The sequence below is a fragment of the Cryomorpha ignava genome, from assembly GCF_010686655.1.
Lineage (GTDB): Bacteria > Bacteroidota > Bacteroidia > Flavobacteriales_D > Cryomorphaceae > Cryomorpha > Cryomorpha ignava.
This window is the reverse complement of record NZ_JAAGVY010000005.1, coordinates 55,001-158,302: the sequence shown is the minus strand read 5'-3', so window position 1 is coordinate 158,302 and position 103,302 is coordinate 55,001. Positions and strand designations below refer to the sequence as shown.

Here is a 103,302-nt window from a genome sequence, read left to right as displayed (position 1 = left end):
TCCTTACCTTCTTTAATGATGGTGATCTTTTCCTGTGTGCTTTTTCGTTTTTTGTTTTTCATTGGTTCTAAATTAAAGTTTTTTTCAAACTTTAATCTGTGTCCAATCATTTAAGGGGCTGGAGAGAGGTCTTTTATAAATACGAAATGGATTTACTTTCAAAAGTAGTCCGTATTAATAAACTAACTGGTGATACTTTGAGTTATGTCGATTTCAGTTACGAAAATGGTAAGATTCAAAAGAAAGTAGGTAAAGTCTTGTCGAATAGTGAAATAACAGTATTTGATTATAATGAATTGGGAAAATTAGTAAGCTCCGAAAGTATAATGACTTCAATTAGTTCATTGGATACTATGCAAATAGAGTTTAAAGAATATGATGACAAAGAAAGATTGATTTATTTAAGAAGAAATGTTAGAGGGAAAGAAGATATTTATAGTTGGGATTACCAAAAAGATTTTATTCTATTAAAAAAGGAATTTGAAATCTTTGAAAAGGAGAATTTTGAACAAATAATTGAGTTTGATGACAAACTGCAAATAACTAAGATTATTAAAAAACTAAGTTTGCCAGATGGTGAAGAAGTAGAAACCATCACAAGATTGCAGTATAATGAAAATGACTTGTTTTCAGGAATGACAATTGACAATAAACAAATAATTGCGGTAAAGTATATAAAATATTAATACTGATGAGAACAAAATATTTATTGTCATTTTAGCTATCGCTTGGTTTATTATACATTGATGCATTGTGATACTTAAAAGAAAATTAAAAATGTCAGAAGAAATGAAACCTTGCCCAAAATGTAAATCACCCTACGGATATTCGTTAGGGAGTGAATTGTATGCCTGTCCGGAATGTGGCAATGAATGGAATCCCGATGAAAAAATGGAAGACGACAGCTTAAAGGTTCTTGATTCAAACGGAAATGAACTAAATGATGGAGACTCGGTAATTATTATAAAAACATTGCCGGTGAAAGGAGCTCCAAAACCGATTAGAGCAGGAACCAAGGTGAAAAATATTCGTTTGACAGACGGTGACCACAATATTGATTGCAAAATTGAAGGATTTGGTTCTATGGCATTAAAATCTGAATTTGTTAAGAAAGCATAGTTGGGGTTGAACGTTCGACAAGATAAAATCGGGTAGAGGAAGTTTATATGACTTAGGAGATTATTCAGTATTTAACTATTGATTTAAGTATTTTTGATTTATGGAATTACAGAGTACCAACAATCCTGAATATATAAGCTGGATTAAAGAGTTAAAGTCAAAAATTCAGTCATCTCAATTAAAAGCTGCAGTTTCTGTAAATAGAGAACTTTTGTCACTTTATTGGGATTTAGGAAAATCTATATCATCAAAAATTCTTAAATCAAATTGGGGTTCATCAGTTGTTGAACAATTATCGAAAGACTTAAAAAAAGAATTTCCAAATCAAAAAGGTTTTTCAAGGTCAAATCTATTTTCAATGAAGCAATGGTTTGAGTTTTATTCTGCTTCAAATAGTGAGATTACAAAAATCCAACAGCTTGTTGGACAAATTCCATGGGGCCATAATTTAGCGATTATCACCAAATCAAACACTGTAGAAGAAGCTTTATTCTACTGCAATAAAACGATTGAAAATAACTGGTCACGTGCTATGTTAATGAACCAAATTTCATCTGACTTTTACCATCGTCAGGGCAAAGCTATTACCAACTTCAATAATACATTACCCGAACATCACTCTGGACTCGCTACAGAAACGCTCAAAGACCCATATAAACTCGACTTTCTTGATTTACAAGAAAAAATCCTTGAGAAAGACATAGAAGGACAACTTGTAAAACATATTACTTCTTTTTTACTCGAACTTGGAGCCGGGTTTTCATTCGTTGGACAGCAAGTTCCTGTTAAAATTGATAAACAAGATTTTTATATTGATTTACTTTTTTACCATATCAAACTCAAATGCCACGTCGTAATAGAACTTAAGGCAATAGAGTTCAAAGCGGAATTTGCAGGGAAAATGAATCTTTATTTATCTGCTGTTGATGATACCTTGAAAAACGAATCAGATAACCCAACTATCGGCCTTTTATTATGTCAGTCAAAATCTGAAATAATTGCTGAATATGCTTTAAGAGGAATGACTCAACCAATTGGAATTGCCGAATATGAATTGAGTAAAGCAATCCCAAAGGATTTAAAATCTAATTTACCAACAATAGAATCGATAGAAAAAGAACTTGCCTCTAAATTTTAAAAAGAACCCATAGACAAGCGGTAAGTTGAAAACGATTTATGAATAATTTTGGCAAACACAGCACATGGCAATCCATCTTAAAATAGTAACAGACTTGAGGGTTAAAGAATTGCTTCCTTATTTATTTATTGGAAGTTGAAAAGATTGAATTTATAAAGGAGATTGATAGCGACAATTATGTAGAAGGATTTGATTTAAAGTACCAAGACTTGAGCCTGCGCCTCTATGATGACGAAAGAAGTGAAGAAGTATTGGCTGATATTGACTTCAGAAATGGGAAACTTACTGGGATCAAACCTTTGAAAAAGTAGTTGCTAAAAATGAAGGGTATGGGGCGCTTATGATTGAATTTGACATGTACAACAGTTGTTCAAAGGAATTGCAAAATGGGGCCATAGAAACGATTACACAAAAATTAAAAGAAAAGAATATCGTTTGCCACATTACTTGATGAATTATTCAAATGACACTACAGAGGCAGTTTCAAGATCAAAAATGGAATCACTCATAGTAATCCCGGCCATCTTCACCATTATTTCCAAAAATCCGCTTTTTTTATTTCTCGATTTCCTACATTTGGCTAAAAGCCAATAAACATGGATCAAAAACTGAAGGCGCACTTTACCGAAGCGCAGGAAGTACTTAACAATTTCATTAGCAACGATCAAAATCTCGATAGCGTGGAAGCCGCTGCACAACTTATGGTTACGGCCATCAAAAACGGTGGGAAAATCATTTCTTGCGGAAACGGCGGTAGCATGTGCGATGCCATGCATTTTGCCGAAGAGCTAACTGGAAGATACCGAAACGACCGTCCGTCTATGCCGGCAATTTCAATTTCTGACCCTTCGCATATCTCATGTGTGGGCAATGACTACGGCTACGAATATATCTTTTCGCGATTTGTTGAAGGTATGGGCAATAAAGGCGATGTTCTTTTGGGAATCAGCACCAGCGGAAATTCGAAAAATGTCATTCGCGCGGTTGAGACTGCTCTGGCAAAAGGAATGAAGGTGGTTTGCCTTACCGGAAAAGATGGAGGGAAGCTTGCTGGAATGGCTACCGCAGAAGTTCGTGTGGCACATGATGGATATGCAGATCGCATTCAGGAAATACACATTAAGGTAATTCACAGCTTTATTGATTACATTGAACGGCATATTTAATACATCATGCTAGTAAAAACTTATGGAAGCGCTGTTTACGGAGTCGATGCTATTACCATTACGGTAGAAGTTAACATCGATACGGGAGTCAATTTTTTATTGGTTGGACTGCCTGATAGTGCCGTAAAGGAAAGCCAGCAACGTATTGAGGCCGCTCTGAGTAACAATGGCTATCGCATTCCCGGAAAGAAGATTACAATTAACATGGCTCCAGCCGATATTCGAAAGGAAGGATCGGCGTATGATCTCCCACTTGCCTTGGGTATTTTATCTGCCAGCAATCAAATTGATGCCAAAGACATTGAGAAATACCTCATTATGGGTGAGCTTTCGCTCGATGGTGGTGTGCAGCCTATAAAAGGGGTTTTGCCCATGGCTATTCAGGCGCGCGATGAAGGTTTTACCGGATTTATTCTGCCAGAGGCAAATTCAAAAGAAGCCGCCATAGTAGAAGGATTGAATGTATACGGTGTCAACAATATTAATGAAGCCATAACAGTACTCACAAATCCCGAGTCTGTCGCTCCAAAAGTGGTTGATTTAGCCGAAGCATTTGAAACGAAAGCTGATCAGTATCTATTCGATTTTTCGGACGTAAAAGGGCAGGAGAATGTGAAGCGGGCTCTTGAAATTGCTGCTGCCGGCGGACATAATATTATTCTTATCGGCCCACCCGGAGTAGGAAAAACTATGCTTGCCAAGCGCATTCCAACAATTTTGCCACCGCTTACGCTGGAAGAAGCACTCGAAACAACAAAAATTCACTCCGTAAGTGGTCTGCTGCCTACCAATGTTTCGCTGGTTACCCAAAGACCTTTTCGCAATCCCCACCACACTGTTTCTGATGTTGCTTTAGTCGGTGGCGGCAGCAACCCCAAGCCGGGCGAGATATCGCTTGCGCATAATGGGATTCTTTTTCTGGATGAACTTCCGGAGTTTAAGCGCTCTGTTTTGGAAGTGCTTCGCCAGCCATTAGAAGACAGGGTTGTAACGATTTCAAGAGCTAAAATGTCGGTTGATTACCCTTCGTCGTTTATGCTCATCGCATCTATGAACCCTTCACCCAGCGGCGATTTTTTCAAACCGGGTGAGTCTGCCGACAGCGAATTTGCTGTAAAGCGCTATCTCGCTAAAATCTCCGGGCCGCTTATGGATAGGATTGATTTACACATAGAAGTAAATCCTGTTCCATTTGAAGAATTACGGAACCGTGAAAATGGTGAAAGCTCTGCACCTATCCGAGCAAGGGTAATTGCATCACGCGATATACAAACCGAGCGTTATAAAGGGATAGAAGGAGTGCATTGCAACGCCATGCTTACACCAAAACTCATGAAAAAACACTGTGAGATTGATACCGCCGGCGAAGCTTTGCTCAAGAACGCAGTTGACAGATTGGGCTTTTCTGCCCGTTCTTACGCCCGAATCTTAAAAGTAGCTCGCACAATAGCCGATCTGGAAGGTGTTGAAAATATTGCCACAGCCCATTTGGCGGAAGCCATACAATACCGCTCGCTTGACAGAGAAGGTTGGCTTACTTAAATAAAATTCTTGAAACTCTTAGGTTCCATTTCCGTATTTATCTCTGATTGGAGTTTTTAGAAACAATTCGAAAATCCGAAAATTTAGAACGATCCCCCTTACGGTCTCAAATTACGGAAAGCTGTTCAGGCTTGCTCCATCAGTAGCGCAGGGCTTTGTGTGACTATGATAAAGCCCGCGGATTATTAAAAAGTGAAACGGTTTGGAAGAGGCCGAAAGTGATGTGAAACAGATAAAAGGGAGAAATCATGCGAATATTTAAGAAAATTACGATAGGAATGTTACTTCTGGGTACCTTTTCGGCAACTGCCGGAAATTATGCAGAAGCCAACGAAACAGATGGCAATGAAATATATCTGGATGCCTATTTGAGGGTAACTAAGAAAAAGAGTCTGGCCTCGTACTACTGCACGGTCGACGAAAAGTCGAGCGAAGGATTTCATGTCAAAGCCTACTTTCTTTCGGGAGAACTAAAAATGGATGGATGGTACGCCGATGAAGACATGCAGGTTGAGCAGGGATTGTTCACTTATTTCTATCAATCCGGTCAAATAGAATCTGTTGGCGAATACAAGGAAGGTGTTAAAGTTGGTGTTTGGAAACGCTTCGATAGCTACGGAACAGAAAAACCTGAAAAGGTATATCAATCGCTGGAAGTGATGAAGGCTATTGAGGAAGCAAAGAAGCTTGAAGAAAAGAAATAGAAAAACTATTGAGTGAGAGAAAAAAAGTCCCGGCAAATATTTGTCGGGACTTTTTTATATGCATATTTCGTTGAGTCTCTTTAACCGCTCCATACGGTCTCCCTCTGGTCAAAAAGTCGCTAAGACTGATGGAAACTAAACTCTCCAATTACTAATTTGAGTTAAGCCGACTGGTTCACAGCTTTACCGTGACATTGCTTATATTTCTTGCCACTACCGCATGGACACGCATCGTTACGTCCTATTTTTTTCTCAACTCTAACCGGCTCAACTTTTTGTGGAGCAGGTCTCTGGGCGCCACCACCACCACGTGAAATTTGTTCGGGTTCAGAGCCGGGTCTGCTTGTTTGTAAATTGCTGGAATCATCATTTCCAATGGAAGTACGAGATGTGGTTTGCACCTGATCTGTTCTTCCCGGAAGGGCAGCTTTAGCTAAAAATGAAACAACTTCAAAGCTCACGCGATCCATCATTTTTTTGAAAAGCTCAAACGACTCAAATTTGTAAATCAAAAGCGGATCTTTCTGCTCAAAGCGTGCGTTCTGAACAGACTGTCGCAAATCGTCCATTTCACGTAAGTGCTCTTTCCACTCATTGTCAATAATGGCAAGAGTTACGCTCTTTTCTAAACCACGAGCGAGCTCAACACCTTCAGATGCCAAACACTTTTCGATGTTTACAACTACCTGCATTGCTTTTTTACCATCAGAAAATGGAACGGCAATATTCTCAAACTGGGTTTGCGTTTCGTGTACATTTTTAATAATCGGAACTGCCGTTTCGGCAATAGACTCTACCCGGTCATCAAATCGCTTTCGGGCGGCACGATATACAATTTGTTTTATTTCAACGGGTTTCTTATTCTCAAAATCTTCCGCCGAGATTGGTGAACTAATACCAAGATATTGGATAATTTCAAGCTTAAAGTTGTCGAAATCACGCGATGCGTGATTTGCTGCAACAATATTCTCGGCTACATCGCGAAACATATTCTCAATATCGAGCTGCAACCTGTCGCCGTAAAGTGCGTGTTTTCTACGTTTGTAAATTACCTCACGCTGCGAGTTCATTACATCATCGTATTCTAATAGTCGCTTACGAATACCAAAGTTGTTTTCTTCAACCTTACGCTGTGCGCGCTCAATAGACTTGGTAATCATGGAGTGCTGAATTACTTCACCTTCTTTAAGTCCCAGCCTGTCCATCATTTTCGAAATTCGGTCTGAACCGAAAATACGCATCAAATTATCTTCAAGCGAAATGTAAAATTGCGAAGAACCCGGGTCTCCCTGTCGTCCTGCACGTCCACGAAGCTGTCTGTCAACACGCCGTGAATCGTGTTTCTCTGTACCTACAATGGCTAAACCACCCGCTGCTTTCACACCTTCGCCCAGCTTAATGTCAGTACCACGACCGGCCATGTTGGTGGCTATGGTTACCGCGCCAGATTTCCCGGCTTGCGCAACTACATCGGCCTCTCTGGCGTGAAGTTTCGCGTTAAGTACGTTGTGCTTAATGTGACGCAAATCGAGCATGCGGCTTAGCAATTCAGAGACTTCTACCGAAGTGGTACCCACGAGTACCGGTCTGCCGGCATTCGAAAGTTCTACAATCTCGTCTATTGAAGCATTGTACTTTTCTCGCTTCGTTTTATAAACTTTGTCTTCACGATCGTCGCGAACAATAGGTTTATTGGTGGGAATCATCATTACTTCCAACTCGTAGATGTCCCAAAGTTCAGATGCTTCAGTTTCTGCAGTACCGGTCATACCCGCCAGTTTGTGGTACATTCTAAAGTAGTTCTGAAGGGTAACAGTAGCATACGTTTGCGTAGCAGCTTCAACTTTTACACTCTCTTTACTTTCAATAGCCTGGTGCAATCCATCGCTGTATCGACGACCTTCCATAATACGGCCGGTCTGCTCATCAACGATTTTTACTTTATTGTCAATCACTACGTAATCAATATCTTTTTCGAAAAGACAATACGCTTTAAGTAATTGGTTTATAGTGTGAATGCGCTCTGCTTTAACGCTGTAGTTGCGCAATAGCTCATCTTTTTGTTTTGTTTTTTCGTCTTCGCCTAAGCTGCTTTTATCAATATCGTCAATCTCAAGCGACATATCTGGAAGCACAAAAAAATCAGTGTCTTCCACGTTTTGAGACATAAGCTCAATACCCTTTTCGGTAAGCTCAATAGAATTATTTTTCTCGTCGATTGTAAAGTAAAGCACGTCATCTGCCTTGTGCATCTGCTTTTCCTGATCTTGCAGGTAAAAAGCTTCCGTTTTAAGCATTTGCTGTTTTATACCAGACTCGCTTTGAAATTTGATGAGTGCTTTGTTTTTCGGCAATCCGCGGAAAGCGCGAAACAATGCGAGGCTACCATCGTTCAAGTCGTCTTTTGATGGCTTTTCTTCTTCAAAATTTCCAAGTTTTTTCTTTGCCTCGGTAATCAATTGCGTAACGAGTTGGCGCTGTGCTGAATAAAGTTTGGCTACCTGACCTTTTAAGTCGTCAAACAGCTGCTGATCTCCGCGTGGCGTTGGTCCCGAAATAATTAAAGGTGTTCGGGCATCATCAATCAATACCGAGTCAACCTCATCGACAATGGCGTAATGGTGCTTGCGCTGAACGAGCCTCTCTGGAGTCGTGGCCATATTATCGCGGAGGTAATCAAAACCAAATTCGTTGTTGGTACCAAAAGTAATGTCGCTTTTATATGCTTTTCTGCGTTCGTCGCTATTTGGCTGGTGCTTATCAATACAGTCAACAGAAAGTCCGTGAAATTCGTACAGCGGACCCATCCATTCAGAGTCACGACGTGCGAGGTAATCATTCACCGTTACCAGGTGAACTCCTTTTCCTGCGATAGCATTAAGATACACGGGTAGTGTTGCCACAAGAGTTTTACCCTCACCCGTTTGCATCTCGGCCACTTTTCCTTCGTGCAAGGCAATACCACCAATGAGCTGTACATCGTAGTGCACCATATCCCAAGTAATTTCGGTTCCGGCTGCAAGCCATTTATTATGCCATATGGCTTTATCGCCTTCTATCTCAATGCTGCTGCGTGTGGCTGCAAGATCGCGGTCAAAGTCAGATGCTGTAACCGTGAGGGTTTCGTTGTTCTTAAAGCGACTCGCGGTTTCTTTTACAACGGCAAATGCTTCGGGAAGTATCTCTAAAAGTACCGATTCTATTGTCTCATCAATTTTCTTAGTAAGGTCATCGACTTGCTTAAAAATGGCTTCCTTATCGGGGATTTCCATCTGCGGATTGTCTGCTACCTGCTTGTTTAGCGCATCAATCTCTTCTTCGCCCGCCTTGGTAGCTTCTTTTATTTTTGCTTTAAGAGATGTCGTTCTGGCGCGTAACTCATCGTTGCTTATGTCTTTGAGCGTGGCGAAAATCTCATTCGATTTATTCACCAGCGGCATACTTACTTTTATGTCTTTATCTGACTTGTCGCCAAATATTTTCTTTAATGTATTGGTAATTGAACCCAGCATATAACAGTGTTTTCTTGCTTCGATTTAAAGAGGATAAAGGTATTTATTTCAGATCGAAAAGCACATTAATATTTCACAATACCTTTCAGAAATGATACCATAAGATAGAATCATGACATATTGGCGCGAAATAAGCATTAGAACGCAAATTACTTAAGGTTGAAATCGTATTTAAATCAGATGAAGCTAGTTAAGCAGAGGATAATTAAATCACCTCGGCAACTACAAATACGCTTCCTCCTACAAATATTAAATCGTTCATTAAGGCCTTCTTTTTGGCTTCAGCCAATGCGGCTTGCACCGATGGATATTCCTTGCCCTCAAGCGAAAACTTCAAAGCCTCCTGGCTTAGTTCGCGTAAATCTTTTCCGCGAGGCACATCTGGTTTGCACCAATAATAAGTCGCGCTGGTGGGTAATAGAGCGAGTATCGTTTTTGCATCTTTGTCGCCAACCATTCCCCAGACTATGTGAAGACGTACAAAGCTTTGTTTGCTCAACATCTCAACAACCATTCGCACTCCGCCTTCATTGTGACCAACGTCAGTAATAATTCGGGGGTTCTCGCCAATAGTTTCCCATCTTCCGCGTAAGCTGGTGTTTTTCTTTACGTTTAGGGCACCCTTTTCAACACAATCCTGCGTAATGTTATGTCCCAGCTTTTTTGCGACATCAATTACACGCGAGACGGTACGCATATTTTCGAGTTGGTAAGAGCCTTGAAGGTCAGTAGCAAATTCTGCCGAAGAAGAACGCGAAAAATAGATTGGAGCTTTTCGCAGATTGGCGATTTTACCAAACACTTCCTGAACACTCAAGATATTATGACCGATCACTACAGGAACTTCCGGCTTAATTATCCCACCTTTTTCTGCGGCAATAGCTTCAAGGGTTTCACCCAAAAATTGCTGATGGTCGTAACCAATAGAGGTTATTACAGCAATATCTGGTGTTACTACATTAGTTGAGTCGAGTCTTCCGCCCATACCCACTTCGAGTATAGCCATGTCTATTAGCTCTTCTGCAAACCAGGCAAAAGCCATGGCACAGGTGAATTCAAAAAAAGATGGTTTTAGTTCCGCGGCAGCGTGGCGGTATTTTTCAACAAAGTCTACCACAAATTTTTCTGGAATCATTTCGCCGTTTATCCGCATTCGCTCGCGGTAATCTTTGAGATGAGGCGAAGTAAAAAGTCCGGTTTTATAGCCACAGGTCGCATAAATAGATGCGAGAGTAGAGCTTACAGATCCTTTACCATTTGTGCCGGCGATATGTATAGACCGAAATTCGTTTTGCGGATTGCCCATCAATTCACAAAGGGCGATGGTATTGCTTAAATCGGCTTTATAGGCGGCTGCACCAACACGTTGAAACATGGGAAGCTGGCTAAAGAGGTAGTCAACCGTTTCCTGATAATTCATTATTTCAGTCGGAAATCGTAACGTACTTTTCCGCGTTGCTCAATGGAAGCTTTTGGGTCTCCGTTATATTTAAAATTATTGAGCACATCGTTGGTTGCCAGATTAATGAGGTATTGGGATGTCGTATTCGATTCACGCAAATTGGGTTGTACTTTTGTAACCTTTCCATTTCTGTCAACCCAAATATTGAGAACCACAATTCCCTCTTCTGTAGTTGTTTTTATTTTGGTTCCATAGCCTGGCAACATACTTCGGCCATCCAGCTGCCAGCTGCCACTACCCCCACCAAGTGCGCCGCTACCTGTAGTTCCTTTAGGATCGCCCTGATCGCCTTCTCCTGTTTTGTCGCCCTGGCTTCCGCCGCCGCCCGATGGGTTTTTAAGCGATTCAAGTGCGCCTTTCAACTTATCATCTATTGTAGGCTTAGGTTCTTCCACTGGTTTTGGTGTGGGTTTCGGATCCTTTGGTTTGGGTTTAGGCTTTGGTTTTTCTTCTACTTTTGGTACAGCAATTTCGCTGGATTCGTCAGTTACAACTTCATCTACTGGAGTTTCTTCAACAGATTCGGGCTCCGGGGTTTGTTGCTGATCCTCTTGTGGAGCCGGGTCTGGCGTTTGAACATCGGCAACGAAATTGCCACTGGCAGATTCATCCCACCCAAATTCTATTGAGGCTCCCTGTTCTTCAGGAAGGGGGTTGGGCTGCGTGAGTCCAAAAAATAAAAACAGCAAAATGGCTATCGCGTGAAATACTACCGTAACAATTATCGCTTTGCGCTTTCTGTTTTTTTCGGTTTGATCTACCATTTTTAAATTAGATTAAATTCGTGAAATCCCGCGTGTGCACATTTCCTCAAAAGGAAAACCACGTATTCAAATATACTTATTTCGGCTTAGTAGCCAATACAATCTTCCATTTGTGCCGTTTTGCAATGTCAAGCACTTTCACAGTTTCTCCGGTGGGCACTGCCTGATCTACGTGAAATACAATGCTTGGATCGGTTACGGAGCTCAAACTATTTTCGAGTTCGGTTTCCAGTATCGATGGATTGATAATTTTATTATTGACCGAGAAAACAAGGTCCTTATCAATACGCAAGGCTACGTTTTGTTTTTCTTTTGTTTGATTGTCGCTCACAGGCAAATCTACCGGAAGGGCATAAGGGCTAACAAGTGTAGAAACAATAATGAAGAATATTAAAAGCAAAAACACCAGATCGGTCATAGACGACATGGAGAAACTTGGGTCAACCTTATTTCGTGATCTTAAGTTCATTATTTAGTAGCTTTTAGTTGTGTTATTTTTCTCGTGAACTTATTTTCCCGGCTCTTCGAGCAGGTCAATAAATTCTATAGAACGAGATTCTAAAGTATTCACCACTTTATCTACACGAACCACAAGTGTGTTGTATGCTATGTAAGCAATAATACCAATTATCAAACCGGCTACAGTGGTAACCATAGCTTGCATAATACCGCCCGAAAGCGCTGAAATTTCAACACCGGCACCTGATATTTTCATGGCATGGAAAGTAGAAATCATACCAATAACGGTTCCTAAAAATCCAATCATTGGTGCTGCCCCGGCAACAGTGGCAAGCATAGGGAGCCCTTTTTCGAGTTTATAAACCTCAAGTTTTCCCACATTTTCTATAGATGCACTTACATCTGCCATCGGTTTTCCGATACGGGTGATACCCTTATCGATCATCCGCGAAATGGGAGTAGATGAAGTATGGCAAAGGCTTCGTGCAGCATCGAGTTTTCCGTCGCTTACGTAGTCTTTTATACGGTTCATAAAGTCTTTATCTTCTTTGGCAGCTTTGGCAATTGCCATCCATCTCTCGGCAAAAATGTATATGGCGAGTATGGAAAGAATTCCCAATGGAATCATAATATACCAACCACCTTCAACAATTAGGTTCCAGATAGAAATGGTTTCTTCGGTAGGTGCGCCGGTTCCCAATGTATCGGCTACAGCCGCACCGGGATTTATTTGCATAAACAAGGGTATTTTCATATCACAATGATAAAGCAGGTTTTTTAATAAAACGAAGGAGTGGCAAAGAAATTATACATGGATGAGTATGAATAAAGCTGCACCGGCGCCATAGCCTATCAAAGCCAGCAACGACATCTTTTTCAAATACCATATAAAATCGATGCGCTCCAGACCCATAGCCGCTACTCCGGCGGCAGATCCAATAATCAAAACACTTCCACCGGTACCGGCACAATAGGCCAAAAATAGCCAGAATATTCCATCTGCAGCAAATGGCCCGGTGGCAGCAATTTCGTACATACCCTGGGCGGCAGCTACCAGCGGAACGTTATCTACAATAGCTGAAAGAAGGCCTATTGCAATATTTATAACGTATATATTTCCGATGGACTCATCGAGGAAAGCAGCCAAATTGCGGAGCGTACCTACTTCTTGCAGCGCTGCTACCCCCAGCAGAATACCGAGAAAGAAAAGCACCGAAGGCATATCAATACGACGCAGGGTTGAGAGAATAGAAAGGTGTCTTTTTTGAGTCAAAAGTTTTCGGCCATGCAATATTTCGGTGGCAACCCACAGCACACCAAGGCTAAACATCATTCCCATAAATGGGGGTAGGTGAGTCACAGTTTTAAAAACAGGAACAAACAATAATCCGGCGATTCCCATAAAGAAAACTACGTTCCGATCCTTCTTTGAGATCGATATATCTCCATTGCCCTTTTCTCTCGCTTCAGGTCTAACAAGGTTGCCTTTCATTTTATAGCTCAGGTACGCAAGCGGAACGACAATTGTAGCAACACTTGGCAAAAATACGTGCTGAACAATACTGGGTACATCGGGTATTTGCTTTTTAATCCAAAGCATGGTTGTAGTTACATCACCAATTGGCGACCAGGCTCCTCCGGCATTAGCCGCAATGATTACAAACCCCACGTAAAACCACCGTGTTTCCTTATCGGAAATTAATTTTCGCAGCAGCGAAACCATAACGATTGTTGTGGTAAGGTTATCTAATACAGCACTTAAAAAGAAAGTAAGAATACTCACTATCCACAGCAGCTTTACCTTATTGGTCGTTCTGATTTTTTCGGTAATTATGCGGAAACCTTCGTGTGCATCAATGGTTTCTACAATTGTCATAGCCCCCATAAGGAAAAAGAGAATGCTCGCAATTTCGCTTAAGTGATGCAGCAGGCGCGACTCCAGAAACATGGGCATTATTTCGCTTTCGGCAAGATGAGCATTTTGATCTAAGAAAAACGAAAGCTCATGCTGGAGAAATTCCGGAATAACATCTATTCCAAGAACAAATATCGTCCAACACAATACTCCGAGTATTAGTGCCGATGCTGCTTTATCAATACGTAGGGGGTGCTCCAGGGCTATAGCAAGATAGCCTAGAACAAAAACAATAATTATTGCTGCTTCCATGTTTTAGATGAGTTGCTCGAGGGCGATTTCAAATCCGGTCTCTGCAAGGTTAATATTGGTCTTATTGCGTTTATAAATCTCTTCAAGAGCGCGCTTAATCGTATTAGAGGTATCCGCAAAAATTGCTTCATCGCTTAATTCTACGTTTTTTTCCATGCAGTAGGCAAATACGCGGGCCATACCACAGTTAGAAACAAAATCAGGAATTATGCTTATTTTTTTGTCAGCATCGGCCATAATTGGTCCAAAGAAAATTTCAGCATCGGCAAACGGTACGTTCGCTCCACAAGCTATTACTTCAAGACCGGCTTTAACCATTCTATCTACCTGATTTTGGGTTACCAGTCGGGATGCTGCACAGGGCAGAAAAATTTCTGCTGGTGTATCCCAGACTTTATTATTTACCTCGTCAAAGCTCATAAGGTTACCAGCACTTAGCTTATTTCCGACTTTCTCAATGAATAACTGTGTTACTTCTTTGGCTGTAAGGCCTTCTGTATTGATTATTCCGCCGGCTGTATCTACAATTCCTACAACTTTTACTCCTGCCTGCGCTAAATAATAAGCCGCCGCTGCTCCTACATTTCCCCAGCCTTGTATAATAGCTCTTTTGCCGCGGTAAGAATCTCCACGAAGGTCGTAATAATGCATTACGCTCATGGCCACTCCGTAACCGGTAATCATATCGGCAATAACGTATTTTTTTGCTGGGTCTGGAGTGAATTTAGGGTCTTCAACTACTTTAGAAACACCCATTCTCAATTGGCCAATCTGCTGAATTTTTTCGTTTTCACGGGCGTGGAAATGACCTGTTACAACACCTTCTTGCGGGTGCCATACGCCGTAATCTTCAGTAATTGGAATTACCTCGTGTATTTCGTCAATATTTAAATCGCCTCCGGTTCCGTAATAATTTTTAAGCAGTGGAGTTACGACTTTAAACCAGCGCTCAAGAACTCCTCGCTTTCGCGGATCTTGAGGATCGAAATCTATTCCACTTTTAGCACCACCGATTGGAGGTCCCGAAACGGAAAATTTAACTTCCATAGTCTTGGCGAGCGATTCCACTTCGCGCTTGTCAAGTCCCGGTCGCATTCTTGTTCCGCCACCGGCGGCTCCGCCTCTCAAAGAATTGATTACTACCCAACCACGGGCTTCTGTTTCGGCATCATTCCATTCAAAGACGATCTCGGGTTTCTTGTTTTCAAACTTCTGTAAAAGCTCGCGCATATTTAAAAAATGGTTTCAAAATTTTGCAAATATATCAAAAGAGAAATGGTTGGGGTAATTTTAGTTGATATCTTAGTTTGTTCGTTAACAAAATTAGCATCAATGGTGCACCGCCCCTCCGCAACTGTCGTGGCTTGCTCCCGTAACTGACGACAAGATGTTTGTTTTGTTTTCTAAGCGCAATTTTCCTAAAAGGGCAAACACAATGGCTTCTTTAGCATCAATAATCTTAGCGGATGGAATTTCTATTTTCAGATTTGATTTTTGAGAAATGCATTCCATTAAATAGGTGTTGTGCGCGCCTCCACCCGTTACGAGTACTTTTCCGCTTGCAGCAGATTGGTTTAAAGAATGGGAAATTTGATCAGAAATATGAGCCACAGCTGTAGCGAGTAAATCACGGGTGGTGCCCATTTTTATGAATGGTAATATTTTTTCTTCAAGCCATTCGCGGCCAAGCGATTTGGGAGGTTGCGCTCCATAAAATTCTAAGGAGTTGAGTTTTTCCAGTAGCGGCATAATAATCTTTCCCGAACGAGCCAAGTCCCCATTCTTATCATAATCTAAACCTTCGCGACTTGCCAGCTCGTTGAGCAATAAATTGGCTGGCGAAATATCATAAGCAATTCTTTTTCCTGCTTCTTCGTAACTCATATTTGCAAAACCACCTAAATTTAAGCAGGCTTCATATTCTCCAAACAATAATGCGTCGCCGATTGGTACGAGTGGCGCTCCCTGCCCGCCGAGAGCCACATCGCCAGATCGAAAGTCACAAACGGTCGTTATTCCCGAAAGGGCAGCCAAAATACTCCCATCTATCATTTGGTAAGTAAGATTGTTTTCGGGCTGATGAAATATTGTGTGCCCATGACAAGCTATAAAATCGACGTTTTGACCTGTCTCTTTCAATAGTTCTAAAACGAAAGAAGCCGTATATCTCGAATACTCTATTTCTAACAATCGCAATTCTATTCCACTTAAGTGATGAGCAGATTCCAATTTCTTTTTCCACTTGTGCGAGTATGAAACAGTCTTAAAATTCAAGAGATCAAAGGTATAACTATTTGAAAATTTGCATAAAGCTAAATCTATCCCATCTAAAGAAGTACCGGACATAATGCCAATGCCGGTGGAATAATTCCTTATTTTACTCTTTGGTGGTTCTGTCATGATTATATGAATTGAAAACTATAAATTTGCGCCATCTGAAAACAAACCACAAGAATATGAATTTCGAACTAACGGAAGAACAAAAAGCGGTAAGAGATGCGGCGAGAGATTTTGCACAAAATGTGTTAAAACCGGGCGTAATTGAAAGGGATACAGAACAAAGGTTTCCAAAAGATGAAGTAAAGCAACTTGGAGAGCTTGGATTTATGGGAATGATGGTTGATCCCAAATACGGTGGAAGCGGTATGGACACAGTATCATACGTTCTTGCCATGGAAGAGCTTTCTAAAATTGATGCTTCTACTTCGGTTTGTGTTTCAGTTAACAATAGCCTCGTATGTTGGGGTATTGAAAAATACGGTACAGAAGAACAAAAACAAAAATACTTAAAACCACTCGCTTCCGGCGAGAAAATAGGTGCTTTTTGCCTAAGCGAACCCGAAGCAGGATCTGATGCTACTTCGCAGAGAACATCTGCTATCGATAAAGGTGACCACTATTTGGTAAATGGTACAAAAAACTGGATTACAAACGGTAGAACTGCCTCCATTTATTTGGTTATTGCTCAAACTCATGCCGAAAAAGGGCACAAAGGAATTAACTGTCTTATACTGGAGCGCGGAATGGAAGGGTTTGTTGTGGGTGCCAAAGAAGATAAGCTGGGAATTCGTGGAAGCGACACCCACACACTGATGTTTCAGGATGTAAAAGTTCCAAAGGAAAACAGAATAGGCGAAGATGGATTTGGATTTAAATTTGCCATGAAAACACTTAGTGGCGGGCGGATTGGTATTGCGGCGCAGGCATTGGGTATCGCCAGCGGAGCTTACGAATTGGCTTTGGCTTACAGCAAGGAGCGTAAGGCTTTTGGAAAACCAATACACCAGCACCAGGCAATCGCTTTTAAACTTGCCGATATGGCTACCAATATTGAAGCGGCTCGATTGCTTTGTCTTAAAGCAGCGCAGCAAAAAGACAACAATGAGAATTTTGATCTCGCTTCGTCAAAAGCTAAGCTGTTTGCATCTAAAGTGGCCATGGATACTACAATAGAGGCTGTTCAGGTACACGGAGGATATGGTTTTGTGAAAGAATACCACGTAGAGCGAATGATGCGCGACGCTAAGATTACTCAGATTTATGAAGGTACGAGCGAAGTGCAGAAAATTGTTATTTCTAGAGCTATTTTGGGTGAGTAATTTTAATTGTAAGCCTCAAGCTTCTTGCTTTAAGTCACTAGTGCTACAATAATCGATTTTCACCTTTAAAAGAATTTTTTTCTCACTTGGATATTTGAAAATGAGAAATAGTTTAATAGGATTCTCTTTTTTGCATAATGGCGTAGGTTAGATGATTAAAAGTTAGTTTTGGTTTCGGGAAATGCGCAGCAGTACGTTTCTTCACGCCAATCATTTAGTTCAGGCATTGAAGAAAAGATTCTGCCTATGGTCTTGCAGCTAGAAGCTTACTGCTTAAAGCTAAAGAAAATCTACCACCTTTTCCATAGCTACTGCCCGGCTACCTTTAAGCAGGATAAGGCTGTTTTTAATGGAATTGTCTTTAAGATAATCAATCAGATCAATGGAATTTTCGAACCAGCGAAAATCTTTTTTGTCGCATAGTTTATAACCATTTCCCACCAAAATGGCATTTATTCCAAGCCTATGGAGTTTGTCGATTAAAATTTGATGCTCCTCAGTGGTTGTAACACCCAGCTCGCGCATTTCTCCTAGGAGCGCGTATTTTGAAGTCGATTTTTGATCATTCAGACTATCAACGGCGGCTTCCATACTACTCGGATTGGCATTGTAGGAATCTAGAATTACTTCGTTGGTTTCGGTTTTGAGTAATTGCGACCTGTTATTTGTCGGAATGTATTTTTTGAGAGCCTGCTCAATTTTGGGCATGTCAACATCAAAATATGTTCCTATGCATGATGCGGCAAGAAGGTTGTAAAAATTATACGCGCCTACAAGACTGGTTTTTATCTCTTTACTCGCTTCACCTTGGTGAGAAAACCTGAAAGAAAGAAACGGGGATGACTCAATAATAGAGCCTTCAACAAAATATTCTGCACCATCTTTACCAAAAACAACACGATTTAGATTTGCTGAAAGACCTGAAAGCAATTTATCATCTCCGTTTACAAAAACTTTTCCTCCATTCTGCTCTAAGTAGTCAAAAAGTTCTTTTTTGCCTTTTATCACACCCTCTACTCCACCAAATCCTTCGAGGTGCGCCTTTCCGATATTGGTAATCATTCCGAAATCGGGCTGGCATATCGCACTCAAATCTCGAATTTCGCCCTGATGATTAGCACCCATTTCTATGACTGCCATTTCGGCATCTAGCGGAATGCGTAGCAAAGTGAGCGGTACTCCAATATGATTGTTGAGATTACCTTCGGTAAAATACGTTTTGAAACGCTCACTTAAAACGGCAGAAATCAATTCCTTATTGGTTGTTTTTCCATTGCTTCCCGTCAATCCTATAACTGGGAAAGTAAACATATTGCGGTGATGTTTAGCGAGCTCCTGTAGTGTCTCCAATACGTTTGGCACCACAGTGATTTTCGCTTTTCCCGCATTTACGCTGCTGTCGCTCACCACATGAGCAGCTCCTTTCTTAAGGGCTTCGTCCGCAAAAGTGTTCGCATCAAAATTGGGCCCCTTTAAGCAAAAAAAGATGGAATCTTTAAGATCTGTTCGGGTATCGGTGTTTACCCGTGGATGACTCTGATAAATAGTATAAAGTTCCTGAGTTTTGGTCATAGAGCGATATAGATTAACGGTGAAAAAGAGTGGAGTGCACTTTTGATTTTTGTGTGATTTAAATTTCAGTCTTAGAAAGTCTTAAATTTAATCAAAATTAAAAAGCCGACGCTTAACTTGCATCGGCTTTTTAAAATGTTTTAAACGAGTGGTTGGTTATTTTCCCTGATTAAGCCCTTTCGGACTTCCCACACGATCCATTGCACATCTGAATCCAATTGTAGCAGTGGCTTTGCGCTCATCCATAAAGCGACGTGTACCCGGGCTCAAATAGTAGGCGCGATCTCTCCAACTTCCACCTTTATACACACGAGATCTATTGCTAATAAGTGTAGAAGAACCGTAATCGTACATGCTATTGTCGTTAACTGCGGGGCTCAAATAATCTTTTGTAGATTGTGCATCACCGTCGCGGTAATTAATGTTATCGGCTAGTCTATAGTTGTCACGATCTATATTTTCTTCAGGTCTCACTTTTCTCATGCGCAGATCTCCGGGAGTATCTTCTACAAATTGACCCATACCGCTGATTAGCTCTGGAGCGATTCGCACATTGCTAGATCTTATTTGCTGTATTCCGTCGCGCACTAAAGTATAAGCCTCATCTGCCTTACCGTCATTAAATCTTTCTGAAGCCTGATCTGATGCAGCCATCAGGTTTTCCATCAATTGCGCTTCTTCCGCATTTAATTTTCCTTCCGTTAGCTTGCTAAAGTCTTTCAAGTATTTGTTTACACCTGCCACATCATAGGTTACGATGGTAAGCTTGTCGTCAATATTCCCTTCGCTGTTTAGCACTTTGGTTTCATACACGTTTCCACGAAATGGTCTGAACTCATCCACATCTTCATGGCTAAGCGGACGATAAACGTCCATGACCCATTCGCTTACATTGCCTGCCATGTTATAAAGGCCATAATCATTTGGCTCGTAGCTAAATACAGGTGCAGTTACATCAGCATTATCATTTAGCGAACCTGCAACACCCATGTAATCACCGCGGCCGCGCACAAAATTGGCTACAAACTCGCCGTAATAGCGGCTATTGTTATTGCCTTCACGTACGTAGTGTCCATTCCATGGATATACTTTTCTTTCTGTAATAAGTTCCTGATATGAGTTTCCAATCAGACCGTAAGCTGCATATTCCCATTCTGCTTCTGTTGGTAGTCGGTAGCGTGGTAGAAGAATACCATCTTCCATGCGGACATTTCTAAACTCTTTATCTGGATCAAGATCAGGCAATCCATCTACACGCTTGCCACTTTCATATTGACCGGAATAATATGCGTCTGTACTAAAATGATCTTCATTAATTTGTTGCGGAAAATGTTCAAACAACCCTTCACGAATAAGAATAGCCTCGTTTACACGATCGCTTCTCCATGCGCAAAAGTCATTGGCTTGTAACCAGTTAACCCCAACTACCGGGTAGTTGTTATAAGAGGGGTGGCGCAGATAATAATCTACATAAGGTTCATTATACGCTAGCTTTGAACGCCATACAAGCGTGTCTGGTAGAGCTTTGTCATAAATTTCGGGATAGTCGGCACTATAAACGCGTTGTAACCAGTACAGATATTCGCGCCAGTATATATTTGTTACCTCAGTTTCATCCATATAAAAAGATGATACAGTCGCCCTTCTGGGAATATTGCTCCACTTATCTGTGAGCATTTCTTCTGTGGCACCCATTGTAAATGAACCACCTTCAATAAGAACCAAACCAGGGCCGGTTTCCTGGCCATAGTCAGGAGCTTTTTCGAAGCCACCATTTTTTGAATCATTGTAATTCCACCCGGTGGCGTTGCTACTTTCATAATTGCACGAACTTAAAGTAAGCGCAGCGAAGGCAAGAGCCAGGGAACTGATTAATGTGCTTGTGTTGGTTTTCATGCTTATTATATCTAATGCAGGTTTCTTCAGACTAAAACTAAAACTGTGGGCAATTTATTGCCCTAAACTTTTTCTTTTGTGGTCGGCAATTGAAATTTAATGCAAATGAAATTTCATGCGACCCGGCCGTCTTGGTGCTCAGGGGGCTTGTAGTAAGGTCATAGCTATAGCCTACCTTAAATCTGTCTGTCTCAACACCCATAAGTGCAATAATTGAATCTTCAAAGCGATACCACACACCACCAATAAGAGGTCCGCGCTTCACATAAACTCCAATGTTGTACTGTACAAAGTCAAATTGACGCTGGTACAGAAAGTTTGGAGAAATGGTTGTTTCCGTTTCTCCGCGCACATCTTTATTTACAGGAATGGTAGCTCCTGCGTGGAATGTGTATTTTCTTTCTAATGGAGATTCTGCCACAATTAACGACTCATTTGGTTCAAATAAGTGGTGTACGGCAATACCCGCATAAAAGTTTTCACTAAATACAACTGCCCCTGTAGAAAAGTCAACATTATCTACTGTTCCTCCTCGGGGAGTGTCTTGGGTTTCGTAAATAAAACCACGTCGCGGATCAATCTGATCACCAAAGGTTAGTTTACTCCAGTCTAATGACCTTTGGAAATAGGTGCCTTGGAAGCCCACAACCATCGAAAAAGATTTGGATAATGTAAGTTGATAGGAATAGATTCCATTAATATTAAACGAATTTAAAGTGCCTCTTCCGGCATTGTCATTCATCACATAAAAGCCCAAACCGCCGTTAATTGCGTCAACATATTGATCATATGACGCCGCAGTGGTCACAAAATTTCCGTCAAGGGCAGGCCATTGATTTCTAAAATTTAACACCATACGCGGACACTTATTTGTACCCGCAAGAGCAGGGTTCAAATAGAGCGGATTAGCGTAGTATTGCGTAAATGAAGGATCTTGGGCAGATACGTTTTGCACGAAGCTAAAACAACATATCGTACTAAGTATAATTGTTAATACAATGGTTTTCCTCAACATATAGTTTGGTAAAAATGCAGTTTTTTTGAAGCACCAATTATACGAAATTTTTTAAACTCTAACCCCGAGCATTAATTCTAAGCGTACAATATAATTTTGCTTCACTCGTTTTTGCATTGTTTGAGGTTAAAAATACTTATTTATAAAGGATGTTTCAACATTCTTTGGGAGAAATCTTTTAGAAGATTGTATTTATGGCTCTACCAAGTTAATCATTATTAAGATGCGAATATCAACCATAGTGCTGTTATATACGTTGTTACCCGCTGTAATGCAGGCTCAGCAACGCGAAAACACAACCATAAAATGGAGTGAAGAATTTTCTTCCTATACATTAAACGGAAGTGAAATAACGGTTCCTGAATGCACTATTTGTGAGCAAATAGAAGAAAATGCCTATGCACCTTACTACCTTGGCAAGTTCGAGCTTGGCAAGGGAATGGTGGCTACTGATGTCTCTATTACACCTATAGACTTTATTGAAAAAGCGGCGCGGGGTAAAGTATTGTCGCCTGGTATTCCGAGCTCTGTAAATGAGGGGTTTGAGTGGAGTGTGAAAGAAGAAAGAGGGATTAATTATTTGCTGTATAAATTCCCTGCAGCTCTTAAATTCGGGTCTAATTCGGTAAAGCTTATTTCTAGCTTTAAATTAAATATGAAGCAAAATAGGATTTCTACCAGAGCAAAATCGGCAAGTTTTGTAAATAATAGTGTTCTCGCTCAAGGCGAATGGTACAAAATAGGAGTTGCTGAAGATGGGATGTATAAAATCACCAAATCTGATCTGCAAACCTTGGGAATAGATGTGGACGTTTTAAATCCGCAATCGCTCAATATTTATGGAAATGGCTACGGCCAGTTGCCTTTTGAAAATAGTGTGGATAGACCAGATGACTTAGTGCTTAACAAAATTGTGGTAGAAGGAGAAGGCGATGAATCATTTGACGATACGGATTATATTCTTTTTTATGCCAAGGGGCCGGATAAATGGACTTATAATAATGCTACCGAGCTTTTTGATCATCATAAACACAACTATGTTGATACGTCTTATTATTTTATTGGTATAAATACAGGCGATATGCCGGCAAGAGTCACAAGTCTGGCATCTTCAGGAAATCCGCCTAATTATGAATCCATCACTTTTAATGATTACACCTTTCATGAGGTAGATCGTGAGAACATGCTGAGAAGTGGCCGAGATTGGTATGGTGAGAAATTTGACGTTCAGACTACATATAATTATAGTGGTGAGATATATACTTTTCCAAATCTTGATCCTACAGCAGAAACTGTAGTTCGAGCCAGTGTGCTTTCGCGCACTACTGTACCTGGAACCTGTATTTTTACGCTGGGAGTGAATGGTGTTGAAAATGTGGTGACGGCCAGTGCGGTGTCGGGATCGGGCACGAGTAATTTTGGAGTAGTCAGAAATCTGGAAGTACGACTTACTAATGCCAGTCCGGCTTTAAATATTAATATCAATTATCAAAAAAATGCGCCATCTGCTACCGGCTGGCTTGACTGGCTTAACATTAATACGCGCAGAAAACTTCGAATGACCGGAAATCAAATGGCTTTTCGTGATGCAAAATCTGTAGGAGTGGGCACTACCTCCCGTTTTACTGTCGCTAATGTATCTCTACAAACTCAGATATGGGACGTTACCGACCCAACGAATGCACGCAGCGTGAGTTTTAACAGAATCGGCGATCAGGCGGTGTTTACTTTATCTACTGAAATTCTAAGAGAATTTATAGGATTTAATTCAGGCTTTAAGACTCCTACACTTTTTGGATCTGTTCAAAATCAAAATCTTCATGCGCTTGGTGGTAGCGAGCGAATAGATATGATTATTGTGGCTCCTTCGCTGCTTATGGATAATGCCGAAGATTTGGCAGATTTGCACCGTAATTATGAGCTCGATCCGCTGAATGTTCAGGTGGTGAGGTTGGAAGAGATTTACAATGAATTTTCATCCGGCATGCGCGATGTAACTGCAATAAAGTGGTTTATGAAAATGTTATACGACCGCGCTAATGGCAATGAAGCTCTAATGACACGGTACTTACTCCTTTTTGGCGATGGCTCTTACGACAACAAAAATTTTACACCCGGTAATACCAACCTGATACCTACATTTCAATCGGCAAATTCACTTTCGCCAACTAATTCTTATGTAAGCGACGATTATTTTACACTGCTCTCTGACGATGACGGCGAAGATTCACGAGATCTGATGGATATGGCCGTGGGTAGAATTGTGGCGAAAAATAAGCAGGAAGCGAATTCTGTTGTAAACAAAATCAGAAAGTATGTGGAAATAAAGCCTCAAACTTTTTATGACGATTGCACCGTATGTGGCGACAATACTACCAATTTTGGCGCGTGGCGTAATTCTATTGTGTTGGTAGCCGATGATGAAGACAACAATACACACATGAGTGGCGCAATGAGCTACTCTAATATTATTGAAAGTTACTCGCGCGACTACAATATTGAACGCATTTTTATAGATGCTTTTCCCGAGGTGGCTACTCCTGGTGGTGCGCGGTATCCCGCTGCAAATAAAGCAATTGAGAGAACTGTGGAAAATGGAGCATTTATAATGAATTATGTAGGACACGGGGGCGAGCTCGGTTTGGCAGCCGAAAGAATTCTCGATATTCCTATGATACTCAATTGGGGAAATGGTGCTAAACTCCCTGTTTTTATTACAGCTACTTGCGAGTTTACGCGTTACGACGACCCTCTATTTACCTCGGCTGGTGAGCTTGCCCTTCTGAATGGGAATGGTGGAGCGATAACGCTTTTAACTACCACCAGGCTCGTATATTCAGGCCCAAACAAAGTTTTAAACGATGCGTTTTACGAGGCGTTCTTTAATCGACCCGAAGGTGAAGTTGTAATCAGGGTAGGAGATCCGTGCCGCGAAGCTAAAAATGCCACTTCGCTGAGTTCTGGTTCGTCAAATCTGCGCAACTTTAGCCTTATTGGAGACCCGGCAATTCCTATGGCTGTGCCTAGATATATTGCGTCAGTCTTGTCTATTACCGACACTCTTGGAAATGCTGTTGATACATTAAAAGCTTTAGGTGTTGTGCGCGTAAATGGACACGTTACTACTGAAAACGGATCAACGCTCGGTAATTTTAATGGTAGGTTGAATGCTACCGTTTTTGACCGTGTTGAAATAAAAGAAACGCTTGCAAATAAATCCGGCAGTGTCCCGTTTACGTATCCTTCACAAGAAAATGTGGTTTATAAAGGAAACGCTGAAGTGAAAAATGGACTCTTTACATTTGATTTTGTTATTCCAAAAGATATTTCTTTTGCGATAGACAGTACCGCGCGCATTAGCCTTTACGCAATGAGCGATGTAAACGATGCTACTGGTTATGAGGACAGCCTGAAAATAGGAAGCAGAGACCCCAATGCTGTAAATGATGGTACGGGGCCCGAATTGAATGTATATCTGAATGACGAGAATTTTGTGTTCGGAGGTTATACCAACGATACACCTATCCTGGTTGCCACCATATTTGATGAAAATGGAATTAATACGGTAGGTAGCGGAATAGGCCATGATATTACAGCAGTAATAGATGGCGATGAAAGCAATGCTATGGTGCTGAATGATTATTACGAATCTGATCTCAACACCTTCAAAAGTGGAAAAGTGCAGTACCAGTTTGATAAACTTGAGCCGGGTAAGCACAATATTAAATTGAAAGTTTGGGATGTGCACAACAATTCAAACGAGACTGAAATTGAATTTGTGGTGTCAGATAATGAAGATTTTTCTATTACCAGAGTGCTAAATTATCCCAATCCTTTTACAACCCATACCGAATTTTATTTTGAACATAACCAAAGCTGTGAGTTCTTGAACGTTCTTGTTCAGATATACACCATCAGCGGAAAACTTGTTAAATCTATAAATACTGTATCTAATACAGATGGGTTTCGTAATGAACCTATTGCTTGGGATGGGCGCGACGATTACGGCGACCGGTTGGCTACCGGAGTATATGTTTATAAATTAGCCGTTAGAAATCCTTCAGGCGAACAGGTTGAAAAATTTGAGAAGTTGGTTGTATTAAACTAAGCGCATGAACAAAGATCATTTACTTATATTTGTACCTCGCAAGAAAAATTGCATGAAAAAGATATTTTTAATTTTAACTGCCGCATTTGGACTTCAAATGATGGCAACTGCTCAAAGCGTTAGCGGACGCAATGATGAAGATGAACTAAATGCTATTACAACGGCAGTTCCGTTTTTGTTGATTAGTCCTGATTCCCGCTCGGGAGCTATGGGCGACGCAGGCGTAGCCGTGTCTTCAGATGCCAACGCACAGCACTGGAACCCATCAAAACTGGCGTTTTCAGACGATCAGATGCAGATTTCACTTTCTTACAGCCCATGGCTGCGAAAGCTGGTTGATGATATGAATTTGGCCTATTTATCGTGGTTTATGAAATTGAATAAAACCTCAGCTGTCGGCGCGAGTCTTAGATATTTTACGCTGGGCGATATTACTTTCACAGATAATAACGGCCAGGTAATACGTCCATTCCGGCCGGCAGAGTTTGCTCTTGATGTGAGCTATTCTCTCCAACTATCGAATAGATTCTCTGGTGGCATCACTGCCCGATGGATTAATTCTAATCTTACTGGTGGAGTAGGTGTGAGCGGTGCAGATTCAAAAGCTGCTAATGCATTTGCTGTAGATATTGCCGGATATTATAAGAATGACGATATTTCATTTGGCGATAAAGATGGAGAGCTGGCTTTTGGAATGGTGATTTCGAATATTGGTAATAAGATTTCTTATACGAATACCTCGCAGCGCGATTTCCTTCCGGCTAATCTTCGCCTGGGTACAGCGCTTACTATCGATTTGGATCAATACAACAGCATTTCTTTTGTATATGACGCAAATAAACTATTAGTGCCAACACCGCCCATCTACGATCAAACAAATCCGACGCAAATCATTGCAGGTCGCGATCCCGATGTCGGTGTTGCAGCAGGTATGTTCGGGTCGTTTAATGATGCTCCCGGTACTCCAGTATATGATGAACAGGGAAATTCTGAAGTAATAGATGGCCAACTTACAGTGAAAAAGGGGAGTGTACTTAGAGAAGAACTACGCGAAATAAACCATTCTGTTGGTATGGAATATTGGTATGCCGATCAATTTGCGGTGCGTGGTGGATACTTTTACGAACACCCTACGAAAGGAAATCGACAATATTTTACCATTGGTGCCGGTTTCCGGTACAATGTATTTGGCCTTGATTTATCTTATTTGATTGCTACACGTCAGCAAAATCCTTTGGCTAATACGTTGCGCTTTACACTGAGCATGCGTTTCGATAAAGGAAATTCTAAAGTGCAAGCTGCTAATTAATTTACATGAAAATAAGAGTTGGCTTTGGGTTTGATGTACATCAGCTCAGAGATAATCATCCTTTTGTCTTGGGTGGGCTAACCCTCCCGCACACAAAAGGTGCTTTTGGACATTCAGATGCCGATGTATTGCTTCATGTTATTTGCGATGCCTTGCTTGGTGCGGCAAATCTCCGCGATATTGGTTTTCAATTTCCCGATACAGATTCGGCTTTAAAAGGCGTTGATAGCAAGCTATTGTTAAAGAAAACGATAGAACTCGTTTCTGAAAAAGGGTACTCGGTTTCGAATATCGATTGCACAATTTGCTTGCAAAAACCAAAAGTTAATCCTTTTATTCCCGAAATGAAGGCCATTATAGCCGGTATTCTGGAAACGGACATTGATGCCATTTCTATTAAAGCCACTACAACCGAAGAATTGGGTTATGTAGGTCGTGAAGAAGGAGTGAGTGCATATTGTGTATGCCTTATTAGTGGGTAATCTCCATCGTTTTATTACATTGGTCGTCAGATTTGGAAAAGAAAGAAGTTAAAATAGCATATCATCAGGCTCAATCGGTCGATGAACTCGCAAAGGAAGAGAAGCAATTGTTTCATCTTGCTATTGAAGCAATGGGCAATGCATATGCGCCTTACAGCCAGTTTAAAGTCGGTTGTGCGCTGCTTTTGGCTAATGGAGAAATTGTAAAAGGCAACAATCAGGAAAATATGGCTTATCCCAGCGGACTTTGTGCCGAGCGGGTAGCTCTTTTTTCTGCTTCCGCAAATTATCCGGGGGTGCCTGTGAAGATATTGGCTGTTGTAGCAAAACCGATATCAGCTGATGAAGATATGACTATTTCACCTTGCGGTGGATGTCGGCAGGTAATGGTTGAATACGAGCGCATTCAAAACGAACCGATAAAGATTATTACCGGCTCACCATCTGGCTCTATTTTTATTACAGATAATGCACACGCCTTGCTTCCACTGGCTTTTTATGATGCCGGATTATCAAAGAAATAGGGTTTGAGATACGACGCTTTTACATTTTGTGATTTAACCGGAAATCAGACGCAATCACTCTTTTATTGACAAATATTCTATTATCTAACTGAAAGATCAATCTACCTAATGTTGAGATTGTGAACTCCCCATTCAACATATTTCTGAAACATTCTCGGCTAAACTCGTCGAACTCACATGAAGTATTAATTTTGCCTATTGCCTATTGCCTATTGCCTATTGCCTATTGCCTATTGCTTCTTGTCAATTGCCCATTGAAGAATCATCCATAAATCAAAACGCTCATCTTTTCGCTATCAAGTATTTCATTAGCTACTTCTAAGATGTCCTTTGTACTTACTGCGTCTAGTTTTTGCATAAGGTCTACTGTCGAAATTACTTCATCGCGAGAGATAATGCTTTTGCCTAGAGCGAGCATCATATTCACTCCTCCTTCCTGTGCCAATGCAAACTGACCTTTGAACTGTAATTTTGTACGGTGTAAGGCTGTAGAGGTGAGCGCAGTATTTCTAAGATTTTTTAATTCTTTGAGAACCAGTTTTTCACTTTTCTCAATCAGTTTCTTGTCGGTGCCGAGGTAAATAGAAAAAATTCCGGAATCGGTATAGGGTTGATATCCAGATTCAATATTGTAAGCTATACCATGGCGTTCGCGAATATTCATATTAAGGCGCGAATTCATTGCGGGACCACCCAGATAGTTGTTCATTAATACAGTAGCCGTGCGCATTTTGTGGTCATTCGCATAAGCTTCGCCCCCCATTATGAGATGCGCTTGAAAGGTGTCCATTTCTACCAGCTTTCTTTCTGTTTGAATCTCTGTCACTGGTTTTCGCGGCAGAGCGGCGCTCGACTCGGGTATTTCTCCAAAATATTTTTCTGCAAGGCGAATAAACTTCTTGAAATCGATATTTCCCACGGCGCTCAAAACCATTTCAGATGTTTTGTAGCGGCGACTTAAAAAATCCAGGATATTTTCTTTGGAGAGCGCTTTTACACTTTCTTCGGTACCTAGAATATTACGACCTATGGGATGGTTCTTAAAAACGAGTTCTTCAAAATCGTCAAAAATCAATTCAGACGGGCTGTCCTGATAGCTCAAAATTTCGTCGAGAATTACATCTTTTTCTTTTGCAATTTCCTTTTCAGGAAATATAGAATTGAGCGCAATATCAGCTATAGCTTCCACTGCGCGCTCAAAATGCGTTTTTAGGAAGGATGCGTAAATCACTGTTTCTTCTTTAGTTGTATATGCATTGAGCTCGGCGCCAACGCTATCCATGCGGTTAAGAATGTGAAAAGCTTTGCGCCGTTTTGTGCCTTTAAAAAGGCAGTGCTCAATAAAGTGAGCCAGCCCTTGTTCATTGTCAAGCTCATCCCTCGACCCTGCATTTACTGTTAGTCCAAAATGAGCGGTCTGACTATTTGATGTTGGCTTGAGTACGAGTCGTATTCCGTTTGAGAGCGTATGTTGCAAAAATTCCATAGAAGAGGCAAAGATACAGAGTTGAAAAGGGGAAAGCCACGATTAGAGGATTAATTATTTCCCCTATTTGAATTCCTAAATTTTTATAGCAGTCTCAATCGTAAATAAGCTTTTTAACCGTTGTAATTTGGTCAATTTGAAGTGTAGCAAAGTAAATTCCCTTATCAAAGTCAATTCCGTTAAGTAGAACTTTATATTGGCCTATAATTCGTTGATTGCTAATTAATGTCTCAATAATTTTACCGTTGATGTCAACAAGATTTAAAGTCACATCAGATGACTTTTCACAGTTGAAAGACAAATAAGATTGCTCAGTTACAGGGTTTCCAAAAATCTGAAAGTTGAACAGTGAAGAATTTACTTTTTCAATGCCTACTGCTGTGTCGAACCCAATAAATGTCACCGTGTTGTTTCCACTGTTGGGAATGGCTAGTGTATCAATTTGCTTGGCATAGCAAATATCTGCCGGATTAGAGATGCCTGGAGCAATAATCGTTTCAGGTGTGCCTGAAAATGTTGAGTTGAACTTGCTGATGCGCAACGGCGACCAGGAACTAACGTAGAAGTTATTTTCAGAGTCATTGTCAATCCCGTCACAGTTGCCCAGATTTGTATCTGTAAGAGTAGAGACGGAGTAATCGGCTAAATCAACAGCTTTTACAGGCGCATTATTTCCCCAGTTTACAAATACCAATCTATTGTTTTGGTCGTCATAAACTATTCCATTTGGCGTCGAATTGGTATTGCTTACTACTATTTCCCAAGTGGGATTTTGCAAATCAGAAACGTCAATTTCGTAAATGCGGTCGTTGCTAAAATCGGTAACCCATATGGTTGATTCTCCATTAGAAGCCATTCCATTTAAGAATCCTGAACCAGGAATTGACAGGCTCATTGATTCACCACCACTTGCCAGATCAAAGCCCTGAATAAGTCCATCGCTGATGGCAAAAAGATTACCGTTCATAATTTCCATACCATATGATGCCGTGGCATTTCCAAAATAGGAGAGTTCCCCAGTAGATTGATCGATAGCAATAATAGAATTTCCATTAGAAACTAGAAACCGCTGATTTTCATGATCATATTCTACACTTTCAACAGTTTGAAGCGATTGACCAAAACTTAAAAGAACAGTGAGCGAGAGTAGAGAAGTTAGAATGTATTTCATAATCAGAGAAAAGGAAAGAAAATTTTGCTCAAGATAGGTTGAATTTTTAAATTGATTTTAGGGTATAGAAAAACCCACTCCTTAAGTCAAAGAGCGGGTTTTAAAATACATTTTACAAATGTAGAAGATCTTATTACTGCCCCAATAAATTCATCAATTCATCCAGTTTTGGAGAAAGGATAATTTCAGTACGTCGGTTTTGAGCACGACCATCTTGGGTATCGTTTGTGGCGCGTGGCTGAAACTCGCCGCGTCCAGCTGCAGTAAGGCGTTTCTCATCTAGGTCGTGCTTGTCTGCTAACAAGCGAACAATAGACGTGGCGCGGGCAACGCTCAAATCCCAATTGTCTTTGTATGAAGCTGTTTTAATTGGCACGTTATCGGTATGCCCTTCAATCAATACATCAATATCTGGATTTTTGGCCAATACATTTCCAAGTGCTTCAATCGCTTCTTTACCTTTTTCTTCTACTGCTGCACTTCCCGATTTGAAAAGCAATTTATCTGTCATTGACACATATACTTTCCCGTTTTTCACTTCTAGCGTAAGCTCGTCGTCTTTAAAGCCAAGCAAAGCATCACGAAGAATGTTGTTTAGCCTGGCGGTGATGGAATCGCGGCGTGCAATTTCTGACTGCATTTCATTGATGCGTGCTTCACGTTCTGACAGCATTCGTGCTCTGTTAACCAATTCGGCACTTAACTCTTCAGCTGTTTGCGAACTTTTAGCTTTCAAATTATTGTATTCCGATTCAAGCGCTGCCAAAGATTCCTTTTTCTCTGCCAAATTGGTTTCCAGCGCAGAATTTTCATTCTTTACCTCTTCGAGCGTCGTGCAAAGCGAGTCGCGTTCATCTACCAAAGCGGTTACTTTTTTATTGGCACTGAATTTTTCAGGACGTGGTTCGCCACATTTATATACGGTAGCGCAGGAGCTTAATAGCAATACGCCCAGCGCAGAAGCAAGCATTTGAAATTTCATAGTTTGTTGATTTTTGATGGTTTAAATTATATAACCTTTAAAGTTACGTAATTGTTTCTGCTGAAGAATAGGTATTTCAAGGTTTGATACTATCATTATATTAGGTCACATCTAGCGGTCGCAACGCATCTCGATACAACCTGCAAACCAAGGACTTGTATCCTTCGGTACCGCTCAGGAACCAAAGCTTCGCGACAACAATTCCTAAGCTTTTTGGCCACTATCATTGATGTAACTTTATGAAAGGAACCAAAAAGCGTATTCCATAATCCATTTCAGGGGCTAAATCATATTGCCGAACCCCAAAACCTAGCCACGGATATTTTTTGAGAGAATCAAAAAGGTTAATTCAAAACGGCAACTACAGCAGAAAAAGTGATAGATTAATAAAAAAAGGTTAGATTTATTTCTGTTTTGAACAGATTTGCAAATTCACGCAATTGGAAGAATAGACTATAGATATGAATATAATTACCTGGAACGTAAATGGCATAAGGGCCATTGCTAAAAAGGACTTTTTTGAGGATATCAATAAAATGAACCCGGATATTATCTGTCTTCAAGAAACGAAAGCCCAGGACGCTGAGGTTGAAAAAACGTTGTCAGAAATGAGCGATTACCACCGGTATTATAATTCAGCGGTGAAAAAGGGATACTCCGGCACCGCTATTTTGACCAAGATTAAGCCCATTTCGATTGTAAATGACATGGGAATAGCAGAGCACGATAACGAGGGAAGAGTGCAATGTGCAGAATTTTCGGATTTCTATTTGGTGAACCTGTATGTTCCAAATTCCGGTCAAAAACTGGATAGGCTTGATTACAGAAAAATATGGGATGCAGATTTTCTCAAATATTTAAAACATTTGGAGAAAACGAAGCCTGTTATTGTCTGTGGCGACTTTAATGTGGCTCATCAACCCATTGACATTAAAAACGATAAAGCGAATTACAATAAAACGGCAGGCTACACACAAGTTGAAATTGATGGAATGGATAACTTCCTAAATACCGGATTTGTAGATTCCTTCAGGCATTACCATCCCGATGTGGTGGCTTATTCTTATTGGGGATATCGGTTTAACGCGAGAGAAAGGAATGTGGGTTGGAGATTAGATTACTTTTTAGTGAGTAATTCGTTGGTAGATAAAATTAAGTCTGTTGAGATATTATCAGAATTTTATGGGTCTGATCATTGTCCGGTTCGGATAGAAATTGGATTTTGATTAGTCTCATTTCAAAATGATCTCTATCCGTACCTGAATTCTCAATTACTTGCTGCGCTGCATTTCGACCGCGCTCAATAACCACGTGAGACCGCTGCGCTAAGTTAGTTATTCAAGTTGCAAAAGTATCGCACGGCTGAACTCAAAACTGCAATTGTGAGACTGTAGCCATGGTTTTCTTCAAACCTAATGTCTTGTGTGCTCTTAAGTGTCAGTCGATCTGCAGCTATAGCTTTTAATCGGGGACGAACTGGACGATATCTCTCCATTTGCGCGAATACCTGCTATAAATTCAATTTTAATGGACAGTAAAAAAGGTTAATCCTTTGATTACATGACATAAGTCATATATTGTCTCATCAAAGATGCATAAGTTTACATATTGAAATATGTGGATTTTAGATATTAAAAGGCCATCAAAAAAGATGATAAGGCTGTGACTTCACAAATTTTTAAGCTTTTAAATTTAATTGTCCAATCAATTTACAACCAATAATGGAAAACGAGATATCTTCTAAAAGTACAGGGGTGGTTGTCGCTACACGTGGCAGCGTGGTTGATGTCAGGTTTGAAGAAAATCTACCTTCCATCAATTCGGTTGTGAAAACGGGAAAGAAACTGGAAATTATTCTCGTTTAATAAATCATTAATTGAATTACAAGACCCTGTAGGGAATTAGCGTGTACTTAAGCCCTTTTATGAATGGTTAATTGTAAATTATCAATTATCAATTAGGAATTGTGAATTAGGAATGATCAATTAGGAATTCGTAATTCAAAACTCGTAATTCGTAATTCAAACCTCGTAATTCACAAATCTAAAATATGCGTTTAGATCCGAAAGACAAATTATTTGGTCAACCTATTCTTGAAGTCAGGGCGGTGGTAAAAGCTGCCATGAAGCGTCTTTTGTGGGGCGATACCAAGTCAGAACTAGAAATGAAGATTGCAAAACGATTGAAAAAATCCCGGGCAATAGCTTGTAAAGTGATGGAGGGCTTGATCGATGAGAATTACCTGATTCTGGAAAAGAAAACCGATGATAACGAAATCTATTACAATTTAGCTGAGACGGAGAAAGGGTTTGGATTTGGTATGGCTTCGGCCAATCCGCCGATAAGTCGCCAAAAGGCGGATTTATTGCTCGCCGAAATAATTGAAAAGGCAAAACGGGTTAATGGCTCTAAGGAATACTTGTATCGGGTAGAAACCCTAAAAGTTTTTGGTAGTTACCTGACAGATAAAGAAATTTTGGGCGATCTGGATGTGGCAGTGAAAGTTTCGCCGAAATTAGAAGGAGAAGCTTTTGTAGAGGCAAATTTCAAACATGTTGCGGCTGCTAAAAAGAATGGTAGAGCGTTTCAAAGTTTTTTTCAAGAAATAGAGTGGCCTTATAAAGAGGTAATACAAATGCTTAAAACAAGAAAGAAGGGATTGAGCTTACATGATGAAGATTCGGATGAGGTGGTACGTTTAACAGAAACAAGAACGGTTTATACGTTCAAGCCTTCTTAATTGTCGTTCCAGTTTTGGGTCATCTTGTAACTTACATTGTTCCCCACAAAAAGCCCCCAAAATACCAAGCACATCCTCTCCATATTTTTCCACTTTTCGGTTGCCGAAGCCTCAAATTAGATTAGATCTTCCGGCGATTGGGGCTTGGCATTTGCTACTTCATAAATATCCTGATTTGAGAGAATCGTATAGGCCGGAAGAGTCTTCTTTGGAACGGTAAATTCGCCAGTATTTTAGATTGGTCATGATATGAACTTCGGTTCTAACAGTGCCACTAATTTCGCTGTCCGTTGTGCCATAAATGTTGGGTTGATTGTATTGACTATGAAAATAATTTCGAAAGTTATTGTGCCACTTATCCCGGTTCAAACCATGCCAGTCGTATTGTACGTCATTCAATCGAAAAAGGGAGATAAAGGGGTCGCCTCATAATTACTTTGCAAAAGCCGCCATGTGTATGAGGTAAAGCTCAACCGCCAGCCACTCAAACTATCTTAATTCGGGTTGTTTTAATTCAGAAATTAATCCCATGCAGGTCACTCGATGCTTTACAACGTCAAAGGGCAAGGGTAAAGAGCCAAGAACTAAAAGTCAACGCCAGGTATACTTAAAACCGAATCCCATACTTCTCCTTCTATTCAGTAAATCCTTCCACTACGAGGAGTTGCTGCAGTGTGGTGTCTTTTTGGTTTGGTCGATATTCATCAAGTACTTATCTAATAGTTTGTTACGATTGGCTCATCTTAAGTAGATTTTACCGTTCCTGATTCATCTCTATCCCCTCCATTGTAAGCAGTGTGGCTGTCCAGACAAATACACACGAAAGGAATATCCCGATTGCATTGGCCCAGAAAGCGCGTTTCGATTCAATGCCGAATAAATAAGCAGCAATAGACCCTGCATAAACGCCTGTGCCGGGGATGGGCAGCATTACAAAGATCAGCAAGCCCCAAAAACCGTATTTCTTAACACCTTTTGCGGCTCCGGTTTTTGCTCTTCGCGCTACAAAGATTGCCGATTTTTTATAGAACCGCCACTTTAGGAAATGTCGGTTTACAAAGGCCAAGAAAAATTTCATGATGGGGAAAACCAGCAAGTTGGCACCGAAACAAGCAATAAACGCTATAAATATATTGACATCGTGAACTAAGGCGTAGGGAATTCCAACTTTTGCCTCACCTAAGGGAGATACACTCCACGCCATAGCTATTAATAAATCCCACATTAAAATTTTAATTTGGCGGCAAAATTAACTGGTTTTTGAAATAAAGGTGCATGAATTATTTTCTGTAAGACAACTATTAACTTTTGATAAGGCTCAAGGCCTTAATTTTTGCTTTCGCGGATAGCTTACTTATCGGTGATTCCTATTTCTCTAAATTACCCACCGAATAGTTGTAAGTGCTCTTTCATCAATAATGTTTAGCTGAGTTTTACTGGTGATTTTCTCTCTAGTGTTTTTAATAACAGGGAGATACCAAGAAATCCTAACGTAAAATTTGTAGATCGGGAATAGGAAGATGCAAACTGGAATTTTGAAAAACCGGTCAATTATTTTGGCGGCAGAGCATCTGTCCTGCTCTCTTCTACTAGCCTTACAAAATTCATGAAGTGTAAAGAGAATGAAACTGTTTGGCTTATTCAAGATCAAACGGCAAGTTTATTTGGGAAAGCTAAGTCAACTATCAACGAGCATATTCAAAATATTTACCGTGAAGGAGCACTCGATAAAAAGCTCCAAATTTCTACAGCTTAGATGTCATTATCTCTATAGGCTACAGAGTAAAATTACTCCAAGATACTCAATTCCGTATTTGGGCAAGCATCCTATATTTGACTAAAAGATATAGGTTGATCAATTACAAGGGTGTTGTATCAGGCTGTCATTTTTCCAATAAACTGCTCATGAAGGTGTTAAAAAGTTTACGATATTTGAGCAAAACGACAGATTTGGCTTCAGTAGACAATATTAGGAATGGTCTGATTAATAAGATTTTATCTTTTCAGAATAAGGAATTTTTGATGGCACTTGATCAGTTAATAGCATCAAGTTCTGAAGAAAGTGTAGTGTATGAATTGACCGAAGAGCAAGAACTAATGATTCAAATGAGCATGGATGATATTAGCAATGGTAATTTCATAGACCAAGATCAATTGAAATCTAAAACGGAGAAGTGGCTAGATCAGAAAAAGATTTAGCGATTATCTGGTCACCAATTGCTGAGCGTCTTTTATTTGATGTTTTAGATTACTGGATCGCCAAAAATAAATCTGATGTTTATGCACAAAAGCTACTAAAGGCGATTTGGAATCAAACTCAATTCTTGGCTAAAAACCCAAGTGATTCCAAAAAATTTACAAAGTACATTCCTTATTGGGCATGATCTTATTAAACCCAGAAAAAGTAATTTTGATAAAGATGAGTGAATTTACGTGTTTCTTATTTGACTGAGATTCGGAAAAGGTGATAAAGAGTATTTAAGATTCATTTGACTATGATTTTAAGTTATTTTGCAAAACTATGATTATGAGGATGTTGTTATTTGACTTAAATCCGGAAAATACAAACCCATAAATCAACAACCCCAATGGACACCAGCGACCTATCTCAGGAAACACACCTGGCAATTATGAGCGAAGCCGATCGCTTCAATCACGATTTAACAATCCAGTTTGGCGTACTTTCCGGCGATTGTAAAGATGAAGATGATTTTATTAAACAATCTGAAGAACTGGTCAATAAGATGCTGAAATACAATTTTCATCAAATGGAGTGGATATTTTTTGGCAATCCACCTAATAAGAAAGACTTCCAAAAAGGTTTAATTTGTATTTTTGAAAACATTCAGAAGCTAAAAGAAATACCTCTTAAAGACCGAACCTATGACCAAAATTGAGATAAAGAAAAGAGAGACAGAACTCATTGAAATGACCGGAACATTTTGTTCTGAAAAACTCAATGCCAATTATGCCCAACTAAGCGTAAAACTCATTAAAAAGATGGGTAGAAAACACGATGTTCCGTTTAAACGCGGTAAATTGGAAATCTGGGCAGCGGCTGTGGTATATACCATTGGATCAATAAACTTTTTATTCGACAAATCATTTGAGCCGTTTATTTTGGCAACGGACATTAGCGATTATTTTGACACCAAGAATACAAGCGTATCTCAAAAAGCAGCAAGCATTAAGAAAATGTTTAATCTGACCATTTATGACGATGAGTTTGCCACGGATCAGATGGAAGCGAATGATCCGTTTAAAGATATGGTAATGGTAGATGGCTTTATTATGAAATTGTCAAAGATGCCGGCAGAGATACAAGAACAAGTAAAGAAAGAAAGGGCAGCCGGAAGAGAAGTTCAATTCTTTACGGCAGATGAAGACGAAGATTAAAAATAGGTTGAAACTCTTTTTAATTAATGTATAGCGAAGATTAGAAAAGTGCACTTTTAAAAATGTTCGTAGTTGAAAATATGAGTACAGAATTAACACCATCTAATAATTTTCTGCTTTACACCACTCAAAAGGGTGATGTGAAAGTTGATGTGCTATTAAAAGATGAAACCATTTGGCTGACCATCAATCAAATGGCAGATCTTTTTGGTATTGACAAGAGTGGAATTTCGCGGCATATCAAGAATGTTTTTGAAACGCAGGAATTACAAGAAAATGCAACTGTTGCAAAAATTGCAACAGTTCAAAATGAAGGGGGAAGAAACGTAACCAGAAAGCTGGAGTTTTTCAATCTTGATATGATAATTTCAGTGGGATATCGAGTAAACACACTAAGAGGTACACATTTTAGAATCTGGGCTGCAAAACAAATCAAGGAGCTGATTAGTGTCTGTCCATAATGTCCGCTTTCTGCGTTGCACTTGTTCTAAAAACAGTCATTGACAAGTGTCAACTCCTTGATTTTTAGAACTGCGTGCGCCTTGCTATCGAACATTCTGATCCAGCCACTTGAGTGTATTGACAGACTCTAATTAGTGTCTGTCCATACAGTCCACTATCTACGTTGCACTTGTCTTGAAAACAGTCATTGACAAATGTCAACTCCTTGATTTTCAATCCTACGTGCGCCTTGCTATTGAACTTTATGATCCAGCCACCTGACTCTATTGACAGACTCTAATTACAAAAGGATTTGTTTTAGATAATCAAAAACTCAAGAATCCGGACAATCCGTTTGGTAAAGATTATTTTGATGAATTGCTTGAGCAAATTCGTGATATTCGCTCAAGCGAAAAGCGTTTTTATCGCAAAATTACCGACATCTATGCGCTTGCTATAGATTATTCGCCAAAAGCAGAAGAGACCAGATTGTTTTTTAAAATTGTACAAAACAAACTTATTTTTGCAGCTTCGGGAAGCACTGCCGCAGAAATCATTGCCAACCGCAGCAATGAAAAGAAAAACAATATAGGTCTTACCAATTGGAAAGGCGATATTGTTCGTAAACAAGATGTTATCATCTCTAAAAACTACTTGAATAAAGAAGAGTTGAAAGCTAATGCTTATTAAACCTATGGACACCAACGACCTCTCCGAGCAAACATACCGTGCAATTTTAATCGAAGCCGAAAGCTTCAACCACGATCTAACCACGCACTTTGGTTATCTTTCCTATGAATGCGAAAATGAAGATGATTACATCGTGAAAGCAGAAGAGATGGTTCACGAATTTCTGGGTTATGATGAAGCTGAAATAGATGATCTTTTTTTTGGCGACCCGCCAGAAAAGGAGGGTTTTCATAAAGCACTACATGCTATTCTTGAAAATATTCAAGAGGTTAAGAAAATAGCTCCTGAAGATCGGGAGTTTGATTAGAGGTGTTTTCTTGCTTTGTGGAATTTTTAGCTCACTTTTTCCTGTTGTTTACTTCCATTTTCTTCTGTTGGCAATTAAATCACTCCCATTAAACTCTTCTTATTTCCGGTTGTTGTAAATAAATCTGGGTCAGGCTTATTGAGTTGTGTAAAAATAACACTAACTTGTTCCGGCTAATTTGATTTTTAACCATGAAGATGTTGCTTCGGAAAGTTTTTTTGTTGGGGGTTGTCGTACTCCTTAATTCCGTTTTGGTCTATGGTCAACAAGACGTATTTAGCAGAGATGCTGCAGCAAATGGAAATTGGGGGGATATTGCTCCTTGGTTTTACTCTGGGATTGGCGATATGGGAGATCCAGATAATAATAATACCATATCCAACTTTGTCAAGATAGGTCACAACAACAACCTAGCTATGACATTGAACGGTCGTAATTATCGAGTTCGCGAACTAACTTTTGAGGCTGCGGCCTCTTTAGCAAGAACCTTTGGCGGTAATACTTTGGAGCTACGCACTAATACAGGGAATTGCAAAATAGAAAATTACAGTACGGCAAATCATACCTTCGGTAATGAAATAGAGTTATTTGCTGGAAGCGAAATCAATCCCGTCAGTGGTAATCTAACCTTCAATGGAAATATTCTCGCAAATGGGAATTTTATTGATGTGTACGGAAATAATGGAAATAGCTTATTTATTAATGGGGTGATTTCTGGTACAAACGGGTTTGCTGTGCAGGGAAGTTCAATTGTTGTTCTCAACGCGGATAACACTTATACCGGCGGTACATTTATTAATTTCGGAAGAATTAGACTGATTCATCCTAATGGACTCGGTGATATAACCAATGGAACGACAGTAGCCGACGGAGCAGTGCTAGAGCTTGCCTCTGGAAACAATTATCCTGCAGAAGACTTAATTCTTAACGGAGTGGGCGTTTCTGATGGCGCTTTAATAAAATCAAATATAGGTACACAAGTTTACAATGGTGATATTTCGCTCGGCTCCGATGCAAGAATCAATGTACTGGGGGGTACACTAAGTTTAAATGGTGCTTTTGATTTTGCGGGAAATACCGCCTATTTTGGAGGAAATGCAAATTTTGAATTTGGTACGGCTAGCTCTGTGCTGAATTCAAGTAAAATAACTGGCAACGGCGCAATATACAAGGATGGATCGGGAGCCCTTAAACTTCGTCCCGATGAGGAAATAACTGGCAATATTCTCCTGGTCCAGGGAGAAATTCAGCAACTGCTCACGAATGGTTACCCAAGTTCAGGAGTAATTAGAATGTCGGATGGTACCACCTATCGATCGGATGGTGGTGCAGGTCGGAATATCGCCAAAGAGCTCTTTATTGAAGGCGATATTACATTTGGATATTCTGGTAGTGGGGGCGATCTTGATTTTCAGAATACAATCAATCTCAATGGTGCAGACCGAACTATAGAATGTTTGGATAATGTTGATTTTACGGGAGAATTAACCAATGGGGGATTAAGGAAAAGTGGTACAGATATGTTGAGCCTCTTTGCGGATAACTCATTTACAGGAAATACCCGCATTCTAGCTGGTATCCTCAGTTTACATCATCAAAATGCTTTAAAGAACAGTACGCTCAATATGATGGGTGGTGATGCCGGAAGTTTGGTTTTTGGAACACCTACTGGATTTCTGATTGGTGGTTTAATTGGAAGCCGCAATATTGATATGGCAGGTAAGACTCTGGAAATTGGTAATAATGGAAATAACACAACATACTCCGGTGCTCTGTCGAATGGTGCATTAACCAAAATCGGTTCTGGAAGTCTTACACTTTCAGGAGTAAGCACATATACAGGGAATACTAGATTACAATCGGGGATATTAGCTATATCTGCAGCAAATAGAATAGATGATGGTTCTAAATTTGTTTTTGATGGTGGGACTTTTAGCACGGGTGGTTTCAATGAAAGTATTGGAACGGCAGTCATAAATATAGGTTCAAGTATTCAGTTGGGCTTGGGTTCGCATGAACTGCATTTTCAGGCAAGCGATTTAGAGGTATGGGCTACAGGTTCAATACTGACAGTTTTTGGATGGACTGGCGATGCTGGAAGCTCAGGTACCTCTGGCCAAATCTTCTTTGGTTCCGATAATACCGCACTTACTCCTACCCAATTGAGTCAAATTCGATTTAACGGATATACTTTAGGTGCGGAGATTTTGAGCACAGGAGAGGTTGTTCCGAGGCTTTTTACATTAACAGTGTTCGACGATTTTAATCGTGATAATTCCGACAATGTTGGTCAGCCTTCAGATGGTGGGCCGCTAATTTGGAATGAAATGGAAAATGGCGATTCAGGCGCACGTATTAATGGGTCAGCTATGTGGCTTCAATCGAGTGCATCAAATGCGAGGGAAGCTATTTCTTATGATATGTCAGATTACTATCCGGTGGCTTTCGATGCGAGTACCGAAGACATGATATGGGCATGGAATATGCAGAGCAGCAGGAATGATCCGTCTGGTTTCACTTCCAATGATTATGGTTCAGCTTTTATTTTAGGATGTAATAAATCCGCTTTTGACGACAGTCAGGCCTCTGGTTATGCGGTAATCCTTGGACAAACAGGAGCAGACTATTTGCGTCTGGTACGTTTTGAAGGAGGATTGAATAGCGCTACGGAGATCTACACTATTGCTTCCGTGGCACTAAGTCAAGATGACATCCATTTCAGTGTAAATGTTACGTATACGTCTTGCACGAATACTTGGAATATGATTGTGCGTGAAGAAGCTGTTCTTGGTTTCACGAATCCGTCTATAGGTTCATTTACTTTGTCTGACTCTGGAATCGATGGGGTGCTTACCGCATCTGAGCTGCCTTATTTAGGTGCTTTTTGGAAACACCATACGACTGGTGCGGAATATATGAAGATTGACAATATTTACATTCCCAAACCCGATATCGCTACCGAAAATGAATACGCTTGGGATGTAGGTACTGGTGTTTTTAATGTGCCTTCTAATTGGACACCTTCACGCGACTGCGCTCGGGCGCGCGACGTTCTGATTTTCGATGGGGGGATTTCGGAAGTGCAAGAAGTGCCAGACCAAACCATCGGTCAAATCCTGGTAATCAATAATGCAACTGTATCGTTAAAAGATATCAATAGTGGTAATGCGCCATCGGTTCTGAATTTAACGGGCGGTTTAGGAGTTGATTTTTTTGTTGAAGCAGGTTCAGTTTTAAATTTTGATGTGCTGAATACGGTGGGTACAAGCAATGGAATTGAGGTTTCACTTTTGACTCAGGTAACTGGTGAAATTGAAGGAGATGTTGATTTCACGAATACAGCCGTAACCCCTACAGGGAGAAAGCACCGTATTCTTGCAGCCGACGCTAGTTCTGTACATTTTAAAAATGGTTCTATTCTTAGAGCACGTTGGTTATTTGGAGGATATAATCCATTTGGAAATAGCGGCATTGAAAATACGGTTATCTTCGAGTCCGGTTCCACCTATCGCTCTGAATCAGGAGGAAACCCGTTTGGTCTTAGCCAACCAGAGTCAAAGGTAATTTTCGAAGAGGGGAGTGTTTATCAACATGTAGGAAACCATGATTTCAGTTATGCTGGTAGAAATTATGCCGATTTTGAATTTATATCTGGGATCAAGAATTTGACACTTGGTACGACTTCAACGTGGAAGGTTGATAATTTTAGGGTTTATAGTGGATCTCTTACCATTACCGCAAATATAAATCCCTTGAATATTGAAGTGAAAAAGGATTTTGATATCGTCGGAGGGAATTTTAATTATTCACCAGCTACAACTCCTTCTACTATAAGTTTTTCTGGAAATGTTACACAGAATCTGTCTGGTGCTGGTAATCTAACTTTTGGAGAAAAAGCCATTTTAGAATTTGATAATTCAACTCTGAGTTCTTCTTTGATTCTTCAGCGCGATATTGATATTCGAAATAGACTGAATATTTTAGATGGTGAAGTCAGAAGTCAGGGGGAACACACAATCTCTATGATTGGTGAGAATGGAATTATTGAACTATCAACTTTCGGTTCTATTTTAGGAACTGACGTTGGTGTTGGAAACGACTTAACTCTTCTGGCCACAGGTGATAAAACCACAATTCAAGGGAACGGCTCAATGTGTAAATTTTTCAATGTTACGCTGGATGCCAATGATACCCTTGTTTTATCTCGTCAGGTAGAAGTGCAATACGGAACTTTTAATGCAGCTAATAATTCAAAGCTTATTCTAAATGTTGAAAATGCAATTCTGACCACGAGTCCATTGTATTCTCCAACATCTCAACTTATATATAATGTTGGTTCCGCCATATCCCGAAATTTGGAATGGACAGGAAATACCGGCAATGGTTATCCGGGCAATGTTATTATCCAAAATGGAACAGTTTTATTTATAAATAACACGTCATCTGAACTGGGCATCCAAAACGATTTAATTATTGGTCGAACGATTGGAGGAACTGGCACTCTGGATATGTTTTCGGACACACAACCTATTCAAGTCGGTCGTCATTTATTTCTTGCAGAAGGCACAACTATTTCTCGCCTTACTCTATCTGATCAAATTGGCGGAGACATAAAAATTAAGGGTGATTTTGTGAAAGTAGATAATGATGCAATTGGAATATTTGAGCAAGAAACCCGTGAGGTTGTAATGAATGGAAGTTCCGTTCAAAATATTTACGGCGTCAATAATTTCGATTATCTCGCTATAGAAAACACATCAGGTGGTGCATTCATAAATAACGATGTTTTAATCAATAACCGGCTTCGTTTAGGGAATGGAATTTTTAATTTGAACGGATTCATCTTGACGATGGAGAATGAAAGTGAAATTATGCGCGAGGCATCTTCAGCAACCATATCTGCTGCACCTGTTCTAGCTATTGACGAAAGTTATGATTTACGTTATACTGGCGTTCTCACTACGGGATTAGAATGGTCGAGTGCGAATGATGCTATTCGCGATGTTAGGGTTGAGGCAGATATCATTTTACAACATGATCGCACTTATAATCGCGATTTGTATCTTGATGGTGCAGACTTGAATCTCAACGGAAATATACTTACCGCTCGTGGTATTGGTATAGATCCTAATTTTTCGGGTACGATTGACATTGCCCAATCTGGAAACCGAAATATAAATGGAGGTAGCGGAAGTCGTTTTGATATTATTGGTTTAGGGGGATCCGACCCGACTCCTTATACCAAGCAAGTAGTTAATTCAGGAGCCGATTCTTTGGTATTTGGATCCGATGTGGAGGTTCGAATAGGAAATGGAGGAGTAGATTTTGGTCTCGGAAATCCCACATTGATTAAAGGGGTTTTAGCAGTTCAGCAAGGTGGGTATGCTATCAATAATGCAGTAAATTATGCACCAGCATCTGTCTTGCGTTTTGCGAGTTCATTTGATTATCAGGTTGATCTTTCTGATTTGACTTGGGCCACAGGTGATATCGCTTCCGGTGATCCGGGAATCCCGTACAATGTTGAGGTTTTGCAAAATGGAACCGACCTTAAGCTGAATTCTCCCAGAGCGTTACGCAATGACCTGACAATTATTGACGGAGGTTTTACTTTAACTGCATCCTCTGGTACTTTCGATATTGGTGGTAGCTGGATACGAACGGGTACTTCAAGCACCTTCGTGCATAGTAATCAAGAAGTGATTTTTAACGGAATTGTACCCCAAACTATATCGACAGATAACGGAGAAACGTTCTACCGATTGTCATTTGATAATACTGGCGTAAAATCGCTTAATGAGGAAGTTACCGTTCTCGAGAATCTTAATATTCGCGGATTAGGCGCCCTGAATGGAAATAGTGAAACGATTGCGCTTCATGGAGATTGGAATAATGATGTTGGTTCAGCTTCATTTACTGAGGCGAATAGTAATGTCATATTTGCAGGTAGTGCCATTCAGACGATGAACAGCCCGGGTGGAGAGGCTTTTTATAATGTTGAAATGAATAATTCAGATTCCGGATTGGTGATGAACAATGCCTTAAATATTTCAGGTGATCTTAGCTTCACAGATGGGATTATTCACACAGCTGCCAATGATTTAATTTTTGAGAATGGTTCAACTACGGATGGTGGTAGTATTGATGGATACGTGAATGGGAAAGCAACACAGGTTGGAACCGATGGATCCGAGTTTAAATTTCCGGTTGGTTATTACCGCAACTTTGGTGATTCTGTTGTAGATATTTACCAACCAGCTGCATTAATCCAGTCTGAGTCAAGTCCTACTTCTCAATTTTCTGTTGAATATTTCAATGAGAATTACGTTCCGGGTACTACAAATCCCAATAATCCACCACCAACAGATCCAAGTGTTGAATCGGCATCCACATGTAATTATTGGATGATAAATCGAGAAGTTGGCTCTTCTGGATCATTCGTTAAATTGTATTATAATGAGCAGAGTTGTATCACTGTCGAGGAGGCTTCAACACTTACTGTAGTTAGATGGACTGGTACAAATCCTACAGTTGGCGCTTGGGATAATCAGGGTCAAACTGGATATAGTCCAACGTTAGAACCTTATACTTCAGGCTATGTCTTATCGGGAACAGTATCAAATTTTAGTCCGTTCACCATTGGCAGTTCATCTAGTGAGTTAAACGTCCTCCCAATCCAGCTCCTCTCCTTCACCGCTTCCGCAAAAAACCAAATAGTAGAAACCAATTGGATAACCTCAACAGAAATCAACAACGACTTTTTTACGGTAGAGCGATCGGCTGATGCGCGCGAGTTTGAAGAAGTGGGCAGGGTAGAAGGTGCCGGAAATTCAACCACACAACTCTCGTACAGCTTCACCGATGATGCGCCTTTTGCAGGTGTTTCGTACTACCGCTTAAAGCAAACAGATTTTGATGGAAAGTCGACCTTCAGCGAAATTCGCGCGGTAAAAATAGATAGCGACAACCGGTTTGAACTGGTAAAAGTTTACCGCTCTGATGATGGCGTAAATCTGGTTTACCGTTCGGAAGTTGAATTGCTTAAAGTTGAGGTTTTTGACCTTCTCGGAAAGCGACTTTTTGTGGATGAGATTCAAAATGAAGCGGGTCGCAATACGATTAGACCTTATCTTGCTCGGGGTGCATATTTGTTGCGGTTGAGTAATGGGGTTGAGGTTGTTAGTGGGAAATTCTTTTATTAGTGGTTAGTTCTTAGTGTTTGGTTTTTGGTGTTTGGACGGCGTCGCACACGCTCGGTTTACCACGCTTTTTTGCGTGGCGTCTCGCTTAGCCCGTAAATAGCGATGCTGGGGGCGAGGGTGGCAACTGCGGCTAAATTGGCCACAAGCTTTAAGCTGCAAGTCCTTAGACCAAGCCAAAGGCATGGCCGCAAGAGTCAAAGTGCAGGTAAATTCTTTTCGAGAAGGCTAACCTGCCTTAGGGAACATTAAATCGTGCGGTGGACGCTCCCCATTTAGGGGCCTAATCTCTATACGCATCGTACTCGAAAATTGTCTTTTGGTGTTCAGACCTTATAAATCGCTGTGCATCAATGCCTTTCCGAACCCGTGCACTCCTCTCGGCAAAAAGCCTCGTCGGATGCAGGAAGGGCACCACCGCACACCTCTTATAAGGGATTAATTGTATTCATGAAAATACCACCTCACCACGACCTGAAGGTTATCTGAAATGATGCTTCTCATGAAACAGTAAGGTGTGCGTTGGAAGCTCCCCTTTAGGGGCTGGGGGTGCGCGAAGCATTGATATACAGTGATTTGAATTGTTGTAGGAATGATTTTATTGAGATATGGATTCTAACGATAACATATTTCTTCACTCCTACATTATACCAAGCAAATGAGATGTCAAAAGATGTGTATAGAGATTAGTTCCTGCATCCGACGAGGCTTTTCGCAGAGAGGAATGCATAGGGTGTGCGGAAGGATTTTTTAGTGCCGACTTGCAGGAATATAAAGCAAATTTTTCTCTAGTAACCCGGCGGGACGCCGGACAAATAGTTCTCAAGCTAAAAGCTTGGCGACTGCGTGCCAGCAACTGCAGCCAAGAACAACAAGATGCCAGCAACGGAGAAATAACCCGGCAAATTCCCAAATCTGAAATCTGAAATCAACATTCTGAAATCCAAAGAATCATCAATCTGAAATCAAAAAACAGCCATCAACCGCCGATTGCATATCAAGGGTAGTATCTTGATTCTTTGATTTGATACTTCCTATCCGATAGTCGCAATCGTAATCGGCCTTCCATTTCGGAAAATATTCGGCGAGCTCTTTTATGGCGCTGCAGATGTAAAAAATCTCTTCGTTGGTGTGGGTAGGGTGAATGGACAATCTTATCCAGCCGGGTTTTGAAGAGCAGTCGCCGCTGGAGATCATGGTGGTGATTTCATTTGAATATTCTTCGGTGACGTTTAGCAAAAAGTGTCCGTAGCTTCCGGCGCATGAGCAGCCGCCACGGGTTTGGATTCCGTAGCGGTCGTTGAGCATTTTTACGCCGAGGTTGTAATGGAGGTCGTCAATGTAAAAGGAGATAATGCCTAGTCGGTCGCGGTGGTTGTCGGCGAGGACGTGTAGGTTTGGAATAACATCGAGGGTATGCCAGATTATCTGGAGGATTTCGGCTTCGCGGGCTTCCATTTTATCGACACCCATTGCAGTTTTGAGATTGCAGCACATGGCGATGCGGATGGTTTGTAGAAAGGCGGGAGTGCCACCATCTTCGCGAGCTTCAATATCGTCCACAAATTTGTGTCCGCCCCATGGGTTTGTCCAGTCAACGGTGCCACCACCGGGATTGTCGGGAACAGCGTTTTTATAGAGTTTTTTATTGAAGATTAAAACGCCTGCCGTACCGGGGCCGCCCAGGAATTTATGGGGTGAGAAGTAAATCGCATCGAGGTAGGCACCTGCTTCGTCGTCTTCGTGCATATTGATATCGATGTAGGGAGCAGAACAGGCAAAATCGGCAAAGCATAGACCACCGGCGCGGTGCATTATTTTGGCGATTTTCATAAAGGGCGTTACGATGCCGGTTACATTTGAGCAGGAGGTAATGGCGGCAATCTTTGTTTTTCGGGTGGTGTATGTTTTGAGGAGTTTCTCAAACTTTTCGGGGCAAACGAGCCCGCGTTCGTCGGGTGCCACGACCACCACATCGCCAATGGTTTCCAGCCAACTGGTTTGGTTGGAGTGGTGCTCCATGTGGGTAACGAATATCACGGGTGTATCGGCTTCTGACAGCGTGATTTTATCTTTAAAAGATTCGTGAAGCCGTAGGCCGAGGATGCGCTGAAACTTGTTTACTGCACCGGTCATTCCCGATCCGCAGCAAATGATGACGTCATTCGCGGAAGCGCCCACATGTGCCTTAATAATTTTTTGTGCTTTGTGGTAGGCGTAAGTCATCGTCATACCGGTATGGTTGGTATCCGTATGGGTATTCGCTACAAGGGGGTAGAGTTCAGATTTTAGCTTGTCTTCAATTTTGCTGTAAAGCCTGCCACTTGCTGTCCAGTCGGCATATACGAGTTTTTGAGATTTATGAAAAGGGGTTTCAATGCAGTGGTTTATTCCGATTATATTTTCCCGGAAGGGCGCAAAATAGGCTTCTAGGTCATTGTTCCAACGGGCGTATCTATCAAGTATAAGCGTGCCGTGATGACTGGATTTATTGGTTAATTTCTCAAAACACGCTTTTCTGTATTCCAGGATACTGGTGTAAGTAACGGCACTCTTCATGTTGGCACTGTGGTTAATGTGTAAGCATTTCTTCTTTGTTTGAGGTCTGGTTAATCTATCGCGCGACGGGTTAAATCACAGGACGCCATAAACGTAAGTATTTTTAAGGATAATTGCAATTTACAAAATGATATTCATTCATTTTGGTACTCTGATGTTACGATCTGATAAGCTAACATAAAGAGAAACTTGTATGGTAACTCCTTTCCAGGAAGTTGGTATTGAGTAGTTGGTATTGAGTATTTGGTATTGAGTAGTTAGTATTGAGTAGTTGGTATTGAGTAGTTGGTATTGAGTAGTTAGTATTGAGTAGTTAGTATTGAGTAGTTGGTATTGAGTAATTAGTTTTCAGTAGATAATCATTCGGGGTCGCTAGGTCTATCGAGATTTAAAGAGACCCTCTTGTGGGTGGTTGTTAAGTAACATAATAAGTGGTGTTGAATTGAATTATAATGCAATTGGACTTTTGCGCAATGGAGATTTTTCAGCGAAAGCGAAACAGTAAGATTGTTCTTCAATAAAAAAATGCATATTTGGTTCACCTTTTTGCATTCGCTCGATAGCTATTCAAACCACTTAATTTTAATGTTATGAAGAATTTTGCTCTAATGTCTATCGTGCTGATCGCAATATCTGTTGGTTGCGAAACTGCTCCCGCGCAAAACAACGGGTACGGAAACCACCAGGTATCCCAAGCGGTTCTTTCAGAGAGTGGAGGTACTTCCGGAAGTAATAATCAAGGAATACAAACTCAAATCGCGGGTAATGAAAACATTGTAATGCATCCGGTAGTCAGCGCGAAAACCAACTCAGTTTCTATGCTAATCCCGCTTCCCGAAAGTTGGAAATTGGATAATAAACCCGCTGAAGGTAAGCCCGCTGTAACCGGCCCGAATGGATTGGCTATTTATGCTTATCCTGCCCAATCTTACACTTACACCACGATTCCTGAAATGTACAGCGCTTATCAGTCGAGCGGTGCGGCCATGGCGCCTCCGGCCGGAATAGACAACGTAATTTCGCAACAGCTTATTCCGTATGGACAGGAAAACGGGCTGCAATTAATTAAGCATTATCCGCTGCCTCAGGTGGCTGCCAGCGACGCAGCATATGTAAGTGCGATTTCCGGAAATAATAGCGGCCCTAACGTAAACCGCGCTGCTGGAACCGATTGGACAGATCAAAAAGGAAATAAGGTTTTAATTGTATTGCATTATAATGAAATGGGAAGCCCCAATTTTGTAACCTGGGGCTATTACATTCAGATTTTAAAAGTATCGGCGGCAAGTTTTGATCAGGCCAAAAACTACTATATCAACGGTTTGGCAAATATACAGTACAATCAAAATGAAATCAATGCCTATAAAAGTCAATTGGCTGGTCAGATACAAGAGAGTGAGAATCATGCTGCAGCAATGCGAAATATAAATTCGAAGGGAGCACAAGAGCGTATGGCAAATACGGCAGCTACTACCGAATATATTCGCGAAAGCAATGCAGCTACACGCGATAGCAGGTGGAACGATCAAGATGCTGTACAGGAACGAACCGGTGATTATTTTTCAGATCAATATCGTGTAGTGAGTCCATTTGATGGCAAGGAATATACAGTAGAATCAGGTTCGCAGACTTACTGGATAAACGACAGAGGAGAGTATATACAATCTGATGATGTGAATTATGATCCCAATAAATATGAAACCCATCCGGGAGTTTGGAAAAAGGCTCCAAGGAAGGAGAATTGAGGAAGGGTGTTGAGATTGGAGAGGGAATATTTACTGGAAGTAAGGATTTCCGAATTAGTTTCAATCCTTGTTCTTACTGGATTTGGTCTCTGAGTGGTTAGTTTTTAGTGATTGGTGATTGGAAGGCGTCTTTTCAATCCTTGTTCTTACTGGATTTGGTCTCTGAGTGGTTAGTTTTTAGTGATTGGTGATTGGAAGGCGTCGTTTCAATCCTTGTTCTTACTGGATTTGGTCTTTAAGCGTATTGCAAACCTCCGGCAGTAAGTGCTCTTGTTTGTTTCAATCCTTGTTCTTACTGGATTTGGTCTTTGAGAGCAAGCCGACGACCTTACCCGCCAATTCTTTCAGCGTTTCAATCCTTGTTCTTACTGGATTTGGTCTTTGAGGCAAACAATGCCTTCATAGCAGATCAGGAAGGATTTAGTTTCAATCCTTGTTCTTACTGGATTTGGTCTTTGAGTGGTAATTGCTTTCTTTACCGTGTTTGAAAATTCAGGTTTCAATCCTTGTTCTTACTGGATTTGGTCTTTGAGTGAAGCTTCTGCAGGCACGTGTATCACTCTGTTTTTGTTTCAATCCTTGTTCTTACTGGATTTGGTCTTTGAGTTTTCGGGCATTTGGGGCTATGTTGTTTCCGAGTAGTTTCAATCCTTGTTCTTACTGGATTTGGTCTTTGAGCACTGTTGCACTTGCTTTTGCGTCGAGCGTATATTTGTTTCAATCCTTGTTCTTACTGGATTTGGTCTTTGAGTCTTTTCATGTCAAAAACTCACTATTCATTCAGGCTGTTTCAATCCTTGTTCTTACTGGATTTGGTCTTTGAGCGTTTTTTCATATCCATCAATTCCGCGTTTTTCGCATTGTTTCAATCCTTGTTCTTACTGGATTTGGTCTTTGAGCAAACCGTTTCTTTGAACAGTCAAATGCCGGATGAGTTTCAATCCTTGTTCTTACTGGATTTGGTCTTTGAGATTCATATGCTGACTGGATAAACTTTAAGGCGGAATGTTTCAATCCTTGTTCTTACTGGATTTGGTCTTTGAGGCCCTTTATTTCCGTGCTTACAACTGTGTTGTTTTGTTTCAATCCTTGTTCTTACTGGATTTGGTCTTTGAGGCAACACGTTACCTACAAGTGCTTAATTCTGTTCATGTTTCAATCCTTGTTCTTACTGGATTTGGTCTTTGAGAAACTCTCATATTTAAAACGCTACAACTTCCTGTGTGTTTCAATCCTTGTTCTTACTGGATTTGGTCTTTGAGCTTCTACTTTGTAGGCTTCTAAGGTGAGTCTTATTTGTTTCAATCCTTGTTCTTACTGGATTTGGTCTTTGAGACTCGATGGTTTTATCAGCCTGATGCAGCTCGTCTAGTTTCAATCCTTGTTCTTACTGGATTTGGTCTTTGAGTACACCGGTAGGAAAACTGCCCAGCGGGTATTCAAGTTTCAATCCTTGTTCTTACTGGATTTGGTCTTTGAGGCAAAATTATTTGTTGGGCAGATAGTTGATTTCATGTTTCAATCCTTGTTCTTACTGGATTTGGTCTTTGAGAAGAAAATCCCTGACAAGGACTTCCACCTATCAAGTTTCAATCCTTGTTCTTACTGGATTTGGTCTTTGAGGCATGCGCGACAATCAAATACCTGAAAAATAATGGCGTTTCAATCCTTGTTCTTACTGGATTTGGTCTTTGAGAGAGCCAGTATGTGCTCCCTTTGCTGCCAACTGGTTGTTTCAATCCTTGTTCTTACTGGATTTGGTCTTTGAGCATGCCCGAACTATCCGCAGCAGATCGCCGAATAAGTTTCAATCCTTGTTCTTACTGGATTTGGTCTTTGAGTACAAAACTACAACTTACGCAAGGATGTGCAGGCTTGTTTCAATCCTTGTTCTTACTGGATTTGGTCTTTGAGCCAAAAAGCGGAAATCAAAATAGGATCTTCGCTGACGTTTCAATCCTTGTTCTTACTGGATTTGGTCTTTGAGGGCTACAGCCAAATCTTTAGCAGTAGTAGTAGCGTTGTTTCAATCCTTGTTCTTACTGGATTTGGTCTTTGAGCATTGAACTTGCTTATACTGAAACTTTTTATGGACAGTTTCAATCCTTGTTCTTACTGGATTTGGTCTTTGAGTACAAAACTACAACTTACGCAAGGATGTGCAGGCTTGTTTCAATCCTTGTTCTTACTGGATTTGGTCTTTGAGGGTGTTTTGTTCTATAATAGCCACGAATTTATTACGTTTCAATCCTTGTTCTTACTGGATTTGGTCTTTGAGAAGTACATCAACGGTCCAGGCAATGAACTATATGAGTTTCAATCCTTGTTCTTACTGGATTTGGTCTTTGAGAAGATCGTTGCCCCATCCGTTGTAATCCGATAGCAGAGTTTCAATCCTTGTTCTTACTGGATTTGGTCTTTGAGCGGGCGATATTCTTTGAAGTATGCGCGTAATAGCTCGTTTCAATCCTTGTTCTTACTGGATTTGGTCTTTGAGAGAAGTGTACCTGGTAGAAGGCTACTTTGATGTGAGTTTCAATCCTTGTTCTTACTGGATTTGGTCTTTGAGTTCTACTTTGTAGGCTTCTAAGGTGAGTCTTATTTGTTTCAATCCTTGTTCTTACTGGATTTGGTCTTTGAGTTCTGTTTGTGCAACCAGAACGAATGTCTTCTTTGGGTTTCAATCCTTGTTCTTACTGGATTTGGTCTTTGAGAAAAATCACCATTCGCCGAAAGGGCATTTACACCTAGTTTCAATCCTTGTTCTTACTGGATTTGGTCTTTGAGACCACCCCGTATTCTTTTTTGTTTACACCAATTAATTGTTTCAATCCTTGTTCTTACTGGATTTGGTCTTTGAGCATTTTTTTCAATATTAAGTGAATGAATTAAAAGGTGTTTCAATCCTTGTTCTTACTGGATTTGGTCTTTGAGTCACGAGCCCTCATTGATAATGGTGGCTACAGCATAAGTTTCAATCCTTGTTCTTACTGGATTTGGTCTTTGAGCGCTTATCGTACCCATTAAACTAAAAACCCCCGAAAGTTTCAATCCTTGTTCTTACTGGATTTGGTCTTTGAGTGGTTATTAGATAAGCGCTTTCCAAACACCAAACACGTTTCAATCCTTGTTCTTACTGGATTTGGTCTTTGAGAATTTTCTTTAATCTCCAAAAGAGTAGGTGTGCTCTGTTTCAATCCTTGTTCTTACTGGATTTGGTCTTTGAGTAATTCGTCCAAGTATTGAGCGGATGACAAATCCCAGTTTCAATCCTTGTTCTTACTGGATTTGGTCTTTGAGCTTTTCGGAATATCGTCTTTACTCAGTAGCATGTTTAAGTTTCAATCCTTGTTCTTACTGGATTTGGTCTTTGAGAATGCTATTGGCCAAAGCCTTTACAATAATCTATTCGTTTCAATCCTTGTTCTTACTGGATTTGGTCTTTGAGAGCGAGGAAGATATGAAAGCCTTTTTAAAAGAGGTGTTTCAATCCTTGTTCTTACTGGATTTGGTCTTTGAGACAGACAACGAAGGAAGGGTGTATAAACACATCAGAAGTTTCAATCCTTGTTCTTACTGGATTTGGTCTTTGAGAGATGATGAGAAGCTGCCACCCGACTTGATTGCACGTTTCAATCCTTGTTCTTACTGGATTTGGTCTTTGAGTTGTTGAAGCACAAGAGTTGGCAACAAAAACAAATGCTTGTTTCAATCCTTGTTCTTACTGGATTTGGTCTTTGAGTGTTTACTATCTCTAACATTCTTCAAGTATAGAAGCAGTTTCAATCCTTGTTCTTACTGGATTTGGTCTTTGAGATTTTTCTATTCTATTATCGTTTGTATAGAGTAATGTTTCAATCCTTGTTCTTACTGGATTTGGTCTTTGAGTTTTAACCGGTGTATAATGGAGCAGATCGTTTTTAAGTTTCAATCCTTGTTCTTACTGGATTTGGTCTTTGAGTTTAAACGGAATTACCGGCAATGAGTTTGAATAGCGTTTCAATCCTTGTTCTTACTGGATTTGGTCTTTGAGGGAGCGTGGACACGATTGCTCATATTTTTTCTTCTTGTTTCAATCCTTGTTCTTACTGGATTTGGTCTTTGAGACTTGTAAATACTCATTCATTAGTCGTGATTGAGTGGTTTCAATCCTTGTTCTTACTGGATTTGGTCTTTGAGCCAATACGGCCTGTGCTTTAGCTCCATTTTTATCTAGTTTCAATCCTTGTTCTTACTGGATTTGGTCTTTGAGTGGCTGTGTGCGGTCTTATGTAATTAGCGATTGCCCGTTTCAATCCTTGTTCTTACTGGATTTGGTCTTTGAGAAATTCCCACATGATTAAAAGATTAACCCATAACATGTTTCAATCCTTGTTCTTACTGGATTTGGTCTTTGAGATCGCTCTGGCAGGTGGCTGCGCTGTGCTATGTAGGGTTTCAATCCTTGTTCTTACTGGATTTGGTCTTTGAGATCTAATATTTTATCACCTTCATTTGCGTAATTCTGGTTTCAATCCTTGTTCTTACTGGATTTGGTCTTTGAGCTGGCTTAATAAATTTGGGTTTGATGATGCTGAATAGTTTCAATCCTTGTTCTTACTGGATTTGGTCTTTGAGTTTTCATTGGTATGCGCTGCTTTATATGCGCGTTTTTGTTTCAATCCTTGTTCTTACTGGATTTGGTCTTTGAGATAACACAAAAACTTTGAATTATGAACACAGATAAGTTTCAATCCTTGTTCTTACTGGATTTGGTCTTTGAGAAGAACATCAACCAGCTGTTTTCAAGTTCATCGGGAGTTTCAATCCTTGTTCTTACTGGATTTGGTCTTTGAGAAGTTATTCGCGACCATATTGGCAGACCTATCACCGGTTTCAATCCTTGTTCTTACTGGATTTGGTCTTTGAGATATTCAATCAGCAACGATAGCGAAATATCTAACATGTTTCAATCCTTGTTCTTACTGGATTTGGTCTTTGAGTGGTAATAGGGAAGATTTCTGTGCGCCCCACATATAGTTTCAATCCTTGTTCTTACTGGATTTGGTCTTTGAGTATTCTATGCAGGATCATTCTATCAAATCGCCGAAAGTTTCAATCCTTGTTCTTACTGGATTTGGTCTTTGAGTTCGTGGTATCGCCATAAAGCCCAAGATCTCGAACCAGTTTCAATCCTTGTTCTTACTGGATTTGGTCTTTGAGGCACTTCAGAAAGTGTAATATAGATTTAACGGATATGTTTCAATCCTTGTTCTTACTGGATTTGGTCTTTGAGCCGACTTCAACGCCATAGCGCACAATCAGATAATAAGTTTCAATCCTTGTTCTTACTGGATTTGGTCTTTGAGAAATGCTACACAGCTTAAAATTGCCAAATGTATTGAGTTTCAATCCTTGTTCTTACTGGATTTGGTCTTTGAGACCCTCTCGGGTTATACGGCAAAGCTGCATCATCAGGTTTCAATCCTTGTTCTTACTGGATTTGGTCTTTGAGCATTGTCAGCGTAAAAAAGTCGCGTATATTCAGCTTGTTTCAATCCTTGTTCTTACTGGATTTGGTCTTTGAGAAAACATAGCGTTATGTATGAACAAACAGTAAGATGTTTCAATCCTTGTTCTTACTGGATTTGGTCTTTGAGAATAGCATTATCGCGATAAGGGTGAGCAGCATTAGGTTTCAATCCTTGTTCTTACTGGATTTGGTCTTTGAGTGTTATTACAGGAGTCAATCGACCCGCATTATCTTGGTTTCAATCCTTGTTCTTACTGGATTTGGTCTTTGAGTAGTTTAGAGTCACCTTTACTCGGTGACGTGGCTTGTTTCAATCCTTGTTCTTACTGGATTTGGTCTTTGAGATATTATGGAGCTTAATAATATGACCATCCAAGAAGGTTTCAATCCTTGTTCTTACTGGATTTGGTCTTTGAGAGGATACTCTAACGAGGGACTAATCGCTCTTTGGACGTTTCAATCCTTGTTCTTACTGGATTTGGTCTTTGAGCGCTTACCTACGAAGAAGAAAGCCCACTAATGGAGCGTTTCAATCCTTGTTCTTACTGGATTTGGTCTTTGAGCATTTAAGCCAGGTACAAAAAACTGAAGCTCGGCGTGTTTCAATCCTTGTTCTTACTGGATTTGGTCTTTGAGCCGGCGCAGCTGTCCCACATTAATAGTAGTACCGTGAAGTTTCAATCCTTGTTCTTACTGGATTTGGTCTTTGAGCGTATATTCCTGTACGTTTATTCCATTTTTTTTAATTAGTTTCAATCCTTGTTCTTACTGGATTTGGTCTTTGAGCTCTATTGGCCCCAGATACCGAATACCTCTACGGTAGGTTTCAATCCTTGTTCTTACTGGATTTGGTCTTTGAGATACGATCCGGAGCTTTCAAACTGGACTTTAATCGGTTTCAATCCTTGTTCTTACTGGATTTGGTCTTTGAGAGTGTAGTAAGCATTCCAATCGGCAATAGTGGTAGTTTCAATCCTTGTTCTTACTGGATTTGGTCTTTGAGAGTACTGGAATTAATGCAACTAAAAGAAATACAAGCACGTTTCAATCCTTGTTCTTACTGGATTTGGTCTTTGAGTCCAAATAGACTTCACAGCCATTCTTTACGATGGTGGTTTCAATCCTTGTTCTTACTGGATTTGGTCTTTGAGCGAATCCAGAAGCGTTTAAGTCTGGAGAGGCTGGAGGTTTCAATCCTTGTTCTTACTGGATTTGGTCTTTGAGCAAAATCTGGTAATAGCGAAGCCGATTCTGGATATGGTTTCAATCCTTGTTCTTACTGGATTTGGTCTTTGAGCTTGTTGGGAAAAAGATGACTATGAGACAGGAGGAAAGTTTCAATCCTTGTTCTTACTGGATTTGGTCTTTGAGTAGTATGAAAACGCAGTCCCTCTTAACCCGTTATAAGTTTCAATCCTTGTTCTTACTGGATTTGGTCTTTGAGAGCGAGAGCTGAAAGCAAAATTGCGGAGCTTAGATGTTTCAATCCTTGTTCTTACTGGATTTGGTCTTTGAGACACGGTTGCGAGACTTCTTTGTCGCCCGTAGAAATGTTTCAATCCTTGTTCTTACTGGATTTGGTCTTTGAGAGAGAGTGTTACAATGCAGCAAACGCCACAGGAACGGGTTTCAATCCTTGTTCTTACTGGATTTGGTCTTTGAGGCTAAGGAAAGACAGGACGCACTAATTGAAGCCGGGTTTCAATCCTTGTTCTTACTGGATTTGGTCTTTGAGACATCGTAGAATCCTTTGTACATCATTTTTTTAGTTGTTTCAATCCTTGTTCTTACTGGATTTGGTCTTTGAGCTAAACAGCTCCGCCCCTTTTGGAGCGATGGCTTCCGGTTTCAATCCTTGTTCTTACTGGATTTGGTCTTTGAGGGATCAACAACCAACGGATCTTGCATCAATGGAATCAAGTTTCAATCCTTGTTCTTACTGGATTTGGTCTTTGAGAAATGACTATGCACCGTTGCTGGTTGGTTATGACTTGGTTTCAATCCTTGTTCTTACTGGATTTGGTCTTTGAGTTCAAAAATTTCCTTTGAAACATAACCTTGTTGTTGGTTTCAATCCTTGTTCTTACTGGATTTGGTCTTTGAGAAATCAAATGAAAGCACCAAAAAACAAAAGAATAAAGTTTCAATCCTTGTTCTTACTGGATTTGGTCTTTGAGAAATACCCAACACGTGAATCAATCAAAGGATATAAGTTTCAATCCTTGTTCTTACTGGATTTGGTCTTTGAGTTTCGGCTCCGTCAACAACGCCGGAGGCTGCTGGTTGTTTCAATCCTTGTTCTTACTGGATTTGGTCTTTGAGGCATCCGTGACACAACAGGCGGCCTTGGAAGCAACGGTTTCAATCCTTGTTCTTACTGGATTTGGTCTTTGAGTACACTAATGTGGTGACACAAATTAATCAAACCATCAGTTTCAATCCTTGTTCTTACTGGATTTGGTCTTTGAGAACACGGTTGCGAGACTTCTTTGTCGCCCGTAGAAATGTTTCAATCCTTGTTCTTACTGGATTTGGTCTTTGAGAGTAGTCTCGTTTTATAAGCATCTCATCTTCTGCTGGTTTCAATCCTTGTTCTTACTGGATTTGGTCTTTGAGAAACAATGCCTTCATAGCAGATCAGGAAGGATTCAGTTTCAATCCTTGTTCTTACTGGATTTGGTCTTTGAGCTCTAGCTTTTTTCATTACTGATTTATTTTAGACTTGTTTCAATCCTTGTTCTTACTGGATTTGGTCTTTGAGTTTCCTGCTGCTGAATAGCGTATCCGTTAGTCACCAGTTTCAATCCTTGTTCTTACTGGATTTGGTCTTTGAGTAAGCTGATCCATAATCGCCTCATCACATGACTCAAGTTTCAATCCTTGTTCTTACTGGATTTGGTCTTTGAGAAGCCGTCTTATCGTTAATCTCCTGACCATTCTTTTGTTTCAATCCTTGTTCTTACTGGATTTGGTCTTTGAGCACTACCGGTATTCGTCATGCGAAACCGGATGTTGTGTTTCAATCCTTGTTCTTACTGGATTTGGTCTTTGAGGGTTTCTTGAAAGGTGGCCTTTTTATAGACGATTTGTTTCAATCCTTGTTCTTACTGGATTTGGTCTTTGAGCAGCCTTATAGCCAGCCTTGCAAGTGGATTACTCTCGTTTCAATCCTTGTTCTTACTGGATTTGGTCTTTGAGAACTTGTGAATCAACCGCCGCTTTGTCTGTCTGATAGTTTCAATCCTTGTTCTTACTGGATTTGGTCTTTGAGGAACAAGGCCAATTGACATGCCAAACAAAGGAAAACGTTTCAATCCTTGTTCTTACTGGATTTGGTCTTTGAGATATCCGCCGTTTCACCCGTTGGCGTTCCTTGCGCGTGTTTCAATCCTTGTTCTTACTGGATTTGGTCTTTGAGATTGTAAATTTTTGTGATCATGTTGTTTAGCTTATGTTTCAATCCTTGTTCTTACTGGATTTGGTCTTTGAGAATGAAAGCCGTCATGTCTTTTTATCGTGAAGAAAGTTTCAATCCTTGTTCTTACTGGATTTGGTCTTTGAGCCGATCAGCTCTCAAACAGCTAAATAACAGACCGTTACATATTGAGTCATTTCCCTTATTCATTGTTTCTAATACGTCAAAGAACGTTTTTACACCCGCTTTCCGTTCGTTTTTGCGACAGCAAGGTGTTGTAATATAATTAGTTGACTCCAAAATTAATTTCTCCTTTTATAAATCTACTACCGGATTCCCACAACCTTTTTCATTACTTCGTGCAAATATTCCGATAGGTGCAATTTACACATCTTCGCTTATATTTCGTGGCTTTTGGGAAATGATTTTTCTCCACAATCTCCAAAAATCCCGAAATGCTCTCACGAATCAATTCCTTGTCAGACTGTTTTATCTCAACTTCCAATAATTTATTCTTGCTGCGGATGTAAACAATAAATCCGCGATTGACCTTTGCTCCCCAATTATCCTCTATCAGCACAGCATAGCAAAACAACTGCTGCTTATACGTGTCGTAAAGCTTGTCTTTGTACTCCGCAAACTTATAATCCAAGGGTGCAAAACTCCCGTCCTCAAGCTTTAAAACCTCATCTATTCTCCCGCGCATTGTGGCATTGGTAAGATATTGGTCTTCCCATTTTTCTACTGCGCCTATACGCTTCCGCAAATATCCTTTGTTACGTTCAAGCTTCTCGTCGTGCAACGTTCTACCCCGCTGTACCTTGTAGTACTTGTCTTCATTTTGCGGCACAGCCAGCACATATTCAAAAAAAGTGTACCGCGCACAATACAAATATTCGATAATATGTGAGGGCGTTATGCTAAACATCAGAAAAACAACGCTTTTACTTCATCAGTAACCATATCCTTGTCAAAAGCTTGTCCCAATAAAATCGTGTCTTGAAGCTCGTTTTTCGACATTGGGAAAATATATACCGAGTCGGTTTCTTCATCAATCAATTCCTCAATTTGTATCCACAAACTGTCTTTTGAATTTGCAGAAAGCTGACCCAAAAACACGCTGTACTGCACTCGGTATAGCCCCGATTGTTTGCATATTTTCGCGATTTTACTGCGCGCCTTATCCTTTTTGATATCGTACATTACCCAGATTATCATTCTTCTTTGGCTATTAAAGTGTTGGCAAAGTTGTGCGCATCGAGCTGCATAGCGTTGTACCGGGTTTGGTTGCGCCCCTTATGGCGAATGGTATCCTGATCAAGATATTTCATAAAATGCTCTACCAATACCGGTTTTCCATCCGCATTAAGCGAAACCCCTCCCGAAATATCCTCAAAAAAAGTTTTATTGACCTGTTTTTTTGAAAAAAGAGCAAATACACAGCGTTCTGCATGTATGCGATAAGGCTCAATAAAATCGAAAACCAGGCTCTTTGAATTGTAATCGTCGCGGTGCAAAAAACCCACATAAGGATCCAGTCCCGCAAGCATCAGTGCCCGCTCAGTACGCGAATAGAGTATGCCATAAGCGTAGTTGAGCATAGCGTTAAAGGGGTCTTGTGCAGGCCTAAAGCTACGACCTTTAAAGTTGAACTCTTCGGGAATGCTTTTTGAAAGTCCGCCGAAATACAAACGCCCCGCAGTTCCCTCAAGACCCCTTATGCGCTCCGCAACATCAGAGATGCTGTCCGCTTTTAATTCGGCAATTTTCTCACATTGCTCTAATATTCGTTTTTCCGATTCAGCCAGCGTTATCGAGATTTTAGGTCGGTGCTTCCGCAAATCACCCAGATATTCAGCCTGATTTTGAAGTTTGACAATAAGCCATTGTTTTATCCATTCCAATCCCACGGCATCCATGCTCACCTCGAGCTGACGCTTCCGTATTTTGGTGGTGCTACCCAGCTTACTGTGCCAAAATCGTCCAAGCGGATGACCGTTATTTTCAACTACAACGATATCAATATTGTGTTTTACCGCAAGGGCAATGGCATCTGTACTTATTGCCGCGCCTTTGCTCACCACGAACGAAGTGATTTTGTGTGCAGCAATATGGTTCACTTTTATTTTATCTTTCTGTTTGGGATCGGGGCGCGTTTTTACTTCAAACATGTCTTCCTTTACATGTAAATAACTGCCATACGTGTTGATAAATATTTGCATCAGATTGATTTAACCGCCTTTATTATTTCCTTTTTTACCAATTCCCAATCCACCTTTTCGGTATCTTTTGGAACCATAACATCAGGATCAGTATTGGCATCTTCAAAAAAAGTCATACTCTTAATAACCATAAACATATTGCTCCGATTATATTTTTCCTTGTTGAATTGCAACATTTTAGCAAGGTCGAATTTTTTCAATAAAAAATACAGATCGTAAAAATCGCGTTTTCGCCCTCTTCCTTTAATTGCTTCCAATTTCATTGCCGCAATATCTTCCATGCTGTACAAAACAATCCCGCCATTCTCTATTAATGGTCTTAAAGTGGGGTAAGTATAATTTACCACATCTACTTTTACGTCATTGATACTCCAAGTGAGTATATTTTTTGATGTGGCCAATTCCATTGCAGTCGGATAGCTTTCGAATACTTTTTTTATCTCATTCAGGTTTAAATCTCGACTGCTAAAAAAGTCAAGATCCAGCGAAATGCGGTGACCGAGTTGCAACGCAAGTGCTGTGCCACCAGCTAAGGGGCAATCACCTAAAGCCGGGTTTTGTTGCAATTCCTTCAATAAGGAAAATGTGTCCGGGTGGATGGTATTTCTGTATAGCAATGAAATTCTGTTTTAGAAACGTTATAATAAATGCTTAGAAAGCTCAGTGTTTTAGGGTGTAAATCCCTTATTTTTTTAGCTTCAGCTAGTATCCTTTCTTCAGAATACAATTGTTTTAGCTTCTTCCAATCCTCTAAAGTGCCGTAATTTAAAACCTTCTCTATGATGTATTTAGAGTGTAGGCTTGGATCCAACTTTGAAATGTCTGTATCCCAGAAAATAGCTTTGGTAAAAAGAAGTTCCATGAGTTAAAGGTCGTCAAATTTACGGATTGTAATAATTTTGAATTGCTTTTGATCCGTCTTTTCAATGATTTTATGCAAATATCATTTGCGAATTATCGATATTTTTTCATTTCCATAAAAAAATATCAGACTTGTAGAATGGTTCCAAACCCGCGTGATACCGATTTGCCGATGCCAATAAAATCCGGCAACTGCGCATTTGTCGTAAACCTTCCGGTAAAAGCAACCATAGACTGATCTTTAAACTTGGTTTTTTTTGGTTCCACTTCGGTCGTTGCCAAAATGCGCTCATCGGGTTCGAGCATCAATCCGGTACTTTTAAAAAATGACAGGATATTGCCTACTAAAATCCGATTCAATATTTTGCGTTTTTCGGAATCTTCTGCCTCGGTGTACTTTTTATAATTCTCTTGGTTAAGTGCCATCCATAGCGTTTCAAACGTATAGGTAAATAGGCTTTCGCCAATACCGATTGGGTAATTTTTGGATGTAATGTGTTTATTTTGAATAGGATATTTCTTTCCGTCAATATCGATTTCCTGTATTTTCAAAAAAAGTTGGGTCAGCAATTCTGCTCCTTCGTCAATTGCCACGAGGGTGGGGGTGTTGTTTAATATTTTGTATTGCACCAAGGGATACCGATAACGCAATTGCCCAGAATCGTAATGATTGTGAAGAAGCGGAGAATTATCCTTAAATACATTTCCGAAATATCCGCGTAGCTTGTGTGCATCGCGGGTGTGCAATTGTATTTCCGGAAATTTTATTTGTGTTACCGAAAGGTTTTGGGTAGTTGTGGAAGGCATAAGGGTATAAGCTTTTCTGTAAAAAATTATTGGTTAAGGGGATTTATCAAATTTAAGTTTTAAATATGTTCGAAGTCTTTGATGTTGGCGGTGGCTATTGGTAGATTATTCTCTTTTGCGCTCGCCGCGACAATTGAATCTCCGAGACTCATACTCTTTTCTTGCCGAAATTTAATAGCTTCCTCTATAATAGTTTGGGTTATAGAAATTATCTGGCATAGTGAAAAAAAATTTTTCGATAATACAATTTCTTCCTTAGTGATTTTATGATAACCCAATACCTCAAGCTGGTTTATGGATGATATTGAAAGACTTTGTTTTTGAAGCCACTTTCTAAGCGACTCCTTGTCTTTGTGGGCAGAATAGATTATAATATTTGCGTCGATAAGAATCCTCATGACTCTTCTCTACCGGGTAAGGGTTTATCTTTTCTTTGTTCACGCTGCCACGAAATCGGATCTTTAATTGTGCTAAATGCACCCGAAGTGGCCATTTCTACCATAAGAAGATAGAGTTTTTCAGATCTTACTTTTTGTTCTTCTCTGTTCACTTCTTCTTCTGTTTTCGAAATATTTAAACCTAACTTTTTGGCGAGTTTTTCAACTTGTCTCAGTAAGTTCTTGTCTTTTCCTGAAATGGTGATTTCCATAATCTGAATATTTAAATGAATAGTTAAAGATACAAATCTTGCAGAAGGCTCGCCAGCATATCACAAAATGATTGAATCTAAAAGTACTTCCATGGCTATTCTCTTCCGGGTAAAGTGCGATCTTTTCGAATCTCGCGCTGCCATGCAGCCGGGTCTGGAATGGATTTAATTCCACCCGATTTTGCCATCTCGGTCATCAGTTGGTAGAGTTTTTCAGATCTCACTTTTTCCTCCTTCGATCTCACATCTTCTTTATCCTCTTTTTTGGAAATACGCAAGCCTAACTTTTTCCCCAGGTCCTCGACTTGTTTGAAGGAATTCTCGTCTTTTCCTGATATGGTGATTTTCATAAAAATCTGTTTTGAATAGTTAAAGATAAGGATTATTAGCAAATGGTTAGAGCATCCTCGGTTGAAGGTATTTTTTATAAAATATAAACACTTTTTTCTTCTTTTATATTTCTGATAAGCCCGGTTTGCTCATTGTAAAATTCAGCTATTTCTGACTGCGGAACACAAAGAATGTTTTCTTCATATTCGTTTATCGGTTCAAGATGGTCACATAAATATTTAGGTGCTGAAATTATACATTGCTGAAACTTGAGTTTCCAATCTCGATTAAACTCCAGACTGCTCATTTCATTCACTATCTTTTTCAAATATGCCTTTTTTGAATCTGCCGCGGTTTCATCAAACTCTATAAAAACAGGAACGTAGCGATCTGATTCTTCAATAATTCGAAAAGAACCTATTGGACACTCGCTTTTGTCATCTGCCGTATATTTTAAAGTCTTGAGTGAGTTGAAATAACATCTTGAAACATCAAATGAATTTCTTCCCGCTACACCGTCAAAATATTGGTTGATTAGATTCAAATATTCTTCTTCACCGAATGTGGCTTTCGTTTTGAGTGCCATCCTCGATTGATCATAAGAGAACCGTCCGTATATCCTAATTGTCATGCTCTTGTCAAAGTCAACAATATAAAGTGGTGAATGCTTTCGGTTTAAATCATTATTTCGATTTATACGCCCCGCCACCTGAATGATAGAATCAATGGGGCCAATATCCCGAAAACCCATATCAAAATCTAAATCTACTCCGGCTTCAACCACTTGGGTTGCAACTAAAATTGGCGACCGATGCACATTGATGTCCTTTTTAATTTCACTTATCCGATCAAACCGATGGGCTGGGATAATGTTTGTAGAGAGGTAATACAATGGATTTGAAAGCTCATTTTCTTCCAGAAATTCGGCTATGCACTTGTATAATTCTATAGATCGGCCTACGGTATTACAGACCAATAAGCAGGATTTTTCGGAATTCCATTTGTCTGTAAAAATATTCGACACAAATTCTATTGTTCTATCCGCTTTTTCTTCATTCAAATCGTCTAAAAGCGGATGAATGGAGGTTCGTTTAAAAACCGCAAAAACTTCCTCGTAATTTGTCAAGAGTTCTTTTGGATTAGCTTTTTCACCTTCCTCATTTAAAATTTCAGATTGCGCCAATTCAAATATTTTCGGACGTGTGGCGGTCATCAATATTATTCTCGTCTTTAAGAATTTTGTAAGATAGTACAAGACCGATCCCAAGAGTGGCATCTGATCCAATCGCAGTGTTTGAACCTCGTCTAATATGATAATGGCATTGGCAAAATGATTAAATTTTTTTAAAAGTTTATTGCGATTTCCTATCAATGTTTCAAAGAACTGCACAAATGAAGTGATTACCACATCTGCCTGCCAAGTGTCGAGTGCCATTGCTTTTTGGTTATAACCTTGTTCCGCGCCATCCAGATTATCTTTCTCATCTGAATCGCCAAAAATATCTGCATATTGGTAATGACCGAGAATACGGTTCTCTTTTGGTAAAATCTTCTGATATTCGTTTAGAGCCTGTTCGATGATATTGATAAAAGGAAGAGCGTAGATTATTCGCGTTTCAATATTTTCTACCTTTTTAATTTTTGCTTTTAACTTTAATGAAAAATCAAGAGCGGTCATCGTTTTCCCTATTCCTGTTGGTGCTGTGAGGGTAAAGATATAGCGATTCAGAATATCACTATCTTCCAAATTTGAAATAACGGTGGCACGGCAATAATTCCGCAGTTCGTTATTGCTCATCTCTTTGAGATTCTGATTCCCTTTTTCAGGCTTCCCAAAGTGTTTATCAACCGCATTATGTAGTATGGCTTTGAGATGGTATGGAAGTGTGTCTGAAGCATCCAATTTATCACCTTCAATAAGAAGTGAGAATAGATAATTAATCAAAAAATAGTCTTGGATTGAAGCATTTCTCAATGCCCAATGCCTGTAGCCTTTGCGTAGCTTTCTTTTTTCAGTATAAACCAACAATATTTTAATATTCTCAAAATTCAAATCCGATTCAATTGCCTGAAAGCTAATTTTCAAATCATCAATTTGCGAAGGGATTATTTTGTCTAAGTCGTAATCCAACTTAGAGGTTATTTCCAAAATATCGATGAGCTGACTATGATGCAAAAAAATCAGATAAAGTGCAATCAATGCCTTTTTCTCATTCTTTTCAATCAGAGAATTGTACGCTGCAAAACCTCCGATTTGGGCGTGACGTTTGAGTAAATTGTCTATTGGTTTCTTTTGTAATAGATAATTTTGGAAATAAGAAGTGTATTTGCCAAGATCATGAAAATCAACTATGACTTCAATTAACTCTTTCAATTCATTATCGGGAAATCCCAAATCCAAATTTTCAGAGAGATGAAAGAGTGCCTTTTCTTTTACGCCATTCACATGAACTTTCAGTTCTTTCGAACCATAGGCTTCGCCATGAGCATCGGTTTTACTATGAGAATAGAAAGTCATTCGTCAATAAATCGAATATTCATTTCATCAGCACCATCAGCTAAAACGAAAAATGACCCTAAGAGCTTTACGCGTAACGGATGAGCTGTGGTTGAAAAAAGCAATTTATTCATTTTCCGAACCTCCCGATTCTTGTTGCCAATAAAATCGCCGGGAAGCATATCTTCTTCTACGAAATTGTAGCTGTCGTAATCATCCTTATCAAATCTCAATTCTTCTACATAGTCTGTTGGTACTGCCGAGTGCAGGAAAATAAAATCATTGGAAGTTTGCTCCTGGATTTCACTTTCCTTGAAAAGCTGAATTTCTGAAATGCGTGCCGAGAAATTTGCAGTACCCAATGTGATATTATAAACCGGATCTTTGTTCAAGAGATGTGCTTTAACATCATCAAATACACTATTCCCATTCCCATTCCCATTTGATTTTAGAAAAACCTGATAGCACACTTCATCTTTTCCAATATTCCAACCGCTCACAATTTCAAAGGGTGTTTGTATTCGCCCTCCTTCACCCCGAAAATCAGAAGACCATTTTTTGGCCATATCACCAGTTGACTTTATGCTCAATAAATTTAGGCGGTGAAAACTCTTCTTGAGTGGACTCAATACACGAATTCCGAATTGGATATTTTCAGAAGCCAAATCTTCATAATAGCTGTCTTTTGGCCAGCCCATAGCAGCAGCTACAATTCCCATCAGGGTCGTGCGCGGAGGAATCGAAAAACTAAATGCTGTATTATTTGCATAGTATTTTCGAAAATGAGCCATTTTCCCGCTTATTTTAAAACTTAGAATCTCCATAACCGTTCGTTTTGATTCGATTTTCTATTAAAGCGAAAAATCAAAATCAGCCGAAGTAGTTAGAATAACCTCTTTAATTTTTTTGTCAGCTCCTTTATTTTCTGCAATCAGCTTTTTTAAAGCATCTAAATCAATATTCAATTCTTTAAACTTTCGAACCTGCTTACTGGTAACTCCTTCTTTTGGACTCGTTTCCACAAAGTTGCGCAAGTCTCCGAATTGACCATTAGAAACTCCTTCATTATAAACGATTTCGAGATAAAGTTTTGGGTATTGATTGAGTTTTGATCGCGTAGGTGAAGCCGGAATGCTTTCCCAAATTGCTTTTCTGAAAATCGTAACATCATCGTCGGTCAGACCAGTTGATTTTGCTGCTGGTGCATTGATGGTGCCGTTGAATCCAAGTAGGCTGTAGTGGACTCGATAATCTTTACCAAAAGTGCTACTGTCGTCATTCATTATAGTAACGATTGTACTCGAATCCATCAACTCGACCTCATTGAATGAATATCCCCAGTTTAGTTGAATCGGCCCTGTATATGCTTTTGTAAAACCTCCCACTGCAAAAGCACTCCCGAACATTCGGATATCGATGAATTTTTCTTTCACCAAATATGCCAGTAACTCATAGTTGACTTCTTTGTGCTTGAATTTTTTGTCAGTAATTAATTTCCAAACGGCATCTGCGTCTTTTTCTTTCTCAATGATATCTTTGAATATTTGTAATGATTCGGAGTTCTCTGAAAAGGCTTTTTCGATTTCGCCTTTATTTTCTACGAGTCTTTTAACCACTGCTCTCAACTTACTGTCAACGCTTACTTTGGAATTGCCTTCCATATCAACAAAGATGACTTCATCTTCACTTGTTGATTTTAGGTAGTCACGTATAAATCGCTTTACACGCGTGTCGGTTACCAAATTGGTTTTGGTATCATAATCCATACGTGGTTTGTTTTCCTGATCGGGATCGCCATTCGGATTACATTGAATTGCTTCGTAAATAAAGAGAAAGTCGGAAGAGTTTTTAATACCTGATTTCATATCGGTTTTGTTTTTAGAGTTTTAATGAGATTCTTCTGTTTCTATTTGAGTTAAAGTTTCGGCATCTTTTTGACCAACACCAAAGGAATAACCCGTAAGCAGATGAAATACTGCTTCTTTAGGATTCATGTTCCAGCTATTTGTGTCAAAAGTGACTCCGAATTTTTGATCGATAAAAATTACTTTCGAGACTTGATTGTATTGCTTCGCTTTTTCAACGAGGCCAATACGCAACCTTACGATATCGTCTTTATCCATACCGTTAAAGTTTACTTTTTCAATAACGGTCTTATTCTTATCCTTTTGTATGTACTCTACTTTATTTAGCATCCTACCGAGATAAAACATTGCCTGTTGATCTTTATGATTCAGCATATCCATTTCTTTGAAGAAACTTTGTTCAGCATCGTCATATTTGTTTCCGGTACTTTCTCCGGAATGTTCGTTTGATTCGTCCATATTGATTAGGTTTAGTTTTTTGAGAAATTGAATAAATGCGTGGTACTTAAAAACGCTGTCGCGAACACCGAAATAGAAGTTCTTTGGAGTATAATGTGAAACATTGGTATAACTTCCATACCGCTGATACCAATGGCAAAGTATAAGTTCACAGAAATAATCGTAAAGGATTTCTATATTGACTTTTCTGTTTTCGAGTATTGTTTTAAAAAGTCCTAATGCTTTGTTTTTCTTTTCCTTCTCTTTTCGAAGAGGTATAATTTTAAAGATAGAATTGAAATTAAAATTTCTGCGTACGCGATCTTTTGAATCATAGTCATATTCCATCATAATCGAATCCCAATCCATTGCATCTAAGTCGCGATAATGCCAATCAACTTCCGCGAACGCTTCCAGAATTTTATTGAAATGAAAATTGCTTACATCTTTAATTATTTCGGTAGATTTAAAGAAATTACCGTCCGACTCAAAAGCAATAAAGTTTATCCAAAAGACCGCGTCATCTGATTCATCACTTACGCTTTCAGAAAGGGCCAATAGCTTATGTAAACTAAAGAGAATGTCAGATTTCCGATAAATTCCTTTCAACGCCATTTCAATATCCACAGTAGAGTTTTGTTGGAACTGGGGAATAATTACGTGATCCAATCCTGCAATCCGTATCTTATAACCTTTATTCAATAAATAGTCGGATGCATAATCTAATTTTTCCTGATTTTCAGCACTTACCTGATAGTTCAAATTAAATTTACGCTTATCAAAAAGAGATGCGTAGTTCTTGGTCTCCGTAACAAACATTTTGTTGAGGCTATATCGCGTAGATAGATTAAGTTCTTCTACATCTTCGGTGTTCGTCCCACTTGCGTAACACAATTTTTTTTTGGTTCCTTTCTTTCCTGCATCTATATCACTTCCGAAATAAGCTTCCTGCAAAAATGCTTCGTAGTCTGGAACATGAGCGAAAGGGATCACTTTTTCAAAACCAAATTCTTTTGATTTGATATGAAAAGCGAGAAAAACGATGTTTTCATTTTTTCCAAATTCAAAAGTCTCTTGAATGGCTCGTATGTCAATTATGTTTTTTGAGGACTCTGTAGTCAATTCTAAAAAGCGATTTTTTAATTCGAAAATTTTAGAAAGAATTTGCCTTAAATTCTCGGTGAGAAGTTCTGGATTATTTTTTTCGACTGCTTCCAGCAATTCGCCTCTACTTGTTTCTTCTCCTTCTTTACCAAAAAAGGCCTGATAGATTCTGCCAAGTCGTTTTGAAAGTCCAGAACTACAAATAGCCTTACTATTAGAGCCCTTCATTTTTATTCCCTTAGCTTCTCGTACGTCTTTCGCCTCAAATTCTTTTAAGTTTTGAGGTTTGATGATAACTTCTTGATTGTCCAAATCAAAAATTATTGGCAGCGTATAATTCGTGATTGAATTGCCATATTTGTCTTTTGTTTCAACCTTTGGGTATTCCAAAAACCTATCCCATTCGCTCTTTCCCTCACTCTGCCATTCCCCAATTTTTAATAATGTATCAAGCATATTATTAAGTTTTGATTGCTTTTGTTTTTAATAACGAGCCATCGATTAGTGGTCATTAAGAGTGCTAAGATATAAAATATTTTTATTAAGAGTTGTAAGGTTAATAATATTTTATAACTTTGCAGTGTTTCCAATTATAAAGTGGATTGAAATTTAAGTGTCGTGAGGTGTATCCATCCAATGATGGTTCCAAAAACAACAAGGCTTTTAACCGCCTTTCGATAATAAAGGTCATTATGTGGTGTATGGACGCACATCCTTGAACGAAAGGGAAGGAGGGTTCGAATCCCGAAGTAGTTCTGCGGGAACTGCCGAGTTGGCTCAAAAGCCACAGTTTAAATTGGACTGTGGCTTTTGTTTTTAGAGCACATTTATATCCAAAATACCTTCTGTAATCTTCCCACAGCCTGTCCCCCTCTTTCTGCCATTCCCCTATCTTCAATAATGTATCGAGCATAATAATTCCTTTATTTATCAGCGTTTATTCAAATCTCTTCATGCACGGTGGCCTATCATTTCCGCAGGCAATTTACCCACCACAAATCACTAAAACAACCACGATTTCAAAATACCGTGAAAACACCCCCTCCGGTTCGGGTGTTTATTACAATCATTCTAGTTTTTTTTATTTCAAACTATACAAAGCCGCATTTCAGGTCTTCGTGCATATTCCATTATGTAGCTTCCAGCTCTTCAACCATGTTGATCATTTTTTTAGCTTTCGCGAAATGAATACCCAACAAGAATACACCCTCACAACGTAACCTATTTACGTTGGAGAAACTTCTTAATAAAATTTTAGATTAGCTGCCTTTTTTAATACTTCCGAAGCGGAGCGGATGTCAGCTTAAAAAACACCACCATAATAGTCCTCATTCTTCCAAATATCACTCCCATAAAGACCTGCCAGATCTTCTGTGATTTCTTCCTTGTCTGCAATTTCCGGTCTAAATGTATCTGGGTCAATGTCACTCCACTCTATCAATTCTCTGTCCTCCGAGCTTTTCGGATTTTTTAGCACCTCTTAGCACCTCTAAAAAGTCGGTATAGCCCCATGAGCCTCCAATATCTTCTATCGGCGATGCACCTTTGGCCTCGGTGCATAAAAGGGTACACCTGCAAACTGTTCGATATCTTTCTTGGTTGTTTTAAAAAGGATTTTGTGCATCCATGAATCGCCAAAATCGTACTCATACCAAATGGGTTTCTGACCGGTAAATTCAAAAAATTCAACCAGCGTAATCTCATGGGCTGCCACTTCTTTTTCGCCGAACAAATTGAAATCTTCATCATCTACATTTTCCGGTGATGAAACAGTTATTGTTGCCCGACCTCTATTATCTTTAAACTCAAACAAATGCGCATTGTGCCATCCCATAACTTCCTGAATTACAAAATGCACTTGTCTCATGTCGATTTCAGCAGGTAATAACAGTTTTCTGTAAACTGGAAATGGCATGTCCTGAAGTTCAATTTTAATTTTGAGCGGTGCTTGCATAGCGGTTTATTTTTGTTCTAAAGTAATAGAAATCGGATTTATTACACAAACAGAAAAGCAATTTAAATCTTTCTTAAAAAGAATTGTAATAACTTGTTTCCCGATGGAAGTCCGGAACGTATGGCCTTTCAATTGTTTCTACTTATAGTGGAAATGAACCTCGAATAAACCGACTATGAATTGAAAATTTTCTTTGAGTTGAACTAAGTGACCATAAAGCAATTTTAAATATCCATGACCTCCCATTCATCGTCCTTTCGGTTTGCCGAGATTTCTAATATTAATCAATTATCCTGTTCAGGAAATAGTTCCGTATTTTTGCCGCGAGCACCGAAATTATTCTCGAATGTGTTAATGATTCGCAGCCTTAGTCGTTAAACCCTCGCGATTAGAGACTCAGTTTACCAAGCCAAAGGCATGGCGACCTTTTCTCCTCCAAACCCTCGCGACTCGCGACTAGCGACTCAGTTTACCAAGCCAAAGGCACGGAGACCTTTTTTCCCCCAAACCCTCGCGACTAGAGACTAGCGACTCGTGACTTTTCAAATCACGCCCACTCTGCCAGTTCCACCCAACGTGTAGTAGCTTCTTCAATTTTTGCGACCACGATTTCCAGGTCTGCCGAGATTTTCATCAGCTCATCGTTGTTATTGGTATTGGAAAGACCCACGGCCAATGATTCCTTTTTCGCTTCGAGCTCTTCAATGGTCTTTTCGAGTTTTTCAAATTCGAGACGCTCGCCGTAAGTAAGCTTTATTTTTTCTTTAGATTTTTCAGCGGCAGCGGCTTTCTCTTTGGTTTTGGCGGCTGATGTTTCTTTGGCTTCCGCCGAATCTTCTATGGCTTTTTTGGCGCGGTATTGCGAGTAATTGCCCGGAAAGTCTCTTATTTCTGCCTGACCTTCAAATACAAAAAGGTGATCTACCACCTTGTCCATAAAGAACCGGTCGTGCGATACCACTACAAGGCAGCCATCGTATGAAGCCAGATAGTCTTCCAGCACTTGCAAAGTGTCAATGTCCAGGTCGTTTGTTGGCTCATCGAGCACCAAAAAGTTGGGATTAGCAATAAGAACAGTACAGAGGTAGAGGCGTCTTTTTTCGCCTCCGCTCAAGGTAGAAACGAGTTGCCACTGCTTATCTCTCGAAAAGAGAAACCGCTCCAGAAGCTGGGCTGCGGTGAGTTTCTGCCCTTTTTTAAGCTCTATTACTTCGGCAATTTCGGTTACTACTTCTATTACGCGTTTGTGATCTGCGTTGATTAGTCCCTCCTGATCGTAGTGCCCAAATTTTACCGTTTCTCCCTGCACCACTTTTCCGCCGTCTGGCTCTTCCAGTCCGAGAAGAAGTTTTACAAAACTGGTTTTTCCCGTTCCATTTTTTCCTACGATTCCCAGTTTTTCCTTTCGGTTAAAGGTGTAGCTGAAATGGTCGGTAATTTTCACATCGTCAAAAGCCTTAGTTACCTTGTGAAACTCAATAATTTTTGAGCCCAGTCGTTCTGTTCGCACTCCTATATCAACACTCTGTTGATCGGTGCGAATTGTAGCATGCGCCTTAATATCGTCAAAAGCATCAACCCGCGATTTTGATTTTGTGCTACGGGCTTTTGGCTGCCGCCGAAGCCATTCAAGTTCTGTTTTCATCAGGTTTTTTGCCTTTCCCACAGTGGTTGCCAGATTGGCTTGTCGCTCGGCTTTCTTTTCCAGAAAATAGCTGTAATTTCCGGTGTAGCGCACGAGTTCACCGCGTTCAATTTCCAGAATATCGGTACAAACTCTATCCAGAAAATACCTGTCGTGAGTAACCATCAGGAGGGAAAACTGTGCGCCTGCCAGCCATTTTTCAAGCCATTCTATGGTGTCGAGGTCAAGGTGGTTTGTGGGCTCATCGAGAATCAGAAAGTCGGGTTCTTCGAGCATTATTTTTGCAAGTGCGGCGCGTTTTCGCTGCCCCCCGGATGCTGCATCAACTTTCAGACTGGTATCAACTATTCCCAATTGACCTAAGACTTCCTGTACACGTGCTTCGTAATCCCATGCGTTTTGGCGATCCATCTCGTCCATCGCGCGCTGTAGGGCATCGTGGTCATCTGCATTTTCGAGTGCTTTTTCGTAGGCTATTACCGCATCGCGCAGTGGGTTATCAGATGCCATTATGGCTTCCGCCAATGTAAGCCCTGCCGGAAAAATGGGGTCTTGTGGCAAGTATCCTATCCGTATCCCGCTTCTGAAAGTAATTATTCCGGTATCGGCAGCTTCCACTCCGGCCACGGCTTTCATAAGGGTGCTTTTTCCCGACCCGTTTGGCGCTACAATAGCCACTTTTTCGCCTTGAGCCATCCCAAAAGAAAAGTTTTCGAAAAGAAGGCGCGAACCATAGCGCTTAGAGATATTTTCTACAGAGAGTACATTCATATTTCAATGGAATAGGGTGGCCGGATTTTTAGCGAGTGCAAAGGTAATCAATTACGAATTACGATTAGGTGAATTACGAATTACGGAATCAATTAAGAATAGTTGAATTGCGAATTACGAATGGGGGAAAGTTCAATTACTAACTTAGCGCAGCGGTCTCACGTGGTCATTGAGCGCAGTCGAAATGCAGCATAGCAAGTAATTACGAAAAATAGGTAGCTGGACTTTGGGAGCATCAGTCACCGGACGCGAAGCCTCAGATTGAAATTATGAAGAGGTGATATTTAGCGTTAATCTTATTAATACGAGCTTTTCCCACTCAACAACCGCACAGTTGTTTCGGTAGTCATGATATTCTTTCTTCACCTGTTGCATTAAAAAATGGTATCTTTAACCTAAAGCTAATCTCCACATTCAATTTCATTTAGCCATGAAAAATTTTGAAGACAAAAATCAAGAGGTTCAAGAACCCGATTTAACCGGGACCTATACTGCGCGCGATTATATTTCGTGGAAAACCGATGAGCTGATGGAGCTTATTAGAGGAAAGGTTTTTAAAATGGCGGCGGCTCCTTCTAGTGATCATCAGAAAGTTGTGATGAGCTTGGGTACTATTCTATATCTTCATTTTCTAAAAAAGTGTGAGGTGTACTCTGCGCCATTCGATGTTTACTTAATTCGCTCAAGTGAGGACTGGAAAAGCGCTAAGAATGTTGTTCAGCCTGATCTTTGTGTAATCTGCGATCCGGAAAAAATCCATTTACGCGGATGTATTGGAGTACCCGATCTGGTTGTGGAAATTCTTTCGCCAAGCACTCGACTCAAAGATTTAGGTGCCAAGCGTGACCTATACGAAGAATATGGAGTGAAAGAATTCTGGATAGTTCATCCGCAAGATGCAACACTAGCCGTCCATGTTTTGGAAAACGGAAAATACCGAATTACGTCTTTAGTTACAAAAGGTCAATCGTTTCAAAGCCCTACTTTTCCAGATTTACAAGTAGATTTAGATGCGGTTTTCCCTGATGAGTAAAAAGTACCCTCGACGATGGTATCCCCGTCGATTTATCACAAGGCTTAAACAAAAATCAAAAAGCTCATGAATGATAATGAAAATCAATACTTGGAACTTCAAGATCCTGATCTGATCGGGTCTTATACCGCTCGCGATTATCTAAAAACAGAGCCGGATTCATTCATGGAACTTATTCGCGGAAAGCTCTACAGACCAACCCGTGGTAACTCGACGAGTCATCAAATTGCTCTGGGTAATATTTCGTTCATTCTTCAAAAGCACTTTGCAGGTCGGTGCGAAGTTTACTTTGCTCCTTTAGATGTGTACATGTTTCATCCCGGAGAAGATTGGATGGATACACACAATGTACTTCAACCAGATATATTAGTGATATGTGATTCTGCTAAATTGCATGACTTGGGCTGCATGGGTTCGCCCGACTTGGTTGTGGAGCTTCTCATGCCCGAAACCGCATCGAGAGACTTAGGTCCAAAGTTGGCTATTTACGAAGAATACGGAGTTAAAGAAGTATGGATTGTCCATCCGCAAGATTTCACGGTTGCTGTCTACCTTTTGGTAAATGGAAAATACAAAATTGTAAAATTATTACCCAAAGGTGAAATATTGCAAAGTCCAACTTTCCCCGATTTGAAAGTAGATTTGGATGAGGTCTTTGAAGATTGGGTAAACGAAATCGATTGATATTTTTAGCCCTTACCGGCTTCCTCTTCCAGTAGCAATATTCTAATCTCATCTTCTAGTCGCTCCATGTCTGTATTGCTTGTGCCGTCATAATATCCACGAATCCTGCTTTTTGAATCTACTAAAATCATGTTTTCGGTGTGGATAAAATCCTGTACACCACCATCGCCTTCATCCAAAACTGCAAAGTAGCTCTTGCGGGCAATGGTATAAATTTCCTTTTTGTCACCAGTCGCCAAAATCCATTTGTCAGGATCTGCACCATATCGCTCTCCATATTCTGCAAGAACGGCAACCGAGTCTAAATCGGGCGTTACGGAATAGGATATAAACATGACCTTTGGCTCATCTTTAAATGTTTTTTGCAAGTCGGCAAAATGGTTGCTCATAATGGGGCAGATAGTAGGGCAGGTTGCAAAAAAGAAGTTTGCCACGTAAACTTTATTGTCAAATACAGATTCTGTAAACGTTTCACCTCGTTGATTTACAAGGGTAAAACCCGCAATGGTATGATCTTTTTTTACGCCTTGCTTGCTCGTGTCAACCAGTTTTGGATTGATGTCGGCGGGTTGATATATTTTTAAGACCTTTTTCTTTTTCAGAAGCGGGTAGGCGAAGTACATTCCACCCATCAAAATGATTAAAAAGCTACCAAGTGTTAAGAGCCACGTTTTTGATTTCATTGCTATCCAGATTTAATTAAAATGCGGTGGCAAAGGTCGGTATTTTAAACCAGATAGACTGCGGAAACGATATCGACTATTAAGTGAAAGCTGGAAGGTAAAACTGAACAGAATAAAGTAAATTATTATCTTTAACCCTTTACTATATGGGAAAATTTGCGAACATATTTTTTTTTTGTGCTACGCAGATATGGCCTATTAGACAGGGATACACTAATTATGAACTAATTTAGGAATTTCTTATTTTGAACAATGTTTACGCTAATGAAAAAAATCTATGCATTAATTATCCTGGCATTGTTTTGTACCGGAGCTGTAAATGCTCAAGATGCGGTCTATTTCGATCCTTTTCCTGTGCCTGTTAATGGGCCGGTAAAATTGTACGTTGATATTACTTCAGCTGCGTGTAATTGTCCTGAACTGCAAGACGCAAACCCGGATACGAACCCGCTTTATTTTTGGACTTGGAATCCAGCTGAAGAACGACCGTATGTAAACGGAATGAATATTTTAAACGGTTATTGGAACAATTCTAATGAGAATTTAATTATGCGGCAAGACTCGGTTAATCCCAATCTCTGGTATTTTAGTTTTGTGGAGGCTCCTTTTTTAGAGTTTTACGGTGTAAATCAACAGATAGCAATGGCAAATGGCTTTTCATTCCTTGTGAAAGAAAAAAATGGAGCACCAATGGGAGAGCCAGAACAAAAATCTATAGATATGGGTCTTGATATCACGTTTGACAACGAAACGGGAATAAGCGATTTCAGTGAAATCGTGGCTTCACTTGAGGCTTACCCTAACCCAGTAGTTGAAGTAGTACGGGTAAAAACTGAACTAAGAGATGCGAATTATTCAAATCTTTCTATTCGAATTGTAAGTATTGATGGTCGCACAATAATGCACGAAAACAATGTAGTAGGCATAGAAAATGGTATTGAGATTAACGTAAGCGATTTAGCAAGCGGAGTTTATATGTTTCAATTAGTTTGAGGTCTTGAAATGCTTTCTGCAAAGAAGATTGTAGTTGAGTAGTATTCGTTAACTAATTTCTATTAAAGTATCGGCATTTTTATTTCGGTGCTTTTTTGCTTTCTAGATTCAATTATTCAAAGACAACTGCATTGACTTGAATTAAAATGAAACGACCTGTACATTTGTTTTAGCTACTTTCGCGCCTTCAATAATTTGCAGTTTACACCGCAATAATGGAGGTGAAGAGAAACATTAATTCTATAAGAGGTGCTGAAGCCTTACTCATTGCGGGAATAGTCTTCGTGGCGCTCAATTTGCGGCCGGCACTCGTTAGTGTTGGCCCACTCGTAGGGCTTATTCGCGAAAGCACAGGTCTGTCAAATTCTATGCTCGGGTTGCTCACTTCGCTTCCGCTAATTGCTTTTGGTGTAGTATCAAACTTCACTTCACTTTTTACAAAGCGTTTTGGTATTTCAGGTACGCTTGCCGGCGCATTAGTCTTACTGGCCATTGGGGTTATCATCCGTTCGTTGCCGTCCATTGCTGCACTCTATATCGGTACCGCATTATTGGGAGTTGCTATTGCGCTGGGCAATGTGCTCATTCCGGGCTTGGTAAAGCGTAATTTACCACACAAGTCTGGTAAAATAACGAGTCTTTATTCCAGCGTATTGGGAATGGGCGCTGCACTTGCCGCAGGTATTAGTTTGCCCCTGGCGGTAGATTTGGATCTTGGGTGGCGCGGTTCGCTGGGAGTTTGGGCTGTGCTGGCAATCGTTGGGTTTTTTGTGTGGCTTCCGCAGTTGTGGCGTATCAAAAAATCGAATAACGACAGGAGTTTTAGAGTAGCTATGAAGAATTTGGGTGGTTCAAAACTCGCCTGGAAAGTTGCCCTTTTTATGGGTCTTCAATCTTTTGCTTTTTATGTTATTCTGGCTTGGCTTCCCGAGATTATCCAAAGTCGTGGCTTTGATTCTACTTATGCCGGATGGATGCTTTCGCTCTCGCAGGCTACCGGCGTGCTGGGGTCGCTCCTTGTACCCACCCTCGCAGGAAAAAGAAAGAATCAACGGGGTATGGTGCTTTTTCTGGGTATTGTAGAAACAGTTAGTCTTATAGGGCTTATGCTTCCGCAAATAGGAATGACGCCTGTCTGGGTTTCGCTTATCGGTTTTGCTCTGGGTGGTACTTTTAGCCTCGCTTTATTGTTTATTGTGCTCCGTACCAACGATTCAGAAACTGCCACAGAACTATCTGGCATGGCGCAATCAATCGGCTATTTTATTGCGGCCATCGGTCCGGTTGTTTTTGGAAGTATTTTTGATTTTACGGGTTCATGGCTTTATCCGCTCGGTTTGCTTTTCGCAATAGGATTCTTGAAATTTTACATGGGGCTCGGGGCAGCAAAAGATGAGAAATTGGAATTTAAAAACGGATAATTAAACAGATTAGTTATAATGGATATTCCGAATTATTGCGTGAAATAAAATGCATTTTAATTCTCCGGATAAATAGAATCTACCAAATCCGTATATTCTTCCATAATTTGCTTCCGTTTTAGTTTTAGCGTTGGCGTAAGCTCGCCACCTTCCACAGTAAATGGTTTCTCTAATAGTTCAAATCGTTTTATCTGTTCCCAATTTCCGAAAGACTTATTTTTTTCATCCACTTCTTTTTGAAGGCGTTCAATGACTTTTTCATTTTCAATCATTTCTTTGTTTGTGCCACAGCTGTATCCCTTCTTGCTGCACCAGTCTTTTAAAAAGGCATAATCAGGAACGATAAGCGCTGAAGGGTGTTTACGGTTTTCACCAATAACGATAAGCTGCTCAATAAAGCGGCTTTCCTTAAACTTGTTTTCCATCATTTGTGGAGCGATGTATTTACCGCCAGAGGTTTTGAAAATTTCTTTCTTCCTGTCGGTGATTTTCAGAAACTGGCCGTCAACCATTTCGCCGATATCGCCGGTATGAAACCAGCCATCGGTGTCCATCACTTCCTTGGTTAAGTCAGGGCGCTTATAATAGCCCATCATTACATTGGGCCCTTTAACAAGTATCTCGCCATCTTCGGCAATTTTTACCTGCACATCTTTTATCGGCCTGCCGGTGGTGCCGAATTTCATTCCATTGTTTTCAATTTGATTTACGCTAACTACCGGCGAGGTTTCAGTAAGGCCATAACCTTCCAAAACCGGAATTCCCGCAGCGTTGAAAATACGCGCCAAACGTGGATTTAAAGAGGCGCTTCCACTTGCCACAGCCTTTACTTGCCCGCCAAGTGCTTCGCGCCATTTACTGAAAATGAGCTTATTGGCAATCTTTAATTTGATTTCATAAATCGGACCATTGGCTGCATAAGGCTCATATTTTTCGGCGAGGCCCACAGACCAGAAGAAAAGTTTTTTCTTAATGCCTGTGAGTTCAGATCCTTTGGCAATGATTTTATCAAAAACTTTTTCCAAAACGCGCGGCACTGCTGTAAATACTTCAGGTTTAACGTCTTTAATATCCGCTCCAATTGTTTCAAGCGATTCGGCAAAGTAAAGCGATACACCTGTATATACGTACAGGTAACTAAGCATGCGCTCATAAACATGGCAGAGCGGCAGGAAGCTAACGCCACGTGCATCTTCATTTACCGGAAGCCTCTCTTTACTGGCTATGGCGTTGCTGGCTATGTTGCTGTGCGAAAGCATTACCCCTTTTGGATTTCCGGTGGTGCCGGAAGTGTAAATCAACGTAGCCAGATCTGATGCCTTTATATGTGATTTTAGTTTTTCAATTTTTTCAGTATCCGGATTCTCGCTGCATATACTGCTCCAATGGGTGGTGTTTTCAATTTTGTCAAAAGAAAAAACCGATTTTAGATCGGGGCAGCGATTTTGTGCATTGCGAACCTTTTCAAGAATTTCGGTATCCGATACAAAAACGATCTTCACTTCAGAATCATTAAAAATAAACTCGTAATCCTTTTCAGAAATGGTAGGATACATCGGTACATTAATGGCTCCAATTTGCAAAATGGCGAGATCGGTAATTATCCATTCGGGACGATTGTTTGAAATAAGCGCAATCTTGTCGCCCGGCTCAATGCCAAGTTTCAAAAGCCCTGTACTTAGTTTATTAGCCAATTCTAAAACTTTTGCAGTGCTGTACTTTACCCACTTTCCATTTACTTTTCCAGCCAGCGAATCTTCTGCGGGAAAGTGTTTTTGCTGAAAAGCATAAAAATCAAAAAGTCTTGTAGTTTCTGCATTTAGTTCCATACCAATCTCATATAAATATTGCACCAAAATAGGGAATATTTTATAAGTGCAAACAGGAAAAACAATTCTTCTTTTGAAATTGACTTTTCCGAAGATTGAATTTTTAGAATTAAACGCTCATTCTCAAAAAATTGGAAGTCGACCATAGTATTGGTTAAAAAGAAATTTATCAGAATAGACGATGCTGAGGTGGTTTACTTTAAGGGATGTTTTTGACTATTTCATGATCCGAAAAATGACTGTAATTAACTGCTCAATTTAGATATTAACAGATAGTGAAGAAAGAATATGAGCCATATCAAAATGTAGAAGAGCCTGATTTAACTGGCACTTACACCGCGCGCGATTATATTTCTTGTAAAACCGAAGAGCTTATGGAGCTTCTGCGGGGTAAGATTTTTAAAATGTCAGCCGCACCGTTGTGGCGGCATCAGGAAATTGTAGGTGAGCTCTATCTTATTTTCCGAAAAGTATATTAACCTTCCATGTAAGGTGGGCTTATCACTTGCGGACGTATATCTAATTCATCCTGGAGAAGACTGGAAAGAAACCAGAAATATTTTACAACCAGATTTATTTATTGTTTGCGATCCTTCAAAAATTCATGATCGTGGATGTTTCGGCGCACCAGATTTAGTCGTGGAAGTTCGCTCGCCTTCTACTGCGGCCAAAGACGTTGGTATAAAGCGCGATCTTTACGAAGAATACGGAGTGAAGGAATTGTGGATTGTCCATCCCGTGGAAGGCACTATTACCGAGCATATTTTGGAAAATGAGAAGTATCGCATATTACAGCTTTACGCGAAAGGACAAATAGTGCAGAGTCTTACTTTTCCTGATTTGCGGGTAGATTTAGAAGAAGTATTTAATGAAGACCAATTGCACTGATAGAGCGCTTTGTTGGTTACGACCTAATGAATTAAACACATTCTACCTACTTCTCAATTACAGAAATACCGCCCACATAAGTCTCCAAAACCCTTGCTTTCAGAATGTCTTTTTTCGGAGCCTTCAATAAGTCAGCATCGAGAATCACAAAATCGGCGTTCTTACCAGGCTCCAGGCTTCCTTTTTTCTCTTCTTCAAATCCTGCAAGTGCGGCCCAAATTGTAATGCCGCGCAGTGCCTCTTCACGCGTAAGTGCTTCATCCATTCTATAACCATCTTTTGGCTCACCATTCGCATTTTCGCGAAAGACAGCTGCATAAAAATTGTTGATCGGTGACATATTATCTACCGGAAAATCGGTGCCCAGTGCTAAAAACCCCAATTGGTTTTTAAGCGATTTTAATGCGTAGGCATCACTCATCCGGTCTGATCCCAATCGCTCTTCGGCCCAAGCCATATCGCTCATAGCTGCAACGGGCTGCATAGAGGGAATTATGGCATAATCGGCAAAAAAATGTCTGTCTTCTTCGCTCACAACCTGTGCGTGCTCAATGCGCCAGCGCAAGTCGGTAATGCCTCCAAGAATTTCAGCGTATTTACTTAATATCAGTGCGTTGACAGAATCGCCAATGCAGTGCGTATTCATTTGAAAACCATTGGCGTAACACGCTTTTGCATATAAATCTAAAATAGAATCGCTGAGCAAAAACACACCGTAATTTTCGGGTTGATCGCTGTATGGCTTTTTGAGCAATGCGCCGCGAGAACCCAATGATCCGTCTGCAAAAAGCTTAAAACTACGGGCTGTGAGCTGGTCGGTTATAAACGGGCCATTTTGCATAAAAGCTATTACTTTTTCTTCTGGCTCAAGCATGGCGTAAATGCCAATTTTTAAATTTCCTTGTTTTTGCAAGCTGTCTAAGAAAAGCAGTTCTTTTATGGAAATGCCGGCAGCGGTTACAGTGGTGAGCCCGGCCTTAAAGCATTCCATTTCAGTTTCGGCAAGCAGCTCTGCCACCCGGGTATTTTTGAGAGGCGAGATTTGCCTTTCGGCCAATGTTGATGCACCATCAATGACTATTCCTGTAAGCTTGCCCTGCGCGTCTTTTTCAATAATGCCATCAGCTATTTTAGTTTCGGCAGTAATCCCGGCTAAGTCAAGCCCGCGCTGGTTTACCAATGCCGAGTGGCCATCGATGCGCATAAGATAAACAGGTCGATCGGGAAAAAGACTGTCGAGTTTCGCCTTTTCGGGAAATGCTTTTGCAGCCCAAATATTCTGATCCCAGCCGCGACCAACTATCCATTCACGATTATTTTTTTCGGCAAAAGCGATGACTTTTTCAATCATTTCGCTTTCCGATTTTACCCCAAATAGATTGAGCTCGCCTTTATTGGTAGCAGCACCCAAAAAATGCGAATGGGCATCGTAAAAGCCGGGGTATACTGATCTCGAACCCGCATCTATAAATTTGTCGGCTTTATAGCGATTCATTATTTCGCGTTCGGCGCCAAGCTCAATAATTTTTCCATCGGCAATAGCCATAGCCTGATAGGTTGTAAAATTTTCGTCGACAGAGTAAATCACGGCATTGTGAACTACCAAATCGGCTTTTTTGGTTTTGTAACAGCTTGTTGCTAATACGCCTGTAATCAGAATGATAAAGCTGGTGGTAATTAAGCGAATCGTCTTCATATTAAATAAATTCTATTTTCAAAAGTAGCTTCTTATTCCGTTACGTTGTAATAAAATCGAGATAGTTTTTGGGGTTTACTAAATTAAAACTTGCGTCGGGATAGGCTTTTGACCAACCTCCGGGAGCTTTAGTTTTGCCTTTCTCGCTCCATTTAAATTCATATGCCCGTAACACCGCAGCTTCTTCTTCTATCAGGTCAATTTCTTGTTGATCGTAGGTGCGCCAGAAGTAACGATTTGCATGCCTTTTACTACAGGCGAGAAATTTTAGTCTTTCAGCCATAATGTAATTTTCCCAAAGCTGACCTGAATCGGCACGCAATGAAATCTTATTGTAATTGTTAATAACAGCATTCCGAATGCCGTTATCATAAAAGTACCATCGATTCATTTTGGTAATTTCCTTTCGTAGATTTCTACTAAATCCTTCAACTTTATAAATGATGAATACTTTAGATAATAAGTCGAGATAATTCTCAACTGTATTTCTGCTGATGCCTTTAGCATTTTTCGCCAGTTCTTCTACATTCACTTCTCGCCCTATCTGAAAAGCGAGCATACGAAGAATATCCATAATTTTATCGGCACGACGTATTCCTTCAAACTCGAGAATATCGCGCAGCAGATACGAATTTGTTAACTCCCGCAGATATTCTTCCTTATCAATCCATGTTTTATAATGTGTTAATTCTGGATAACTTCCAAGAATAAGCCGTTCTTCTAAATGTGATTTGGTCTCCACAAAAGTCTCTTTTTGAGCAAATTCCATTTGAGCCAGAGGGTAAAGCATAAGGGTATTCGAGCGACCTACAAGTGGTTCACCAAGTTTATTCGTCAAGTCGAATACGGAGGAACCTGTTGCGATAAATGCCACATCGGGAAAATGATCGACCATTACCTTGAGTTTTAGCCCAATCTCATCAACTTTTTGAGCTTCGTCTATTATGAGCATTTTCCGATCGCCTATCAACCGTGCATAATTTACAACTGATCGCTCTTGTAACACTTCTACCGTCTGCTGATCTTCACCCGAAAGAAGTAGAAAAGTGCTTTCGTCTTTATCCTTCAAGTAAGCTTTTATCAATTCAGATTTACCCACCCTTCTGGCACCGAGTAGAATTAATACTTTTCCCGGTCGCACTTTATTGTGAAATTCGGTCATTATGCTGCGGTCTAAGTGCATAGTTGCTTCATTAAATTTTAAGCAAGATAGGAATTTATCAAATGTTATTCAAGCAATTCACGTTAATTGCTTGAATGTGTTGAAGCAATTAACGTGAATTGCTTCAGTACACGTAGTCATTTGGACTGATTGTTCTAACCATTTTTCTCTATCAGGTACGCATTTGCCTGGGCAGTTGGGGTAATTTCCAAATCGTTAATGCATACATGTTTTGGCTGATCGACTACAAATTCTACAGCTCTGGCCACATCTTCAGCCAGTAGTGGTTCGTAGCCTTTGTACACATCGGCAGCTTTGGTTTCATCGCCTTTGTAGCGCACTACAGAAAATTCGGTTTCTGCCAGTCCCGGTCTTATTTGGCTTACGCGAATAGCGTAGGGGAGAAGCTCAATGCGCATGGCTTTGCTCAATGCGTTTACCGCGTGTTTCGAAGCGCAATACACATTCCCGCCAGGGTAAACTTCTGTTCCGGCAATGCTTCCTATATTTACAATATGTGGGCCATCCGAATTTTTTAGCGTAGCAATTAGCGCCCGAGTCATATAGAGCAGCCCTTTTACATTGGTATTAATCATGCGCTCCCAATCATCAATTTCGCCATTCTCAATCGTCGATTTTCCAACAGCCAAACCAGCGTTATTGATCAGAATATCTATGTTTTTCCATTCTCCCGAAAGGGAATCAACTGCATTATTCACAGCTTCTTTGTCCTGAATATCAAAAGAAAGAAGAAGCACATCTTTAGCTCCCAAATCCATGAGTTTTGGTTTCAGCGCCTCTAGTTTTTCGTTTCGTCGGCCTGTTATTATTAATCGGTAGCCCTTACGGGCGAATGCTGTGGCTATTGCTTTTCCAAATCCGGAAGATGCGCCAGTTATTAAGGCAGTTTTCATAGGTTTCTTTTGCAGGTTTTCAAGTAGGCAGCTAAGGTATTTATTTTGAAGGAAAAGCTGTACGATCAATAAGTGAAATCAGTCAAGCCAATCATTCAAACACGATTATTTTTAATGGCTCGCTAATAGTTTTCAAGTTGATACAGTGTTACCTTAAAAGATTAAATTTGTAGAAATGGAAGACAAAAATTTATTCATAATTGCAGGTTGCAATGGAGCCGGAAAGACCACTGCTTCTTACACTATTCTTCCGGAAATAATAAAGTGTAAAGAATTTGTAAACGCCGACGAAATAGCCAAGGGTCTTTCTCCATTTCAACCCGAAACAGTTTCTTTTGAAGCTGGTAAGATAATGATTAATCGAATCAATGAGCTCTTAAGAGAAAATGCGACAATACAAATCTGCTTTGCTCTAAACCTAATAAGGTTAATATAAATTAAGCTCAAGATGGAATTCTCTTATCATAATCTGAAAATTTTGGTTTTTAAAAGCAACAAACTGCTGTTTATTAAAGCATTATATCACACCTGTGCATTCCTCTCGGTGAAAGACCTCGTCGGATGCAGGAAGGTGAACTTCTGCCGCACACCATATTGTTCCGTGAAAGGCCTTATTATAGGAATGCATAGAAAAGCCTCTTAATGAATAAAACTAATCAATTTGGATGATGTGGGCGGTGGCGCCCTTTAGGGATGGGGTGCGGGAAGGTGTTACTATACAGATTTGTAATTAGTTTAAAATTTATGAGTATAATTATCTACTACGATGTGTATAGAGATTAGATAATTGATGGAGCATTTATATTTGATAACTCTTATAGTAACCATCAATTTTGTTGGTATGTTTTTCACCATAAAAAATATCAGAAAAAAACGACAAGCATTGAACAAGCTTAATACCAAACTGGAAACTAAACAAAAAGATCTGGAACAAAGTAATCTGGCTCTAACAAAATCCATACAGGAACTTAAGGCCACACAGAATCAACTGATACAATCTGAAAAAATGGCTTCTCTTGGAGAACTCACTGCAGGCATTGCCCATGAAATTCAAAACCCGTTGAACTTCGTCAATAATTTTGCTGAATTGAGCAAAGAACTATTGGCAGAAATGCTTCAAGAACTAAAAAATGGCGACTCTCAAGAAGCAAATGCTATAGCCGACAACATAATCCAAAACCTCGAAAAAATAAATCACCACGGCAAGCGAGCAGATAACATTGTAAAAGGTATGTTGCAGCATTCGCGAACCAATACAGGTTCAAAAGATCCTACGGATATCAACGTTTTGGCTGATGAGTATTTGCGACTTGCTTATCATGGCTTGCGGGCAAAGGACAAATCTTTTAATGCCGATATTAAAATTAATTTTGACGAAAGTCTTGGAAAAATAAATGTCGTTCCGGAGGATATCGGGCGAGTGCTTTTGAACCTTTTTAATAATGCTTTTTATGCGGTGCAGGAAAAAACAAAAGAAGAAAAATCAGGTTTTGATCCAGTGGTTTCCGTTTCTACTAAAAAGGTGGGTGATAATATCGAAATCCACGTAAGCGACAATGGAAACGGAATTCCACAAAAAATTCTCGCCAAGATATTCCAACCCTTTTTCACCACAAAACCCACCGGACAAGGAACGGGCTTGGGACTGAGCCTAAGCTACGATATAGTAAAAGCGCATCGGGGAGAACTGAAAGTAGAAACCGAAGTAGGGAAGGGGACAACGTTTATAATTGAATTACCAATTTCTTAAATTCAATTCTCAGTAGTTTTATTGCCTTTCGATAAATTTATAGAGCCATTCGGACAATATATGTGGCTTCTCGTCCTGATTTATGGAAAATTGATGGGGTGAAAAAGTAAATTTAGATGCGAACTAATTCAACCAAATGAAAGCATCACAGCCAAAAACCAGACAACACCTTAGCTTAACCGATAATGCGCTAACAAGATATTTTACGTTTTCGGCACTTTATATTGCACAAGGTATCCCAGAAGGTATTACTTTTTTTGCCATTCCCGCCTGGATGGCTATGAATGGTAAATCTCCTATGGAAATCGCGGCATTTGTTGCGGTTATAGGAATTCCATGGAGCTTTAAAATCTTGATTGCCCCATTGATGGATCGATTTACACTTTTGAACATGGGCAGAAAGCGACCTTGGGTTATTTTTGGTCAATTGGGCCTAATCATCAGCTTTTTAAGTCTTGGACTGGTTTCAGATCCTTTATACAATTCTTTTGGATTGATGACTGCAGGATTTTTTATCAGTTTTTTTGGAGCTTTTCAAGATGTGGCCACAGATGGAATGGCGGTAGATGTAATTCCGGAAACTGAGCAAGCCAAAGCCAATGGGCTGATGTGGGGAACTAAGGTAATCGGTACTTCTGCGTCTTTTGTTATTGGCACTTGGCTTATTAATACCGTTGGGTTTTCAATTGCTGTTTCATCACTATCGGTTGCAGTGGCTGCCATCATGTTTTTTCCTATTTATTTTAGAGAACGGCCGGGCGAAAAACTAATGCCGTGGACACCGGGAGAAGCAGCGCCCGATTCCAAACAGACACAATTGCGAAGTTGGAAACATATTTTTAAAAGTCTTTATAAAGTAATAAGACTAAAATCTAGTGTTGTGTTTGGTATTGGTGTTTTTGCAATCGGTATTATGTTCGGGCTTATGGAGGTACACTTGCCTCTTTTCACCATTCAGGAATTGGGTTGGACAAACACCTTTTTTTCTCAGGTTCTTTCCATTTCAATGGTTGCGGGTGGATTGTTGGGAATGATCGTCGGTGGCTATCTTGTAGATTATTTTGGGAAAATCAAAATGTTGACTCTTTATCTGGGCATTCTGACCATTCTAATATCGGCTTTTGCCTCTATGTCTAGTCTCTGGAGCAATAATATTGTGGTATATATCTTTTTAATGAGCTACTTTGCCCTCTATACCTTTTTGTGTATTGCGGTATTTGCATCTGCCATGCACCTCTGCTGGAAAACGGTGGCAGCAACCCAATTTACGCTATATATGGCTGCCAACAATATGGGGCGGTCAGCAGGCGCGGCTTTAATGGGTGTGCTAAAAACAAATTTTAGTTGGGAATTTATCTTTGTTTGTATTGCTCTAATACCGGTGTTTATGGCAATTCTTATGCAATTTGTTAATTTTAAAAAACACAGAGTCAGGGTAGATAGCTTTGTTCTTTTAAATCAAACATTAGTCGCCCCACGCGTCATTAAGGAATAAGGGAGTTTAAAAAAAGACGCAGCTCTTCTGTTATGAATCATAACCTTCTCACCATTCGCCGAATAATCGGAAACCGCCTTTGCAATTTCACATGATCTGTAAGCGCAAAAATCAGTACGAATAAAAATATGAGCGAAGGTAGTTTATAGCGTACCAGCGCTCCCAGTACAGGGACCACTTCTCCCGAAAGGACACCCAATACAAGTACAAAGCTTCCGCAAAAAGCAAGTATGGGAATGCTCAAACCGTACGGTCTTCTAAAATTCCAAATCATAATGCCCAAAACAAAAAGGAGAAGCAAGTTTTCTAATGCAGCAGGGATATACAGCAATTTTTCCCATTGCCATGGCCACGGACGTAAATAGGTGTTTACCATAGCGGCTGGTGCATTTAAAATAATATCGGCCGGGCCATTTATGGGGCGAAGCGCTATAATTGAACCCGAATTACTTTGATAGGCTACATTGTAAAAAGCGGTTTGCTTTAAATGCATCAGTTCCGAAATTTTTAACCCATCGCTAATATAAGGGCCAATAAAAAGGAGCGGGATAATAAGTAAGTGCGGGAGACTAAACCAAAGCCAAAATCGCCTGCCCGAAAATGCTTTTGCCAAAAGAAGCCCGACAAGCGCAGGTGCAAGGCACTGAATAACATACCCTTTGGCTACAAGGAGAATTAAAAATCCGAAAATTATTTTGAAATAATCGCTCCGCGAATGTTCTGAATAGATAAATCGAAAAAAACCTAGCAAAAAGATGCCCAGCCCCAGAAGAAACATTGGTTCTTTGAGCACGCCCGAACTCCAAAATAGGACCGTAGGCAAAAGGTAAACAGCAAAAAACATAGCCCACTTCTTACGCGGAAAATGGTTGACACACAACTTAAAAATCGCCGTAAGGCCTATCATAGCAAAGAAGCACCAAAAAACCGTGTGTATATGATAATAGCCAAGAGAAAAAAGCATTACAATGGCGTTGACGCGGATAATAGTGGCATTGTCGTTTAAAAATCCATTGTAATAATCGCGCTCCAGGTGGGTCATGCGCATATAATAACTCTGGGCTACAGAGTCAGTTTTCATTCCAATTCCGGAAATTAGCCGGAAAAAGACCATCGGACTTTCGTCGATGCTGCTGTACATGATTGCAGCATCATCGTAAAAGCGAAAAGCATCTCCCGTCCTCCTATTGGTATAATGATCGGTATAGAGTTGTGCAAGCCCGAAACCGGCTATTATTTTGAGAACGAAAACCGCAATGAGGTATTTTTTTCTCACACCCTTAATGTCAAAAAACTTCCAGTAATAAATGAGCCCGGAGAAAATGAAGATGTATGCAAGAAAGAGGAATAAATACACGGTTTATTATTTAAAATTCAATGTGTTAAAATTGTTTCTGGAGCCTTGTAATTTTAATGTTTTAATTCTTCAAAACTGCCAATGCGATTGCTAAGTTAAAAGTATAATCAATCAAATTGGATGGTTAAAGTGACAATAAATTTCCACTTTTCTAATGTCATTGAAATAAAATATACCCATGGTGGTAAAAAATACAACGAATATGAAGTAGAAAATAGAGAGAGCAGTCTGTGAATTAATTTTATTCAGACATAAAGTAACAATAATAAATTGAATTATGGGCAATGCAAAATATTCCCGCAGGTTTATTTTATAGGTCTGTTTTCTGCTTAATTCACAAATAGAAAGGGTGGTTTCCGTAATAAATTAGCTACTTTTGCACCAATTAATTTCAGACCAAAAACTAGAGAATGGATACGCTTACAAAAGATGTTGCAACGCTTGAACAGGCAAAGAATCTGGGCTTATTGGCCGAAGAATTTGAGAAGATAAAAGAGGTGCTGGGCAGAACTCCGAATTTTACCGAGCTCAGTATTTTTTCTATTATGTGGTCTGAGCACTGCTCGTATAAAAATTCCATTAAATGGCTTAAAACACTTCCAAAAGAAGGCCCTCACCTATTGGTAGAGGCCGGAAAAGAAAACGCCGGTTTGGTAGATATTGGAAACGGTGTGGCATGTGCGTTTAAAATTGAGTCGCACAACCACCCATCAGCGCTGGAACCTTACCAAGGCGCAGCAACTGGAGTAGGAGGAATTAACCGCGACATTTTCACCATGGGTGCGCGTCCCATTGCCCAACTTAACTCACTACGGTTTGGAGCAATAGATACAGATCATACTAAATGGCTGCTTAGAGGAGTGGTAAAGGGAATAGGCGATTATGGAAATGCCTTTGGTATCCCTGTTTTGGGTGGTGAGGTTTTCTTTGATGAATGTTACCAGACAAATCCGCTTGTAAATGCTATGAGCGTTGGTATTATGCATGCTGACGATATGATTTCGGCAACTTCGCATGGAGTTGGTAATCCTGTTTTTATAGTCGGCTCAGCCACTGGAAAAGACGGAATTAATGGTGCCTCATTTGCATCAAAAGATATTACAGAAGAGTCAGCGGGCGATTTGCCATCTGTACAAGTAGGCGATCCTTTTCAGGAAAAGCTATTGCTCGAAGCCAGTCTTGAGCTCGCTAAAACCGATGCAATAGTTGGTATGCAAGATATGGGTGCGGCGGGTATTACCTGCTCTACCAGCGAGATGAGTGCTGTTGAAGGTTTCGGAATGCGCATTGACCTTGATAAAGTGCCTACGCGACAGGAAGACATGTTGCCGTTTGAGATTCTACTTTCAGAATCGCAGGAGCGTATGCTGGTGGTTGTGAAAAAAGGAAAAGAGAAAATTGTACAGAATATTTTTGATAAATGGGATCTAAATTGTGTGCAGATTGGTGAAGTGACTGAAGGTGGCCAGCTTGAGTATTATATGAATGGCGAGCTGGTGGCTAACGTTCCCGCGCACGATCTTGTGCTCGGCGGCGGCGCTCCGGTTTACGACCGCGAGTATAAAGAGCCTGCCTATTTTGCAGAAAACAAGAAATTTAAAATAGAATCAGTTCCCGAGCCTACTAATCTGGCAGAAATTGGAATGAAATTGCTCGGCTTGCCAAACATTGCTTCTAAGCGCTGGATTTTTGAGCAGTATGATACCATGGTAGGAACCCGAAATATGAGCACCAACGCACCCTCTGATGCCGGTGTGGTAAATATTAAAGACAATGACTCTGCGCTCGCAATGACTGTAGATTGCAACGCGCGCTACGTTCACGCCGATCCCAAAACAGGAACAGCAATAGCCGTGGCAGAAGCAGCCAGAAATATTAGCTGCACAGGCGGAGAACCATCGGCAATTACAAACTGTCTCAATTTCGGAAATCCTTACAACCCCGAGGTTTATTGGCAATTTGTAATGGCTATTAAAGGAATGAGCGAAGCTTGCCTTAAATTCAAAACCCCCGTTACAGGTGGAAATGTGAGTTTCTACAACCAAACAGTAATTGACGGTAAAAATGCGGTGCCGGTATTTCCTACTCCAACCATTGGAATGATAGGAGTTATTAAGGATAAGAAGAAAACCATGAGCCTTGATTTTAAAGAAAAGGGCGATTTGATTTTCTTGCTTGGCGAATCCCGCGATGATATTTCCAGTTCAGAGTACCTCGCCAATATTGTTGGGACTAAGAATAGCCCTGCTCCTTATTTCAATCTGGATGAAGAGTTTGCTGTTCAAAAGGCAGTGCGCACCCTTATCGAAAAAGATTTGATTAACGCAGCACACGATATTTCAGATGGCGGTCTTTATACTGCACTTGTAGAAATGGGCTTGCCGCGTGGTTTGGGCTTTGATATTACCGGCGATGCCGCGGTGCGGGAAGATTCATTCTTGTTCGGAGAAGCACAAGGTCGTATTCTTGTATCGCTAAGTGGAAGTATTGAGGAAGAGATTATTGAAGAATTGCTAAGCCTTAAAGTGCCGTTCTCACTTCTAGGCCACGTAACTCGCGGAAAAATGGTAATCGATGATGCTCATTATGGATTTATTGACGATGCAGCTAAAATATATAACCATGCTATTGAACGAAAAATGGATTCGGCTGTTACAGATGTATAATTGAATATTCAAAAAAAGAAAAACGTAATGAATAAGACAAAATTTAAAGGTAGCGATGTGCACCTTACTGGAAACATTCCGGCATCGGGTTCAAAAGCACCTGATTTTACTTATGTAAAGGAAGATTTAAGCGAAGGAACCCTTCACGGTTTAGGCAATAAGAAAAAAGTAATTATCGCTCTTCCAAGCCTCGATACAGGTGTATGTCAAATGGAAGCCAAACGCTTTAATAAAGAACTCTCTTCAAGAAAAGATGTGGTAGGTCTGGTAGTTTCTAAAGATTTACCTTTTGCGATGAAGCGTTTCTGCGCTGCCGAAGGAATAGAGAATGTGCAAATAGCCAGTGATTTCAGAGGTAACTTTACCAGTCACTATAATACCGGCATGACAGATGGTCCGCTTAAAGGATTGAGCTCAAGAGCCGTTTTTGTATTAGATGGCGACAATAATATTAAGCACACCGAACTTGTAGGAGAGGTAACTGAAGAACCTAACTACGATGAAATCTTAAGGATTGTAGACAGTATCTAAAACAGGTTTTGAAATTATTATATAAAAAAGGGATGCCAGCGCATCCCTTTTTTATTAAACAATTAAATATCAGTGTTTGTTAACGAATTACCACGGCTGCTTTTCAAAAACATTTAAGTTTTTAAATGGCTACTTTATAATTTAACTACTTTTGAAAAAAATTAAAACAAAATTTATCTATTATGAAATCTAAATTAGGAGTACTCGCTATCGTATCTTTTCTTGCGCTATCTGCCTGCACGGGTGGCGGAGAAAACACTGAAGGAACAGAAAGCGATAAAATGGTTCAGGATACAACTTCAAATGATGTGATCCAGGAAGAAATGGGATCGGCAGATGTCATGGAAAAAGATGGTATTAAGGTTTCTGCTTATACTGCCTCTCCAGAATTTGCCGGAGCAAAGTTAACGCTCAAATCACCTAAAAACGGCGAGAATCTAAAGGCCGGAAACGTAAAATTTGACTATAATGTAGAAGGATACGAACTAGGTGCTCAAACTTCAGATGCCGAGACCAATGGCCTTGCAAATTCGGACAAAGGGCAGCACATTCATGCTATTCTTAACAATGAGCCTTATATGGCAGAATATTTGCCCGGATTTGAAAAAGACTTGAAAGGCGGTAAATACGTTTTGCTTTCTTTTCTTTCACGTTCATATCACGAAAGTGTAAAGAATCCTGAAGCGATGAGTATAATTGAATTTAATGTAGGAAATTCTGATGCGCAATCAATCGATTTAAACGCTCCGCACCTTTTTTACAGCCGTCCAAAAGGTTCGTATAAAGGCGAGGATACAAATAAATTGCTTCTTGATTTTTATCTCGTAAATGCCAATTTGAGCACAGATGGCTATAAAGTTCGCGCCACTTTAAACGGTACCGAGTTTATGCTTACCAATTGGTCTGCTTATGTAGTAGAAGGTTTGCCTAAAGGCGATGTTGAGGTAAAACTTGAATTGCTTGATGCAAACGGTGCAAGTGTAAATAGTCCATACAATCCGTCAACGCGAACGGTTACATTGGAAGAATAGACTTAATAGGATTTTCAACAGTAAAGATGCCTCGCGATTGCGGGGCATTTTTTTTTACAAAGAATTTGACTAGTCACAAATAGAGGCAGACTCCTCTCAAATGCTTGCAAGCAAAAGCAAAATAATCTTTACGCTGCCTGCATTGATTGCCAAGGCTGAAATAAAAAAAACCTACGACACACGTGCCGCAGGTTTATGGTCAGCATCTAATGCCAGAATATTATTGAACAACAAATCTTTTTACGCCGGCTATATGCTTATTAGAACCTTCAAAAATTAGAAGATTGTACATTCCAGACGCGATTGCGCCGGTGTTTATTGCAGTTCTATTTGTAGAAATTTTCCCGGTTAGAACTACCTTACCGGTAATGTTAACCACAGCATAGGTGAGTTGTGCCTGCATAGATGGAATATCCACATACACAGTACCACCTCCGCTTATTAAATTGGGAACGATTTGAAAATCAATCAAAGATGCCGTTTGGCTTAAGCCCACCGAACAGTTTTCATCGCAATTTGCCCAGCAGTAGTTCACAGTTTGGCTTTCTTCACCCACAATAAGCTGTCGCTTTCCATTCATAGCACATTGGCCTATTACATATTCACCATCAAAGAGGCTGGAGCCATTAAAGAAGTTAAATTCGTGTTCCCCGCTTCCAATAGTGAGTGTAGCCTCCCAAAAGCCGTCATTATTCAATGTCATAGGATACGCTGATGGAGTCCATCCCTGAAAGTTTCCGCCGATGTGAATTCCTTCGGGGCTCACCTCTAAGTTGCCCGCATCGAGTATGAAGGTAACCAAAATAGGAGGGCAGGGATCTGGCGCAATTCCGAGCGAGCCGGTTGTTCCGCTGCATCCCGTTTCTTCAAAAACATAATCGAGAACAATTTCTTGACCATTTGAAGGAAGTTCAGAAATTGTGACCAAATAGGAGTTTACTCCATCTATTAATTCTATTGTTTCACCAGCCACGATCAGCAGCCCACCCGGGTGAATGTTCATACTTATATTTAACGACAAGTCATATACATCTAATCCTACCTGGCAATCACCAATATCTGATGTCGTAAATACCGGGTTTATAGCCACCTCTTCACAAAGCCCGAAATTGCAAATTGCTACCGCGCATGGATCTTCTGAAGCGCAACCATCATTCCCATAACACTCGGGAAAGAAAAGTGCAGGAGCTCCTGTGGGATATTGGCCTGCTGAAGAGAATGAATAGATAGTTTCAAAACCATCAGTTTCGTCGTAGCTAAAGCAAGTTCCCTGATTTGTGGCTCCTCCATAAGTGCAAAATCCGTATATTTTTCCAAATTCATCTTCGGCCAAGCCACCGCTGCAATCCATTCCATCAGTATCGGTTGTAAACCCATGCAGTACTTCCATACCCGTTTCAACACTATACCTATATATAGTACCACCTCCATACAGACCTGCCGAAGTAGTACCATAAAGCTTGCCGTCGCTGTGAAGTAATAGTTTCGCTTTTGGAAACTCGCCTTCACTAGACGCATCAAAATGGTGCATTACAGTAACAAGGTTTATTTCCATATCAAATTGGAAAAGCGTACCGGCATTAAAATCTCCTCCGTGACTATTGGTGCCGTATAGCATACCATCCGCTCCCTCGGTTAAGCTTGCCTCCGGGTTTCCACCATCAAAAAATCCAAAAAAGTCCATTTCCACAAGGTATTCGCCAGTTTCCGTTAGTGAATATAGTACACCATCGTTATAAGCACCACCGGTAATGGTAGTACCGTAAAGGATTCCGTTGCTGTGTTTTACTACGCCTCCATAAGGAAATTGTCCCGCAGCCCCATCAAAATTATGGAGTACTGTGAGCTCTCCCGATTGAGATATTTTAAAAATAGTTCCTGAATTTCCGCTTCCGCCAAATCTGGCAGTACCATAATAATAACCATCATCGGCAAGAAATAAATCGCCATTCGGATTTTGACCATCTAATTCCGGGTCAAAATCATGCAAGTCTTCCGTAGTTCCGTCAAGATTGGTCTTGTAAAATGTTCCGGTATTAAATGCTCCTCCTACCTGAGTGATTCCATAAAATGTGTTTCCACTTTTATAAATTGAAACGGGAGTAGCACCTTCAAGAGGTAAGCTAAAGTCGTGTAATTTTTCAAAAGACTGATCTGCAGTGGAAAGCGTAAATAGGGTACCAAAGTTATTGGCACCACCAACTGTTCCTGCACCTATTACTAAATCATCTCCGTTAAAGGCGAGCGTGCCTACAGCATTACTTCCATTAGCAGAGTAATCCATATCTTTAACTTTCGTAAAATTGCCAGATTCGGTAATTGTGAATATTGTACCAAAACCATTGAGTCCTCCAAATTCTGTTATGCCATATAAAGTGGTGCCGTTTGTTTTACACAGCCCTGCTTTTGGATAACCCCCATCATTCGTTGCTTGTAAACTGCGCAACCTGGTGTAAACTCCCGCGGCAGTTACTTTAAATACCGTACCGGTACCATTTGTTCCGCCTTCACTACAAGTGCCCATAAAAACACCGGTGCTTGACTCTACAAGTCTACCAAAAGGATATCGCCCATCAGAGGTAGCAGAATTGATATGATAAATTATTTCGTGCGTATTATTTTGTGGATTTAGCTTGAAAATACTTCCCTGACTGAAATTACCGCCGTATTGGGTACTGCCGTAAAGTTTTCCATCGTCGGCGAAAATAACTCCACCTTGGGGATACGCTCCTGCTGCTGCACCGCCAAAATTGTGCTGAACGGTATAAATGCCATTCATACCATACGTAAAACAAGTTCCGAAACCATCGTTGCCTCCGCTGCTGCAAGCACCATATATTTTTTGATTTACGGGATTGTATGCAATTGCTCCGGAGGGATTGCCACCATCGGTAGAAGATTGAAAGCTGTGTAAAGTGGTAAACCCTTCATTTAATGAGTATTGGAAAATTGATCCTGCATTGTGTTCAGCTGCGCTAGAAGTAGTACCTATAAATACTCCGGGCGAAACTTCCACCATGTCTCCTTTGGCGTTCGATCCATCCGAAGCTGGATTCAGATTGTACAGGTTTTCAAAACCATTCGCACCGTAGCGAAAAATGGTACCACCATTATTTGCTCCACCCTCTGATGTTATACCATAATAGTTTCCATCGACACCTATTACAATTCGGGATCGCGGTTTGCTGCCTTCTACAGAATTAATAAACTCTGACTTGATTTGAAAATCGGTTCCGTCATCATACAAATTAAAGATGGAGCCAATACCATTTGAGCCCCCTTGCTGCGAAGTACCCCAGATTTGCACCTGGGCATGGGTAGAAAAAGGGTTGATTAAGGCGATTGAAAGAAGCGCACAAAACAAAAATGTATGTGCTTTTAATAAGTTTAGGGGGTGTAGCATGTAGATTTTATTCAATAGGTTTGCCTAATATACTGATACTTGAGCCGTTGGGTTACATGATTATTTACTTTATGAACCGAAAGAGAATAGATTAGATTTTTATTTAGAAAATTACACGGGTCTATAATTAGCAACTCGCAAAGCTTGTAGTTATTTGAAATTGTTTTCGGTTTAAACGCACGGGCAAAACTTATATTTACCGAAAGGGCGCCTAAAAACTAATCATACCACCAGCTCTCACTGCTATATCGCTGGGGTAGGGAGAGTTTATGTCGCCAATCAAATCATAAAAAACACCTATAAAGAAGCCACTGCCATTTGGGGTGCGTTGACTAAGACCTGCTCCTACAAACCAAACAGGAATGGTAACCCGGTCTGGAATATAGTCTGAAGTGGGGTTGTAATATAATTCGTCTAAATTGAGCACTTCAAATTCTGTTTGTAGAAAAATGTTTTCAATTACAAAGTATCTACCAAATACAGAACCACCATATATAGATGACTCTAAGCCAATGAACCGATTATCTTTGTAGTATTGATAAGACGGTCCGGCGCCAACCGAGAATTTAGGGCTCACATTAAAACCAATAATCGGTGCTATCCTTATATAAGTAATCGTTCCAAAACTCAAACCCAGGTCGCCTCCAAAAAAGAGGCGATCTTTAAATGGAAGCCCCGCATAAGGATTATTACTTTCTTTGTCCTGACCATGGGCAGAATTTGCCGCAAGGGCAATAATAATAAGAAGGCTAAATTTTGAAAGTCTGATTAATGAGTTCATCTAAGGCATTTATATATAGAAACAAAAGTAATGAATAAGAAAGAAAACCGCACAGTTTGTATCACAGGTTGTGGAAGAGGATTGGGATTTGAATTAATTCAGTCATTTTTAAACGATACCGATTTGCACATAGCAGCTATTAGCAGAAATGGTGATGTTTTAAAAAAGAAATTAGAATCTTCCCTTTCGGGGAATAGGGTTACGGTAATTGAAGCCGACATAAGTACAAATATAGGACGCGATAGGATATATAATGAATTAAAGAATTTACCTGAACTGGGTTATCTAGTACACAATGCAGGTAAATTATTATTCAAACCATTTAAGGATATTGGAGAAAAAGAATTGACAGACATTTATACTATTAATGTATTTGCTCCTTTTTTACTGACTCAAAAACTTATTCCATTAATGGATTCTACGCATACTATATCTATAAGTAGTGTGGGTGGCGTAGAGGGCAGTATGAAGTTTGCGGGTCTCTCGGCGTACTCCACCAGCAAAGCGGCACTCAATTGTTTGACTGAAATGTTGAGTGAGGAGTTTAAGGAAACAGCCAATGTTTTTAACTGTTTAGCTTTGGGAAGTGTAGACACTGAAATGTTTAATGCTGCATTTCCTGGTGCTACTGCCTCGACTACGACAAAAGATATGGCAGATTACATTGTTTCTTTTGCCGTAAAGGCGCCCAAAATAATGAGGGGAAAAATTATTTCGCTTTCTGTTTCAAATCCTTGATCTTGGTTTTCAATAGCTTAAATGCTATTCCCAAAATTAATTCAAATTTTTTTCGATAAGACCTTGCAAAGTTTAAAAATGGCTGTACATTTGCAGCCGCTTTGAACGCAAGGCGCGATTTAAAAAAGACCAAAACGACGCGAAAGCAGAAACTTGAAAACTTTTTGAATTATTCTTTTGGGAATCGAAAAACTGTATTACTTTTGCCATCCCATTTAACGAAAGGGGGCTTTTCAAAAAACAAGTTTTGAAATTAATTTTCGAAATAAGTTGCAGGAAACAAAAAGAGTATTACCTTTGCGCTCCCTTTTAAAGAAAAGGAAATTTAGCAAGCGAAAAATGGAGAGAGCGTTTCTCGAAATATTTTCTTCAAAAAGTTTGTTGGATTAAAAAATTGATTATCTTTGCGCTCCCAAATTGTTGGGAGTACTAAATAGAAAAGTTCTTTGAAATTTGTAATAGCAGCAAGCCAGATTCATATTTAAAAATTACCAGGACACAAACTCACAAATTTTGTTCTTCGGAACATAAACTTTTATTACAACGGAGAGTTTGATCCTGGCTCAGGATGAACGCTAGCGGCAGGCCTAACACATGCAAGTCGAACGGTAACATGAGAGCTTGCTCTTGATGACGAGTGGCGCACGGGTGAGTAACACGTGTACAACTTACCTCTAACTGGGGCATAGCCCGAAGAAATTCGGATTAATACCCCATAACAATTGAAATTCGCATGTTTTTCAATTTAAAACTCCGGTGGTTAGAGATGGGTACGCGTCCTATTAGTTAGTTGGTGAGGTAACGGCTCACCAAGACTTCGATAGGTAGGGGTTCTGAGAGGAAGACCCCCCACACTGGTACTGAGACACGGACCAGACTCCTACGGGAGGCAGCAGTGAGGAATATTGGACAATGGACGAAAGTCTGATCCAGCCATGCCGCGTGAAGGAAGACGGCCCTCTGGGTTGTAAACTTCTTTTATATGGGAATAAACCCCCCGACGTGTCGGGGGCTGAATGTACCATACGAATAAGCACCGGCTAACTCCGTGCCAGCAGCCGCGGTAATACGGAGGGTGCAAGCGTTATCCGGATTTATTGGGTTTAAAGGGTCCGTAGGTGGGATTGTAAGTCAGTGGTGAAATCTTTCGGCTTAACCGGAAAACTGCCATTGAAACTGCAGTTCTTGAGTATGCTCGATGTAGGCGGAATATGTCATGTAGCGGTGAAATGCATAGATATGACATAGAACACCGATAGCGAAGGCAGCTTACAAGCGCATAACTGACACTGAGGGACGAAAGCGTGGGGAGCGAACAGGATTAGATACCCTGGTAGTCCACGCCGTAAACGATGATCACTAGACATTGGCGACATACTGTCGGTGTCAAAGCGAAAGTATTAAGTGATCCACCTGGGGAGTACGATCGCAAGATTGAAACTCAAAGGAATTGACGGGGGCCCGCACAAGCGGTGGAGCATGTGGTTTAATTCGATGATACGCGAGGAACCTTACCTGGGCTTGAACGCATTTTGACAGATACGGAAACGTATCCTTCTTCGGACAATTTGCGAGGTGCTGCATGGTTGTCGTCAGCTCGTGCCGTGAGGTGTCGGGTTAAGTCCCATAACGAGCGCAACCCCTATCGTTAGTTGCTAGCAGGTAATGCTGAGGACTCTAACGAAACTGCCCGTGCAAACGGTGAGGAAGGTGGGGATGACGTCAAATCATCACGGCCCTTACGTCCAGGGCTACACACGTGCTACAATGGCGCATACAAAGGGCAGCTACCTGGTGACAGGATGCTAATCTCTAAAGTGCGTCTCAGTTCGGATCGAAGTCTGCAACTCGACTTCGTGAAGCTGGAATCGCTAGTAATCGCATATCAGCCATGATGCGGTGAATACGTTCCCGGGCCTTGTACACACCGCCCGTCAAGCCATGGAAGCTGGGGGTGCCTGAAGTCGGTAACCGTAAGGAGCCGCCTAGGGCAAAACTGGTAACTGGGGCTAAGTCGTAACAAGGTAGCCGTACCGGAAGGTGCGGCTGGAACACCTCCTTTTTAGAGACAATCCTGGTAACAATAAATTGAATCTCGGCCTGCTATTACATTTTTTATTTTAATATCTTCATTTTATCTAGTCCTGTAGCTCAGTTGGTTAGAGCACTACACTGATAATGTAGGGGTCCGCAGTTCAAATCTGCGCAGGACTACGGAATAAAATGGGGGATTAGCTCAGCTGGCTAGAGCGCCTGCCTTGCACGCAGGAGGTCATCGGTTCGACTCCGATATTCTCCACTTTGGGAATATTGTCGCCGCTGATATAGTGGCGACAATCCCCAAAATCTTGGAAATGTTCAAGATTATTACACATTATTAAACGTTTTTGATATATAGCTCAATGGTTAGAGCATTCCCTCGGGAAAAGTGTTCGGTTCGATTCCGTTCTTATCAACTATTCAATCAGTAGATTGAAAACGTTCTTTGACGTATTGGTAAAAGTAGAAAATTTAAAAGTTATTAAGAGCAATTGGTGGATGCCTTGGCTCTCAGTGGCGATGAAGGACGTGATAAGCTGCGATAAGCTACGGGTAGGTGCACACAACCTGCGATCCGTAGATTTCCGAATGGGGAAACCCACTATACTGAAGGTATAGTACCCGAAAGGGGGCAAACCCGGAGAACTGAAACATCTAAGTACCCGGAGGAAAAGAAAACAATAGTGACTTCCTAAGTAGCGGCGAGCGAACGGGAACCAGCCCAAACCTAAAATGTTTCGGCATTTTAGGGGTTGTAGGACTGCAACGTGGACTTTAAATTTATAGTAGAACAAACTGGAAAGTTTGGCCATAGAAGGTGATAGCCCTGTAAGCGAAATAGATTTAATACCTAGCAGTATCCTGAGTAGCGCGGAACATGTGA

At 40.3% G+C, this 103,302-nt stretch carries 77 protein-coding genes, 3 tRNA genes, 2 rRNA genes, 1 pseudogene and 1 CRISPR repeat array (1 of these 84 running past the window's edge); of the genes and pseudogenes, 43 read left to right on the top strand and 40 right to left on the bottom strand.

From position 1 onward, the window contains the following. Positions 1 to 146 precede the first annotated feature (146 nt). The 7 genes from G3O08_RS04845 to G3O08_RS04815 all read left to right on the top strand — a co-directional run bounded on the left by G3O08_RS04845 (position 147) and on the right by G3O08_RS04815 (position 5,669). Complete coding sequence (locus tag G3O08_RS04845) at positions 147 to 686, top strand: hypothetical protein (RefSeq protein ID WP_163283547.1); 540 nt, start codon at positions 147 to 149, stop codon at positions 684 to 686. Between the two features lie 91 nt (positions 687 to 777). Further along, a complete protein-coding gene (locus G3O08_RS04840) occupies positions 778 to 1,119 on the top strand; it encodes a zinc ribbon domain-containing protein YjdM (RefSeq protein ID WP_163283546.1) in 342 nt (113 codons plus the stop codon). 100 nt (positions 1,120 to 1,219) lie between these two features. Then, a complete protein-coding gene (locus G3O08_RS04835; protein WP_163283545.1) occupies positions 1,220 to 2,257 on the top strand; it encodes a PDDEXK nuclease domain-containing protein in 1,038 nt (345 codons plus the stop codon). 128 nt (positions 2,258 to 2,385) lie between these two features. Further along, positions 2,386 to 2,568, top strand: a complete 183-nt coding sequence (locus tag G3O08_RS04830; protein WP_163283544.1) for a hypothetical protein — start codon at positions 2,386 to 2,388, stop codon at positions 2,566 to 2,568. 285 nt (positions 2,569 to 2,853) lie between these two features. Then, entirely contained in the window at positions 2,854 to 3,423 is a 570-nt protein-coding gene (gene lpcA, locus G3O08_RS04825) for a D-sedoheptulose 7-phosphate isomerase (RefSeq protein WP_163283543.1), read from the top strand. 6 nt (positions 3,424 to 3,429) lie between these two features. Then, entirely contained in the window at positions 3,430 to 4,965 is a 1,536-nt protein-coding gene (locus tag G3O08_RS04820) for a YifB family Mg chelatase-like AAA ATPase (protein WP_163283542.1), read from the top strand. Positions 4,966 to 5,213: 248 nt separating this feature from the next. Continuing rightward, positions 5,214 to 5,669, top strand: coding sequence for a toxin-antitoxin system YwqK family antitoxin (locus tag G3O08_RS04815; RefSeq protein ID WP_163283541.1), 456 nt, complete (start codon positions 5,214 to 5,216; stop codon positions 5,667 to 5,669). A 161-nt stretch (positions 5,670 to 5,830) separates the two neighbouring features. Here the strand turns inward: G3O08_RS04815 and secA are convergent, their stop codons facing one another. The 8 genes from secA to G3O08_RS04775 form a co-directional block, all read right to left on the bottom strand. Next, positions 5,831 to 9,181 carry a preprotein translocase subunit SecA gene (secA, locus tag G3O08_RS04810; RefSeq protein WP_163283540.1) on the bottom strand — a complete coding sequence of 1,117 codons (3,351 nt, stop codon included), beginning with the start codon at positions 9,179 to 9,181 and terminating at the stop codon, positions 5,831 to 5,833. A gap of 205 nt (positions 9,182 to 9,386) precedes the next feature. Beyond that, positions 9,387 to 10,601, bottom strand: coding sequence for a bifunctional folylpolyglutamate synthase/dihydrofolate synthase (locus G3O08_RS04805; protein WP_163283539.1), 1,215 nt, complete (start codon positions 10,599 to 10,601; stop codon positions 9,387 to 9,389). After that, positions 10,601 to 11,407 carry a hypothetical protein gene (locus G3O08_RS04800; RefSeq protein WP_163283538.1) on the bottom strand — a complete coding sequence of 269 codons (807 nt, stop codon included), beginning with the start codon at positions 11,405 to 11,407 and terminating at the stop codon, positions 10,601 to 10,603. The genes G3O08_RS04805 and G3O08_RS04800 overlap by 1 nt, the downstream gene beginning before the upstream one ends. 76 nt (positions 11,408 to 11,483) lie before the next feature. Next, entirely contained in the window at positions 11,484 to 11,876 is a 393-nt protein-coding gene (locus G3O08_RS04795; protein WP_163283537.1) for an ExbD/TolR family protein, read from the bottom strand. A gap of 39 nt (positions 11,877 to 11,915) precedes the next feature. After that, a complete protein-coding gene (locus G3O08_RS04790; protein WP_163283536.1) occupies positions 11,916 to 12,620 on the bottom strand; it encodes a MotA/TolQ/ExbB proton channel family protein in 705 nt (234 codons plus the stop codon). 51 nt (positions 12,621 to 12,671) lie between these two features. Further along, on the bottom strand, positions 12,672 to 14,033 hold the full coding sequence (nhaD, locus tag G3O08_RS04785; protein WP_163283535.1) for a sodium:proton antiporter NhaD: 1,362 nt from the start codon (positions 14,031 to 14,033) through the stop codon (positions 12,672 to 12,674). 3 nt (positions 14,034 to 14,036) lie between these two features. Further along, on the bottom strand, positions 14,037 to 15,263 hold the full coding sequence (locus G3O08_RS04780; RefSeq protein ID WP_163283534.1) for a Glu/Leu/Phe/Val dehydrogenase dimerization domain-containing protein: 1,227 nt from the start codon (positions 15,261 to 15,263) through the stop codon (positions 14,037 to 14,039). Positions 15,264 to 15,362: 99 nt separating this feature from the next. Further along, positions 15,363 to 16,433, bottom strand: coding sequence for an anhydro-N-acetylmuramic acid kinase (locus G3O08_RS04775; RefSeq protein ID WP_239540966.1), 1,071 nt, complete (start codon positions 16,431 to 16,433; stop codon positions 15,363 to 15,365). Positions 16,434 to 16,489: 56 nt separating this feature from the next. Here G3O08_RS04775 and G3O08_RS04770 point away from each other — a divergent pair, with 56 nt between their 5' ends. After that, a complete protein-coding gene (locus tag G3O08_RS04770) occupies positions 16,490 to 17,632 on the top strand; it encodes an acyl-CoA dehydrogenase (RefSeq protein WP_163283533.1) in 1,143 nt (380 codons plus the stop codon). Positions 17,633 to 17,911: 279 nt separating this feature from the next. Here G3O08_RS04770 and G3O08_RS04765 read toward each other — a convergent pair whose 3' ends face one another. From G3O08_RS04765 to G3O08_RS04755, 3 genes are all read right to left on the bottom strand, one after another. Next, positions 17,912 to 19,204: a UDP-N-acetylmuramoyl-tripeptide--D-alanyl-D-alanine ligase gene (locus G3O08_RS04765; protein WP_163283532.1), complete on the bottom strand. Its 1,293-nt coding sequence runs from the start codon at positions 19,202 to 19,204 to the stop codon at positions 17,912 to 17,914. Positions 19,205 to 19,360: 156 nt separating this feature from the next. Further along, positions 19,361 to 21,100: an SUMF1/EgtB/PvdO family nonheme iron enzyme gene (locus G3O08_RS04760; RefSeq protein ID WP_163283531.1), complete on the bottom strand. Its 1,740-nt coding sequence runs from the start codon at positions 21,098 to 21,100 to the stop codon at positions 19,361 to 19,363. Between the two features lie 37 nt (positions 21,101 to 21,137). Then, positions 21,138 to 22,115: a PorP/SprF family type IX secretion system membrane protein gene (locus G3O08_RS04755; RefSeq protein WP_204336772.1), complete on the bottom strand. Its 978-nt coding sequence runs from the start codon at positions 22,113 to 22,115 to the stop codon at positions 21,138 to 21,140. Positions 22,116 to 22,338: 223 nt separating this feature from the next. Between G3O08_RS04755 and porU the strand changes: the two genes are divergently transcribed. Genes porU through G3O08_RS04735 form a run of 4 tightly spaced genes read left to right on the top strand, consistent with a single transcriptional unit; the run spans position 22,339 to position 28,538 of the window. Further along, positions 22,339 to 26,223, top strand: coding sequence for a type IX secretion system sortase PorU (porU, locus tag G3O08_RS04750; protein ID WP_163283529.1), 3,885 nt, complete (start codon positions 22,339 to 22,341; stop codon positions 26,221 to 26,223). A 52-nt stretch (positions 26,224 to 26,275) separates the two neighbouring features. Continuing rightward, entirely contained in the window at positions 26,276 to 27,532 is a 1,257-nt protein-coding gene (porV, locus tag G3O08_RS04745) for a type IX secretion system outer membrane channel protein PorV (RefSeq protein WP_163283528.1), read from the top strand. A gap of 5 nt (positions 27,533 to 27,537) precedes the next feature. Then, positions 27,538 to 28,014 (top strand): 2-C-methyl-D-erythritol 2,4-cyclodiphosphate synthase, encoded by a 477-nt coding sequence (gene ispF / locus G3O08_RS04740; RefSeq protein ID WP_163283527.1) that lies wholly within the window; start codon positions 27,538 to 27,540, stop codon positions 28,012 to 28,014. A gap of 32 nt (positions 28,015 to 28,046) precedes the next feature. Further along, entirely contained in the window at positions 28,047 to 28,538 is a 492-nt protein-coding gene (locus G3O08_RS04735; protein ID WP_163283526.1) for a cytidine deaminase, read from the top strand. Positions 28,539 to 28,800: 262 nt separating this feature from the next. Here the strand turns inward: G3O08_RS04735 and G3O08_RS04730 are convergent, their stop codons facing one another. From G3O08_RS04730 to G3O08_RS04720, 3 genes are all read right to left on the bottom strand, one after another. Further along, entirely contained in the window at positions 28,801 to 30,024 is a 1,224-nt protein-coding gene (locus G3O08_RS04730; RefSeq protein ID WP_163283525.1) for a M16 family metallopeptidase, read from the bottom strand. Between the two features lie 94 nt (positions 30,025 to 30,118). After that, positions 30,119 to 31,195: a T9SS type A sorting domain-containing protein gene (locus G3O08_RS04725; RefSeq protein ID WP_163283524.1), complete on the bottom strand. Its 1,077-nt coding sequence runs from the start codon at positions 31,193 to 31,195 to the stop codon at positions 30,119 to 30,121. A 133-nt stretch (positions 31,196 to 31,328) separates the two neighbouring features. Next, complete coding sequence (locus G3O08_RS04720; RefSeq protein ID WP_163283523.1) at positions 31,329 to 32,177, bottom strand: OmpA/MotB family protein; 849 nt, start codon at positions 32,175 to 32,177, stop codon at positions 31,329 to 31,331. A gap of 461 nt (positions 32,178 to 32,638) precedes the next feature. Here G3O08_RS04720 and G3O08_RS04715 point away from each other — a divergent pair, with 461 nt between their 5' ends. The 3 genes from G3O08_RS04715 to G3O08_RS04705 all read left to right on the top strand — a co-directional run bounded on the left by G3O08_RS04715 (position 32,639) and on the right by G3O08_RS04705 (position 34,917). After that, positions 32,639 to 33,403 (top strand): exodeoxyribonuclease III, encoded by a 765-nt coding sequence (locus G3O08_RS04715; RefSeq protein WP_163283522.1) that lies wholly within the window; start codon positions 32,639 to 32,641, stop codon positions 33,401 to 33,403. Positions 33,404 to 33,898: 495 nt separating this feature from the next. After that, positions 33,899 to 34,042, top strand: a complete 144-nt coding sequence (locus tag G3O08_RS04710; RefSeq protein ID WP_163283521.1) for a hypothetical protein — start codon at positions 33,899 to 33,901, stop codon at positions 34,040 to 34,042. 185 nt (positions 34,043 to 34,227) lie between these two features. Beyond that, complete coding sequence (locus G3O08_RS04705) at positions 34,228 to 34,917, top strand: hypothetical protein (RefSeq protein WP_163283520.1); 690 nt, start codon at positions 34,228 to 34,230, stop codon at positions 34,915 to 34,917. A gap of 754 nt (positions 34,918 to 35,671) precedes the next feature. Here G3O08_RS04705 and G3O08_RS04700 read toward each other — a convergent pair. Beyond that, entirely contained in the window at positions 35,672 to 36,142 is a 471-nt protein-coding gene (locus G3O08_RS04700) for a COG2426 family protein (protein WP_239540963.1), read from the bottom strand. 381 nt (positions 36,143 to 36,523) lie between these two features. Between G3O08_RS04700 and G3O08_RS04695 the strand changes: the two genes are divergently transcribed. From G3O08_RS04695 to G3O08_RS04655, 9 genes are all read left to right on the top strand, one after another. Beyond that, positions 36,524 to 36,673 carry a hypothetical protein gene (locus G3O08_RS04695; RefSeq protein ID WP_239540960.1) on the top strand — a complete coding sequence of 50 codons (150 nt, stop codon included), beginning with the start codon at positions 36,524 to 36,526 and terminating at the stop codon, positions 36,671 to 36,673. Positions 36,674 to 36,849: 176 nt separating this feature from the next. Further along, entirely contained in the window at positions 36,850 to 37,116 is a 267-nt protein-coding gene (locus tag G3O08_RS04690; RefSeq protein ID WP_239540957.1) for a hypothetical protein, read from the top strand. Further along, entirely contained in the window at positions 37,092 to 37,301 is a 210-nt protein-coding gene (locus G3O08_RS04685) for a hypothetical protein (protein WP_163283519.1), read from the top strand. The genes G3O08_RS04690 and G3O08_RS04685 overlap by 25 nt, the downstream gene beginning before the upstream one ends. Positions 37,302 to 37,505: 204 nt before the next feature. Continuing rightward, positions 37,506 to 37,814 carry a hypothetical protein gene (locus G3O08_RS04680; protein WP_163283518.1) on the top strand — a complete coding sequence of 103 codons (309 nt, stop codon included), beginning with the start codon at positions 37,506 to 37,508 and terminating at the stop codon, positions 37,812 to 37,814. Then, on the top strand, positions 37,801 to 38,313 hold the full coding sequence (locus tag G3O08_RS04675) for a DUF6398 domain-containing protein (protein WP_163283517.1): 513 nt from the start codon (positions 37,801 to 37,803) through the stop codon (positions 38,311 to 38,313). The genes G3O08_RS04680 and G3O08_RS04675 overlap by 14 nt, the downstream gene beginning before the upstream one ends. An 80-nt stretch (positions 38,314 to 38,393) precedes the next feature. Then, the gene (locus G3O08_RS04670; protein ID WP_163283516.1) at positions 38,394 to 38,774 is read left to right on the top strand and encodes a virulence RhuM family protein; all 381 of its coding nucleotides are present in this window, start codon (positions 38,394 to 38,396) and stop codon (positions 38,772 to 38,774) included. Positions 38,775 to 39,054: 280 nt separating this feature from the next. Beyond that, the gene (gene rhuM, locus G3O08_RS04665; RefSeq protein WP_163283552.1) at positions 39,055 to 39,444 is read left to right on the top strand and encodes a RhuM family protein; all 390 of its coding nucleotides are present in this window, start codon (positions 39,055 to 39,057) and stop codon (positions 39,442 to 39,444) included. Between the two features lie 4 nt (positions 39,445 to 39,448). After that, positions 39,449 to 39,751 (top strand): hypothetical protein, encoded by a 303-nt coding sequence (locus tag G3O08_RS04660; RefSeq protein WP_163283515.1) that lies wholly within the window; start codon positions 39,449 to 39,451, stop codon positions 39,749 to 39,751. A 197-nt stretch (positions 39,752 to 39,948) separates the two neighbouring features. Further along, positions 39,949 to 46,953 carry a T9SS type A sorting domain-containing protein gene (locus G3O08_RS04655; protein WP_163283514.1) on the top strand — a complete coding sequence of 2,335 codons (7,005 nt, stop codon included), beginning with the start codon at positions 39,949 to 39,951 and terminating at the stop codon, positions 46,951 to 46,953. Between the two features lie 951 nt (positions 46,954 to 47,904). On the opposite strand, the gene G3O08_RS04650 is transcribed toward G3O08_RS04655, so the two are convergent. Next, positions 47,905 to 49,509 carry an aminotransferase class V-fold PLP-dependent enzyme gene (locus G3O08_RS04650; protein WP_163283513.1) on the bottom strand — a complete coding sequence of 535 codons (1,605 nt, stop codon included), beginning with the start codon at positions 49,507 to 49,509 and terminating at the stop codon, positions 47,905 to 47,907. Between the two features lie 590 nt (positions 49,510 to 50,099). On the opposite strand from G3O08_RS04650, the gene G3O08_RS04645 reads away from it, so the two are divergent. After that, positions 50,100 to 51,254, top strand: coding sequence for a hypothetical protein (locus tag G3O08_RS04645; protein ID WP_163283512.1), 1,155 nt, complete (start codon positions 50,100 to 50,102; stop codon positions 51,252 to 51,254). A gap of 57 nt (positions 51,255 to 51,311) precedes the next feature. Further along, positions 51,312 to 60,328: direct repeats of the CRISPR family, unit length 37 nt; unit sequence GTTTCAATCCTTGTTCTTACTGGATTTGGTCTTTGAG. A 205-nt stretch (positions 60,329 to 60,533) separates the two neighbouring features. Here the strand turns inward: G3O08_RS04645 and cas4 are convergent. The 16 genes from cas4 to G3O08_RS04565 all read right to left on the bottom strand — a co-directional run bounded on the left by cas4 (position 60,534) and on the right by G3O08_RS04565 (position 75,324). Then, positions 60,534 to 61,109 (bottom strand): CRISPR-associated protein Cas4, encoded by a 576-nt coding sequence (gene cas4, locus G3O08_RS04640; RefSeq protein WP_163283511.1) that lies wholly within the window; start codon positions 61,107 to 61,109, stop codon positions 60,534 to 60,536. Then, positions 61,109 to 61,399: a CRISPR-associated endonuclease Cas2 gene (gene cas2 / locus G3O08_RS04635; RefSeq protein WP_163283510.1), complete on the bottom strand. Its 291-nt coding sequence runs from the start codon at positions 61,397 to 61,399 to the stop codon at positions 61,109 to 61,111. Before cas2 ends, cas4 begins: the two co-directional genes overlap by 1 nt. Beyond that, the gene (gene cas1, locus G3O08_RS04630; protein ID WP_163283509.1) at positions 61,396 to 62,403 is read right to left on the bottom strand and encodes a CRISPR-associated endonuclease Cas1; all 1,008 of its coding nucleotides are present in this window, start codon (positions 62,401 to 62,403) and stop codon (positions 61,396 to 61,398) included. The genes cas2 and cas1 overlap by 4 nt, the downstream gene beginning before the upstream one ends. Continuing rightward, positions 62,403 to 63,020 (bottom strand): nucleotidyl transferase AbiEii/AbiGii toxin family protein, encoded by a 618-nt coding sequence (locus tag G3O08_RS04625; protein WP_163283508.1) that lies wholly within the window; start codon positions 63,018 to 63,020, stop codon positions 62,403 to 62,405. The genes cas1 and G3O08_RS04625 overlap by 1 nt, the downstream gene beginning before the upstream one ends. Further along, positions 62,975 to 63,265, bottom strand: a complete 291-nt coding sequence (locus G3O08_RS21815; RefSeq protein WP_394352318.1) for a DUF6922 domain-containing protein — start codon at positions 63,263 to 63,265, stop codon at positions 62,975 to 62,977. Before G3O08_RS21815 ends, G3O08_RS04625 begins: the two co-directional genes overlap by 46 nt. Positions 63,266 to 63,390: 125 nt before the next feature. Beyond that, positions 63,391 to 64,071, bottom strand: a complete 681-nt coding sequence (locus tag G3O08_RS04620) for a CRISPR-associated endonuclease Cas6 (protein WP_163283507.1) — start codon at positions 64,069 to 64,071, stop codon at positions 63,391 to 63,393. A 59-nt stretch (positions 64,072 to 64,130) separates the two neighbouring features. After that, positions 64,131 to 64,469 carry a type II toxin-antitoxin system VapC family toxin gene (locus G3O08_RS21810; protein ID WP_163283506.1) on the bottom strand — a complete coding sequence of 113 codons (339 nt, stop codon included), beginning with the start codon at positions 64,467 to 64,469 and terminating at the stop codon, positions 64,131 to 64,133. Further along, positions 64,466 to 64,720, bottom strand: a complete 255-nt coding sequence (locus tag G3O08_RS04610) for a hypothetical protein (protein WP_163283505.1) — start codon at positions 64,718 to 64,720, stop codon at positions 64,466 to 64,468. Before G3O08_RS04610 ends, G3O08_RS21810 begins: the two co-directional genes overlap by 4 nt. A gap of 95 nt (positions 64,721 to 64,815) precedes the next feature. Continuing rightward, a complete protein-coding gene (locus G3O08_RS04605; protein WP_163283504.1) occupies positions 64,816 to 65,070 on the bottom strand; it encodes a hypothetical protein in 255 nt (84 codons plus the stop codon). A 74-nt stretch (positions 65,071 to 65,144) separates the two neighbouring features. Continuing rightward, positions 65,145 to 67,568 carry a CRISPR-associated helicase Cas3' gene (cas3, locus tag G3O08_RS04600; RefSeq protein WP_163283503.1) on the bottom strand — a complete coding sequence of 808 codons (2,424 nt, stop codon included), beginning with the start codon at positions 67,566 to 67,568 and terminating at the stop codon, positions 65,145 to 65,147. After that, positions 67,565 to 68,371, bottom strand: a complete 807-nt coding sequence (cas5, locus tag G3O08_RS04595; protein ID WP_163283502.1) for a CRISPR-associated protein Cas5 — start codon at positions 68,369 to 68,371, stop codon at positions 67,565 to 67,567. The genes cas3 and cas5 overlap by 4 nt, the downstream gene beginning before the upstream one ends. Positions 68,372 to 68,398: 27 nt before the next feature. After that, positions 68,399 to 69,412, bottom strand: a complete 1,014-nt coding sequence (locus G3O08_RS04590) for a CRISPR-associated protein (protein ID WP_163283501.1) — start codon at positions 69,410 to 69,412, stop codon at positions 68,399 to 68,401. Positions 69,413 to 69,433: 21 nt separating this feature from the next. Continuing rightward, positions 69,434 to 71,410 (bottom strand): TM1802 family CRISPR-associated protein, encoded by a 1,977-nt coding sequence (locus tag G3O08_RS04585; RefSeq protein WP_163283500.1) that lies wholly within the window; start codon positions 71,408 to 71,410, stop codon positions 69,434 to 69,436. Between the two features lie 847 nt (positions 71,411 to 72,257). After that, positions 72,258 to 72,431, bottom strand: a complete 174-nt coding sequence (locus G3O08_RS04580; protein ID WP_163283499.1) for a hypothetical protein — start codon at positions 72,429 to 72,431, stop codon at positions 72,258 to 72,260. 51 nt (positions 72,432 to 72,482) lie between these two features. Next, positions 72,483 to 72,908: a plasmid pRiA4b ORF-3 family protein gene (locus G3O08_RS04570; RefSeq protein WP_163283498.1), complete on the bottom strand. Its 426-nt coding sequence runs from the start codon at positions 72,906 to 72,908 to the stop codon at positions 72,483 to 72,485. A gap of 547 nt (positions 72,909 to 73,455) precedes the next feature. Then, positions 73,456 to 75,324 carry an ABC-F family ATP-binding cassette domain-containing protein gene (locus G3O08_RS04565; protein ID WP_163283497.1) on the bottom strand — a complete coding sequence of 623 codons (1,869 nt, stop codon included), beginning with the start codon at positions 75,322 to 75,324 and terminating at the stop codon, positions 73,456 to 73,458. A 430-nt stretch (positions 75,325 to 75,754) separates the two neighbouring features. Between G3O08_RS04565 and G3O08_RS04560 the strand changes: the two genes are divergently transcribed. Further along, positions 75,755 to 76,357, top strand: a complete 603-nt coding sequence (locus G3O08_RS04560) for a Uma2 family endonuclease (RefSeq protein ID WP_163283496.1) — start codon at positions 75,755 to 75,757, stop codon at positions 76,355 to 76,357. A gap of 66 nt (positions 76,358 to 76,423) precedes the next feature. After that, a complete protein-coding gene (locus G3O08_RS04555; protein ID WP_163283495.1) occupies positions 76,424 to 77,041 on the top strand; it encodes a Uma2 family endonuclease in 618 nt (205 codons plus the stop codon). Positions 77,042 to 77,046: 5 nt separating this feature from the next. On the opposite strand, the gene G3O08_RS04550 is transcribed toward G3O08_RS04555, so the two are convergent. Next, positions 77,047 to 77,724: an SCO family protein gene (locus tag G3O08_RS04550; protein ID WP_163283494.1), complete on the bottom strand. Its 678-nt coding sequence runs from the start codon at positions 77,722 to 77,724 to the stop codon at positions 77,047 to 77,049. Positions 77,725 to 77,988: 264 nt separating this feature from the next. On the opposite strand from G3O08_RS04550, the gene G3O08_RS04545 reads away from it, so the two are divergent. Next, the gene (locus G3O08_RS04545) at positions 77,989 to 78,717 is read left to right on the top strand and encodes a T9SS type A sorting domain-containing protein (protein WP_163283493.1); all 729 of its coding nucleotides are present in this window, start codon (positions 77,989 to 77,991) and stop codon (positions 78,715 to 78,717) included. 221 nt (positions 78,718 to 78,938) lie between these two features. Further along, positions 78,939 to 80,138: a CynX/NimT family MFS transporter gene (locus G3O08_RS04540; RefSeq protein WP_317164033.1), complete on the top strand. Its 1,200-nt coding sequence runs from the start codon at positions 78,939 to 78,941 to the stop codon at positions 80,136 to 80,138. Positions 80,139 to 80,194: 56 nt separating this feature from the next. On the opposite strand, the gene G3O08_RS04535 is transcribed toward G3O08_RS04540, so the two are convergent. Then, positions 80,195 to 81,991 (bottom strand): AMP-dependent synthetase/ligase, encoded by a 1,797-nt coding sequence (locus G3O08_RS04535; RefSeq protein WP_317164036.1) that lies wholly within the window; start codon positions 81,989 to 81,991, stop codon positions 80,195 to 80,197. A 251-nt stretch (positions 81,992 to 82,242) separates the two neighbouring features. Here G3O08_RS04535 and G3O08_RS04530 point away from each other — a divergent pair, with 251 nt between their 5' ends. Both G3O08_RS04530 and G3O08_RS04525 read left to right on the top strand, forming a co-directional pair. Further along, positions 82,243 to 82,446, top strand: coding sequence for a hypothetical protein (locus tag G3O08_RS04530; RefSeq protein ID WP_163283491.1), 204 nt, complete (start codon positions 82,243 to 82,245; stop codon positions 82,444 to 82,446). 13 nt (positions 82,447 to 82,459) lie between these two features. Beyond that, positions 82,460 to 82,855 (top strand): Uma2 family endonuclease, encoded by a 396-nt coding sequence (locus G3O08_RS04525; RefSeq protein WP_163283490.1) that lies wholly within the window; start codon positions 82,460 to 82,462, stop codon positions 82,853 to 82,855. 46 nt (positions 82,856 to 82,901) lie between these two features. On the opposite strand, the gene G3O08_RS04520 is transcribed toward G3O08_RS04525, so the two are convergent. From G3O08_RS04520 to G3O08_RS04510, 3 genes are all read right to left on the bottom strand, one after another. Further along, a complete protein-coding gene (locus G3O08_RS04520) occupies positions 82,902 to 84,551 on the bottom strand; it encodes an amidohydrolase (protein ID WP_163283489.1) in 1,650 nt (549 codons plus the stop codon). A 40-nt stretch (positions 84,552 to 84,591) separates the two neighbouring features. Then, the gene (locus G3O08_RS04515; RefSeq protein ID WP_239540955.1) at positions 84,592 to 85,713 is read right to left on the bottom strand and encodes an ATP-binding protein; all 1,122 of its coding nucleotides are present in this window, start codon (positions 85,711 to 85,713) and stop codon (positions 84,592 to 84,594) included. Between the two features lie 155 nt (positions 85,714 to 85,868). Continuing rightward, on the bottom strand, positions 85,869 to 86,627 hold the full coding sequence (locus G3O08_RS04510; RefSeq protein ID WP_163283487.1) for an SDR family NAD(P)-dependent oxidoreductase: 759 nt from the start codon (positions 86,625 to 86,627) through the stop codon (positions 85,869 to 85,871). A 175-nt stretch (positions 86,628 to 86,802) separates the two neighbouring features. Between G3O08_RS04510 and G3O08_RS04505 the strand changes: the two are divergent. From G3O08_RS04505 to G3O08_RS04495, 3 genes and pseudogenes are all read left to right on the top strand, one after another. Beyond that, positions 86,803 to 87,015 (top strand): annotated as a pseudogene (locus G3O08_RS04505) (zeta toxin); the annotation flags it as partial. A gap of 495 nt (positions 87,016 to 87,510) precedes the next feature. Continuing rightward, the gene (locus G3O08_RS04500) at positions 87,511 to 88,377 is read left to right on the top strand and encodes a sensor histidine kinase (RefSeq protein WP_239540953.1); all 867 of its coding nucleotides are present in this window, start codon (positions 87,511 to 87,513) and stop codon (positions 88,375 to 88,377) included. Between the two features lie 136 nt (positions 88,378 to 88,513). Continuing rightward, positions 88,514 to 89,872 (top strand): MFS transporter, encoded by a 1,359-nt coding sequence (locus tag G3O08_RS04495; RefSeq protein ID WP_163283485.1) that lies wholly within the window; start codon positions 88,514 to 88,516, stop codon positions 89,870 to 89,872. Positions 89,873 to 89,909: 37 nt separating this feature from the next. Here G3O08_RS04495 and G3O08_RS04490 read toward each other — a convergent pair whose 3' ends face one another. Further along, positions 89,910 to 91,229, bottom strand: coding sequence for a hypothetical protein (locus G3O08_RS04490; RefSeq protein WP_163283484.1), 1,320 nt, complete (start codon positions 91,227 to 91,229; stop codon positions 89,910 to 89,912). Between the two features lie 410 nt (positions 91,230 to 91,639). Here G3O08_RS04490 and purL point away from each other — a divergent pair, with 410 nt between their 5' ends. The 3 genes from purL to G3O08_RS04475 all read left to right on the top strand — a co-directional run bounded on the left by purL (position 91,640) and on the right by G3O08_RS04475 (position 95,457). Then, entirely contained in the window at positions 91,640 to 93,895 is a 2,256-nt protein-coding gene (gene purL / locus G3O08_RS04485) for a phosphoribosylformylglycinamidine synthase subunit PurL (RefSeq protein ID WP_163283483.1), read from the top strand. A 27-nt stretch (positions 93,896 to 93,922) separates the two neighbouring features. After that, positions 93,923 to 94,426 (top strand): thiol peroxidase, encoded by a 504-nt coding sequence (gene tpx, locus G3O08_RS04480; RefSeq protein ID WP_163283482.1) that lies wholly within the window; start codon positions 93,923 to 93,925, stop codon positions 94,424 to 94,426. A gap of 182 nt (positions 94,427 to 94,608) precedes the next feature. Next, a complete protein-coding gene (locus tag G3O08_RS04475; RefSeq protein ID WP_163283481.1) occupies positions 94,609 to 95,457 on the top strand; it encodes a phosphopeptide-binding protein in 849 nt (282 codons plus the stop codon). Positions 95,458 to 95,677: 220 nt separating this feature from the next. Here the strand turns inward: G3O08_RS04475 and G3O08_RS04470 are convergent, their stop codons facing one another. Next, a complete protein-coding gene (locus G3O08_RS04470) occupies positions 95,678 to 98,860 on the bottom strand; it encodes a choice-of-anchor tandem repeat GloVer-containing protein (protein WP_163283480.1) in 3,183 nt (1,060 codons plus the stop codon). 211 nt (positions 98,861 to 99,071) lie between these two features. Beyond that, entirely contained in the window at positions 99,072 to 99,641 is a 570-nt protein-coding gene (locus G3O08_RS04465) for a hypothetical protein (RefSeq protein WP_163283479.1), read from the bottom strand. A gap of 30 nt (positions 99,642 to 99,671) precedes the next feature. Here G3O08_RS04465 and G3O08_RS04460 point away from each other — a divergent pair, with 30 nt between their 5' ends. From G3O08_RS04460 to G3O08_RS04435, 6 genes are all read left to right on the top strand, one after another. Next, positions 99,672 to 100,379, top strand: a complete 708-nt coding sequence (locus G3O08_RS04460) for an SDR family NAD(P)-dependent oxidoreductase (protein ID WP_163283478.1) — start codon at positions 99,672 to 99,674, stop codon at positions 100,377 to 100,379. 540 nt (positions 100,380 to 100,919) lie between these two features. After that, positions 100,920 to 102,441, top strand: a 16S ribosomal RNA gene (locus tag G3O08_RS04455). 78 nt (positions 102,442 to 102,519) lie between these two features. Next, a tRNA-Ile gene (locus G3O08_RS04450) sits at positions 102,520 to 102,593 on the top strand. Between the two features lie 11 nt (positions 102,594 to 102,604). Beyond that, positions 102,605 to 102,678, top strand: a tRNA-Ala gene (locus G3O08_RS04445). Between the two features lie 89 nt (positions 102,679 to 102,767). Further along, positions 102,768 to 102,835 (top strand) — tRNA-OTHER (locus G3O08_RS04440). A 55-nt stretch (positions 102,836 to 102,890) separates the two neighbouring features. Then, positions 102,891 to 103,302: ribosomal RNA gene (locus tag G3O08_RS04435) — 23S ribosomal RNA — on the top strand (it continues 2,408 nt past the right edge of the window). Together the 16S and 23S rRNA genes with 3 tRNA genes alongside form the textbook arrangement of a ribosomal RNA operon.

Coding starts and splice junctions, on each gene's coding strand:
- G3O08_RS04800 (WP_163283538.1), bottom strand. CDS start 11,407: ATGGTAGATCAAACCGAAAAAAACAGAAAGCGCAAAGCGATAATTGTT.
- G3O08_RS04510 (WP_163283487.1), bottom strand. CDS start 86,627: ATGAAAACTGCCTTAATAACTGGCGCATCTTCCGGATTTGGAAAAGCA.
- G3O08_RS04560 (WP_163283496.1), top strand. CDS start 75,755: ATGAAAAATTTTGAAGACAAAAATCAAGAGGTTCAAGAACCCGATTTA.
- G3O08_RS04815 (WP_163283541.1), top strand. CDS start 5,214: ATGCGAATATTTAAGAAAATTACGATAGGAATGTTACTTCTGGGTACC.
- G3O08_RS04660 (WP_163283515.1), top strand. CDS start 39,449: ATGGACACCAACGACCTCTCCGAGCAAACATACCGTGCAATTTTAATC.
- G3O08_RS04605 (WP_163283504.1), bottom strand. CDS start 65,070: ATGAAAATCACCATATCAGGAAAAGACGAGAATTCCTTCAAACAAGTC.
- G3O08_RS21815 (WP_394352318.1), bottom strand. CDS start 63,265: ATGGAACTTCTTTTTACCAAAGCTATTTTCTGGGATACAGACATTTCA.
- G3O08_RS04555 (WP_163283495.1), top strand. CDS start 76,424: ATGAATGATAATGAAAATCAATACTTGGAACTTCAAGATCCTGATCTG.
- G3O08_RS04620 (WP_163283507.1), bottom strand. CDS start 64,071: ATGCCTTCCACAACTACCCAAAACCTTTCGGTAACACAAATAAAATTT.
- ispF (WP_163283527.1), top strand. CDS start 27,538: ATGAAAATAAGAGTTGGCTTTGGGTTTGATGTACATCAGCTCAGAGAT.
- G3O08_RS04700 (WP_239540963.1), bottom strand. CDS start 36,142: ATGTGGGATTTATTAATAGCTATGGCGTGGAGTGTATCTCCCTTAGGT.
- G3O08_RS04545 (WP_163283493.1), top strand. CDS start 77,989: ATGAAAAAAATCTATGCATTAATTATCCTGGCATTGTTTTGTACCGGA.
- G3O08_RS04840 (WP_163283546.1), top strand. CDS start 778: ATGTCAGAAGAAATGAAACCTTGCCCAAAATGTAAATCACCCTACGGA.
- G3O08_RS04765 (WP_163283532.1), bottom strand. CDS start 19,204: ATGACCAAAACTCAGGAACTTTATACTATTTATCAGAGTCATCCACGG.
- G3O08_RS04460 (WP_163283478.1), top strand. CDS start 99,672: ATGAATAAGAAAGAAAACCGCACAGTTTGTATCACAGGTTGTGGAAGA.
- cas3 (WP_163283503.1), bottom strand. CDS start 67,568: ATGACTTTCTATTCTCATAGTAAAACCGATGCTCATGGCGAAGCCTAT.
- G3O08_RS04645 (WP_163283512.1), top strand. CDS start 50,100: ATGAAGAATTTTGCTCTAATGTCTATCGTGCTGATCGCAATATCTGTT.
- G3O08_RS04680 (WP_163283518.1), top strand. CDS start 37,506: ATGGACACCAGCGACCTATCTCAGGAAACACACCTGGCAATTATGAGC.
- G3O08_RS04715 (WP_163283522.1), top strand. CDS start 32,639: ATGAATATAATTACCTGGAACGTAAATGGCATAAGGGCCATTGCTAAA.
- G3O08_RS04675 (WP_163283517.1), top strand. CDS start 37,801: ATGACCAAAATTGAGATAAAGAAAAGAGAGACAGAACTCATTGAAATG.
- porU (WP_163283529.1), top strand. CDS start 22,339: ATGCGAATATCAACCATAGTGCTGTTATATACGTTGTTACCCGCTGTA.
- G3O08_RS04520 (WP_163283489.1), bottom strand. CDS start 84,551: ATGAAGACGATTCGCTTAATTACCACCAGCTTTATCATTCTGATTACA.
- purL (WP_163283483.1), top strand. CDS start 91,640: ATGGATACGCTTACAAAAGATGTTGCAACGCTTGAACAGGCAAAGAAT.
- G3O08_RS04790 (WP_163283536.1), bottom strand. CDS start 12,620: ATGAAAATACCCTTGTTTATGCAAATAAATCCCGGTGCGGCTGTAGCC.
- G3O08_RS04770 (WP_163283533.1), top strand. CDS start 16,490: ATGAATTTCGAACTAACGGAAGAACAAAAAGCGGTAAGAGATGCGGCG.
- G3O08_RS04775 (WP_239540966.1), bottom strand. CDS start 16,433: ATGACAGAACCACCAAAGAGTAAAATAAGGAATTATTCCACCGGCATT.
- G3O08_RS04610 (WP_163283505.1), bottom strand. CDS start 64,720: ATGGAAATCACCATTTCAGGAAAAGACAAGAACTTACTGAGACAAGTT.
- G3O08_RS04720 (WP_163283523.1), bottom strand. CDS start 32,177: ATGAAATTTCAAATGCTTGCTTCTGCGCTGGGCGTATTGCTATTAAGC.
- G3O08_RS04725 (WP_163283524.1), bottom strand. CDS start 31,195: ATGAAATACATTCTAACTTCTCTACTCTCGCTCACTGTTCTTTTAAGT.
- G3O08_RS04590 (WP_163283501.1), bottom strand. CDS start 69,412: ATGAAATCAGGTATTAAAAACTCTTCCGACTTTCTCTTTATTTACGAA.
- cas1 (WP_163283509.1), bottom strand. CDS start 62,403: ATGCAAATATTTATCAACACGTATGGCAGTTATTTACATGTAAAGGAA.
- G3O08_RS04655 (WP_163283514.1), top strand. CDS start 39,949: ATGTTGCTTCGGAAAGTTTTTTTGTTGGGGGTTGTCGTACTCCTTAAT.
- cas4 (WP_163283511.1), bottom strand. CDS start 61,109: ATGTTTAGCATAACGCCCTCACATATTATCGAATATTTGTATTGTGCG.
- G3O08_RS04835 (WP_163283545.1), top strand. CDS start 1,220: ATGGAATTACAGAGTACCAACAATCCTGAATATATAAGCTGGATTAAA.
- G3O08_RS04780 (WP_163283534.1), bottom strand. CDS start 15,263: ATGCGCGAGCTTTTACAGAAGTTTGAAAACAAGAAACCCGAGATCGTC.
- G3O08_RS04705 (WP_163283520.1), top strand. CDS start 34,228: ATGCGTTTAGATCCGAAAGACAAATTATTTGGTCAACCTATTCTTGAA.
- G3O08_RS04495 (WP_163283485.1), top strand. CDS start 88,514: ATGAAAGCATCACAGCCAAAAACCAGACAACACCTTAGCTTAACCGAT.
- G3O08_RS04805 (WP_163283539.1), bottom strand. CDS start 10,601: ATGAATTATCAGGAAACGGTTGACTACCTCTTTAGCCAGCTTCCCATG.
- cas5 (WP_163283502.1), bottom strand. CDS start 68,371: ATGGAGATTCTAAGTTTTAAAATAAGCGGGAAAATGGCTCATTTTCGA.
- G3O08_RS04570 (WP_163283498.1), bottom strand. CDS start 72,908: ATGCAAGCACCGCTCAAAATTAAAATTGAACTTCAGGACATGCCATTT.
- lpcA (WP_163283543.1), top strand. CDS start 2,854: ATGGATCAAAAACTGAAGGCGCACTTTACCGAAGCGCAGGAAGTACTT.
- G3O08_RS04515 (WP_239540955.1), bottom strand. CDS start 85,713: ATGACCGAATTTCACAATAAAGTGCGACCGGGAAAAGTATTAATTCTA.
- nhaD (WP_163283535.1), bottom strand. CDS start 14,033: ATGGAAGCAGCAATAATTATTGTTTTTGTTCTAGGCTATCTTGCTATA.
- cas2 (WP_163283510.1), bottom strand. CDS start 61,399: ATGATAATCTGGGTAATGTACGATATCAAAAAGGATAAGGCGCGCAGT.
- G3O08_RS04820 (WP_163283542.1), top strand. CDS start 3,430: ATGCTAGTAAAAACTTATGGAAGCGCTGTTTACGGAGTCGATGCTATT.
- G3O08_RS04670 (WP_163283516.1), top strand. CDS start 38,394: ATGAGTACAGAATTAACACCATCTAATAATTTTCTGCTTTACACCACT.
- G3O08_RS04695 (WP_239540960.1), top strand. CDS start 36,524: ATGAAGTGTAAAGAGAATGAAACTGTTTGGCTTATTCAAGATCAAACG.
- G3O08_RS04585 (WP_163283500.1), bottom strand. CDS start 71,410: ATGCTTGATACATTATTAAAAATTGGGGAATGGCAGAGTGAGGGAAAG.
- G3O08_RS04710 (WP_163283521.1), top strand. CDS start 33,899: ATGGAAAACGAGATATCTTCTAAAAGTACAGGGGTGGTTGTCGCTACA.
- G3O08_RS04465 (WP_163283479.1), bottom strand. CDS start 99,641: ATGAACTCATTAATCAGACTTTCAAAATTTAGCCTTCTTATTATTATT.
- G3O08_RS04650 (WP_163283513.1), bottom strand. CDS start 49,509: ATGAAGAGTGCCGTTACTTACACCAGTATCCTGGAATACAGAAAAGCG.
- G3O08_RS04760 (WP_163283531.1), bottom strand. CDS start 21,100: ATGAAAACCAACACAAGCACATTAATCAGTTCCCTGGCTCTTGCCTTC.
- porV (WP_163283528.1), top strand. CDS start 26,276: ATGAAAAAGATATTTTTAATTTTAACTGCCGCATTTGGACTTCAAATG.
- tpx (WP_163283482.1), top strand. CDS start 93,923: ATGAATAAGACAAAATTTAAAGGTAGCGATGTGCACCTTACTGGAAAC.
- G3O08_RS04755 (WP_204336772.1), bottom strand. CDS start 22,115: ATGTTGAGGAAAACCATTGTATTAACAATTATACTTAGTACGATATGT.
- G3O08_RS04795 (WP_163283537.1), bottom strand. CDS start 11,876: ATGAACTTAAGATCACGAAATAAGGTTGACCCAAGTTTCTCCATGTCG.
- G3O08_RS04470 (WP_163283480.1), bottom strand. CDS start 98,860: ATGCTACACCCCCTAAACTTATTAAAAGCACATACATTTTTGTTTTGT.
- G3O08_RS04730 (WP_163283525.1), bottom strand. CDS start 30,024: ATGGAATTTTTGCAACATACGCTCTCAAACGGAATACGACTCGTACTC.
- G3O08_RS04565 (WP_163283497.1), bottom strand. CDS start 75,324: ATGAATGTACTCTCTGTAGAAAATATCTCTAAGCGCTATGGTTCGCGC.
- G3O08_RS04550 (WP_163283494.1), bottom strand. CDS start 77,724: ATGAAATCAAAAACGTGGCTCTTAACACTTGGTAGCTTTTTAATCATT.
- G3O08_RS04475 (WP_163283481.1), top strand. CDS start 94,609: ATGAAATCTAAATTAGGAGTACTCGCTATCGTATCTTTTCTTGCGCTA.
- G3O08_RS21810 (WP_163283506.1), bottom strand. CDS start 64,469: ATGAGGATTCTTATCGACGCAAATATTATAATCTATTCTGCCCACAAA.
- secA (WP_163283540.1), bottom strand. CDS start 9,181: ATGCTGGGTTCAATTACCAATACATTAAAGAAAATATTTGGCGACAAG.
- G3O08_RS04845 (WP_163283547.1), top strand. CDS start 147: ATGGATTTACTTTCAAAAGTAGTCCGTATTAATAAACTAACTGGTGAT.